Annotated in this window: 111 protein-coding genes and 2 tRNA genes (2 of these 113 cut by a window edge); 60 read left to right on the plus strand and 53 right to left on the minus strand. The window is 64.8% G+C overall.

The window, feature by feature from the left end; all coding sequences use genetic code 11:
- The 5 genes from NGM07_RS09065 to NGM07_RS09085 form a co-directional block, all read left to right on the plus strand.
- A protein-coding gene (locus NGM07_RS09065) for a M20 family metallo-hydrolase (RefSeq protein ID WP_253519693.1) crosses the window boundary here: on the plus strand, positions 1-222 show its 3' portion. The gene continues 1,029 nt to the left of window position 1, outside the view; 222 of the gene's 1,251 nt are visible here — the last part of the coding sequence; the start codon falls outside the window, past its left edge; it ends in the stop codon at positions 220-222.
- Between the two features lie 304 nt (positions 223-526).
- Positions 527-1,342 (plus strand): IclR family transcriptional regulator, encoded by an 816-nt coding sequence (locus tag NGM07_RS09070; RefSeq protein WP_253519696.1) that lies wholly within the window; start codon positions 527-529, stop codon positions 1,340-1,342.
- Positions 1,343-1,611: 269 nt separating this feature from the next.
- Positions 1,612-1,920 (plus strand): hypothetical protein, encoded by a 309-nt coding sequence (locus NGM07_RS09075; protein WP_253519698.1) that lies wholly within the window; start codon positions 1,612-1,614, stop codon positions 1,918-1,920.
- Positions 1,921-2,039: 119 nt separating this feature from the next.
- Entirely contained in the window at positions 2,040-3,056 is a 1,017-nt protein-coding gene (locus tag NGM07_RS09080; protein WP_253519701.1) for an ABC transporter ATP-binding protein, read from the plus strand.
- Entirely contained in the window at positions 3,053-3,838 is a 786-nt protein-coding gene (locus tag NGM07_RS09085; protein WP_253519703.1) for an ABC transporter permease, read from the plus strand. Before NGM07_RS09080 ends, NGM07_RS09085 begins: the two co-directional genes overlap by 4 nt.
- Before the next feature lie 204 nt (positions 3,839-4,042).
- Here the strand turns inward: NGM07_RS09085 and NGM07_RS09090 are convergent, their stop codons facing one another.
- The 15 genes from NGM07_RS09090 to NGM07_RS09160 all read right to left on the minus strand — a co-directional run bounded on the left by NGM07_RS09090 (position 4,043) and on the right by NGM07_RS09160 (position 16,396).
- On the minus strand, positions 4,043-4,510 hold the full coding sequence (locus NGM07_RS09090) for a PTS fructose transporter subunit IIB (RefSeq protein WP_253519706.1): 468 nt from the start codon (positions 4,508-4,510) through the stop codon (positions 4,043-4,045).
- A complete protein-coding gene (locus NGM07_RS09095; RefSeq protein ID WP_253519708.1) occupies positions 4,507-6,144 on the minus strand; it encodes a putative PEP-binding protein in 1,638 nt (545 codons plus the stop codon). Before NGM07_RS09095 ends, NGM07_RS09090 begins: the two co-directional genes overlap by 4 nt.
- A complete protein-coding gene (locus tag NGM07_RS09100) occupies positions 6,141-6,467 on the minus strand; it encodes an HPr family phosphocarrier protein (protein WP_253519710.1) in 327 nt (108 codons plus the stop codon). Before NGM07_RS09100 ends, NGM07_RS09095 begins: the two co-directional genes overlap by 4 nt.
- A complete protein-coding gene (locus NGM07_RS09105; RefSeq protein WP_253519712.1) occupies positions 6,464-6,919 on the minus strand; it encodes a PTS sugar transporter subunit IIA in 456 nt (151 codons plus the stop codon). The genes NGM07_RS09100 and NGM07_RS09105 overlap by 4 nt, the downstream gene beginning before the upstream one ends.
- A gap of 5 nt (positions 6,920-6,924) precedes the next feature.
- Positions 6,925-8,025: a PTS fructose transporter subunit IIC gene (locus NGM07_RS09110; protein WP_253519714.1), complete on the minus strand. Its 1,101-nt coding sequence runs from the start codon at positions 8,023-8,025 to the stop codon at positions 6,925-6,927.
- 75 nt (positions 8,026-8,100) lie between these two features.
- Positions 8,101-9,009, minus strand: coding sequence for a 1-phosphofructokinase (gene pfkB, locus NGM07_RS09115; RefSeq protein ID WP_253519716.1), 909 nt, complete (start codon positions 9,007-9,009; stop codon positions 8,101-8,103).
- On the minus strand, positions 9,006-9,770 hold the full coding sequence (gene glpR / locus NGM07_RS09120; protein WP_253519717.1) for an HTH-type transcriptional regulator GlpR: 765 nt from the start codon (positions 9,768-9,770) through the stop codon (positions 9,006-9,008). Before glpR ends, pfkB begins: the two co-directional genes overlap by 4 nt.
- Positions 9,771-9,839: 69 nt before the next feature.
- Entirely contained in the window at positions 9,840-10,013 is a 174-nt protein-coding gene (locus NGM07_RS09125; protein WP_253519719.1) for a hypothetical protein, read from the minus strand.
- A 2-nt stretch (positions 10,014-10,015) separates the two neighbouring features.
- Positions 10,016-11,176, minus strand: coding sequence for an ABC transporter ATP-binding protein (locus NGM07_RS09130; RefSeq protein WP_253519722.1), 1,161 nt, complete (start codon positions 11,174-11,176; stop codon positions 10,016-10,018).
- A gap of 33 nt (positions 11,177-11,209) precedes the next feature.
- Positions 11,210-12,133, minus strand: coding sequence for a carbohydrate ABC transporter permease (locus NGM07_RS09135; protein ID WP_253519725.1), 924 nt, complete (start codon positions 12,131-12,133; stop codon positions 11,210-11,212).
- Positions 12,130-13,059: a carbohydrate ABC transporter permease gene (locus tag NGM07_RS09140; RefSeq protein ID WP_253519728.1), complete on the minus strand. Its 930-nt coding sequence runs from the start codon at positions 13,057-13,059 to the stop codon at positions 12,130-12,132. Before NGM07_RS09140 ends, NGM07_RS09135 begins: the two co-directional genes overlap by 4 nt.
- A gap of 39 nt (positions 13,060-13,098) precedes the next feature.
- Positions 13,099-14,448: an ABC transporter substrate-binding protein gene (locus NGM07_RS09145; RefSeq protein ID WP_253519731.1), complete on the minus strand. Its 1,350-nt coding sequence runs from the start codon at positions 14,446-14,448 to the stop codon at positions 13,099-13,101.
- Positions 14,449-14,659: 211 nt separating this feature from the next.
- Positions 14,660-14,806, minus strand: coding sequence for a hypothetical protein (locus NGM07_RS09150; protein WP_253519734.1), 147 nt, complete (start codon positions 14,804-14,806; stop codon positions 14,660-14,662).
- 78 nt (positions 14,807-14,884) lie between these two features.
- Complete coding sequence (locus tag NGM07_RS09155; protein ID WP_253519737.1) at positions 14,885-15,154, minus strand: hypothetical protein; 270 nt, start codon at positions 15,152-15,154, stop codon at positions 14,885-14,887.
- Between the two features lie 72 nt (positions 15,155-15,226).
- A complete protein-coding gene (locus tag NGM07_RS09160) occupies positions 15,227-16,396 on the minus strand; it encodes a hypothetical protein (RefSeq protein ID WP_253519739.1) in 1,170 nt (389 codons plus the stop codon).
- A 420-nt stretch (positions 16,397-16,816) separates the two neighbouring features.
- Here NGM07_RS09160 and NGM07_RS09165 point away from each other — a divergent pair, with 420 nt between their 5' ends.
- The 7 genes from NGM07_RS09165 to NGM07_RS09195 all read left to right on the plus strand — a co-directional run bounded on the left by NGM07_RS09165 (position 16,817) and on the right by NGM07_RS09195 (position 26,119).
- On the plus strand, positions 16,817-17,428 hold the full coding sequence (locus NGM07_RS09165) for an NUDIX hydrolase (RefSeq protein ID WP_253519742.1): 612 nt from the start codon (positions 16,817-16,819) through the stop codon (positions 17,426-17,428).
- Positions 17,429-17,526: 98 nt separating this feature from the next.
- On the plus strand, positions 17,527-18,942 hold the full coding sequence (locus NGM07_RS09170) for a GntP family permease (protein WP_253519745.1): 1,416 nt from the start codon (positions 17,527-17,529) through the stop codon (positions 18,940-18,942).
- Between the two features lie 128 nt (positions 18,943-19,070).
- A complete protein-coding gene (gene tgtA / locus NGM07_RS09175; RefSeq protein WP_253519747.1) occupies positions 19,071-20,549 on the plus strand; it encodes a tRNA guanosine(15) transglycosylase TgtA in 1,479 nt (492 codons plus the stop codon).
- A gap of 205 nt (positions 20,550-20,754) precedes the next feature.
- Complete coding sequence (locus NGM07_RS09180) at positions 20,755-21,420, plus strand: helix-turn-helix domain-containing protein (protein ID WP_253519750.1); 666 nt, start codon at positions 20,755-20,757, stop codon at positions 21,418-21,420.
- A gap of 139 nt (positions 21,421-21,559) precedes the next feature.
- Positions 21,560-23,311 carry an archaeosine synthase subunit alpha gene (gene arcS / locus NGM07_RS09185; protein WP_253519752.1) on the plus strand — a complete coding sequence of 584 codons (1,752 nt, stop codon included), beginning with the start codon at positions 21,560-21,562 and terminating at the stop codon, positions 23,309-23,311.
- A gap of 62 nt (positions 23,312-23,373) precedes the next feature.
- Positions 23,374-24,210, plus strand: a complete 837-nt coding sequence (locus NGM07_RS09190) for a GNAT family N-acetyltransferase (protein WP_253519754.1) — start codon at positions 23,374-23,376, stop codon at positions 24,208-24,210.
- Positions 24,211-24,337: 127 nt separating this feature from the next.
- Positions 24,338-26,119: an outer membrane protein assembly factor BamB family protein gene (locus tag NGM07_RS09195; RefSeq protein WP_253519756.1), complete on the plus strand. Its 1,782-nt coding sequence runs from the start codon at positions 24,338-24,340 to the stop codon at positions 26,117-26,119.
- 10 nt (positions 26,120-26,129) lie between these two features.
- Here the strand turns inward: NGM07_RS09195 and NGM07_RS09200 are convergent, their stop codons facing one another.
- Positions 26,130-26,549: a MoaD/ThiS family protein gene (locus NGM07_RS09200; protein WP_253519758.1), complete on the minus strand. Its 420-nt coding sequence runs from the start codon at positions 26,547-26,549 to the stop codon at positions 26,130-26,132.
- A 108-nt stretch (positions 26,550-26,657) separates the two neighbouring features.
- Between NGM07_RS09200 and NGM07_RS09205 the strand changes: the two genes are divergently transcribed.
- The 5 genes from NGM07_RS09205 (at position 26,658) to NGM07_RS09225 (ending at position 28,596) form a co-directional block, all read left to right on the plus strand.
- The gene (locus NGM07_RS09205) at positions 26,658-27,035 is read left to right on the plus strand and encodes a DUF7971 family protein (RefSeq protein ID WP_253519760.1); all 378 of its coding nucleotides are present in this window, start codon (positions 26,658-26,660) and stop codon (positions 27,033-27,035) included.
- A complete protein-coding gene (locus NGM07_RS09210; protein WP_253519762.1) occupies positions 27,032-27,604 on the plus strand; it encodes a hypothetical protein in 573 nt (190 codons plus the stop codon). Before NGM07_RS09205 ends, NGM07_RS09210 begins: the two co-directional genes overlap by 4 nt.
- 78 nt (positions 27,605-27,682) lie before the next feature.
- On the plus strand, positions 27,683-27,952 hold the full coding sequence (locus NGM07_RS09215; protein WP_253519764.1) for a ubiquitin-like small modifier protein 1: 270 nt from the start codon (positions 27,683-27,685) through the stop codon (positions 27,950-27,952).
- Positions 27,953-28,222, plus strand: coding sequence for a MoaD-like domain-containing protein (locus tag NGM07_RS09220; protein ID WP_253519766.1), 270 nt, complete (start codon positions 27,953-27,955; stop codon positions 28,220-28,222). It begins immediately after the preceding gene.
- A complete protein-coding gene (locus NGM07_RS09225; RefSeq protein ID WP_253519768.1) occupies positions 28,219-28,596 on the plus strand; it encodes a DUF8048 family protein in 378 nt (125 codons plus the stop codon). Before NGM07_RS09220 ends, NGM07_RS09225 begins: the two co-directional genes overlap by 4 nt.
- Here NGM07_RS09225 and NGM07_RS09230 read toward each other — a convergent pair.
- From NGM07_RS09230 to NGM07_RS09245, 4 genes are all read right to left on the minus strand, one after another.
- Positions 28,593-29,855 (minus strand): trans-sulfuration enzyme family protein, encoded by a 1,263-nt coding sequence (locus NGM07_RS09230; RefSeq protein WP_253519769.1) that lies wholly within the window; start codon positions 29,853-29,855, stop codon positions 28,593-28,595. The two genes, NGM07_RS09225 and NGM07_RS09230, sit on opposite strands and share 4 nt — an antisense overlap.
- A gap of 189 nt (positions 29,856-30,044) precedes the next feature.
- Positions 30,045-30,530 (minus strand): GNAT family N-acetyltransferase, encoded by a 486-nt coding sequence (locus NGM07_RS09235; RefSeq protein WP_253519771.1) that lies wholly within the window; start codon positions 30,528-30,530, stop codon positions 30,045-30,047.
- Between the two features lie 98 nt (positions 30,531-30,628).
- Entirely contained in the window at positions 30,629-32,095 is a 1,467-nt protein-coding gene (locus tag NGM07_RS09240; RefSeq protein WP_253519774.1) for a PAS domain S-box protein, read from the minus strand.
- Between the two features lie 145 nt (positions 32,096-32,240).
- Positions 32,241-33,071, minus strand: a complete 831-nt coding sequence (locus NGM07_RS09245; protein WP_497007269.1) for a DUF8054 domain-containing protein — start codon at positions 33,069-33,071, stop codon at positions 32,241-32,243.
- 266 nt (positions 33,072-33,337) lie between these two features.
- On the opposite strand from NGM07_RS09245, the gene NGM07_RS09250 reads away from it, so the two are divergent.
- From NGM07_RS09250 to NGM07_RS09260, 3 genes are read left to right on the plus strand one after another with little or no spacing between them, the layout of a single operon-like run.
- On the plus strand, positions 33,338-34,240 hold the full coding sequence (locus NGM07_RS09250; protein WP_253519779.1) for a hypothetical protein: 903 nt from the start codon (positions 33,338-33,340) through the stop codon (positions 34,238-34,240).
- 2 nt (positions 34,241-34,242) lie between these two features.
- A complete protein-coding gene (locus tag NGM07_RS09255; protein WP_253519782.1) occupies positions 34,243-35,991 on the plus strand; it encodes a pyrroloquinoline quinone-dependent dehydrogenase in 1,749 nt (582 codons plus the stop codon).
- A 30-nt stretch (positions 35,992-36,021) separates the two neighbouring features.
- A complete protein-coding gene (locus NGM07_RS09260; protein ID WP_253519785.1) occupies positions 36,022-37,155 on the plus strand; it encodes a cupredoxin domain-containing protein in 1,134 nt (377 codons plus the stop codon).
- Between the two features lie 100 nt (positions 37,156-37,255).
- Here the strand turns inward: NGM07_RS09260 and NGM07_RS09265 are convergent, their stop codons facing one another.
- A complete protein-coding gene (locus NGM07_RS09265; RefSeq protein WP_253519786.1) occupies positions 37,256-39,181 on the minus strand; it encodes an aldehyde ferredoxin oxidoreductase family protein in 1,926 nt (641 codons plus the stop codon).
- A 193-nt stretch (positions 39,182-39,374) separates the two neighbouring features.
- Entirely contained in the window at positions 39,375-41,843 is a 2,469-nt protein-coding gene (locus tag NGM07_RS09270) for an outer membrane protein assembly factor BamB family protein (RefSeq protein WP_253519789.1), read from the minus strand.
- A gap of 152 nt (positions 41,844-41,995) precedes the next feature.
- Here NGM07_RS09270 and NGM07_RS09275 point away from each other — a divergent pair, with 152 nt between their 5' ends.
- From NGM07_RS09275 to NGM07_RS09285, 3 genes are all read left to right on the plus strand, one after another.
- Positions 41,996-42,409 carry a VanZ family protein gene (locus tag NGM07_RS09275; RefSeq protein WP_253519791.1) on the plus strand — a complete coding sequence of 138 codons (414 nt, stop codon included), beginning with the start codon at positions 41,996-41,998 and terminating at the stop codon, positions 42,407-42,409.
- 452 nt (positions 42,410-42,861) lie between these two features.
- Positions 42,862-43,947 (plus strand): archaeosine biosynthesis radical SAM protein RaSEA, encoded by a 1,086-nt coding sequence (locus NGM07_RS09280; protein WP_253519794.1) that lies wholly within the window; start codon positions 42,862-42,864, stop codon positions 43,945-43,947.
- Between the two features lie 501 nt (positions 43,948-44,448).
- Positions 44,449-45,165 (plus strand): hypothetical protein, encoded by a 717-nt coding sequence (locus tag NGM07_RS09285; RefSeq protein WP_253519797.1) that lies wholly within the window; start codon positions 44,449-44,451, stop codon positions 45,163-45,165.
- 145 nt (positions 45,166-45,310) lie between these two features.
- Here the strand turns inward: NGM07_RS09285 and NGM07_RS09290 are convergent, their stop codons facing one another.
- Both NGM07_RS09290 and NGM07_RS09295 read right to left on the minus strand, forming a co-directional pair.
- A complete protein-coding gene (locus NGM07_RS09290) occupies positions 45,311-45,841 on the minus strand; it encodes a hypothetical protein (RefSeq protein ID WP_253519799.1) in 531 nt (176 codons plus the stop codon).
- The gene (locus tag NGM07_RS09295) at positions 45,838-46,515 is read right to left on the minus strand and encodes a hypothetical protein (RefSeq protein ID WP_253519802.1); all 678 of its coding nucleotides are present in this window, start codon (positions 46,513-46,515) and stop codon (positions 45,838-45,840) included. Before NGM07_RS09295 ends, NGM07_RS09290 begins: the two co-directional genes overlap by 4 nt.
- A gap of 286 nt (positions 46,516-46,801) precedes the next feature.
- Between NGM07_RS09295 and NGM07_RS25320 the strand changes: the two genes are divergently transcribed.
- Positions 46,802-46,927: a hypothetical protein gene (locus tag NGM07_RS25320; RefSeq protein ID WP_256525188.1), complete on the plus strand. Its 126-nt coding sequence runs from the start codon at positions 46,802-46,804 to the stop codon at positions 46,925-46,927.
- Complete coding sequence (locus NGM07_RS09300; protein ID WP_253519804.1) at positions 46,924-47,097, plus strand: hypothetical protein; 174 nt, start codon at positions 46,924-46,926, stop codon at positions 47,095-47,097. The genes NGM07_RS25320 and NGM07_RS09300 overlap by 4 nt, the downstream gene beginning before the upstream one ends.
- A 312-nt stretch (positions 47,098-47,409) precedes the next feature.
- Here the strand turns inward: NGM07_RS09300 and purQ are convergent, their stop codons facing one another.
- Together purQ and purS are read right to left on the minus strand one after the other, a co-directional pair.
- Positions 47,410-48,087, minus strand: a complete 678-nt coding sequence (purQ, locus tag NGM07_RS09305) for a phosphoribosylformylglycinamidine synthase I (RefSeq protein WP_253519806.1) — start codon at positions 48,085-48,087, stop codon at positions 47,410-47,412.
- Entirely contained in the window at positions 48,084-48,338 is a 255-nt protein-coding gene (gene purS / locus NGM07_RS09310; RefSeq protein ID WP_253519809.1) for a phosphoribosylformylglycinamidine synthase subunit PurS, read from the minus strand. The genes purQ and purS overlap by 4 nt, the downstream gene beginning before the upstream one ends.
- 155 nt (positions 48,339-48,493) lie before the next feature.
- Here purS and NGM07_RS09315 point away from each other — a divergent pair, with 155 nt between their 5' ends.
- The 3 genes from NGM07_RS09315 (at position 48,494) to NGM07_RS09325 (ending at position 51,128) form a co-directional block, all read left to right on the plus strand.
- Positions 48,494-49,495, plus strand: coding sequence for a formyltetrahydrofolate deformylase (locus tag NGM07_RS09315; protein WP_253519812.1), 1,002 nt, complete (start codon positions 48,494-48,496; stop codon positions 49,493-49,495).
- Between the two features lie 240 nt (positions 49,496-49,735).
- Positions 49,736-50,113 (plus strand): hypothetical protein, encoded by a 378-nt coding sequence (locus NGM07_RS09320; RefSeq protein WP_253519814.1) that lies wholly within the window; start codon positions 49,736-49,738, stop codon positions 50,111-50,113.
- A 1-nt stretch (position 50,114) separates the two neighbouring features.
- The gene (locus tag NGM07_RS09325) at positions 50,115-51,128 is read left to right on the plus strand and encodes an arylsulfotransferase family protein (RefSeq protein ID WP_253519816.1); all 1,014 of its coding nucleotides are present in this window, start codon (positions 50,115-50,117) and stop codon (positions 51,126-51,128) included.
- A gap of 358 nt (positions 51,129-51,486) precedes the next feature.
- Here NGM07_RS09325 and NGM07_RS09330 read toward each other — a convergent pair whose 3' ends face one another.
- Complete coding sequence (locus NGM07_RS09330; RefSeq protein ID WP_253519818.1) at positions 51,487-52,560, minus strand: phosphoribosylaminoimidazolesuccinocarboxamide synthase; 1,074 nt, start codon at positions 52,558-52,560, stop codon at positions 51,487-51,489.
- 496 nt (positions 52,561-53,056) lie between these two features.
- Here NGM07_RS09330 and cofH point away from each other — a divergent pair, with 496 nt between their 5' ends.
- Positions 53,057-54,451, plus strand: coding sequence for a 7,8-didemethyl-8-hydroxy-5-deazariboflavin synthase subunit CofH (cofH, locus tag NGM07_RS09335; RefSeq protein ID WP_253519820.1), 1,395 nt, complete (start codon positions 53,057-53,059; stop codon positions 54,449-54,451).
- A 7-nt stretch (positions 54,452-54,458) separates the two neighbouring features.
- Complete coding sequence (locus NGM07_RS09340) at positions 54,459-55,022, plus strand: metal-dependent hydrolase (protein WP_253519822.1); 564 nt, start codon at positions 54,459-54,461, stop codon at positions 55,020-55,022.
- 29 nt (positions 55,023-55,051) lie between these two features.
- Here NGM07_RS09340 and NGM07_RS09345 read toward each other — a convergent pair whose 3' ends face one another.
- The 7 genes from NGM07_RS09345 to NGM07_RS09375 form a co-directional block, all read right to left on the minus strand.
- The gene (locus NGM07_RS09345) at positions 55,052-55,246 is read right to left on the minus strand and encodes a hypothetical protein (RefSeq protein ID WP_253519824.1); all 195 of its coding nucleotides are present in this window, start codon (positions 55,244-55,246) and stop codon (positions 55,052-55,054) included.
- 144 nt (positions 55,247-55,390) lie between these two features.
- Positions 55,391-56,509: a 7,8-didemethyl-8-hydroxy-5-deazariboflavin synthase subunit CofG gene (cofG, locus tag NGM07_RS09350; RefSeq protein WP_253519826.1), complete on the minus strand. Its 1,119-nt coding sequence runs from the start codon at positions 56,507-56,509 to the stop codon at positions 55,391-55,393.
- 36 nt (positions 56,510-56,545) lie between these two features.
- A complete protein-coding gene (gene cofC, locus NGM07_RS09355; protein ID WP_253519828.1) occupies positions 56,546-57,181 on the minus strand; it encodes a 2-phospho-L-lactate guanylyltransferase in 636 nt (211 codons plus the stop codon).
- A 344-nt stretch (positions 57,182-57,525) separates the two neighbouring features.
- The gene (locus NGM07_RS09360; RefSeq protein WP_253519830.1) at positions 57,526-58,317 is read right to left on the minus strand and encodes a hypothetical protein; all 792 of its coding nucleotides are present in this window, start codon (positions 58,315-58,317) and stop codon (positions 57,526-57,528) included.
- A complete protein-coding gene (locus NGM07_RS09365; RefSeq protein WP_253519832.1) occupies positions 58,295-59,476 on the minus strand; it encodes a tubulin/FtsZ family protein in 1,182 nt (393 codons plus the stop codon). The genes NGM07_RS09360 and NGM07_RS09365 overlap by 23 nt, the downstream gene beginning before the upstream one ends.
- A gap of 260 nt (positions 59,477-59,736) precedes the next feature.
- Positions 59,737-60,654: a complex I NDUFA9 subunit family protein gene (locus tag NGM07_RS09370; RefSeq protein ID WP_253519835.1), complete on the minus strand. Its 918-nt coding sequence runs from the start codon at positions 60,652-60,654 to the stop codon at positions 59,737-59,739.
- A gap of 195 nt (positions 60,655-60,849) precedes the next feature.
- A complete protein-coding gene (locus NGM07_RS09375) occupies positions 60,850-61,248 on the minus strand; it encodes a hypothetical protein (RefSeq protein ID WP_253519837.1) in 399 nt (132 codons plus the stop codon).
- Between the two features lie 163 nt (positions 61,249-61,411).
- On the opposite strand from NGM07_RS09375, the gene tmk reads away from it, so the two are divergent.
- A complete protein-coding gene (tmk, locus tag NGM07_RS09380) occupies positions 61,412-62,029 on the plus strand; it encodes a dTMP kinase (protein ID WP_253519840.1) in 618 nt (205 codons plus the stop codon).
- Between the two features lie 55 nt (positions 62,030-62,084).
- Positions 62,085-62,690 carry a hypothetical protein gene (locus NGM07_RS09385; RefSeq protein WP_253519841.1) on the plus strand — a complete coding sequence of 202 codons (606 nt, stop codon included), beginning with the start codon at positions 62,085-62,087 and terminating at the stop codon, positions 62,688-62,690.
- Between the two features lie 46 nt (positions 62,691-62,736).
- Here the strand turns inward: NGM07_RS09385 and NGM07_RS09390 are convergent, their stop codons facing one another.
- On the minus strand, positions 62,737-63,060 hold the full coding sequence (locus NGM07_RS09390; RefSeq protein WP_253519844.1) for a DUF7991 family protein: 324 nt from the start codon (positions 63,058-63,060) through the stop codon (positions 62,737-62,739).
- Between the two features lie 97 nt (positions 63,061-63,157).
- Between NGM07_RS09390 and NGM07_RS09395 the strand changes: the two genes are divergently transcribed.
- The 4 genes from NGM07_RS09395 (at position 63,158) to NGM07_RS09410 (ending at position 65,018) form a co-directional block, all read left to right on the plus strand.
- Entirely contained in the window at positions 63,158-63,700 is a 543-nt protein-coding gene (locus NGM07_RS09395) for an XTP/dITP diphosphatase (protein WP_253519847.1), read from the plus strand.
- A gap of 90 nt (positions 63,701-63,790) precedes the next feature.
- Positions 63,791-64,348 carry a hypothetical protein gene (locus NGM07_RS09400; RefSeq protein WP_253519849.1) on the plus strand — a complete coding sequence of 186 codons (558 nt, stop codon included), beginning with the start codon at positions 63,791-63,793 and terminating at the stop codon, positions 64,346-64,348.
- 13 nt (positions 64,349-64,361) lie between these two features.
- Complete coding sequence (locus NGM07_RS09405; RefSeq protein ID WP_253519851.1) at positions 64,362-64,610, plus strand: hypothetical protein; 249 nt, start codon at positions 64,362-64,364, stop codon at positions 64,608-64,610.
- A gap of 96 nt (positions 64,611-64,706) precedes the next feature.
- Positions 64,707-65,018, plus strand: coding sequence for a hypothetical protein (locus tag NGM07_RS09410; RefSeq protein WP_253519854.1), 312 nt, complete (start codon positions 64,707-64,709; stop codon positions 65,016-65,018).
- 3 nt (positions 65,019-65,021) lie between these two features.
- Here the strand turns inward: NGM07_RS09410 and NGM07_RS09415 are convergent, their stop codons facing one another.
- From NGM07_RS09415 to NGM07_RS09440, 6 genes are all read right to left on the minus strand, one after another.
- Positions 65,022-65,501: a DUF7384 family protein gene (locus tag NGM07_RS09415; RefSeq protein ID WP_253519857.1), complete on the minus strand. Its 480-nt coding sequence runs from the start codon at positions 65,499-65,501 to the stop codon at positions 65,022-65,024.
- Positions 65,494-65,649, minus strand: coding sequence for a hypothetical protein (locus NGM07_RS09420; RefSeq protein WP_253519859.1), 156 nt, complete (start codon positions 65,647-65,649; stop codon positions 65,494-65,496). Before NGM07_RS09420 ends, NGM07_RS09415 begins: the two co-directional genes overlap by 8 nt.
- A gap of 49 nt (positions 65,650-65,698) precedes the next feature.
- Entirely contained in the window at positions 65,699-67,513 is a 1,815-nt protein-coding gene (locus NGM07_RS09425) for an LEA type 2 family protein (protein ID WP_253519862.1), read from the minus strand.
- Between the two features lie 127 nt (positions 67,514-67,640).
- Positions 67,641-68,708: an ABC transporter ATP-binding protein gene (locus NGM07_RS09430; protein ID WP_253519865.1), complete on the minus strand. Its 1,068-nt coding sequence runs from the start codon at positions 68,706-68,708 to the stop codon at positions 67,641-67,643.
- Positions 68,705-69,724: an ABC transporter permease gene (locus NGM07_RS09435; RefSeq protein ID WP_253519867.1), complete on the minus strand. Its 1,020-nt coding sequence runs from the start codon at positions 69,722-69,724 to the stop codon at positions 68,705-68,707. Before NGM07_RS09435 ends, NGM07_RS09430 begins: the two co-directional genes overlap by 4 nt.
- 4 nt (positions 69,725-69,728) lie before the next feature.
- Positions 69,729-70,814: an extracellular solute-binding protein gene (locus NGM07_RS09440; protein ID WP_253519870.1), complete on the minus strand. Its 1,086-nt coding sequence runs from the start codon at positions 70,812-70,814 to the stop codon at positions 69,729-69,731.
- A 65-nt stretch (positions 70,815-70,879) separates the two neighbouring features.
- Here NGM07_RS09440 and NGM07_RS09445 point away from each other — a divergent pair, with 65 nt between their 5' ends.
- Positions 70,880-71,599, plus strand: a complete 720-nt coding sequence (locus NGM07_RS09445; protein WP_253519873.1) for a TOBE domain-containing protein — start codon at positions 70,880-70,882, stop codon at positions 71,597-71,599.
- A 40-nt stretch (positions 71,600-71,639) separates the two neighbouring features.
- Positions 71,640-72,041, plus strand: a complete 402-nt coding sequence (locus NGM07_RS09450; protein WP_253519876.1) for a DUF7994 family protein — start codon at positions 71,640-71,642, stop codon at positions 72,039-72,041.
- A gap of 289 nt (positions 72,042-72,330) precedes the next feature.
- On the opposite strand, the gene NGM07_RS09455 is transcribed toward NGM07_RS09450, so the two are convergent.
- From NGM07_RS09455 to NGM07_RS09465, 3 genes are all read right to left on the minus strand, one after another.
- Positions 72,331-73,197: a dihydrodipicolinate synthase family protein gene (locus NGM07_RS09455; protein WP_253519878.1), complete on the minus strand. Its 867-nt coding sequence runs from the start codon at positions 73,195-73,197 to the stop codon at positions 72,331-72,333.
- A 701-nt stretch (positions 73,198-73,898) separates the two neighbouring features.
- Positions 73,899-74,573 (minus strand): potassium channel family protein, encoded by a 675-nt coding sequence (locus NGM07_RS09460; protein ID WP_253519881.1) that lies wholly within the window; start codon positions 74,571-74,573, stop codon positions 73,899-73,901.
- A 123-nt stretch (positions 74,574-74,696) separates the two neighbouring features.
- On the minus strand, positions 74,697-75,086 hold the full coding sequence (locus NGM07_RS09465; protein WP_253519883.1) for a response regulator: 390 nt from the start codon (positions 75,084-75,086) through the stop codon (positions 74,697-74,699).
- A 313-nt stretch (positions 75,087-75,399) separates the two neighbouring features.
- Here NGM07_RS09465 and NGM07_RS09470 point away from each other — a divergent pair, with 313 nt between their 5' ends.
- The 8 genes from NGM07_RS09470 (at position 75,400) to NGM07_RS09505 (ending at position 87,255) form a co-directional block, all read left to right on the plus strand.
- A complete protein-coding gene (locus NGM07_RS09470; RefSeq protein ID WP_253519886.1) occupies positions 75,400-77,322 on the plus strand; it encodes a PAS domain-containing protein in 1,923 nt (640 codons plus the stop codon).
- 493 nt (positions 77,323-77,815) lie between these two features.
- Positions 77,816-79,504 (plus strand): ABC transporter substrate-binding protein, encoded by a 1,689-nt coding sequence (locus tag NGM07_RS09475; RefSeq protein WP_253519889.1) that lies wholly within the window; start codon positions 77,816-77,818, stop codon positions 79,502-79,504.
- Positions 79,505-79,623: 119 nt separating this feature from the next.
- Positions 79,624-80,580: an ABC transporter permease gene (locus NGM07_RS09480; protein ID WP_253519892.1), complete on the plus strand. Its 957-nt coding sequence runs from the start codon at positions 79,624-79,626 to the stop codon at positions 80,578-80,580.
- The gene (locus NGM07_RS09485; protein WP_253519895.1) at positions 80,577-81,578 is read left to right on the plus strand and encodes an ABC transporter permease; all 1,002 of its coding nucleotides are present in this window, start codon (positions 80,577-80,579) and stop codon (positions 81,576-81,578) included. The genes NGM07_RS09480 and NGM07_RS09485 overlap by 4 nt, the downstream gene beginning before the upstream one ends.
- The gene (locus tag NGM07_RS09490) at positions 81,575-82,615 is read left to right on the plus strand and encodes an ABC transporter ATP-binding protein (protein ID WP_253519898.1); all 1,041 of its coding nucleotides are present in this window, start codon (positions 81,575-81,577) and stop codon (positions 82,613-82,615) included. Before NGM07_RS09485 ends, NGM07_RS09490 begins: the two co-directional genes overlap by 4 nt.
- Positions 82,612-83,991 carry an ABC transporter ATP-binding protein gene (locus tag NGM07_RS09495; protein WP_253519900.1) on the plus strand — a complete coding sequence of 460 codons (1,380 nt, stop codon included), beginning with the start codon at positions 82,612-82,614 and terminating at the stop codon, positions 83,989-83,991. Before NGM07_RS09490 ends, NGM07_RS09495 begins: the two co-directional genes overlap by 4 nt.
- A gap of 11 nt (positions 83,992-84,002) precedes the next feature.
- The gene (locus NGM07_RS09500) at positions 84,003-86,042 is read left to right on the plus strand and encodes a CocE/NonD family hydrolase (protein WP_253519903.1); all 2,040 of its coding nucleotides are present in this window, start codon (positions 84,003-84,005) and stop codon (positions 86,040-86,042) included.
- Positions 86,043-86,199: 157 nt separating this feature from the next.
- Positions 86,200-87,255 (plus strand): succinylglutamate desuccinylase/aspartoacylase family protein, encoded by a 1,056-nt coding sequence (locus tag NGM07_RS09505; protein ID WP_253519906.1) that lies wholly within the window; start codon positions 86,200-86,202, stop codon positions 87,253-87,255.
- 50 nt (positions 87,256-87,305) lie between these two features.
- Here the strand turns inward: NGM07_RS09505 and NGM07_RS09510 are convergent.
- Together NGM07_RS09510 and NGM07_RS09515 are read right to left on the minus strand one after the other, a co-directional pair.
- Positions 87,306-87,377: transfer RNA gene (locus tag NGM07_RS09510), tRNA-Thr, on the minus strand.
- A 95-nt stretch (positions 87,378-87,472) separates the two neighbouring features.
- Positions 87,473-88,126 carry a DUF7114 family protein gene (locus NGM07_RS09515; protein ID WP_253519909.1) on the minus strand — a complete coding sequence of 218 codons (654 nt, stop codon included), beginning with the start codon at positions 88,124-88,126 and terminating at the stop codon, positions 87,473-87,475.
- Positions 88,127-88,186: 60 nt separating this feature from the next.
- On the opposite strand from NGM07_RS09515, the gene NGM07_RS09520 reads away from it, so the two are divergent.
- Positions 88,187-88,930 carry an enoyl-CoA hydratase/isomerase family protein gene (locus NGM07_RS09520; RefSeq protein WP_253519913.1) on the plus strand — a complete coding sequence of 248 codons (744 nt, stop codon included), beginning with the start codon at positions 88,187-88,189 and terminating at the stop codon, positions 88,928-88,930.
- A 288-nt stretch (positions 88,931-89,218) separates the two neighbouring features.
- On the opposite strand, the gene NGM07_RS09525 is transcribed toward NGM07_RS09520, so the two are convergent.
- The gene (locus NGM07_RS09525) at positions 89,219-90,016 is read right to left on the minus strand and encodes an NAD+ synthase (RefSeq protein ID WP_253519916.1); all 798 of its coding nucleotides are present in this window, start codon (positions 90,014-90,016) and stop codon (positions 89,219-89,221) included.
- A 137-nt stretch (positions 90,017-90,153) separates the two neighbouring features.
- On the opposite strand from NGM07_RS09525, the gene NGM07_RS09530 reads away from it, so the two are divergent.
- Positions 90,154-90,224: transfer RNA gene (locus NGM07_RS09530), tRNA-Gly, on the plus strand.
- A gap of 188 nt (positions 90,225-90,412) precedes the next feature.
- Positions 90,413-91,534 carry a tyrosine-type recombinase/integrase gene (locus NGM07_RS09535; protein WP_253519919.1) on the plus strand — a complete coding sequence of 374 codons (1,122 nt, stop codon included), beginning with the start codon at positions 90,413-90,415 and terminating at the stop codon, positions 91,532-91,534.
- Between the two features lie 110 nt (positions 91,535-91,644).
- On the opposite strand, the gene NGM07_RS09540 is transcribed toward NGM07_RS09535, so the two are convergent.
- The 5 genes from NGM07_RS09540 to NGM07_RS09555 form a co-directional block, all read right to left on the minus strand.
- Complete coding sequence (locus NGM07_RS09540; RefSeq protein ID WP_253519921.1) at positions 91,645-93,687, minus strand: type IV secretory system conjugative DNA transfer family protein; 2,043 nt, start codon at positions 93,685-93,687, stop codon at positions 91,645-91,647.
- A 35-nt stretch (positions 93,688-93,722) separates the two neighbouring features.
- Complete coding sequence (locus tag NGM07_RS09545) at positions 93,723-94,694, minus strand: DUF8128 domain-containing protein (RefSeq protein WP_253519923.1); 972 nt, start codon at positions 94,692-94,694, stop codon at positions 93,723-93,725.
- Positions 94,691-96,544, minus strand: coding sequence for a TraC-like domain-containing protein (locus NGM07_RS09550; RefSeq protein WP_253519926.1), 1,854 nt, complete (start codon positions 96,542-96,544; stop codon positions 94,691-94,693). Before NGM07_RS09550 ends, NGM07_RS09545 begins: the two co-directional genes overlap by 4 nt.
- A 266-nt stretch (positions 96,545-96,810) precedes the next feature.
- Positions 96,811-97,647: a TrbL/VirB6 family protein gene (locus NGM07_RS25605; RefSeq protein WP_497007270.1), complete on the minus strand. Its 837-nt coding sequence runs from the start codon at positions 97,645-97,647 to the stop codon at positions 96,811-96,813.
- Positions 97,648-97,788: 141 nt separating this feature from the next.
- Positions 97,789-98,112, minus strand: a complete 324-nt coding sequence (locus NGM07_RS09555) for a hypothetical protein (RefSeq protein ID WP_253519928.1) — start codon at positions 98,110-98,112, stop codon at positions 97,789-97,791.
- A gap of 194 nt (positions 98,113-98,306) precedes the next feature.
- Here NGM07_RS09555 and NGM07_RS09560 point away from each other — a divergent pair, with 194 nt between their 5' ends.
- The 4 genes from NGM07_RS09560 to NGM07_RS09575 all read left to right on the plus strand — a co-directional run bounded on the left by NGM07_RS09560 (position 98,307) and on the right by NGM07_RS09575 (position 100,739).
- Entirely contained in the window at positions 98,307-99,275 is a 969-nt protein-coding gene (locus tag NGM07_RS09560; RefSeq protein WP_253519931.1) for a hypothetical protein, read from the plus strand.
- Between the two features lie 105 nt (positions 99,276-99,380).
- On the plus strand, positions 99,381-99,692 hold the full coding sequence (locus tag NGM07_RS09565; RefSeq protein WP_253519933.1) for a hypothetical protein: 312 nt from the start codon (positions 99,381-99,383) through the stop codon (positions 99,690-99,692).
- 26 nt (positions 99,693-99,718) lie between these two features.
- Positions 99,719-100,003, plus strand: a complete 285-nt coding sequence (locus NGM07_RS09570; protein WP_253519935.1) for a hypothetical protein — start codon at positions 99,719-99,721, stop codon at positions 100,001-100,003.
- 271 nt (positions 100,004-100,274) lie between these two features.
- Positions 100,275-100,739, plus strand: coding sequence for a DUF8104 domain-containing protein (locus tag NGM07_RS09575; protein WP_253519938.1), 465 nt, complete (start codon positions 100,275-100,277; stop codon positions 100,737-100,739).
- Here the strand turns inward: NGM07_RS09575 and NGM07_RS09580 are convergent.
- Positions 100,722-101,792, minus strand: a complete 1,071-nt coding sequence (locus tag NGM07_RS09580) for a Cdc6/Cdc18 family protein (RefSeq protein WP_253519941.1) — start codon at positions 101,790-101,792, stop codon at positions 100,722-100,724. The two genes, NGM07_RS09575 and NGM07_RS09580, sit on opposite strands and share 18 nt — an antisense overlap.
- A gap of 230 nt (positions 101,793-102,022) precedes the next feature.
- On the opposite strand from NGM07_RS09580, the gene NGM07_RS09585 reads away from it, so the two are divergent.
- From NGM07_RS09585 to NGM07_RS09615, 7 genes are all read left to right on the plus strand, one after another.
- Entirely contained in the window at positions 102,023-102,829 is an 807-nt protein-coding gene (locus tag NGM07_RS09585) for a Cdc6/Cdc18 family protein (RefSeq protein WP_253519944.1), read from the plus strand.
- A gap of 102 nt (positions 102,830-102,931) precedes the next feature.
- The gene (locus NGM07_RS09590) at positions 102,932-103,921 is read left to right on the plus strand and encodes a DUF932 domain-containing protein (protein ID WP_253519947.1); all 990 of its coding nucleotides are present in this window, start codon (positions 102,932-102,934) and stop codon (positions 103,919-103,921) included.
- A 308-nt stretch (positions 103,922-104,229) separates the two neighbouring features.
- A complete protein-coding gene (locus NGM07_RS09595) occupies positions 104,230-104,766 on the plus strand; it encodes a TATA-box-binding protein (RefSeq protein ID WP_256525222.1) in 537 nt (178 codons plus the stop codon).
- 66 nt (positions 104,767-104,832) lie between these two features.
- A complete protein-coding gene (locus tag NGM07_RS09600) occupies positions 104,833-106,413 on the plus strand; it encodes a type I restriction-modification system subunit M (RefSeq protein WP_253519951.1) in 1,581 nt (526 codons plus the stop codon).
- Positions 106,410-107,687 (plus strand): restriction endonuclease subunit S, encoded by a 1,278-nt coding sequence (locus NGM07_RS09605; protein WP_253519953.1) that lies wholly within the window; start codon positions 106,410-106,412, stop codon positions 107,685-107,687. Before NGM07_RS09600 ends, NGM07_RS09605 begins: the two co-directional genes overlap by 4 nt.
- 12 nt (positions 107,688-107,699) lie before the next feature.
- Positions 107,700-110,684 carry a type I restriction endonuclease subunit R gene (locus NGM07_RS09610; RefSeq protein ID WP_253519955.1) on the plus strand — a complete coding sequence of 995 codons (2,985 nt, stop codon included), beginning with the start codon at positions 107,700-107,702 and terminating at the stop codon, positions 110,682-110,684.
- Positions 110,685-111,096: 412 nt separating this feature from the next.
- Positions 111,097-112,524, plus strand: partial view of a putative type IV secretion/conjugal transfer ATPase gene (locus NGM07_RS09615; RefSeq protein WP_253519957.1) — the 5' portion only. It continues 210 nt past the right edge of the window; only the first 1,428 of its 1,638 coding nucleotides appear in the window; the start codon lies at positions 111,097-111,099; its stop codon lies beyond the right edge, outside the window.

Raw genomic sequence — 112,524 nt, forward strand, 5'->3', positions numbered from 1 at the left:
CTTCACGAGGCGGGCGCGAGTGCCGGCATCGGGACGCTTGACCTCCACTCCGGGGCGGCCCACGACACGATGCACGTGGCGAACGTCACCGACGCGGCGCTCCTATTCGCCCCCTCCGAGGACGGCATCTCGCACAACCCGCGCGAGTGGACCGACTGGGAGGATTGCGCGGCCGCCACGCGGGTGCTCGCCGGCGCGATAGCGCGGTTGGCCGCGGAATAGGGCGGGAATTTCTCTCCGTAGGTTGGGCGCGTCGAGTCGCCGCGGCCGCGGCGACCCGACGCGCTCCGAGAACGGGTTTCACGAAATGCGAACGCGGTCGATTCTTCGAGAACGAAGTCACCGAAACCACCTCGCAGGCCTCAGTGCGTCCCGGTTCTCCGATTTTGTCGGTCGAGGCTTCGATTCGACGTCCAACGGGTGGACCGCTTTCGGGCAAGTATCGCCGTCGTTCGGGGGCGACGGCCGAACTTCTCGGGTTCACGATACGCGAACACCTATGAACCTTCGGTGGATACGGACGGGTATGTCCGAGGAGCACTCGGGGGAGTCGCCGCGCATCTTGAAGACCGTCTCGCGCGCGCTCCAGGTCGTCCGCGCGCTCGAAGAACTCGACGGGGCCACCGTCACCGAGGTGGCCGACCACCTCGACGTCTCGAAGAGCGCGGCGTACAACTACCTCATGACGCTCGAAGACCAGCGACTCGTGGTCAAGGAGGGCAACGACTACTCGCTGTCGCTCCAGTTCCTGATGCTCGGGGAGTACGTCCGCAACCAGAACGTCCTCTACGACACCGGTAAGGGCGAAATCGAGCGCCTCGCCGAGGAGACGGGCGAGTACGCCCACCTCGCGACCATCCAGCACGGCCTCAGCGTCAACCTCTACAAGGTGAAAGGCGAGAAGGCGGTTGGCAGCGACTACCAGACCAGCAAACTCCAGAAGCCCGACTACCTCCACTTCTCGGCGACCGGCAAGTCGATGCTGGCGTACCTCCCGCGCGAGCGCGTCGAGGAGATACTCGACCGCTACGGACTCGCCCGGAAGACCGAGAACACCATCACCGACCGCGAGGAACTGTTCGACGAACTCGAACGGATTCGCGAGCGCGGCTACGCGTACAACGACGAAGAGGAGATAGAGGGGCTACAGGCCATCGGCGCGCCCATCCGCGACCGCGAGGGGTCGGTGCTCGGGGCGCTCAGCGTCTCCGGCCCGCTCCGCCGGATGAACGACCCCGACTACCACGACACCATCGTCGAGACGGTGACCAACGCCGCCAACGTCATCGAGGTCAACATCAACATGGCCGAAACCGACGACGACCTGCCGGACTTCGCCTGACGGTCGGTTCCCTCGATTCTCCCCCTTTAGAGCGACGACGACTTCGGACCGACGGACGACGAGCGACGACAGTCGAGGAGAGAGTGAGAGACTGGGCGGGGAGCAGTATTACTCTCCAGGCGCAATATCGAGCAACACCGGTCGAGCGAACGGGGAGACGGTGACAAGCGACGACGAGACGCCCGCGGCGACCCGCGACTCTCGGTCGCCGCCGACGGCCGTGTCAGGAACGCGAACGTTCAAGCGCCCCGGCGGAGAACGTAGCACAGATGCCCACCGCCGCGTCGGAACCGCCGGTTTCGCGGATACGCCGAGCCCACGTGTTCGCGTACCTCTTCTTCCTGCAGGGCGGCGTCTTCGTCCTCGACAACGTCGCGTCGATGCTCGCCGACGGAGTGGTCGCGGCGACTGCCGCCGGCGCGTGTCTCGGACTGTTCGGCGTTCTCGCGGGCTTCCTCTCGCTGTTCAGACCCGAGGAGTACGGCGGCGGTACCGACCCAGCGTCTCGCGCGGTCCTCGCTCTCGCGACCGTCGCGACGGTCGCTTTCGCGTTCCTCGTCGTCAGCGCGCCGCAGTAGCGGCCGGAATCGGAGCGACAGCGAAGGAGGCGCGAGAGGCCCCGACCCGGCAGTGGTTGCCGGTTTTGTGCGAACGACGCACCAACGCCCTTAACGCCCCGACGCTCCTACGCCCGCCAATGACTGCCGCCATCGAAGTCGAGGACTTGCGCAAGCGCTACGAGAACGTGCAGGCGCTCGACGGCGTCGACCTCACGGTGCCGGAGGGGAGCTTCTTCGGTCTGCTCGGCCCCAACGGCGCGGGCAAGACCACGTTCATCAACATCCTGGTCGGCCTCGTCCGGCGGTCCGGCGGCCGCGCGGCGGTGTTCGGCCACGACGTCGAAGACGACTACCGGCAGGCCCGGGACGCCATCGGCCTCGCGCCCCAGGAGTTCAACGTCGACCGGTTCTTCCCCATCCGGGAGGTCCTCCAGCACAAGGCGGGCTATCACGGAATTCCCGCGGACGAGGCCGGCGAGCGCGCCGACGAAGTGCTCAGGCGCGTCGGCATATACGACAAGAGAGACACCCGTTTCGACTGGCTGTCGGGCGGGATGAAACGGCGATTCGTGCTCGCGCGCGCGCTCATCACCGACCCCGACCTGCTTATCCTGGACGAGCCGACGGCGGGCGTCGACGTCCAACTCCGGCACGAGCTCTGGGAGCTCATCACCGAACTCAACGAGTCGGGAACCACCATCCTGCTCACGACCCACTACATCGAGGAGGCCGAGCGCCTCTGCGACGAGGTGGCCATCCTCGACTCGGGCAGCGTCGTCACCGTCGCCACGCCCGAGGAACTGATGGACCGCGGCCCGGACAAGATTCGCGTCACGCTTCGCGACCCGCCCGCGAGCGCGCCGTCGCTCTCGCGCGGCGCGCTCGCGTCCGGCGCGGAGGACGCCCGGGTCGAGAGCGTCGAGATGGAAGGCGACCACCTGGTGGTCACCGCGACCAAGGGCGGACTGGTCGCGCCGAACCTCGTGCGCGAACTCGACCGCGAGGGCTACGAAATCGTCGACCTCGACATCTCGCGGACCTCGCTCGAAGAGGTGTTCGTCGAGATGACGCGGGCCGACGAGGGCGGCGAGGAGCGCGAGGGCGAAGCCGAGGACGGGACCGAAGCGGTCGCCACCGACGGAGGTGCGAGATGAACGTCGCCGCGGGCTGGACCGGCTTCAAGACCCTGACCAAGCGCGAGATTCTGCGGTTCATCCGGCGGCCGCGCAACACCTTCGTCCCGCCGTTCGTCACGAACGTGCTGTACTTCTCGGTGTTCGGGGTCATCCTCGGCGACCGGGTCGGCGCCGTCAGCCTCGGAGGCGACCCCATCCCGTACATCCTGTTCATCCTGCCCGGCCTCGTGGTGCTCGGCGCCATCTCGAACGCCTTCGAGAACGCCTCGTTCTCCATCTTCCACGGCCGCTGGAACGAGTACATCGAGGAGACGCTGACCTCGCCGATGCCCTACTCCCGGATGGTCGCCGCCTACATCGTCGCGGGCGCGACCCGGGGACTGTTGGTCGGCAGTCTCATCGCGGTCATCGGCGCGTTCTTCACCGCGGTCACTGTCGCCCGGCCGTTCTACCTCGCGGCGTTCGCACTCGTCATCACGTTGCTGTTCTCGAGTTTCGGCGTGGTCGGCGGCCTCTGGGCCGACGACTGGGACAACCTGACGATGATGAACCAGTTCATCGTGCGCCCGATGGTGTTCTTCGGCGGCGTCTTCTACGCGGTCCGGGAACTCCCCTCGCCGTACCAGGAGCTCTCGCTGTTGAACCCGATGGTCTACATGGTCAACGGGGTCCGCTACGGCTTCCTCGGCGTCTCGGAGGTCGACCCGACGATCTCGCTCGCGGTGCTGTCGGCGCTGACCGCCGCCATCGTGGCGCTCGACGTCTACCTGTTCCAGCGCGGCTACGGCCTGACCGACTAGTCGCGCGCTCGGACGGCGCACCGATTTGCGCGGCTGATTCTCGACGCCAGCGTGGGACGGCGAGCCGATTCTACGAGAACTACGGCTTCGAGTTAGAACGGTGCGTCGACGTCGAGGCGTTCGGCGAGCGGTTCGACCTCGCACTGCACCGAGAACGGAAGGACGACCGACGACGCTCCGGCGTGCCGCGATGTCGGGAGCGAGTCACTTCAGCAGACCGCGGAGGCGACCGAACACGCCCACCTCCGCGGGGCCGTCCGCCTCGCCATCGTCCGTCTCATCGTCGTTTGCTCCTTCGGTATCCGGCGCGTCGTCGGTCACCGTCTCGTCCGACTCGTCGTGAGGGCGAACGGTTTCGCCCTCGCCCGCTTCGGCCAGCGCGATGGCGCGCTCGACCAGCGCCTCGGGGTCGGAGACGGCCTCGCGGACCGGCACGGCGACCGTCGGGAGGTCCGCGAACCGGCGCTCGTCGACGCGGACGTCGGCGGCGACGATGGCGGCGTCGGCCCGTTCGAGGTCGGCGGCCGCGAGTTCGTTCTCCGTACCCATCGCGCCCTGGACCTCGACCTCGATGTCGTGGCCAGCCGCGGTCGCGGCGCGTTCGAGCGACTCCGCGCCCATCTGACTGTGGGCGATGCCGGTCGGACACGCGGTCACTGCGACGAGGTTCATCGTCCCTCCGTGAGCAGCGCGGTCACTTCATCGTTCGTACTCGCCGCGGCGGCGGCCGCCGCGCGCGCGGCGGCCGCCTCGCGGTCGAGGCCGTCGAGTCGCCGCTTCACCGCCGGGACGGCGTCCGGGGCGACGCTCATCTCGGTCACGCCGAACCCCGCCAGCAGCGCCGCCAGTTCGGGGTCGGCCGCCATCTCCCCGCAGCACCGAACGGGCACCCCCGCTTCGGTCGCCGCCGTCACCGCCCGCTCGATGGCCCGGAGGACGGCCGGTTCTGTCGGGGAGACGTCGGCGTCGCGTTCGACCCCGAGCACGTACCGGGCGAGGTCGTTGGTGCCGAGCGAGAGCGACGAGACGCGGGCCGCAAGGTCGGCCGCGAGTTCGACCGCGGCGGGCGTCTCGACCATCGCGGCGAGGCGCGGCCGAGCGTGCGGGACGCCGGCGTCGGTGAGGTCGGCGACGACCGCGTTCAGGCGGTCGCGAACCGCGGTCACCTGTGACGTCCGGGTCACGTGCGGGAGCACCACCGAGAGTTCGCCGTCCGCCCGCCCGGCGGCGCGGCAGGCGGCCCGGAGTTGCGTCGCCAGCAACTCGGGCGTGTCGAGCGACCGCGCGACGCCGCGGGGACCGTCGCCCTCGAGCAGTGGCTTGTCGCCGCCGAAGTCGAACGTGCGGACGGCGACGCGGTCGTCGGGGAACGCCGCGAGCGCCCGGGCGTACGCCGCGGCCTGCTCGTCCTCGTCGGGAATCCGGCCGAGTCGGAACGCGAGCACCTCGCTCCGGAACAGTCCGACGCCGTCGGCGCCGCGTTCGTCCGCCGTCTCGGCCTCCCGGCCCGACCCGACGTTCGCCGTCACCGCCAGCGTCGCCCCGTCGCGCGTTTTCGGCGGTTCGGGGACCGCCTCGGGGGGGTCGGGGGCGAGACGGTCCGGGTCGGGGTCGACCGTCACTCGACCCTCGGTGGCGTTCACCGCGACCCTGGTGGCCGTCTCGACGGCTTCCAGGCCGTCGCCCACCCCGACCACGGTCGGGACGCCCCGCGACCGGGCGACGATGGCGGCGTGGCCGATGGGACTGCCCGCGACGCTGGCCGCGCCCGCGACCCGCTCGGGGTCGAGTCGAACCGCCTCCCGGGGCGTCAGTCGCTCGGCGATCACCACCGCGCCGTCGGGGGCGTCCTCGACCGACCGGTTCCGCCCGCCGACGAGTTCGGCGAGGAGGCGCTCGCGAACGTCTCGCAGGTCGTCCGCGCGGGCCGCGGTGCGTCCCCCGCGCTCCTCGAACTCGTCTATCCACGCGCCGAACGCGCGGCGGACCGCGCGTTCGGCCGGTGCGCCCGCGTCGAGGGCCTCCTCGACGCGTTCTTCGAACGCGGGGTCCGACAGCAACACCTCGTGGGTGGCCAGCACCTCCGCGCCGGCGTCGCCGACCGTGGCCGACGCGAACTCGCGCTCGGTGCGGAGCGATTCGACCGCGCGCGAGCGTGCGCGGTCGAATCGCTCGCGTTCCACCTCCGGGGACCGGTCGGCGTCGGGCGAGGGAGTCGCCGCCTCGGTCGGGGCGGCCCGTCCGAGCCAGAACGCCGGCCCGACAGCGACGCCCGACCCGACCCCGTCGCCGCGGAGACCGGTCACGGTTCGTCCCCCTTCGACAGCGCGGCGGCGACCGCCTCGACGGCCGCCGCGGCGTCGGGTCCGGTCGCGCTCACCGCCACCTCGTCGCCGCGGGCGGCGCCGAGCGCGGTGAGTTCGAGGAGGCTGGCGGCCCGGGCCGACTCCTCGCCGAACGCGACGGTCACGTCGGCGTCGAACTCGGCGGTGGTCGTGACGACGTCCCGGGCCGGACGGGCGTGGAGACCGGCGTCCCGTTCGACGACGACCCTGCGGTCGACCGTCTCGCGGCCGTCGGTCGCGTCGGGGGCGTCCGTCGCCGGCCGGTCGTCGCGGCGGTCGGTCACGACATCGCCTCCCGGACGGCGTCCACGACCGTCCGCTCGGAGCGTGCGTCGGCGAGTCGCGCGCGGAAGTTGGGGTCCACGAGCGACCGCGAGAGGCGACTCAGCGTCGAGAGGTGGTCGGCGTCGCCGTCCGCGGGGACGAGCAGACAGAACAGGAGCGTCGCGGGGTCGCCGTCGGGCGCGCCGAAGTCGACGCCGCGGTCCGACCGCGCGAACGACACCGTCGGCCGCGCGACGGCGGCCGTCCGCGCGTGCGGAATCGCCACCCCGTTCCCCATCCCGGTCGGGGCCGACGACTCCCGGTCGAGCAGCGCGGCCCTCGCCGCGTCGCGGTCGGTAACGCGGCCGGCGTCGACCGCGAGGTCGAGGAGGAAGTCGATGCAGGCCCGCCGCTCCGCGGGCGGTTCGGCCAGCGTGACGAGGTCGGGGGTGAGGAGATGTTCCGAGCCCATTGCAGTCACTCTCCCGGGGCCGTTCCATCGGTATCAACCCTCGGTCTTCGGAGCGTCGCGACCGTCGCGGTGACGGCCGCGCCGAGCGCGACGCATCCGAGGAATCCGACGGGTTCGTTCGACAGCGGCACCACGAGGACGCCGCCGTGGGGCGCGGGCATGGTGACGCCCAGGCCCATCGAAGCGGCGCCGCCGACCACGCTCCCGAGGACGCACGCCAGCGTCGTCCGACTCGTTCCCCCGGTCGTGTACGCCAGCGCGCCCTCGGTCACGAACGAGAGGCCGCCGACCACCGCGGTCTTGGCCTGGTCGCGGTCGGCGTCCGGGTACCGGCCGGGCGAGAGCGCGTGGGAGGCCGCGAGGCCGAGCGGCGGCGTCATCCCGGCTACCATCACCGCGGCCATGGGTCTGAACAGCAGTTCCGGCAGAAGTCCGACCGCGAACACGTAGGCGACCTTGTTGAGGGGCCCACCCATGTCGGCGGCCATCATCGCGCCGAGGAGGCCGCCGAACGCGACCATGACCGGCAGCGACGCCTCTCGGAGGAGAAACTCCACGTAGTTCGTCGTCAGCGCGAGCGGAACCCCGAGGACCAAGACGACCGGCGCGAGGACGGCGGTGACCGTCACTGGCAACACGAGCACCGGCAACAGCGGTTCGACGGTGGCCGGAACGTCGATGCGCTTCGCGAAGTTCACCGCGACGCCCGCGAGCAACCCCACGATGAGCGCACCGAGGTAGCCCGCCTGGGCGTCGCCGGTGTTCACTCCGAACAGGACCGCTGTCGTCTGGACGAGGCGGGCGTCCTGGACGAGTGCGGCGAGCACGAACCCCGGCGCGAGGCCAGGCCGGTCGGCCACGCCGTACGCGACGAATCCGCCCAGCACCGGGACCATGGCGCTGAGCGCGATAGAACCGACGGTGACGAGGTACCACGGCAGCGTGCCGAGGTTCCCGCCGATGGTCGTGGAGGCGCCGAGCGTGTACCCCGCCGCCTGGAAGACGCCGGCCACGGTGACGAACGGAATCATGTAGGTGACGCCCGTCATGAGATCGGCGCGCACGCGGCCGAGCGCCCCGCGTTCGTCGGCCAGTCCATCCTCCATGGTATACTCCCACATGTACGAACGAACGTTAAAAATGTTTTCTGAACGTTTTCGTTTCTGACCGAAATTACCCGTTCAGTGGGACTGGACCGGCAGTCGCCGAGCGTCCTCGCAGACGTCCGAGAGCGACGGCACCGTCGTCCCCGGCGCCTCGACCGCGCGGGCGGCGACCGCCACGCCGTACCTGAGCGTCGCCCGCGGCGAGTGACCCTCCGCGAACCCCGTCAGCACGCCGGCCAGCAGCGCGTCGCCCGCTCCGGCGGTGTCGACCACGTCCGCGTCGGGCGCGGGAACGTACAGAACGTCGTCCCCCGCGGCCAGCACCGCGCCGTCGGAGCCGAGCGACGCGACTACTCGGTCGAAGCCTTCCGACCCGAGTCGGCGGGCGGCCGCACAGCACTCCTCGACGGTGTCGGTCGGCATCCCCGTCGCGGTCGCCAGTTCGGCCCGGTTCGGCTTGCAGAGCGCGTAGGGCACCCTGAGCCGGTCGAGGAGCGTCCCCTGGAGGTCGACGACCGTGTCCCAGTCGCCCGCCGACGCGATGCGGTCGACCGTCGCGGCCCCGAGGCCGGGGGGCAGACTCCCGGCGATGACGACCGTGTCCGGGTCGTACGCGCGTATCTTCTCGACGATGACCCGGACGCTTCGACGCTTGACCCGGTGGCCCGACTGGTTTATCTTGTACTCTCCGTCCGGCGAGAGGATGGTCGTGTTGAGCCGGGTGCAACCGGACATCTCCACGAAGTCGTGGCATATCTTCGTCCGGGAGAGTTGGCGCTCGACGAAGTCGCCGAACAGGCCGCCGACGAGTCCGGTGGTGACCGTCTCGACGGCGAGGGCGTCGAGGTACTTCGAGACGTTGATGCCCTTGCCGCCCGCGTCGTACTGGTCGATGCCGGCGCGGTTCACCGCGTCGGCTTCGAGCGGGCCGTCGAGTTTGATGGTGTGGTCGACCGCGGGGTTCAGCGTGACCGTCAGAATCATTCGCCGACCTCGTCGACGTCCACACCCGCCGTCTCGAACGCCTCGCGGAGGTCGCCCTCGACGACCGCGTCGGTGATGAGGAGGTCGACCGTCTCGAGGTCGGCGAACTGCACGAAGCTCTTCCGACCGAACTTGGTGGCGTCGGCCACGAGGACCACGCGCTGGGCCTTCTCGCACATCAACTGCTTCATCCGCGCTTCGTCCTCGTTCGGCGTCGTGAGTCCCGCGTCCGGGGCGACGGCGTTGGTCCCGAGGAACACCTGGTCGAAGTTCGTCCGCTCCATGAACGCCTCGCCGGTCGGGCCGACGAGCGCCCGCGTCTGCTGGCGGAGCGTCCCGCCGGTCACCTTCACGTCCTGGCCGTTGTCGGCCAGTTCGAGCGCGAGTTGCGGGGAGTTGGTCGCCGCAATGAACCGAACGTCGCCGGGTGCGCGCTTGGCCACCTCCATCGTCGTCGTCCCGGAATCGAAGAAGACCACCTGGTCGTCCTGGAACTCCTGGCTGGCGCGCTCGGCGATGGCGCGCTTGGCGTCGAGGTTCTGCACGCCGCGCTGGCTGTAGGACTGCTCGCTCGCCACGGTTCGGACGGGGAGCGCACCGCCGTGGGAACGCTCGATGAGCCCCTCGTCTTCGAGGTCGCGGAGGTCGCGGCGAATAGTCGCCTTCGAGACGTCGAGCAGTTCTGCGAGTTCGGCGACCGAACAGCCCTCCCGTTCGGTCACCGTCTCGACGATCTCGCGTTTGCGTTCGGCTGGGAGCATGCGTGAGTCTGTTCGCTACCGTCGTGGATGGGACCGGGGACCTTTTTGTTTTCGCTCGCGGCGGTCCGTTCAATCGAGGAGAACGAACGCGAACGTCAGGACGGCTCCGATGCCCGCCAGCATCGAACCGCCGTACGTCGATGTAGCGTAGTTGAAGACCGACAGCGCCGTCAGCCCCGCGCCGAGCGCGAACAGGACAGCGTCCGACCCCTCCACGCTCACGCGCGCGTCCGGCACCGTCACGCTCACACCTCGCTACCGTCGACGACCGTCTCGCCGTCCGACTCGGCCGCCGCGGGAGCGTCCGTCTCCGACTCCGCTTCCTCGACGAACGTGAGACACTCGCCGGTCGAGGCGTCGAAGTAGTGGACCGAGTCGCGGTCGAACTCGACGCTCGCGTGGTCGTTCGTCTCCACCGGCACGCCGGGGTCGACGGAAGCCTTGATGGTCTGGTCTTCGAGGCCGAGTTCGAGGACCGTCTTCTCGCCCTGCGGTTCGACGACGTTCACGGTCACCGGCACTCCGTCGGGCCGGAGCGTGACGTGTTCGGGTCTGACCCCGATCACCACCCGCTCGCCGTCGCGGCCCGCGAGGTGTTCGCGGTACTCGGCGGGCACCTCGTGTTCGATGGGGCCGACGTCGAGGACGAGTCCGTCCTCGCGCCGTTCGAGGTCACCTTCGAGGAAGTTCATCGAGGGGCTGCCGAGGAAGTCGGCGACGAACATGTTCCGGGGGTTGTCGTAGACGAACGTGGGCGGGCCGACCTGCTGTATCTCCCCGGCGTCCATCACCGCGATCTGGTCGGCCAGCGTCATCGCCTCGATCTGGTCGTGGGTGACGTACACCGTCGTGGTGTCGAGTTCGTCGTGGAGTTTGTTGAGTTCGGCGCGCATCTGAACGCGGAGCTTCGCGTCGAGATTGCTCAGCGGTTCGTCCATCAGGAACACGTCGGGGTCCCGGACGATAGCGCGGCCGAGCGCGACCCGCTGTTGCTGGCCGCCCGACAGTTCCGAGGGTCGCCGGTCGAGCAACTCCCCGATTTGGAGGAGTTCGGCCGCGTCGGCCACCCGCTCCTCGATGACATCCTCGTCGGTGCCTTGCTGTTCGAGGCCGAAGCGCATGTTCTCCTCGACGGTCTTGTGGGGGTACAGCGCGTAGTTCTGGAACACCATCGCGATGTCGCGCTCGTACGCCCGCCGGTCGTTGACCACCTCGTCGCCGATGGCGATGGTGCCATCGGACGCGCGTTCGAGTCCCGCCACCAGCCGCAGGGTGGTGGTCTTGCCACAGCCCGACGGTCCGACCAGCACCGTGAAGCTCTCGTCGGGCACGTCGAGCGAGATGCCGTCGACCGCGACCACGTCGTCGAACTTCTTGACCAAGTCGGTGAGAGTGACTTCAGCCATCGATACCTCCGTCGGTAGTCGTGAGTTCCGAATTCATTCTTTGACAGCTCCTTGGGTGAGTCCGCTGACGATGTAGCGCTGGAAGAACAGGCCGAAGAGGATGCCCGGCAGCGCCGCGATTATTCCGCCGGCCGCCAGGTGGGCCCAGTCGACGAAGTCGTCGGCCACGAACAGCGACACCGCGATGGGCAGCGTCTGGGCCTGTTCGGACGACGTGAGCACGAGCGCGAACACGAACTCGTTCCACGAGAAGATGAACGCCAGGATGGCGGTCGCCGCGATTCCCGGTTTCGCCACCGGCAGGACGACCTTGAAGAAGCCCTCCCAGCGCGAACAGCCGTCGACCTGAGCCTGCTCGTCGAGGCTCTCGGGCACGCCGTCGAAGTAGTTCTTCATTATCCACACCGCGAACGGGAGGTTGAAGAACGTGTACGTCAGGATCAGTGCGATCTTCGTGTCGTAGAGGCTCCCGGTGAATCCGCCGATGAGCGGCGGGTTGCTCATGATCGAGAAGAACGGCACGATGAGCGCGATCGGCGGAATCATCCGCGCGCCGACGATCGAGAGCAACAGCGCCTTGTTCCCCAGGAAGTTGTACCGCGAGAACGTGTAGCCCGACAGCGTCCCCAGCGTCACGCAGACAACCGTCGTGGTCGTCGCGACGATGACGCTGTTGAGCGTGTACGCCTCGAACGGCCGGTTGGCGAAGATGTCGACGTAGTTCTGCCCGGTCGCCTGCTGGGGCAGGAAGTTGACGGGGAGGGAAAGCACCTCCGAGGTCGGCTGGATGCTCGTGATGAAGATGTAGTAGATGGGGAACCACACCACGAACACGTACACCGACAACAGTCCGTAGGCGACGAGTCGCTCCCGTCGCACCGCGGACCACTCGTCCGTCTCGGCGTCGACGCCGAACGGTGCGACGAGTCGGTCGAGGGTTGAACGTTTCGTGCTCATGTCTCGTAGGGAGTTTCGCCGAATACCTTGTACAACACCGCGACGATGCCGAACGTCACCGCGAGCATCACGACGCCGAGCGCGGCGCCCTCACCGGGTTTCGCGAAGACCTGCGCGGTTCGATACAGCCAGGAGGCCCACACCTCCGTGCTCTTGCCCGGGCCGCCCTGAGTCATGACCCAGACGAGGTCGAGCGCGCGGATGTCGAAGATGATGCGGATGGTCAGCGCGACCAGAATCGACGGTTTCAGGAACGGGTACGTGACGTTCCGGAACCGCGACCATCGGCTCGCGCCGTCGACCTCGGCGGCGTCGTAGAGTTGCTCGGGCACGTTCTGGAGGCCCGCGAGCAGGATGATGATGATGAATGGCGTGAACACCCACACGTCGGCGATGATGAGCGCCATCATCGCGAGCGTCCCGTCCGAGAGGAACGCGATCTTACTCCCGATTAGTCCGGACTGGACGAGCACACCGTTGATGGCGCCGTACTGAGTCTGGAACATCCAGCGCCACATCAGCCCGCTCATCACGTACGGCAGAATCCACGGCACGATTACCGCGGTCCTGAACCAGCCCCGGCCCGCGAGGTCCTTGTCGAGTAGGATGGCGATGCCGAGGCCGAGCAGGAACGAGATGGTAACGCTGAACCCGACGTAGACGACGGTGTGCCAGGTGTACGATATGAATTCGGGGTTGAAGGTGCCGAGCCACCCGCCGGACTGCAACAGCAGTCGCTCGAAGTTCCGGAGGCCGACGAACTCCCTGGCGCCCGTGATGGGGTTGGTCCAGAATAGGCTGGACCAGAACAGCTTCGCCGTCGGATAGACGATGATGCCGGCTATCCACAGCAGCGTCGGCCCGACCGTAAGCGGGACGAACAGTCTGTCTAACAACCGTCGCGTCGAACGTTCTGTCTGTGTCATCAGTGAAGTGAGAGACGTTAGTGCGGCGATACCGGCCGACTACAGGATGCCGATGTCCTGATAGAGGCGCTTGATGTTGTCCCGGGCCTTCGTGAGCGCCGCCTGGGGGTCCTTGTTGCCCAGGAGCGCCGGCGTAATCTGCTCGGAGAGGTAGTCGTCGACCTGCGGTTGGGCGAGGTAGGTTTCGCTCTTGGCGTGTTCGAGGTTGAACTTCATGTCGTCGAGCAGCCACGAGGGGTACTTCGACCGGAGTTCAGAGTCCTCGTAGACTGCCGGGACGACGGCCGGGTTACCCTCCACGAGCATGTTCGTCTTCGAGGACTGCTGGGTCGTCATGAACTTCGCGAACTTCTTGGCGGCGTTCTTGCGCTTCGAGAACGCCGACACCGAGATGCCGTTGGTGTCCTGGAACGTGGCGCGCGACCCGCCGGGACCTTTCGGCGGCTTGGCGCTGCCAAGTCGCTTCTTCCCCCAACCGTCGGCGTCGAGCGCCCGGGAGCCGAGCGGCGTCCACGACTCGACGGTGGCGTACTGGCCGGCGATGAACGCGTCGCCGACGCCGCCCTCGCCGAGGCTCGAGATGCCGTCCGGCAAGACGCCCGCCTTCCGGAGGTCGGTGAAGAAGTTGAGTACCTTCGTCCCGTTCTCGACGAACGTCGGCTTGTAGCTGTCGTCGAACAGTTGGCCGCCGGCCTGGTAGAGGTACTGCTTGAACGAGAAGACGTCCTTGTTGCCCCACGTGAACGCGAACCCGGACTTGTCGCCGCCCGACAGCTGTTTACCCATCTTCAGCACGTCGTCCCACGTGTCCGGCGGCGAGTCGAACCCCTTCTGCGAGAGGTACTTCTTGTCGTAGAGGTACGTGCCCCACTTGCCGAACTCGGGGGCCATGTACGTCTGGCCGTCGAACGTGACGAGGTTGGCGAGGTTGTCGGGGAACTTCTTCATGTGGGCGTCGCCGAGTCCCAGGGGTTCGAGCCACCCCGAGCGCACGAAGTCGGCGAGCCACCAGGTCGGCCCGTTGAATGCGTCGACCTTGCTCCCCTTGTTCCGCCAGATCGTGGTGAGGCTCGTCTTGAGGTTGTTCCAAGGGACCTCGTTGACCTCGACCTTGATGCCAGTTTCGTCCTGGAACCGCTGGATGTTCTTCTTCGTGCCGGGGTCGTACTGGAGACTCCCCGCGTTGTAGAACACGATTTTGTCGGCCATCTCGCCGCTGGACTTCGTGTTCCCGACCGTGGTGCCGCCGCCACCGGAACCGGACTCGGTGGTGGACTCGGTCGTCGAGGAATCGTTGTTCGTCCCGCTGCAGCCAGCCAGGGCGGCGACGCCGGCCGTTCCGGCGCCCGTGATGAATCGCCGCCGCGTGTGTGAACGCTTGTCTGCCATGGACGTTCCAAACACCGAGCAGTAGCTATTTAAAATTTGTGCATAAACGTTCAACTTCAGTCGTAAACATGCAATCGAAACGCCGTATTTGACCGATAATGCTCGCCGTCCGCCGGCACGAAGACAGGCGCGTTCACGTCGCGAGCGAAACAGGCAGTCGGGCCTCGCGGCAGGGCCGTGGACGCCCTGCCGGGCCACCGCCGAACCAGCGTCACGGCCGCCGCGACCGGTCACGGCCGCCGCTCACGTCGCCGTCCATGGGTCGCGCGAGCAGGCGCTCGGGTGCGAGTTTCGTCGCGGCGAAGTACGCCCGCTGCCGGCGGTTCCTCCCGAGCAGGCCGACGGGAGGTCGTCCCACAGGTGCTCGGGGTCGCCGTCCTCGTTCCGGCGGACGTAGGGAGCGACCGCGCTGTGGAGAACGCCGCGACGTTTCAGTTCACGCCGACTCTCCGCCAGCGTCGCGCGGCGGGTCGAACGCCAGCCCGTAGGATCGGGCGTTCGGCCGCCGCGCGGTCGACGCGCCGAACCGGACGCGTTCGAGGTCGACGTTACCGAGCGAGACGCCGACGCTGGCGAACGCCGGGTGCGACGAGAGCGGCCACGGCGACGGGAGCCCCAGCACCGCCGTCGGCGTCGAGAACAGCGGTTCCGAACGCTCGACGCGGAATAGGACACGGTCGACGCCCGAGGCGACCGATTCGTTCAAGCGCCCGGATTCGGCCCGCGGAGAAAAAGCGCTCCGGTCGACCGCAGTGGGTTCCAATTCGCAGCAGTTCGGTTACGCTCGCCGCGACCCGTTGACGTACGCCTTGCCGCCGTCACTCACGCTCAGCGAGGTAATCTCGCCCGAGAATCGGAAGGCGTCGCCGCCCCCGGCGGTGGCGCCGCGGACGGTCGACCCAGAGATGGTGTCCTCGGAATCGACGGTCACGTACTGGTCGTCGATGGGCGCGCCGCCCGCGCTCCCGTCCTTCTCGACCTCGCCGGAGACGGTGAATTCGTACTCGATGGTGTTGCTCCCGCCGCCGCCGAAGATGACCACGTGGTTCGAGAGCGGTTCGGACGCCTCGGTCGTCGTGGGTTGGTCGTCGGCCTCGGTCGTCGGTTCGGGCTCCTCCGTCTCGGTTTCCGTGGGTTGGTCGGTCTCCGTCGTCGGCTCCTCGGTTTCGGTCGCCGTCTCGGTGTCGGGAGCGTCCGACTGCTCGTCGGCGGGGTCGGCGGTTCGGGGTTGCTCGGCGCTCTCGGGGCTCTTCCGGAGGTTCGGCGACGCCCCGTCGCCGAGGTTCCACGGCCCGGCGAAGGGGTTCTCGGCGGTGTGGACCGCCGAGAGGCTCCCTTCCTTGTCGTAGAGTTCGACGGAATCGAGCGCGAAGGGCTTGTCCTCGTTCCAGGTCGGCGAGAGAGTCGCCTGGCCGCTGACGGACCCGAGCGAGCCGTAGTCGGTGCCCACGCCGTCTGCGTACATCGTGGTCGTGTGCGCCCGGACTTCGGCCCAGTCGCCCGAAACCCGGACGGTGCGGCCGTCGACGAAGGACATCGGGGTGCCGGCCGAGGCGTGCTGGCCGAACGCGTCGGGGGCGACCCGCCGGCCGTCGTCGTAGATTCGCACGGCGCCCGCCTCTCCGGCGCGGAGCGAGACGCCGAAGTTGATGACCTCGCCGGTGTAGCGGAAGGCGTCGGCGCCACCCGCGACGGTCCCCCGGACGATGGCGCCGTCCTGCAGTTTATCGTCGGGGTCGATGGTCACGTAGCGGTCGGCGACGGGGGAGTCGCCGCCGTCGCCGGTTTTCTCGATGGCGTCGCTGACGACGACGAAGTACTCGACGGTCCGGTTCGGACCGCCGCCCGAGACGAGGAGGTGCTTGCGGGGTTGCGCGGCCGCGAGTCCACTACCGCCCAGTACTCCGGCGACGCCGGTCAGGAACGCGCGTCGGTCGGTGTGCTTCATTGCCTCCTCTCGTCGGACGGGAATGGAGAACATAAATGAGGGAAACCGTTCGTAACTTGAGTAGACCTCCTCTGAAACTCAGTGGGACGAGTAAACCCCACCTTAACCGACAGTAATTCCGTGAGGGAACGGACATCGTGCGGCAGAGCCCGGACGACCGGTACGCCGGACGTTCGGGGCCCTCTCCGGAGGTGTGCTCCAAACAAATATGTTCGTTATCGGGGGCGTAAGTCCGACGGCGGCGGGTCGAATCGGCGAAGCGCTCGGGAAGTCGGGACGCGACCACTTGAGTCCTCGCGTCTCGCCGCACGGTCGTGATGAACGGTGTTACCGAACGACCCGCCGGTTCCGCCGGACGAACGACCCGCCGGTTCCGCCGGAACGAAGCACCTTTTCGCGTCGCGCCGCGTGGTGGCGAGTATGCCCGACCGAGACGACGCCGATGGCGCCGAGGACGCCCAGCACGCCACGAGCGACGCTTCGACCGCCGACGACCCCCTGTCGTGGGAGACGCTCTCCTCGGAAGTCGCCTACACCTGCCCGGGGTTCGACGTCAAACACGAGGACGTGCGCCTGCCCGACGGCACCGAAACCGACTTCGACTACCTCAGCGAACCCCCGAGCGTCTGCGTCCTCCCGTTCACCCCCGACGGCGACGTGGTCGTCATCGAGGAGTGGCGGCAGGCCGTCAAGCGCGTCAACCGGAGCCTCCCGGTCGGCGGGATGGAACCCGAGGACGACGACCCGACCGCGGCGGCCCGCCGCGAACTTGCCGAGGAAACCGGCCACGAGGCCGGCGAGGTCGAGTTCATGACCAGCGTCGAACCTGCCAACGGCATCGCCGACAGCCTGATGCACTTCTTCGTCGCCCGGGACTGCGAACCGACCGCCGAGCAGGACCTGGACCACAACGAATCGATTCGCGTCGACACGACCACGCCGGAGGCCCTCCGGGAACACGTCGCGGCGAACGAGGTCCGAGACGGCCGGACGACCCTCGCCGTGCTCTATCACGAATTTTTGTACGAATGACCTGTTTACCACACCATCTTTAATTTTGTTTGCGTTTTTACCCGTTTTGATGCAGAATAATAAAGTGGTTCTCCGCATAACGTCAGCGAACGATCTAGATGGCGTATCCACATAGCCCGCTGGTCGCATTCGTGGTCGGCGTGTTGGCCGTGATCGTACTGCTCGTCAAACTCGATCTACCCGCCTTCCTCGGCCTGGTCATCGCGGCGATCACGGTCGGCCTGGTCGCGCCCGACGTGGCGCTGGCGAAGATTCCCTCGAAGATCGCCTCCGCGTTCGGCGAGGAGATGGCCGGCATCGGGATCGCGATCCTGATGGCCGCGGTCATCGGCAAATCGATGATGGAGAGCGGGGCCGCCGAACGCGTCGTCCGGGCGTTCACCTCGATAACCGGGCGCGACAACGCCGAGTTCGCGCTGTGGGGGAGCAGTTCGTTCCTCTCGATTCCGGTGTTCTTCGACAACGTATTCTACCTGATGGCGCCGCTCGCCCGGTCGATGCGCGCGCGCATCGGCGACAACTACGCGCTCTACATCGTGGTCGTCGGCGCGGGCGCGGCGACGACCCACGTGTTCGTCCCGCCGACGCCCGGCCCGCTCGCCGTCGCGAGCGAGATCGGCGTCTCGCTCGGCGTCACGATGCTCGTCGGCCTCGCGGTGGCGATTCCCTCGGCGCTGGTCGGCGGCCTCCTCTACGGCAAGTGGATAAACCGCCGCATCGACATCCCGCTCCGCGACTCCATGGACACCTCCGGCGAGGAGCTCACGGAGCTCGCAGAGCGCTCGACCGCCGAGCTCCCCGGCGTCTTCGAGTCGCTGCTACCCATTCTGGTCGCCGTGGTGCTGGTCGGCGCCAACACCGTGATGACCACGCTCGGCGACAACTACGCCGACCTGCCGGGGACGTTCACCGCGACCGTCTCGCGGGCGACCGTCGGCGACCTGCGTGCGGTCACCGACTTCGTCGGCGCTCCCACCTTCGCGCTGACGCTGGCGGCGATGACGGCGGCCGTGACCTACCTCCGGTGGAGCGACCTCGACCGCACGGAGTGGTCCGAGGAACTCACCGACGCGCTTCGCAACGGCGGTAACATCGCGGCCATCACCGCGGCCGGCGGTGCGTTCGGCGCGATGCTCGCCGCGGCCGGCGTCGGCGACTACATCGCGAACGGACTCGACGACATCGGCCTGGGACTGCTGGTCACCGCCTGGACCATCGCCGCCGCGATTCGGGTCGCCCAGGGGTCGGCGACGGTGGCGATGCTCACCACCGCGGGCATCGTCGCGCCGCTGACGAGCCAACTCGCCGTCCACCCCGCCTACCTGGTGATGGCCATCGGCGCGGGCGGCAACGTCTTCTCGTGGTACAACGACAGCGGCTTCTGGCTGGTCAAGGAGATCGCCGGCCTGACCCAGGCGGAGACCCTGAAGACGTGGACCGCGTTGACGACCATCGTCTCGGTGACGGGGCTGATAACCGTCCTCGTCCTCTCGTCGCTGTTCCCGCTGGCCTGAGCGCCCCACGGCGCTCGCCGTTCCCGACCGTTCGTCGCACCCGACCGTTCGTCGTTCCCGACCGCTCGCCTGCAGGCGAGCGGTCGGGAACGGAACCCTTACCCCGATTCTCCGGTTACCTCGGGCCAATGACCAGAGAGCACTTCGAGATACGCGACCAGGACGCGCTGGGTCGCATCGGCGAACTGACGGTCCCGCGGGCGGGCGTGACCGTCGAGACGCCCGCGCTCCTGCCGGTGGTCAACCCCCACGTCAGGACCGTCGAACCCGCCCGGATGCGTTCGGAGTTCGGCGCCGAGATTCTCATCACCAATTCCTACATCTTCTACGGGAGCGACGACTACCGCGACGCCGCCCTGGAGCGCGGACTCCACGACGTTCTGGACTTCGACGGCGCCATCATGACCGACTCCGGTTCCTTCCAACTCGCGGAGTACGGCGAGATAGACGTGACCACGCCCGAGATTCTCGAGTTCCAGCACGACATCGGTAGCGACATCGGGACCCCGGTCGACATCCCGACCCCGCCGGACGTCCCCCGCGAGCGCGCCGAGGAGGAACTCGCCACGACCCAGGAGCGCCTCGAAGTCGCCGAGGGCGTCGACGTCGGCGAGATGCTCGTCAACGCGCCGGTCCAGGGGTCGACCTACCCCGACCTCCGAGAGACGGCGGGCCGCCACGCCGACGGGACCGACCTCGACGTGTTCCCGGTCGGCGCGGTGGTTCCGCTGATGAACGACTACCGCTACGGCGAGATGGTCGACGTGGTCGCGGGCGCGAAGCGGGGCCTGGGCGTCGACGCGCCGGTCCACCTCTTCGGTGCGGGCCACCCGATGATGTTCGCCCTGGCGGTGGCGATGGGCTGTGACCTCTTCGACTCGGCGGCCTACGCGCTGTACGCCCGCGACGACCGCTACCTCACCGTCAGGGGCACCGAACAGCTAGACGACCTCGACTACTTCCCCTGCTCGTGTGCGGTCTGCGCCGACCACACGCCCACGGAGTTGCGGGAGTTGGCCGACCGCGAACGCGAGGAACTGCTGGCCGAGCACAACCTCCACGTCACCTTCGAGGAGATGCGCACGGTCAAGCAGGCGCTCCGCTCCGGAAACCTGCTCGAACTGGTCGAGAACCGCGCCCGCGCCCACCCGGCGATGCTCGACGGCTACCGCGCGCTGGTCGGCCACGCCGACCAACTCGAACGCGAGGACGCGGCGTCGAAGGGCGCGTTCTTCTACCTCTCGGGCGAGAGCGCCCGGCGACCCGAGGTGGTGCGCCACCACCGCCGACTCGACCGCCTCGACCTCGACCCCGGCGACCGGGTGCTCCTGACCGAGGGCAGCCCGAGCGACCGCTACGACGAGTCGTGGAACGTCGTCGCCCCGTTCGGACCGTTCCCGAGGGCGCTCTCGGAGACCTACCCCCTGACCGCCGAGGTGCCCGAGCGCATGGACGCCGAGGGCTACCGGGCGGCGGCCCGCGGCGTGGCCCGCCTCGCCGAATCGAACCCCGAGACGGCGTTCACGCTGGCCCACCACGGCTGGCCCGCGAGCGCGCTGGAACTCGTGCCCGAGGACGTGGACGTTGTGGACCTGAGCGCCGAGTAGCGAGTTAATCCGACCGGAGCCATCGCGGTCGAAGAGCCTCGCGCCACGGACCGGTTCGGTCGGAAACGTCTGAGGCCATTCGTCTCCCCCGTTCGAACGTCCGGAAAGTAGAACCTTCGTTCCCGTGACACTCCGGGTCGATTAATCCTTGCATGTGCAAGGAACCGTCGCCAACTTCTATAACCCGCTTCGTGGTAGCCGACCCATGAGCACCATCGTCCAGTTGGGCGTTCCCGCCGAGGAGTTCGCGCTCCGGGAGACGCTCCCGAAGGTCGGCGACGTGGAGGTCCAGGCCGAGCGCGTCGTCGCCCACGACCGCGAGTCGGTGATGCCGTTCTGCTGGGCGACGGGCGAGGACCTGGACGCGTTCGAGGACGCGATGGCCGACGACCCGACGGTGGAGAACGAGCGCCGGCTTTCGGAGCTTCAGGACGGTCGTTTCTACCAGATGGAGTGGGTCGACGAGGTCGACGTGCTGATTCACTCGATAACCGAACACGGCGCCGCCATCCTCAAGGCTCACGGCGAGGGGAACCGCTGGCACCTCCGCATCCTCTTTCCGGACCGCGAGTCGTTCTCCCAGACCCACGACTACTGCCAGGACCGCGGGTTGGACGTGAACATCGAGCAGGTCCACGAACTCAGCACCTCCGGAGACGTCAGTCAGTACGGGCTGAGCGAACAGCAGTACGACGCGCTGACGACGGCGCTGGAGGAGGGCTACTACGAGGTCCCCCGCGACGCGTCAGCCCGCGACCTGGCCGAGGCCCTCGGCATCTCCCACCAGGCCATCTCCGAGCGCCTGCGCCGTGGGCACCAGAACCTCGTGTCGAACGCGCTGGTGATGGACAAGGAGTCCGAAGAGGAGTGAACCGAGGCGGCTCGGCGGCCCTCGCGGCCGCGAGGGCCGCCGGGCCGCGGGATCGCAACTGCGGGGACGTCCGCCGTGACTGCGGGAACGCCGGCCGGCGTTCGCAAGATAGTTGCCCCTCCCTGCCCGACCGAAGGGTATGACCGATTACTTCGAGGTTCACCGCCGCGACGGCCCGGCCCGCGTGGCCGAGTTGCGGCTATCGGAGTCGGTGACCACGCCCGCGATAGCCGACGGCGTGCTCGCCGACGCCGGAAGCCTCTGGACCGCAGACCGCGAGGTTCCCGAGGGGAGCGACGACGTCCTGACGGTGCTTCCCCACCGGGCGTTCCCGAGCGGCACCGACGAAGAGGTGATGGACTCGTTCGCGCCCGAGTACCCCGACGTCGACTACCCGAGCGCGGCCGTCGTCGCGCCCGAAACTGCGGGCGACTACGGCGCCGACGCCTACGTCCTCTCGGGCGCCCAGGGGTTCGTCGGCCACGGCGCGGGCTTCCGGGAGGCCATCGTCGAAACCCGCGAGGCGATTCCGGCCGACAGCGCGCTCTACCTCCCGGGCGTCGCCACGCCCGCGAACGTCGCCACGCTTGTCTCCGCTGGCGTGGACCTCGTCGACACCGACAAAGCCGTGGTCACCGGCACCGAGGGCAAGTACCTCACCACCGAAGGGAGCCACTACCTCGAAGACCTCTCGGAGTTGCCCTGCGCCTGCCCGGCCTGCCGAAAGCCCGTGTCGGAGTTCACCCGCGAGGACTGCGCCGAGCACAACGAGAACGCCCTCCGGGCCGAACTCGGCATCGTCCGCGAGCGCATCCGGGCGGGCCGCCTCCGTGATTACATCGAGGGGCAGGCCCGCCACGAGCAGTGGCTCACCGCCGCGTTCCGGGAGTTCGACCAGCAGTGGGCCTACGTCGAGGAGCGCACGCCCGTCATCCGGGACGCCGAACTCGCCGCGGCGACCGAGGACACCCTCCGGCGGGTCGAGATACAGCGGTTCGCCGACCGGGTGACCGGGCGCTACCGCAACCGGTTCGACAACCCCCTCGTCCTCGTGCCCTGCTCGGCGAAGAAGCCCTACAGCGAGTCCCAGAGCCACGGCCAGTTCCACGACGCCATCCAGTTCCGGGGCCACACCGTCTCGATGACCTCGCCCATCGGCGTCGTCCCCCAGGAACTCGAACTCACCTACCCCGCTCAGCACTACGACTCGGTGGTGACGGGACGGTGGTCCGAGGACGAGAAGCAGTTCGTCGCCGCGGTACTCCGACGCTACCTCGAACGCAACGACTACCCGCGAGTCATCGCCCACGTGCCCGAACACGGCTACCGCGACGTCTGCGAGCGCGTCGAGGCCGAACTCGGCATGGAGTTCGAGTACACGGTCGAGGACCACCCCACGACCACCGAATCGCTGGGCAACCTGATGCGGACCCTCGACGGCGAACTCAAGTACGGCAAGCGCGAGCGCCAGCACAACACCGTCAAGGCCATCGCCGACTACCAGTTCGGCGACGGCGCCGGCGACGCCCTGTTCGCCGACGTGCAGACCGAGAGCCGCTACCCGAAACTCCGGGTGCAGGACGCCGAGGGCACTCAGCTAGCCGCGATGGTTCCCCAGTACGGCGTGCTCTCGTTCACCCTCGAAGGTGGCCGCCACTGGGTCGAGTCCGACGCCCCGACCAAGCGGGTCGAGATCGACGATTTCGCACCCCACGGGAGCGTGCTCGCGCCCGGCGTGATCGACGCCGCCGACGACATCCGGGTCGGCGACGAGGTGGTCGTCGAGGGGCCGAGCGCGTTCGCGGTCGGTCGCGCGGAGATGACCGGCCCGGAGATGGCCGAGAGCACCCGCGGCATCGCGACCACGGTCCGCCACGTCGAGGAGAAGTGAGAGCATAACGCCGCCTTATCCGGGCAATAACCTTGGGCGGCGACGGCGTAGCGAACACCGACATGGGGACACCCCGACTGGAGTTCGAAAGCGACGTCGAAAGTCGCATCTACCGCTACGTCGAGCGCCGCGGTGCCGCCACCCGCGAGGAGGTCCGGGACGCGGTCCGCATCGAGGAAACCGACGGGGCCAAACCGCCCCGGTCGGGCACCGAATCCGCGGCCAGGCTCTCGGTCGCCGACTTCAACGAGTACATCGACGAACTGCTCGGCTCGGGACCGCTGACCGAGCGCGACGGGAAACTATACGTCTCGCCCGACGCCGAACCCGCGACCCACGAGACGGACGGGTTCGAGTACACCGTCCGGCCGGCCGACGAGTCCGACCGCGACGAGGTCGCCGAACTCATCCGCGAGATCGCCGCCGAGGGCGCCATCGTCGTCGACGAGCGGGTGGCCGACGCTATCGAACGCGACGACGCGCTGGTCCGACTCAACGAGCGCGAGTCCCGGATGGTGTTCGTCGCCGAAATCGCGGGCGAGGACGCGGACAGTGAAAGCGAGGGGAGCGACGAGGGCGACGACGCCGACCGCGAGATAATCGGCTGGGTCCACGTCCAGGGATTCGAACTCCCGGCCCGGGACCACACCGCCGAACTCACGGTCGGCGTCGCGCCGGAGTACCGCGAGCGCGGCGTCGGCGGGACGCTGCTCGAACGCGGCGTGGCGTGGGCCGACGAGGAGGAGTGTCTCAAGGTCTACCAGAGCCTCCCGGCGACCAACGAGGATGCGCTGGAACTGCTCGACGAGTACGGCTGGGAGCGCGAGGCGACCCGCGCCGACCACTACAACGTCGACGGCGACCTCGTCGACGAAGTCCAGATGGCGAAGCGACTTTAGCCGGTTCGGGCGTACACTCCCCGCCGCGACGTTCGATTCGGCTGGAACGTTTATCTACAGCGTAGGACGATTCTCGGGTCTTTATCCGCCGAATAAGGAAATATTGGTTCGTCCACCGACTAGTCGCATGTCCAACTACAACCGGCGGGCGTTCCTGAGCGCTGCTGCCGCGGCGGCAGCGCTCGACGGGACGGGAGTCGTGACGAGTACGGACTCGCAGTCGGGCGCGTCGGCCACGCGCGGGCAGTTCCAGTTCGACGCGGCCAACACCGGGTACGCGCCGGACCGCGTCGGTCCGAAGCGATATCTTGCCCAGCAGTGGAAATTCGAAGGGTCGTGGGCCGGCGTCCGCGGTGCCCCCGCCGTCGTCGACGGGACGATATACCTCGCCATGGTCCAGAGCGACATCCAGTCGGGGAAGGGAGCCGCCTACGCCGTCGACGCCGAGACGGGGCGACCGCGTTGGAAGACGGAACTGACCGGGATGGCGCGTTCGGCGGCGGCCGTCGCCGACGGCACCGTCTACGTCGGCGACGAGCGAAACGTCCACGCGCTCGACGCAGACACGGGGGACGTCCAGTGGTCGGTCGACCACGGCACGACCACGTCACCGACAGTCTCCGGCGACGCGGTGTACGTCAGCACCGAAGACGGGGTCTACGCGCTCGACGCGGGCGACGGGAGCGTCCGGTGGGGATACCGAACTGACGGCGGCTACGCCGACGAGAGCGTCGCGTCGACGCCAGCGGTGGCGGACGGCATCGTCTTCGTCGCCGACCGGGAGGGTCGGGTCGTCGCGCTCGACGCGGAGACGGGGTCCGAACGCTGGCGAAGGTCCGTCGGGTCGGTCTCGACACCGACGGTCGGAGACGGCACCGTCTACGTCGGAACCAACGTGCTGACCGCGCTGAACGCCGAGACGGGCAAGAGCCGGTGGCGAGTCGAAATCGGCGACGGGTCGCCGCGCGTCGACCTGCACGGTTCCATCGCGGTCGCCGACGGGACGGTCTACCACGCCGACGGTGACCTCCGCGCGCTCGACGCGAAGACGGGCGAGGCTCTGTGGACGTTCGACCACGAAGGGGTTTCGCTGCGGTCACCTCCGACCGTCGCCGACGGCACCGTCTACGTCGCCACGAGTCACGGCGGACTGCTCGCGTTCGATGTCGAAGACGGGTCGCTGTCGGGGCAGTTACTGCAGGTCGAAGCCGCAGACGGCGGATGGGCCGCCGTCACGGTAGCCGACGGACGGGCATACCTCGGAACGTACAGCATCACGTCTGGCGGGGCGCTCCACGCGGTCGGCGAAGACGAGTCCGAGTGGGAGGCCGGTCCGGCCCTCTCGCCGGAGACGTACCCGAAAGAGCCGAGGAAGGGCGAACCGGTGACGTTCTGGGCCAACGCGCAGGCCAACGAGGGCATCACGGTCGTCGACCGAATCGTCGAGTACCGCTGGGACTTCGGCGCCGGCGGCGAAGTCGACCGCACGACCGACTCCGGCGAGGTCGAACACGCCTTCGAGGAGGCGGGGACACACGAGGTCCGCGTCACCGTCGAGGACTCGTTCGGCTGGACGGCGAGCGAAACCGTGACCGTCGATGTCCGGGACGCCGAACACTCCCCGCCGACGGCGCGCATCGAGACGACGCCCGCCGACGCCGAGGAGCGGACGCTCCCGGCGGGCGCGACAGTGGAACTCGACGCATCGAGTTCCACTGTCGCCGAGGGAGAAATCACCAAATTCGAGTGGGACACCGGCGGGAGCAGCGCCGACTTCGAGCGAACCGGGCGGCGAATCGAGGTCGAGTTCGAGGACGCCTGCGGCACCCAGACCCGCGAGGTCGTCCTCCGGGTCACCGACGGGGACGGCGAAACCGACACCGCGACGATACGACTCCGGACGGAGTGAGTCGAGTCGGCTAACAGCAGTAGATGAATGGGTACACCAGCGACACCCGGTCGCCGGCTTCGAGTTCGGTATCTAAACCGTCGAGGTGCTCGTTGAACGTCCCGTTCACGAGTACCCGGGCGAACTGGCGGGTCTGCTTGCCCTCGGGGTTCTTCTCCCAGATGCCCGGGAGTTCGCCGGGCACCGCCGCCCACCCGCGGGTGGTGGCTTCGTCCTCGGTTTCGGCGATGAGGAGGTCCTTCACGTCGTGGGCCTCGAAGAACGAGTCGAGCAACGCCCGGAGCGTCGTCCCCTCGAACGTCCAGTCGAGTCGCGGGCGACCGACCGCCGACCGGACGTGGCCGGTACAGCGGACCGTCACGGTGGTTTCGGACGTTCCCGACCGGGCCGACCGCTCGTGAGCGTGCGCGCGTTCGTCAGTCGCTTCCATGTTCGCATGGAGGCGCTCGGGCGGCGAAAGAAGCACCCCGAACACGTTCGGCCGAGTCTCCGCGGCGACCTGCCTAGCTATTTGAACGATGCCGCACAACCGGGGAGCATGGACGAGATTTCGCTCACCGTTCCCGAGCCGATTCTCGACTCGCTTCCGAGCGACGGCGAGGACGCCGCCCGCGACATGCGACGGGCGGTCGAGGGCTGGGAGAACCGGCTGAACCGCGCGATAGCCGACGAGGAAACCGACGGACCGGGCGCGGCGGTCGACGCGCTCGAACGCTTCGAGCACCGCTGGGAGCAGTACGACGACTTCGTGGCCGAACTCCGGGCGTGGGGCCAGTCGCCCATCTACGCGATGGCGTGGCGCGACCTGATGTCGGCGCTCGCCCGACAGCTGTACGACCACGAGGAACTCGCGGAGAACATCGACCGCGAGCGCCACGCCCGCCTCGTGAGCGACGGCATCCGACCCGGCAAGTGACGACCGTGGGCGAGAGCGGCGAGGACGGAAATCCCGACGGGACCGCCGCGGCCGACGACTCCTCGGACGCGCTCGGGCGCGTCCGACGGGCCAAGGCGCGCCAGCGACGCGGCCGGCGACTCGACGGCGGTGCAGTGGCCGCCGGCACAGTCGTCGTCCTCGGGTTCCAGACACTGCCCGCGTTCCTGCTGATGGCCGGACTCCCCGAGAACGCGGTCGCGACGACCGCGGCGGCGACGGCGCTTTCGGTCCCGCTCGGGGCGTTCGGCGCCGGATGGCTCGGCGGTGCCGGCGGCCGAGGCCGCCGGCACCGCCGATGCGACAGCGCGTCCTCCCGAAACGACTGGGGCGACGCGGGCCGTCGCGGCGCGCGCCACGGCGTCGCGACGGTCGCGCTGTCGACGCTCCTCGGCGTTTCGGCGGGCCTGCTCCTCGCAACCGGGCGGGTCGCGGCCCTCCTCGCCGGCCCAGCGCTCACCACTTTCGCCCTTCCCGCGGGCCTGCTCGCCGCGGTCGTCGGTGCGGTCGCCGGTTACCTCGGCGGGCACCGTCGCGGCCGTGCGGGGTAGCCCGCGCGGACCGACCGGCGGTGCGCCGCCGGCCGGAACGCCTCAGTATTTATGGCCGCCGCGTTCGAAGTTTCGGGCGTGAACCTCGAACTGCGCTTCTTCGCCACCTTCCGGGAGGCGGTCGGCCAGAAGACCCTCGAACGCGAGTTCGGCGACGACGACACCGTGGGCGACGTGCTGAACTCGTTGGTCGAGGAGTACGACCTCGACCTCTTCGAGGACGGCGACATCCGGTCCCAGGTATCGGTGATGAAGAACGGCAAGGACGTCTACCACCTCGACGGCCAGGATACCGCGCTCGAAGACGGCGATACGCTGAGCGTGTTCCCGCCGGTCGCGGGAGGATAGATGCGCCGCGAGAAGTCCTACCGGGGCATCTCCGAGCGCCTGGCACGACGGTACCTCTCGAACCTCGGCGGGGAGATAGAGGGCGGCGACGAGGAGGGCGACGGCGACGTCGAGGGAGACGGCTGGCAGGCCAGCGTCTCCTCGGAGAAGGTCGGCATCGGTCCGTCGGTCGAACTCACCGAGGTGACCGTCGTCTTCGAGGGCGACGAAGAAGTCCTCGACGAACTGGTCGAGGACTTCTCCCGGAAGGCGATGCGAGCGGGCGGATGACCGAGGAGAATCCGGTCGAGGGGCAGGTGCTGGTGCTGACCGCGGCGAAAGCGAGCGTGAGCGGCGACCGGGTACCCGACCTGGTGGCCGCGGCCCGGCGCGAAATCGACCCCCGGGCGGACGAACTCCGGCGGCGCTTCGAGTGCGTCCACGAGGACGACGTTCGGACGATCTTGCTGGCCCCGGAGGGGTTCTGGGCCGAAGTCGGCGACGACCTCGGCTGGTCGCGCCGCGAGCGCGAGGCCGTGGCGCGCGCCCACGCCGAGCAACTGCTCCGGGTCGGTCGGCGCGAGGAACGACGCGAGGAGTTCGGAACCGCGCTGGACCTGCGCGAGGCGGTCGTCCTGCGCGCCGACGTCGAACGAGAGTCCTAGTCCATCGACGCCGACGCCTCGGGGGCGTCGCGGCCGTTCTCGACCGCCTCGAAGGCGCGTTCGAGGTCGGCCACGAGGTCGCCGGGGTGTTCGATTCCCACCGAAACCCGCAGGAGAGTGTCGGTGATGCCGAGTTCGGCGCGTTCGTCGGCGGGGAGCGGCGAGTGGGTCATGCTCGCGGGGTGTTCGATCAGGCTCTCGACGCCGCCGAGGCTGACCGCGAGGGTGAACTCCTCTAACGCGGCGACGAAGTGTTCGACGTCTCGCAGGTCGCCGTCGAGTTCGAACGAGAGCACACCGCCGTAGCCGTCCATCTGCTCGGTCGCGAGGTCGTGCTGGGGGTGCGACCGGAGTCCGGGGTAGTGGACCGCCGAGACGAGGTCGTGGACTTCGAGGTAGCCCGCCACCTCGGCGGCGTTGGTTTCGTGCTGGCGCATTCGCACGGGAAGGGTCTTCAGCCCTCGAAGGACCATGTAGGCGTCGAACGGCGCCATCACGTTGCCCATCCCGACCTGCTGGAGGAAGCCGATTTCGACGGCGTAGTCGTCGTCGGAGGTGACCGCGACGCCGCCCAGCGAGTCGCTGTGGCCGTTGATGTACTTCGTGGTGCTGTGGACGACCACGTCGGCGCCGAGTTCGAGCGGGCGCTGGAAGTACGGGCTCATGAAGGTGTTGTCCACCCCGAGCAGGGCGCCGTGCTCGTCGGCTATGTCGGCGATGGCGGCCACGTCGCACAGTCGCATGAGGGGGTTCGTCGGCGTCTCCATCCAGAGCAGCGCGGTTTCGTCCCGCATCGCGTCGGCGACGTTCGCGGGGTCGACGGCGTCGACGAAGTCGACCGCGACGTTCAGCTTATCGCGGAACAACTCCTTGAGCATGGTGTTGGTGCCGCCGTAGAGGTCCTCGAACGCGACCACGTGGTCGCCGGGTTCCACCGCGGCCATGATGGTCGAGACGACGGCGCTGGTGCCCGAGGCGAACGCCATGGCGTGCTCGCCGCCTTCGAGCGCCGTGACGCGCTTCTCGACCGCGTGGCGCGTCGGGTTCGACAGCCGCGTATAGAGGAACTCGTCGGCGTCGGGGTCGAGGTCTTCGAGCGCGGTGTCCATGTCGATGCCGTCGACCGCGTAGGTCGACGCGAGGTGGATGGGCGAGGTCACGTCGCCCACCCCGTTCGACAGGTCCGGTTCCTCGCCGTGGCTCACCGAGAGCGTTTCGAACCGTCTGTCGTCGGCCGCGGTCGGGTTGTCAGGGGACATGTACGACTACTGGTGGCAACACGGTGGGCCACATCATTCCTTCGACTGTGTAATGCACCGAAAGAATGGACGTTCGTGAGAGATTACCGGGGAGAATACCGGCAGAACTTGCCGCCCGCTTCGAGGAAATTTCAGGACACGGAGAGGACGGATGTAACGTCTCGGGCGTCGTGCGCGCGGTCGGCGGGGTCAGTGCGCGCGAGCGTAGACGTTCTCGGTCCGGGTCGTCCCGTCGAGGTTCGTCTCGGCCTCGCCGGTCTTCTCGAAGCCTCGCTCCTCGTAGAAGGCGTTGCCCATCTCGTTGTCGGCCAGCACCATCGCCTGGGTCATCTTCGCGCCCATCTCCCGGAGTCGCTCCTCGACCGCCTCCAGCAGGGCGGTCCCGATGCCTTCGTGCCAGCGGTCGGGGTGGACGTAGAGACGGAGGACGTCACCCTTGCCGTCGTCGGTCGCGCCGTGGGTGAAACCGACGATTTCGTCTTCGTCGACGGCGACGAGACACACCTGCTCGTCGTCGCCGATGATGCGGTTCATGGTGTCTTCGGCGTACCACTCCGAGACGGCGGTGTCGATGACGGACTCGGGCACCGCGTCGGCGTACGCCTTCGTCCACGCTTCCCGGGCGACGGACCGGATGGTCGCCACGTCGTCGGCGGTCGCTTCGCGAATTTCCATGCACGGTGCTAGCGAGCAACGGGGTTAGCCGTAGCGGTGGGTTTCGTCCGGCGTGATGAAGGAACGATAGCACGACCGCGGGTCGCCGAGGGCCGGAACTACTCGGTCGCGCGGGGCGCCGTGGCGACGTTGGTGAACTCGAAGCGCGCGCCGCCCGCCTCGCTCTCGTCCACTCGACAGTCCCACTCGTACACGTCGGCCAGTTCGCGGACGAACGCCAGTCCGAGTCCGGTTCCGCCGTTCCCGGCGGCGGTCGTGTAGCCCGCCTCGAAGACGGTTTCGCGGTTCTCGGCCGGGATACCGCACCCGTCGTCTTCGACGTAGAACCCCGTCGGGAGTTCGCCGACTGATATCGCCGCGTCGTCGCCGCCGTGCTCGACGGCGTTCTCGAAGAGGTTCGCGAACAGGTGCTGGACGTACGTCTCGTCGGCCTGTATCTCGGCGTCGATATCGACCGACAGCGACGCGTCTGGCGGGCCCACGTCGTCCCACGCCGCCAGCGCCACGTCGGCGAGCGACACCGGCGAACCCTCCGAGACGGCCTCCCGGCCCCGCGTGACGACCAACATCACGTCGATCATGTCCTCGATACGGTCGAACGCATCGGCGACGTACTCGACCGCCTCGGGTGCGGTGTCCCTCGGCAGTTGCTCGCTGTATATCTGGCCGATGGTGACGGGGTTGCGCAGTTCGTGGGCGAGCATGCTCGCGAAACTGTCCAGTTGGTCGTTCTGTCGTTCGAGGCGGCGCTCGCGTTCGACCCGTTCGGTGACGTCCCGAACGAGGCCGATCTCCTCGTACCCGCCGTCCCCGTCCGGAAGGGTAGCGAATGAGGCCTCGGCCCGCACCCGCTCGCCGTCGGCGGTCAGGAGGTCGGCCTCCAACTTGGCCGTCTCCTCGCCGGCCATCAGTTCCTCGACGGAGCCTTTCGCCATCTGGATGGTTTCCTCGTCGACGACCTGCGAGGCGTGCTCGCCGACGAGGTTCTCGCGGTCGTAGCCGGTCATCTCGGCGTACGCGTCGTTGACCAGCGTGAAGTAGCCGTCCTCGTCCTTGACGTAGATGCCGTCGTTGACCGTCTCGACGATGGTCTGGTAGCGTTCGAGTTTCCGATTCGAGCGTTCGAGTTGCCGCCGGGCGCGGTCGGCTTCCCGGCCGCGTTCCTCGGCGTTTCTCGCGCGGGTCTGCGCCGTCGCGTTCTGGTACCCCGTGCCGAGGCCGGCGAGACAGGCCAGCGACGTCAACAGGAGGACGTTCTGGACGACGTTGTCGAGGTCGGCGAGCAGGCCGACCAGGAGGAGGACGCCCAGCATCGCGCCGATGCCGGCGAGACACCACCCGGCGACCGTCGAGAAGTGTTCGGGCCGAATCTCCGTCCGCGGGAGCCAGTACGCCACGCCGAGCACGACGAGACTCGAACCCCCCACCAGGACGCCGACGACTTCGACGTGGCCGGGCGGCACCTCGCCGGGGACCGCGAACGGCCAGCCGACGGCTGCCACGAGGTAGATGCAGCCGAGCGCGAAGACGACGCGTCGCCCGCCCAGCCTCGAAATCGGCGACATGCTCTGTTCGATTCACCGCACGAAGCGAGAGACGAAGATTCTTTTGATTCTCGAGATACGTGCCTCGTCCGGCGCCGTCGCGGCGAAATCGTCCGCCGAAACCGAGGAGCGTCTCGTCCGCGGAGATTCACCCGGGCCTGACGAATCAGGGTGACGCGGGGTCGACGTCGCGTTCGCGACGTCGGCCGTTACCGTTCGACAGCAGTACCTCGGCCACCTGCGCGTCGCACTCCGTGCAGACCGCGGTAAGGACGTCCTTCGGCGGCTGACAGCAGGACTCGACCCGCCGTTCGGTCTTCGAGAGCGACCCGCCGCAGGCCGGACACTCCCGACGGAGCGCCCGCAGTCGGGCGAGCGCCTCGACGCGCTGGTCGACGCTCCAGGACCCCTCGGTCCACGCCGGACAGCGCTCCCGCAGTTCGCGGCCCGCGGCGACGTCGGCGAGCAGCGCCGCGTCCGACTCCCACTGGACGATGCGCTCGCCGTCGACGAGGTATCCGCGATTCCCGACGGCCGACGCGGCGTCGACGACGAAGAGTTCGGCGACCGCCTCGGCGTCGACAGTCTGTCCGTCGCGGAGCGCGCGAATCCGGTCGTTCCACGCCGAGCGGAACGGCGGGGCGAGTCGCCGGTCGTCCGACGCCGACCGCTCGACGACGCCGCAACTACCGAGGAAGCCGTCATCCTCGGGCGGCGATTCGAGGCCGTCTTCCGCCGGCACCTTGCCGAACAATCGAAGAACTCGATTCGGAAGATACCGGGCGGTCAGCGTTGGCGTCCCGGGCACGAGGTAGCCCCGGAGGTAGACGACGAGCGCCGCGGCGGCGAATGCGAGCGCGCCCGCCGCGGGCGTGCCGACGACGGCGAGGCCGGCGCTCAGCGCGGCCGCGACGGCCAGATTCACTGCGGTACACGGAAGGCACCGATTTTCGCCCGTGTACTCCGGTCGACGGAGCGTCTCCCCGATCCGTCGCATGCGTCGGAGGTTCGACGGCGTCCGACGGGAAATAACTACCCGTGGGTCGGGTCGCTCGACGGGGGTAGCGGGGAAATCAACCGCGTTCGAGCCGAGCGCGGCGTTTCGCGTCGTCCAAGCGTAGTGATTGGTTTTTCGTGAGACGGTTACGCACGATTCGATTACGTCGTCCCGGTACGTACCGTTACATAATGATAAAATGTTAACCTGTCGTGCTGTATGGGGAGAGTTAGCAAGCAACACTCTCGGCAGGGAGAAGGTACAACATGACATACCGAACGCCCGAAATCGACTCGGAGGAACGACGGCGGTTCCTCAAGGTGTTGGGGGCGACGAGCGCGGTCGCCGCGGGGACCGAACTCACGGTCGACGAACTCCGGAACGCGATGGAGGCGGGAACGGAAGCCGAGTTGGCCGCGATGGGGCAGGCAATCCGGAGCGACCTGACCGGACGGCTCGACCCCGGCCTCCTCGGAACGGAGTTGGCGAACGTCGCGGCGAGCGCCGAGCGACTGCCCGAACTCCGCGCCGCCGGCATCCCAGCGAGGGACAGTACGACGTACCGTGAACTGGCCGAACCCGTCCGCCGGGTGTACGAGCACCTCGGCGCGGTCGGGTTCTTCGAGAGCGCCGAGACGCACCTCCCGGCGTTCACCGAGGACCACATCGAATCGACCGCCCGAGAACTCGTACGGGCCGAACCGCTGACGGCGCTGCTCTCGGAGGCCGGCTTCGACGAGAAGGAGAAGACGCTGTTGGTGGCCAACGTCGCCAACAGGCGCGAGCGACTCGCGCTGTGGGTACCGACCAAGGACATCCCCGAAGAGGTCGAGTACGACCTCGAACACGTTGCGCCGCTCCACCAGCGCGCGCTCGGCGGCGCGATGCTGTGGATAGAGGACCTCGACGACCACCTCTGGCAGAAGGAGTACCTCATCACCGACCGACTGCTCGACGAGGGGTTCTGGGACCTGAAGGTGATGCTCGGCGGGGCGCAACTGCTGACGAAGGCCGCCCACGACGTCGCGGGCGCGGCCGAACTCACCGACAGTCAGTTGACGGCGGCGCTGACCGCCGGCACCGCGAGCGCGATACTCGGCCAGGAGGACCTGACCGACGACATGCACAGAATCACCGACGACGTGCGAGCACCCTCGGAGGTGCGATAACGATGTCGACAGACCTGAGCAACGACCCGGCCGTCCAGGCCGCCAAGGAGATAGAACTGAAGGAGGTGGACGACGGCTACACGCTGGTCAACACGCCCGAGAAGTCGGTTTCCCACCAGTACGCCAACGTCCAGGACATCCCGGAGAAGGACGTCACCCAGCAGATGCTGTCGAACTCGGGGCAGAACCCCGAGGCGTGGCTGATGTACGGCGGCGACTACACACAGAAGCGCCACAGCACCGCCGACGTCATCACCAAGGAGAACGTCTCGAACCTCAGCATCGAGTATCTGGTCCAGACGGGCGTCTCCTCCAGCATGGAGGGGACGCCGCTGGTCGTGCCGGGCGACCCGCCGGTGATGTACCAGACCAACGGGCCGAACCACGCGAAGGCGCTCAACGCCAGGACCGGCGACGTGCTGTGGTCGTACACCTACTCGAACCCGACCGACGTCCACGGCAATCAGCCGGCGGAAGAGCGACTGTTGCTCTGCTGTGACGCCAACAACCGCGGGTTCGCCATCCTCGGCGACAAGGTGTTCATGACCACGCTCGACTCGGGGATGGTGGCGCTCGACCGCTACACCGGCGAACAGCAGTGGTACACCTCGACGGCCAACTACGAGGTCGGCTACTCGGCGACGTGGGCGCCGGTCATCTACGACGGGCTGTTGCTGACCGGGAGCGCGGGCGGCGAGTACGGCGTCCGGGGCTTCCTCGCGGCGCTCGACCCCGAGAACGGCGACATCGTCTGGCGACGGTGGACCACGCCGAAGGACCGGTGGGTCGGCACCAGCTACGAGCAGGGCTGCGCAACGAGCTGGATGACCCCGACCATCGACGAGAAGCGCGACGTGATGTACGCGCCGGTCGGCAACCCCGGACCCGACTTCGACGGCGCGGTCCGGCCCGGCCCGAACGCCTTCACCTGCGGGACGGTGTCGGTGGACATCGCGTCCGGCGACGTCAACTGGAACTTCCAGGAGAGCCCCCACGACACGTGGGACTACGACTCCATCGCGCCGCGCATCCTGCTGCGCGACAAGGAGGTCCGCGGTCAGACCCGCGACGTGGTGGTCAACCCCGGCAAGACGGGGTGGAACTACACGACCGACGCCGAAACCGGCAAACTGCTGGTGCGGAGCCAACCGACGGTCCAGCACCTCAACATGTGGGAGATGGTGCCCCACGTCGACAGCGACGAGAGCATCTCGTACGTGCCCGGCCCGCAGGGCGGCAACGACTGGCAGCCGCCGTCCTACAGCCCGCAGACCGGGCTAGTCTACCTCAAACAGCAGAACACGCCGGTCGAGATGTGGTGGGACCACGCCGAGTACGAACCCGGCACCGCCTACTTCGGCGGCACCTTCGACGACTGGCCCCACGTCGACACCCCGGAGGGCTGGAACGGTCACACCAGCGCCATCATCGCGGTGAACCCGCTCACCGGCGAGCGGGTCTGGCGCGAGTGGATAGACGACCCCAACTACCTCTGGGGCGGGTCGATGACGACCGCGACCGGATTGATGTTCCTGGGCACCCAGAAGGGGAAGTTCATCGCCTACGACGGCGAAACTGGCGAGCACCTCTGGGAGTCGCCCCACCTCGGCGCGCCCATCAGTTCCTCGCCGATGAGCTGGTACGACCCCGGCACCCAGAAGCAGTACGTCGCCGTGCAAGTCGGCGGAAGCGGCTGGCTGCGACACGGCCCGCGCGGAAGCACGGTCGCCGTGTTCGCGCTCAAGAAGTGAACTCGAACCAAGACACAGGAGAACACGACTATGTCACACGACTTCACGCGGCGGGCGTTCCTCTCGGCGGCCTCGGGCGCGGGTGCGGTGGCGTTCGGCGTCGGCGCGACGGGCGCCGAACAGTCGCCGACCTACTCGCTCGCGCTGACCCGGGACGGCTGGGTCGGACGGTCGCCGTCGGAGATTCGGGGCCAGAACGCCCCGACGCTCAACCTCGACCCCGGACAGCGAGTCACGGTCGAGTGGACGAACAGGACGAACGAGATACACAACTTCGTCGTCACGAAGCGGTACCCCGGCGGGAACGCGCTGTTCCGGTCGGACTACGTCGCGTCGGGCGACAGCCAGACGGTCACCTTCCAGGCGCAGGAGGGGCTGGCGGCGTACTACTGCGAGAACCACCTCGAGGAGAAGGGCGACATCGTGGTCGGCCAGGGGCAGGCCACGGCCACCCAAACGGCGACGGTCGAGGACCGCAACCTCACGCAAGCCGCCTCCCAACCCGTCCAGACGTTCCGGTTCGCGGGGTCGACGACGGGATGGCAGGCGCTCGCACCTTCCTCGATAGCGGGTCAGACGAACCCGACCCTCAGGCTAGTGCCCGGACGGCTCTACGGGGTCGAGTGGATAAACGCCGACGGCGCGCCCCACAACTGGGAGATGGAGAACGACCAGGACGAGACGCTCGTCCGTTCGGACGTGATCGCCCGCAGCGGCGCGCGACAGACGGTCAGGTTCGTCGCGACCGAGGACATGTCGGTGTACTACTGTCAGTACCACCCGATCGGTATGCGCGGGCAGGTACAGACGGTGAGCGAGGAGGAGGTCACCCAGCGGACGACCGCGCAGGGCCGGAAGACGACGGCCGCCAACCGCACCGGCGCCCAGCCGACGACTGACTCGGAGTTCCAGCACGCCACCGTCGCTCGCGACATCGGTCAGGAGAACGCGACCCGGACGACGACCGCCGGAAACCGGACGACGACGCCCGGCAACGGGACTGCCGGCGGAAATAACCGGGGCGACCGCGCGAACGGCGGCGTCGACGCCGAGGACGTCGTCCAAACGGCGAGAGCGCCGGGTTTCGGTCCGCTCGCGGCGCTCGGGGGAATCGCCGGCGCGGCGGGCTACCTGCTGTCCGGGGCGGACGACGACGAGGAGTAGCCCCGCCGACTCGTACTCGTTTTTCCGCGCGAGCGAGAGCCGCGACCCACCTGTCGGTACCCACCGGAGCCGACCGAAAGAAAACGAACCGCGGAAGCGCTCAGTCGTCGCCGGAGGCCGCCGCGCCGCCGGAACTGACGCCCGTGCCCGGCCCGACGTCGATGCCGAGTTCGTCGAGCTTCTCGTCGGGCACCACGCCGTCCTCCCAGCCGCGGACCTCGTAGTACTCGTCTTTGAGCTGGTCGAGTTCGACGAGCGAGCCCTCCGAACCGCCCTGTCCGGGGATGGCCTTCTCGTGGCCCTCGACGAACCGGACCGGCAGGTCGTCGTCGCTCCCGTCGAAGCCGACGAGGTTGTTGTAGTAGCGTTCGAGGTTGTAGATGCGCTCGCCCGCCTCCAGCAGTTCGTCCTCCGAGAGGTCGAGGCCGGTCATGCCGTTGTACTGCATGACGTACTCCTCGATGCCCTCCGCGAAGGCGTTGAACTTGCAGATGTCGAAGGAGTCGCTGATGGCGTGGAGATCCTGGAAGGTCGCGCAGAGTTCGCCCTTCCCCTCGGCCTCGTGGGGGTCGACCTTCTCGGGGATGCCGAGCAGTTCGGCCGCCGGCGTGTAGCCCCGGAGGTGGCAGGCGCCGCGGTTCGAGGTGGCGTAGCCGATGGCCATCCCCTTCATCGCCCGCGGGTCGTAGGCCGCCATCGTCTGGCCCTTCACGTCGAGGCTCATGTCGGGGTCGCCGAGCTCCTCGGCGGCCCGCATCGCGCCCTCCGCCAGCAGGTCGGCCAGGTCGTCCTCGCGGTTGGCGACGCGCTCGATCATCTCGATCATGGTGTCGGCGTCGCCCCAGTCGAGGCCCTCGTCGAGGTGGCCGGCCTCGGTCGCCTCCATCGCCATCGCCATCGTGTTACCCATGTCGATGGTGTCGAGGCCCATGTCGTTGCACCGGTCGATCATCATCGCGATCTTGTCGCGGTCGTCGGTGGCGGAGTTCGGGCCGAGCGCCCACGCCGACTCGTACTCGTAGGACTCCATCCGGACGTTGTGGTCCTCGCCCTTGTGGTGGACGTCGACCTCGACCTCCTTCTTGCAGGCGACCGGGCAGGAGTGGCAGGTCGGCTCGTCGACCAGGATGTTCTCCCGGACGTTCTCGCCCGAGACGTTCTCGGCGTCGATGTCGGGGTCCTCGTCTGCCGAGTAGCTACTCGTGGACGTGTAGCGGGCGTTCTTGGTCGGCAGACCGTCCATCTCGTTGGTGACGTTCATCAGGACGTTCGTGCCGAACAGCGACAGGCCGCCCTCGTTGGGCGCGGTCACGTCGGACTCCTGGATGACCCGCATCGCCTGCTTGTGGCCCTGCTGGAACGTCTCGGGGTCGGCCGGCTTGGGCATCCTCGTCGAGGACTTGACGACGACCGCCTTGAGGTTCTTCGACCCCATCACCGCGCCGGTGCCGCCCCGGCCCGACGCACGGTCGTCCTCGTTCATGATGCAGGCGTACCGGACCTGGTTCTCGCCGCCCGGCCCGATGGCCATCACCGAGAGGTTCTTGCCGAACTGGCCGTCTATCTCGTCTTCGAGTTCGCTCATCGCGTCGTGGACGCCCCAGCCCCACATGTGGGAGGCGTCCCGGAGTTCGACCTCGCCGTCCTCGACGACGGCGTAGACGGGGTCCTCGGCCTTCCCCTCGAACAGCAGGCCGTCGAAGCCCGACCACTTCAGGCGCGCGCCCGACCAACCGCCGTGGTGGCTGTCGGTGACGGTGTTCGTGAGCGGCGACTTCGTGACGACCGCGATGCGGCCGCTCATCACGGTCTGGGTCCCCGTCAGCGGGCCGTTCATGAACGCCAGCAGGTTGTCCGGGCCGAGCGGGTCGACGTCGGTCCCGTTGTCGAAGACGTACTTTACCCCCAGTCCCCGCGCGCCGATGTACTTGCGAGCGTCCTCGTCGTCGATGCCCTCGTAGTCGACCGCCCCCTCCGTCAGGTCGACGCGGGCGACGTGGTTCTGGAATCCACCTAGTTCGGTCATGGTAACTTCGTACCCTTATGTTGGACCGGGAATGTGTTAGTCGTTGTCGTGCACGTGTAACGGGTTTCGGTTACGTCAGTATCTGCCGGGCGCCGAATCGCCGACGGCGGCGACTTCCGTCACCGACCCGCCGCGACCCGAGGGGACGTAAAATAGCGGCCGAACGCCGACCGAAATCCGGCGACCGGGCGTCTCAGTTTCCGCGCTCGAAGGCGTAGACTCGACCGTCCGCGTCGCCGACGTAGACGCCGGTGTCGTCGACCGCGGGCGTCCCGTAGAGACAGCCGAACGTCTCGTACCGAGCCGTCTCGGAGCCGTCGGCCGCGTCGAGCGCGTAGATTCGCCGGTCGTCGGAGGCGACGTAGACCGACCCGCCGGCGACCGCCGGGGCGCTGACGGACTGGCCGGTCCGCATGAAGTGCGGGAGGTCGTCGGCGAGGTCGAAGCGCCACCGCTTCGACCCGTCGGCCGCGTCGTACGCGAGCAGTTCGCCGTCCGAACCGGCCTCCGACCCGCCGATGGACTGGCCGGCGTCGTAGACGCCGACGGCGTACACCGCTCCGTCGGCCGCGACGAGCGAGTCGACGGCGTTCGAGTCGTCCGAGAGCGGGGCGCGCCAGCGCTCGGTCCCGTCGGCCGAGCGAGCGACGAGCGCGCCGTCGCCCGCCGACTCGCCGACGTAGAGGGTGCTGTCGGCGGCCGCCAGCGCCGAGGTCGACTCCCCGACGGTCGCCCGGCGTTCGCCGGTTTCGCCGTCGAGAATCCAGACGCAGTTCTCGGTCGGGACGTAGACCGCGCCGTCCATCGCGACCACCGAACCGGTGATCACGTCGTCGATACGCTCCTCGTCGGGCGAGGACCGGTAGACCCACCGGCGCTCGCCCGTCTTCGCGTCGAGCGCGGTGACCGCCGAGTCGGTCTCGGCCGCGTCCTCGTTCGCGAAGTAGACCGCGCCGCCGGCGACCGCCGGTCGGCCGACGCCGTCGGCCACGCGGGTCCGCCACCGCTTGTCGCCGGTTTCGGCGTCGAACGCGTACATCGTCCACGGCGACTCGGCGCGCTCGCCGACGCCGTAGTAGACTGTGCCGTCGGCGACGACCGGCCGGTAGCTCATCGGCCCCTCGTAGCCGGTCGGCGCGTGCTTCCACTTCACCTCGCCGGACTCCGCGTCGAACGCCCGGAGGACGCCCTCGAAGTCGACCACGTAGGCGACGCCGTCGGCGACAGTCGCGTCGGTCCGGGTACCTGCGGTCACGTCGGCCCGCCAGCGCGCGGCCGACTCGCCCGAGATGGCGTAGACGTAGCCCGCCCGGCCGGAGACGAACACCGCGCCGTCGAGGACCGCGACGCTGCTCGGCGAGGCGTAGGGCTGGGGCGCCCGCAGGGGGACCCGCCAGCGCTCGGTCCCGTCGGACGGGTCGAGTTCCACGACCGACTCGGGTTCGGACTGGTCTTCGCTCAGGGTCGTGCAGTAGACCGCGTCGCTCCCGGCAGATATCGACCGGCCGAGGCCGTCGACCTTCCACTCGATGGACCCGTCTTCGGCGTTCGCGGCCCAGATCAGTTCGGGGACGTAGACCCGACCGTGGGCGACGGTCGGCGGGCGCGCGAGGCGCTTGGGTTCGAGGTCGGTCCGCCAGCGGACCGACGACCCGGCGACGTCGACCGCGAGCAGTTGGGCCGTGAGCCCCGAGAAGTCGCCCGAGTCCGTGCGAGTTTCGTAATAGTGGCCGGTGAGGTAGACCGTCCCATCGTCGACCGCGGGCGCCGAGAGCCGGGGGTTGTGGGTGTCGTCGCCAAAGACGTCGACGCGGCTCTCGGTCGTGCCGTCGGCGGCGTTCAGGCGGAACAGCGTCCCGTGGTCGACCGCGTAGACCGAGCCGTCGCCGACCGCCAGCGAGAACGGCGTCGAGCGGTAGCGGGTTCCCACCGTCCCGCTCCCGGAGAGTTCGGTCTTCCAGGTCCGGTCGCCGGACGCGGCGTCGAGCGCGTAGGCGAACCGCCGGTCGTCGCCGCCCAAGATCATCGTCACGTAGGCCGCGTCGCCGTCGACCGTCACGGCCGACGACTGGTCGGTTTCGTCGGTGGGGGCCGACCCGCAGGAGTCGCCGCTCGCGGCGTCGTTGCGCTCGGGGGCCGTGAACGTCCACTTTCGAGCGCCGTCGCCCGCTCCGAGCGCGTAGACGTGCGGGCCGGTGGCGACGAAGACGGTGTCGCCCTCGACGGTCACCGGACCGACGTCGGAAACCGAGCCGAGTTCCGTCTGCCACTCGACGGACCCGGACGCGACGTCGAGCGCGCTGACGGTGCCGCCGTCGTCGAAGGTGTACGCGGTGCCGTCGGCGACGACCGGCGAGGCGAGGTCGGGTTCCCGGTCGTCGCAGACCTTCGTGCTCCAGTCGATCCACGGCGTCGACGCGACGCCGCGCGCGTCGGGATTCGCGCCGGTGTTGCGGGCGTCGCTGTGGTAGGTCGTCCACGCGCCGCCGACGGAGGGGGAGTCGGCGGGCGACCGGTCGACGGTCTGCGGGTCGCTCCGGGCCGCGCGCTCGGGGGCCGCGTCGGCCGACGTCCCGGTGCCGACGCCGGCGAGGGTCGCCGCGCCGAGCGAGAGACCGACAGTCTTCAGGAGGGTGCGCCGTTGGGCGTGTGGCTCGTTCATCCACGCGGCTTTTCGATGCACGACAAGTTTATTATCGGGAGGCAAAACTGTGTCAGAAAATCGGACGAACCGCTTATGGACCGGCTAGACGTTCCATCTCGGCGGAACGTCCATCGCAACACCTTTCCTCGTCATGGCGCAACCGGCTACCGATGGAGGTTCGTCTCGGCCGCAGGTTCCAGTGGGTCGGCGTCGCGCTCGTCGCGGGAGTCATCTTCTACGGGTCCGTCCTCGACTCGCCGGGTGCGAGCCTATCGCCGACCGGTCCGCTCGGACTGGTCGGCCTGGACAAGTGGCTCCACGCGCTGGGGTACGCCGCGCTCGGGGCCGCGCTGGCGGTCGCGCTCCGGGGCGACGCCGACCGCGCGATTCTCCTCGCGGTCGTCGTCTCGGTCGGCTACGGCGTCGGCATCGAGTTCGTGCAGGCCGCGATTCCCGCCCGCCACTTCTCGGTGGCAGACATGGCGGCAGACACCGTCGGGGCCGCGGTCGGCGCGGGGGCGACCGCAGGCCTGCTCCGCCTGCTGGAGCGCGTTCGGCGGCGCGCCGCCGCCGAACGCATGTAGCGCTCGACTAAACGTTCGACCGGTTTCGTGAATCTTCACCAGCCGCCGGAAGCGCTCGGTGACACGAACCACCGGGAGCGCCCGACCGACTGAACCGCCGGAAGCGCTCTACCGACCAGCCGGCAGAAGCGCCCGACTGACCAACTGCCGGGCGGGACTGAAAGGGGCCGCCCGCTCGCGGGCCGGAGGCCCGTGGTCGTCTCAGCGACCCCTATCCGGCGAGCGGCGGAGCCGCGAGGCGGATATGTCGGTGAGCGACCGCGAGCGGGCGGGGGCTTTCGAAGTATTCGCTGTCGCAGTTACGATTTTCTCATCACGAAACGGGCGGCCAGCGATTTCCGGGGCGGTCACATTTCCCGCGAGTCCGCCGGTCTAATACCAGCAATCGAGGACCCAGACCCCTTCTTCTCGTAGCGAAGCCGCTTTACGGACCCGACCGCTACGTCCCGCCAATGAGCAAGCCGAGTCCCGACGTGTACGAGCAGGGCCGGGGGATGGACGCGCACAACAAGGTGATGCGCGAGATACGGGCCCAGAAGGACAAGACGTACGACCCCCACGAGCCCACCCGGGTGTGGATCGACGAGGACCGGACGCCCGACGGTGTCTACCAGAGTCTCACCATCATCCTCAACACCGGCGGGTGTCGGTGGGCGCGGGCCGGCGGGTGCACGATGTGCGGCTACGTCGCCGAGTCGGTCGAGGGCGGGTCGGTGGCCCACGAGGCACTGATGGACCAGATTCAGGCCTGCCTCGACCACGAACAGGAGCAGATAGAGGCCGGCGAGGCCGACGGAAAGTGCGGCCTGGTGAAGATGTACACCTCCGGGTCGTTCCTCGACGAGCGCGAGGTCGGCGCCGAAACCCGCCGGGCCATCGCCGAGACGTTCGCCGACCGCGACCGCGTCGTGGTCGAGAGCCTGCCGGACTTCGTCGACCGCGAGAAAATCGAGGACTTCACCGACCAGGGCCTGGAAACCGACATCGCGGTCGGCCTCGAAACTGCGACCGACCGAGTGCGCCACGACTGCGTGAACAAGTACTTCGACTTTGAGGACTTCGTCTCGGCGAGCGAACACGCCGAGGCCGCTGGCGCGGGCATCAAGGCCTACCTGCTGATGAAGCCGCCGTTCCTCAGCGAGTCCGAGGCCGTCGAGGACATGAAGTCCTCCGTGCGCCGCTGCGCGGAGTACGCCCACACCGTCTCGATGAACCCCACGAACGTCCAGCGCTACACCATGGTCGACCAACTCTACTTCCGGGACGGCTACCGCCCGCCGTGGCTCTGGTCGGTCGCCGACGTCCTGGAGGACACCGCCGACGCCGACGCAATCGTGGTGTCGGACCCCGTGGGCCACGGGAGCGACCGCGGCCCCCACAACTGCGGCGAGTGCGACGACCGGGTCCAGAAGGCCATCAAGGACTTCGACCTCCGCCAGGACCCCTCGGTGTTCTCGGAAGTGTCCTGCGAGTGCGAGGCGACCTGGGAGGCCGTGATGGAGCGCGAGAAGAGCTACAGCCTGCCGCTGGCGCGGTAGCGATTCGAGACGGGCGAGCATAGCTCTAACCGGCCACCCGCGGTTCTCGGCGACGTTTTCCACCGCCTCTCAACGACGACCAGCCGACGGTGAGGCTCGGCGACACAGCTCGTAGGGCGGGACCGAAAGGGACCGGGCGCTACACGAACCCCGGCGACGTGTTCGTGAGCGAAGCGAACGAACGCTCGGAAGACGAGCGAAGCGATGTCTTCCGGTGTAAGCACCGCATGGAATACCCTTCGGGCACGACCGAGGGGCGCAACGAGTTGCGAGAGTCGAGCGTCCGGGGGCTTTCGAGGCGGTGCTGTTCACAGTTGTTGCGGTCTTCTACAGCGAGCAGATATGATTCCAGTGAAACAGCATGCTTATTTTTGACGGCTGTAGACACTATCTGTGAACCGCCGCCCCTTCCTCCAATCGCTCGCAGCGGGGAGTGCACTCCTGACGGCAGGATGTGCCTCGTCACTTCCCGGAACCGCCAACCAACCGGAAACTGCCGACGTGTTCGAGGAGTATCGGTTCGAGGGAACGGAGCTCGTCGTCGAGTTCCGAGACACTGCCGACGTTCGAAAGGTGGTCCTCTATAACTCGTCCACGGACGAAGAGTACGAGGTCATCGAGCACCCACCGAGTGTGGTCCGGTTTCGAGTCGTATTCCCGGACCGGATGGACACGTCCATCGCTGACTCTCTCCACGTCAAGGCCAAGACCTCGGACGGGTGGGCCGAGGAGTGGATTTCCGAAACCGTTCACGCTCACTTGGAGGGCATCGAAGTCCTCCAGGATGGCCGCGCTCGATTTGACGTGATGAACCAGGGTCGAGCGCCGCTTCTCATTCAGTTCGTCGGGATTTACGGCGATGTCCCGAACCCGACGGTCGACCCGCAAAACGACTCGTTCGACCGGTCGTCGCTCGACTACGGTCCGAGCATCATCGGCATCGGAGAAAACCGACCGCTCACTCCGTCTCGAACCGATCTCGTCGTTCCCTCGGGGGAAACGGCATCATTTGAGACAAGGTACGCCCCGTTCGCGTTCCTAAACGGTGCTGACGCAGCGGACTGCAGCGGCAAAGAGCGAACGGGCCAGCTTGCGGTCGTGCACGCGTCGGGAGGCAGTGCCTCGTACTCGTTCTCGTACCGCCTCAGCGGGGACCCGACTGCCGTCGAGGGACGCTCGGCAGAAATCTGCAATCTCACGGATTCTCCACGGAATTGATTTAGTCTCGCCGGCTGTGTCGAAATCGTCGTCACGCCCTTCGATTTGCTACGAAGGTAGTTTCCGGCCGCATCCCCGGAAACCAGTGAGGAGAGCAGCTCTTCGCTGTGTTAACTTTAAGGGGTGTCAAAAGAGCGAAAACGACCTAAAACCACTCGCCGCCACAGCCCATGCTCGTTTGAACCGTCTGGCTCCGCGTCTTCCCTTCCTCGACCAACACGTCGGTCGCCGACTCGTTGCAGTCGAACTGCGAGCGCGGGACCCCGACCGTCTTCGACCGGTTGCCGACGGCGATTCCGATTCCGTATTTCCGGGACTTCCTCAACTCCATCGCGAGCACCGACTCTGGTTCGAAATCGTAGCTTCGCTCGAACCACGGATTCTGACTCCCGCCCGGACCGATTCCCACCTTAATCTCCCGACGCTCGCCGGTCCGATTCCAGACCCACACTTGGTGGGTCTGCGTACCGCTTTTGCCGACCACCAGCGCGGCGAACGGCGTCGGGGTTTCCTCGGCAAAGGGTATCGGAAGACGTCGTTTCACGGTATCTCCGGACTCCTGGCGAACGGCCGGAGGACCGCCGACGAACGGTACCGACGACGCACAGCCAGCGAGTCCGGCGATGAGCGCGGTTCCGGCGAGTCCGAGGAAACGGCGTCTCGTGGGCGCGCTCATGCGGTCGTCGTCGAGCAGGCCATGCTGGTCGTGATGGTGCTCGTCTCGACGTTCTCGGGGCCGACGAGAACGTCCGTGGCCGAGTTGTTGCAGTCGAGTCGCGAGCGCTCGACGGTGACGGTTTCGGCGCGGTCGCCCGCCCGTATCGTCAGTTCGTACGCGCGGGGTTCGCGCAGTTCCACGAGACCCGGCTGACCCGGGTCGAGTTCGACGGTGCGGTCGAGCAGCGTCGTCCCGTCGGTGGTCAGCACGAGGGCGACCGACAGCGCCGCCTCGGTGTCGTTCCACACCGCCACGACGTGGGTCTTGTGCGCGAACGTGTCGGCCGGGCGCTCGCCGACCGCGAACGCGAGTTCGGGGTCGGTCGCCTCGGTCCGCCGGAGGTCGCGCGCCCGCGGAACGCCGCGGTCGACGTCGCTCGGAGCGACTTCCCGGACCGCCGGAGGTTCGCTGTCGGTCGTCGGCGCACCGGTCGTGGTCTTCTCGGTGCCGCCCGCGGTCGTGTCGGTGCTGGTGGTGAGCGCCGTCGTCCCGCCAGTCGTGTCCGTCGTCGTCTCGTCGCCCGTCGATTCGGGGGTCGAACCGAGACAGCCGGCGAGCGCGAGGGAACCCGCGCACGCCCCGGCGGCGGTTCGGAGCAGTCGTCGTCTGGGGAGCGTTCGTCCGGAGGGCATACCGTTCGCGTCAGTTCGCCAAGGTAAGTGTCTTCTGCTGCTATGCGGGCCGATTTCGCCCGACGGCACGGCGACGTTTCCGCGGTTACGGGGGTTTCCGTCGCGGCCTGACTCGCGGTAAAGCGGCGTTCCCGGACGTAGGTTCGTCCTACCGGCGAGATACGCGGCGGATAACAAAGTCCTCCTCCGGCCAACGCCTGTCCCGGGGGTGGCACACCGAGGGCGGCGCGGTCGGCGTCCGGGGGAATTCGCCGTCGCGCCGCCGACCCGGTGTGTCGGACGATAAATGTCCGAGGCAAGGGGCGACTACGAAACCGTCTTCTGTTCGAACGGCTGGATAGAGATACGCGACCGGAGCGACACCGACGACCAGTGGATAGCCACCGACGCGCCCGTCGAGGTCGAGCGATGACCGCGGCGGCGGCGCTGGCGGTATCCGCACTGTTCGCGGTGTCGGCGACGCCGGCGGCCACCGCGGGACCGCTATCGACGTGGTCGCTGCTGATGGTCGTCGCGTGGATGGCCGTCGTCGGCGTGGTCTGGTTGCTGTTGATAGCCTACGGGCGAGCGACGCCGGGCTAGAGCGATTGGAGGTCTGCGAATCTGTGGGGGTTTCCGGGCGAGTTTGGATAGGATAGTTCGGTCGGATTCGGTTTTTCTCTGCGGATTTTGGCGCACTCGAATCCACACCGTCACTCCGAGTGACTGCAACGGTACCTGTGACGACTACCGTGACCGCTACTTACACTCCACATACGAGTGTCCGTGGCGGCTCGCGGTGCTGTCGTTGTCTTCTCGTGGTACAGTTACCGAATCGTGAACTGCGAACGACACCCAGAAGATACCCAGAACACGGAATCCAGAAACCGACGCCAAAATCGCCACGCGAGGAGACTACGACTCGAATCCGCGGAGGATGCCCTGTCCGTCGGTCCCGCCAATGTCGGGGAGCGAGATACGCTCGGGGTGGGGCATCAGCACCGCCACGTTCTCGCGCTCGCCGGCGATGCCCGCGACGTTGCCCTTCGAACCGTTGGGGTTGGCCTCGGGGGAGACCTCGCCGTCCTCGTCGCAGTACCGGAAGAGCACCCGATTCTCGTCCTCAAGTTCCGCGAGCTCATCGTCGGTGATCTCGAAGCGGCCCTCGCCGTGGGCGATGGGGAGTTCGACGACTTCGCCCTCGTCGTAGTGGCGGGTCCAAGGCGTGTCGGCGTTCTCGACGCGGACGTGGATGCGCTCGCACTGGAAGCGCGCCGACTCGTTGGTGGTGAACGCTCCGGGGGTCAGCCGCGACTCGCAGCCGATTTGCGCGCCGTTGCAGACGCCCAGCAGGGGCAGGCCATCCTCGGCGGCCTCGCGAACTTCGGCCATGATGGGGCTGTTGGCGGCGATGGCGCCCGCCCGGAGGTAGTCGCCGTAGGAGAACCCGCCGGGGAGCATCACGCCCGTGGCGTCCTCGGGCAGGCCGTCCTCGTGCCAGACGAGTTCCGCGTCGACGCCGATTTCGGCGAGCGCGCGCTTCGCGTCGCGGTCGCAGTTGCTGCCGCCGAACTGGACGATGGCGACGGTCATTCTCGGGGTTCGACCTCGACGGCGTAGTCGTGGATGGTCGGGTTGGCGAGCAGTCGCTCGGTCATCTCCTCGGCGCGCTCGGCCGCCGACTCAGCCGAGTCGGCGTCGAGGTCGAGTTCGAACCGGTCGGCCGAGCGCAGGGCCGAAAGCTCGAAACCGAGGCGTTCGAGCGCCCGCTTGGTCGTCTCGGCCTCGGGGTCGAGGACGCCCCGTTTTAAGCGCACGGTGACCGTGGCGGTGTAGCCAGTCATCACCCGAAGGTGGTCGTCCATGCTCAAAAGCTCTTTTGGAATCGAGGTTCGTTGCACGTTCGTGTATATCGTTCGGTGAGTGTTGCGCCGAAGCGGTCCCTTTTTCTTCGTGGCGTCGTAGATAACGGAACCATGTCCTCCGTTCCGGTGGTACGATGAGTGCGAACGAGCTGACCGAAATCACCGTCATCGGCGACGACGACACCGGGCTCATCGCCCAAGTGACGTCGCTGCTGTTCGAGCGCGGAATCAACATCGAGGACCTCGACCAGGCGGTCCGAGAGGGGCTGTTCCGGATGACGATGCGGGTCGACACCGCCGAGATGGTCACGACCAAGGAGAAGCTTCGGGACGACCTCCACGAACTCGGGCGCGAACTGGGCGTCGACGTCCGAGTTCGGTTCCCCGCCGACCGCGAAACCCGCCAGATAGCGGTGCTCGTGACCAAGGAGTCTCACTGCCTCGAACGCCTCTGTGAAGCCCAGGAAGCCGGAGAGCTCGACGCCGAAATCGGCGTCGTCGTCGGCAACCACCCCGACCTCGAACCGGTCGCTGCGGAGTACGACATCCCGTTCCACGACGTGGGCGACGAGAACGGCAACCCCGACGAGGACGAACTGCTCGACCTGCTCGCGGAGTACGACACCGACCTCGTGGTGCTGGCCCGCTACATGCGCATCCTCAGCCCGAACGTCGTGTTCCGCTACGAGAGCCGCATCATCAACATCCACCCGAGCCTGCTGCCCGCCTTCCCCGGCGCGAAGGCTTACCGGCAGGCCAAGGAGGCGGGCGTCCGCATCGCGGGCGTGACCGCCCACTACGTCACGACCGACCTCGACCAGGGGCCGGTTATCACCCAGCGGGCGTTCAACGTCCCCGACAGCGCCGCCCGAAGCGCGGGCGAGCAGAACCAGCCGGGCGGGACGACCATCGAAGAGATCAAGGCCCGCGGCCAGCCCCTCGAAGCCGACGCGCTGTTGGAGGCCGTGAAACTCCACCTCAACGACGACGTCGCGGTCCACCGCGGCCGGACCGAGGTCCGCGACAGCGACCGGGACTACCAACTCGGGATGCCCGACGAACTTGCGGAGATCACCCCCGACGCGCCGACCGACGGCGCGCCGGCCGAGCCAGAACCCGACCCCGCCGACGACTGAACCGTCGACTGAATCGTCATACGGTCGAAACCGGCCGTGTCAACGTCTCTCGTTCCGTGACGACTAATCGTACCCCAATCGGGCGCTCGAACGGCCTATGGACCGTTCGAGCGCCCGATTGGGGTACGAGGCCGGGCCGACGGTTGCGGCCGTTGCAGCGAAACGTGGCAGTTCGGTAACGGTGTACTTCCTCGTCTAGCCGGTGGATAACAAAGAGAGATGAACGAGACGGTCCGACAAATGCGTTCTCGGGACGTCGTTAGAGTGCTGATAGCCGGACTCATAGTCGCCGCCGCGGTCCCCGTGGCGACGGGCTATCTCTCCGCCGAGGCCAGTTCGGGCGCGGGACGCCCGACGTTCGACGCAGAACCGCGGGAGGGAATCACGGTCGTCGCGACCGACTCCAACACCTGGATGGGCAAGTCGGGCGGCGGTCCCCGCGCCCGGGCCGAACTCGTGGCGTTCGCCCCGAACGGGTCGACGATGTACTACAACGACACCCACACCCGCTACTGGGACGTCGACCCGGTGAAGAACGAGTCGAAGACGGTGATGTACGTCGCCGCCGACCACCTCAACGAGTCGGAGTGCCACGCCACGACGGTGTGTACCCGTTAACGTGGTCGAGCGCGTCAACCTCTCGACCGGCGAGGTCACGCGACTCTACTCGCGGGTCACACCGCGCAAGCACTCGACGCGGTGGCACGACGCCGACCGCCTCGACAACGACAGCCTTGTCGTCGCCGACATCGCCCAGGACCGGGTGTACGTCGTCAACACCACGAGCGGCCTCATCGAGTGGGAGTGGGACGCCCAGAGCGAGTACCCGCTGAAAGGCGGCGGGCCGTACCCCCACGACTGGACCCACGTCAACGACGTGGAGGTGCTCGACAACGGCACCATCATGGCGAGTCTGCGCAATCAGGACCAGGTGGTGTTCCTCAACCGGAGCACGGGCCTGCTGGAGAACTACACTCTCGGGAAGGAGAACCAGCACGGCATCCTCTACGAACAGCACAACCCCGACTACATCAACGAGTCCCACGGCGGGCCGGCGGTGCTGGTCGCCGACAGCGAGAACAACCGCGTCGTCGAGTACCAGCGTCGGAACGGGTCGTGGAACCGGTCGTGGACCTGGAAGGACGCCCGGATGCAGTGGGCGCGCGACGCCGACCGCCTGCCCAACGGCCACACGCTCATCACCGACTCGAACGGGAACCGCGTCTTCGAGGTGAACGAGCGGGGCAAGATCGTCTGGAGCGTCGACGTGGCGTTCCCCTACGAGGCCGAACGACTGAGCACGGGTGACGAGAGCACGGGCGGCCCCTCCGCGAAGAAGGCCGGCATCCCCTCGCGCACCGGCGGCGGCAGTGCGGGCGACCCCTACGTGGGCCAATCGGGAGGGACCGACCGCGGAGTCCTCGATAGGGCCTGGCACCAGATAGAGGGTCTGCTCCCCGGCCGGACCGCCAACGCGGTGATGTACGTCACGCCTGTCTGGATGGGCGGCGGCGAGGTGCTGGCGCTGGCGATAATCGCGCTGCTGCTGTTGGCGTGGGTCGTCGCCGAACTCTACTGGTCGCCGTGGACCGCCTCGGTCCACAAGCCGATGTCCATCTCTAGGAAGCGCTGAAGGCCGTCGCGGATTTTCGCGATGAATTTCGGTAGCGGTGTTCGGAGACGCGAGTTCGGTGCCGTCTCGACCGTTCTCCGTTGCCTTCGAAGCTAACGGCTCACGCTCTGCATCTACAATCAGACTGCCGTTACCAAATGACTCAACCGCAACTGCGACCGCTACTTGCACGATACACCTGAGTACCGCTACCTCGACCGCCCCGCGCCACACGCCCCCAGCCGATTCGCTCGTTCGCGGACGCTCACTCGCTCATCCCTCGCGCGACGTGGACGCGACTCCAAACAGCGGAGTCGCGCCAGCGCGCGCCGGAGGTTGACGCACAGTCGTGAAACCGTAAAACGAGTGAAAAGCTCTCTCAGAGGTCCCGGACTTCCGCGACCGCATCCTCCAGCGAGGGCACGTCGAACAGGTCCCGGCCGGTGTAGGCGTTCGTGCCGGCGCAGTAGAGGTCGCGCACCGCCCGAATCACGTCGTCGTCGAGCGGTTCGGGGTCGACGTCGCACAGCGACTTCCAGTCGGCGATACCTCGCTCTTTGGCCTCGTCCTTGGCCGCGTCGACGGCCTCGACCCAGTCGGGTTGGGTGCGCTTGTGGTACTGGCGGACGCACTCCTTGCTGACCTGCTGGCCGTGGAAGGAGAAGCGGTTCTCGTCGAAGGTGCCGACCACGTCCGCGACCCGGATTTCCCCGTCGAAGTAGAGGCACTCGATCTTGCCGTCCTCGTGGGTGAGGTCGGCCTTCGAGGCGCGCTCGGTCAGGAGGCGGTTGACCGTCCGGGCGACCGATTCGAGGTCGTCGACGCTGGCCTTCCCGGCGATGCGGTCGGCCTCCTCGCGCGAGAGGTAGCGGTCGCCCTCCTCGTACTTGGTGGAGAACTCCACGATGGGTTCGGTGAGTTGGACGACGCCGTCGGGCCACTCCGCGAAGTCGAGGTTATGGTCGGCGGGGTCGGTGCGCCGCCGAAGGCTGGACCCGACCGGGACGCTGTTGCGGAAGACGACCTCCAGCGGGATGAGATAGTTGTCGCCCGCGGCGGCGTGGTAGGCGTCGTAGTCGTAGTCGCGGCCCTCGCGGGGGAGGTCGGGGACCTGGGTCAGGTCGATGGCCATCTCGGTCGGCGGTTCGGTCGCCTCGATGAGCGGGACGACCTCGCCGCCGGCGTCTCGCGGGTCGTCCCGCCCCGCTCGACCGTCCGAGGCGCTTTTCCCCTCGCGGACGACGCCCCGGTAGTGGGTCGGGACGCCCTCCGCTTCCAGCATCTCGAAGTTGAACGCGCCCATGGCGCAGAGGCTCGCGCCCTTGTCCGGAATCTCGTCGGGCATCTTGCCCCAGTCGAACACCGAGTAGTCGTCGGTGAAGACGAACGCCCCGCGCCCGAGTTCGTCGGCCGTGGGTTCTGCCTCGACGCGGAACTCCTTGACGCTCGTCACGCCGACCGCCTCCGGTCGTCGGTCATGTGCGGGGAGTGGCCGCCGCCGGACTAAGTAGTTTCCATTCCCGTGGGCATGTCCGGGAGCGAACTACCCCGATGTATGCATATTCATGCTCCTTTTCCGAGTTCGAAGGAGTGGGATGTTCACACACGAGGGGGTTCGGCCGACGGCCGAACCCCCGGACGCTCTCGGTGACGCTAACCACCGGAAACGCTCGGTCACACAGCCACTAGGGCGGGACTGAAAGGGGCCGGCCGCTCGCGTTCACTTCAGTCGCCTCAGCGACCCCTGTTCGGGGAGGGCCGCAGGCCCGACCCGAATATGTCGCTGAGCGACCGCGAGCGGCCGGGGGCTTTCGAAACCGTAGCAATCACGCTGGTCGCCGTTGTTCATCGCGAGCGGACAGATACTTTCGAACAGACCACGGTCACGACGACTCCACCCCCTGCCGGAACCCCGCGGTTTTTACGCCTCGCCGCCTTCGAGAGGGACGATGGCAGGCGAGGCCCGGACCAACGTTCCGCGCGACCGGTTCGACTTCGAGCACGTCCCGGAAACCGACCAGTCGTTCGAGAACGCGCTGGCGAACGTCCGCGACGGCGAACGGCTGACGGTCGCCGACGGCGTGGAACTGCTGACCACCGGCACCGACCGCGAGGGCATCGACCTCGCGCGCAAGGAGCGCGTGCTGGAGGTCGCCGACCGCCGCCGGGCCGAGGTCGTCGGCGACGACGTCACGTTCGTCGCCAACCTCAACAACAACGTCACGACCGCCTGCAACACCGGTTGTCTGTTCTGCAACTTCAAGAACACCGCCCAGAACTTCGAGGTCGAGAGCGACGTCGACCACGGCGGATTCACCAAGACGCCCGCCGAATCGCGGGAAATCGTCGCCGACGCCCGCGAGATGGGCATCTACGAGGTCACCTCCGTGAGCGGCCTCCACCCGGCGTTCGCGCTGGACGACGAACACCTCGAGATCCTCGAATCGAGCGACCGCGGCGACCTCAACTACAAGTCGCCGGCGGCCTACGACACCGACCCGGGCACCTACGTCGAGCAGATGGACGCCATGAGCGTCGGCGGCGTCCACCTCCACTCGATGACCCCCGAGGAGGCCTATCACGGCCGCCGGGGCACCGACTGGAGCTACGAGGAGGTGTACGGACGGCTGAAGGACGCGGGCCTCGACAGCGTGCCCGGCACCGCCGCCGAAATCCTCGTCGACGAGGTCCGCGGGGTTATCTGCCCCGGGAAGATCGGGACCGACGAGTGGGTCGAGGCGATGGAGGCCGCGGCGGCGGTCGGCCTCGACACCACCGCGACCATCATGTACGGCCACGTCGAGAACGAGATGCACAGGGTCATGCACCTGAAACGGATTCGGGACCTCCAGGACCGCACCGGGGCGATCACGGAGTTCGTCCCCCTCTCGTTCGTCCACCGAAACACCCCGCTGGTCGAGCGCGGGATGATAGACTCGGGGGCGACGACCCACGAGGACGAACTGATGATCGCGGTCTCGCGGCTCTTCCTCGACAACGTCGAGAACCTCCAGTCGTCGTGGGTGAAGTACGGCGACGAGCAGGGGTTGAAGATGCTGTCGTGCGGCGCCAACGACTTCATGGGTACCATCCTCAGCGAGGAGATCACCAAGCGCGCCGGCGGGGAGTTCGGCGAGTTCCGCTCCTTTGCGGAGTACGTCGAGATGATAACCGCGGTGGGCCGAACCCCCGTCGAGCGCTCGACCGACTACCGCCAGCGGAGGGCCATCGACCCCGCCGACCCGCCGTTCGGCCCGGAACTCGGCCCGGCGGCCGACGGGACGCCGCTGGTCGATTCGGACGCCGCGAACGCCGCCGAGGGGCCGTCGGTCGCCGACGACTGATTCCCGCATGATGAACACCACCCACGCGGCGATGGGGGTCGCGCTTGCGGCCCCGCTGACGGTCCTGGCACCCGAACTCGCGCCCGCCGCCGCGCTCGCCGCCATCGCGGGCGGCGTCTTTCCCGACCTCGACCTCTTCGGCGGGCAGCACCGCCGGACGCTCCACTTTCCGGTCTACTACGCGGTCGCCGCGCTCGTCGCGGGTGCGGCGGCCGCCGTCTGGCCGTCGGTCGAGACGGTCGCGGTCGCGTTCTTTCTGCTGTCGGCCGCGCTCCACGCCGCCACGGACGCGCTGGGCGGCGGCCTCGAACTCCGACCGTGGGAACCCAGCGACGACCGCGGAGTGTACCTCCACCCGGCGAAGCGGTGGATTCGGCCGCGCCGGTGGATTCGCTACGACGGCGCGCCCGAGGACCTGGTGCTCGCCGCCGTCCTGTCGCTTCCGGGACTCCTGCTGTTCGACGGCTTGGTTCGAAAGCTCACGGTCGCCGGCCTCGCGGTGTCGGTCGTCTACACCGCCGTCCGGAAGCGACTGCCGGAGCTAGAGGGTCGGCTCTCGGGCGAGCAGTAGACCGAACGAAGAGTGAGAGTCGTGCGGCGCTATCCTTCCAGCAGTTCGGTGTCGCGCTCCCTGACGTCGATTTCGAGGAACGGGCCGATAACGCTCGAAACGACGAGCCACGTCTCGCCGCCCTCCTCGTAGCGGTCGATCACGCGGAGACTGTCGGTGCTGGAGGAGTTGCGGTTAGAACGGGCGGGGCCGAAGCGGTCTTCGTTTCTGCGGTACCTGGTCATAGTTGGCGTGTGGCATGGACCCCTCTTAACTGTTCTCTGTTATCGGTACCCCCTGCTATCGATTCCTTATACGATATAGAGTCGTCGGTCGGACACGTCGGGGCCACGGGGCGATACCGGTCGAACGAAAACAGGTGGCGGCGACTATCGGTCGAGGACGGCCCGATACCGGGCGCCGGCCTCGTCGTCGGCCTCGATCGCTCCCCGGACCGACTCGGGAATCCAGTCCCGGTCGTCACCCTCGGCGTCGCCGCCTACCTCCTCGGGGAGATACCGCCGGTACACCGGCAGGCGCTCTCGGAGCGGGACACCGGCCTCGTCGGCGATGTCCTCCAGTTCCCGGAGGGCGGGCCACTCGTAGTCGGGGTTGATGTAGTCGTCCGTGATGGGCGACACCCCGCCCAGGTCGTCGACGCCGCAGTCGAGCAGTTCGCGGGTCGGCGAGAGGTTCGGCGGCACCTGGACCGACACCTCCTCGGGCAGGCAGTACCGTGCCATCGCCACGACCCGGCGCATCGTCTCGACCGAGGGCTTCTCGAAGCGCGAGCGCTCGTTGGGCACCACGTTCTGGACGATGACCTCCTGGACGTGGCCGTAGCGCTCGTGGAGTTCGCGGATGGCGAGCAGGCTCTCGGCCCGGTCGCGCCAGTCCTCGCCGATGCCCACCAGGATGCCGGTGGTGAACGGGACGCCGAGTTCGCCCGCGGTCCGGATGGTGGCCAGTCGCTGGCCGGGCGACTTCACCCGCGGGCCGGCGTGGGCGTCGACGTCGGCGGTCGTCTCCAGCATCACGCCCATCGAAGCGTTGACGTCGGCGACCAGTTCCATCTGCTCGCGGGTCTGGTCGCCGGGGTTGCTGTGGGGAAGGAGTCCTTCGTCCAGCGCGAGTTCGCAGACCTCCCGGAGGTAGGAGTGGATGGAGTCGTGGTCCCACTCCGCTAGCTGGTCGTGAATCCGGTCGTAGCGGTCGTCGGGGTCGTCGCCGAACGTGAAGAGCGCCTCCGTACAGCCGGCGTCGGCGCCGGTCCGGAGGACGTCCCGCACCTCCTCGCGCGAGAGTAGCGACGCCTCACCCGGCGCGTCGAAGTAGGTGCAGTAGGTGCAGGTGTACCGGCAGGCGGTCGTCAGCGGAACGAAGACGTTCTTCGCGAAGGTGAGTTCGTCGGCCGGGGAGACGTCCTCGGGTCCGACGGCGAGCAAGCGTTCGACGTCGGCGTCGTCGGGCGAAACCTCCACGTCGTACTCGGCAGCCCCCGGAATCATCGTCGTGACGTTTCGGCGCGGGCCGGAAAACGGTTGCTACTCCCGGACGGCGCGGACCCGACCGCCGTCGGTCGAGAGGACGAATCCGGCGTCGGCGAGCCACGCGCAGGCTCGACCGTCGGAGTGTACCAGCACCTCCGCCAGGTCGACTCGCTCGTCGACGTCGGTCGCTAGCCGGTGGGAGTCGACCGTGGCGACGGACGCATCTACCTCGCGTGCGCGCGCGAGGTGGTCGAGGTAGGACGCGCCGTGGTAGTCGGTCCGGAACTCCGGGTGGGCGACGACCATCGCGTTCGTCCCGCCGCCCCGGCCCGGCGCGAGCACGACGTCGGCCCCCTCGTCCGGGTCGGTCGCGCGGCTCGCGTCGAACAGCCGCGAGAGCGCCTCGGGGGTCGCCAGCGCGAGGTCGGCCATCACGACGGCGACGGGATCGTCCGTCTCGGCGAGCGCGGCGTCGACGGCGGGCGTGAGCGCCCGCTCGTCGACCGTGACCGGGGCGTCGGCGGCCACCGGCGCGGTTGCAAGGACTTCGGGTTCGCGGCCGGCCGCCCGGACGGTCGCTAGCACGTCGGCCAGCATCGCCGCCGCGAACTCGACGCGCTCCTCGGGCGAGAGCGCGTCGGCTAGGCGGGTCTTGGGCTCCTCGGCGGCGTAGGGAACGACGACTCGCATGGGACTCGTTTCGTCTCTGAGTTCCGTCGGCTTGGCTTAAGAGACTGTGGAATGGCGGCGGGTCTGGAATCGAGTTCCAACCTCACCGCGACCGTGAAACCGTGGCTGCGACCGCGACCGCACCGCAGACCGTGACTCACACGACTCGAATGAAGACCGCCACCGCAGGCCACTCATCTGCATCGGGAGTAGCTAGCGACTCGTCTTCGAATCACCGTCCTCATACTGCTCTCTATGCATCATCTCATTACCGACGCAATCACTCAGCAGCGTCGAGAGTCGCGAAAAAGGTAGTCGGAAAACGAAGCCCGCAGTCGGCGCGACGCCGGAACTCCGAGGTACGTCTACCGCAGTTTGTCGTAGCTGTCCTGCTGGGACCGGTACCAGAGGACGCCGCCGACCACGACGACCAGCGCGAGCAGTCCCGCGCCGCCGTACAGCAGCATCTGGGTCTGCTGGTTGGATTTCTGGGCGCTGTCGGCCGTCTTCTTCGCGTCGCCCGCCAACTTCTCCGCGTTCGCGAAGTTCTCGTGGTCGAACGCCGAAACCGCGCTGTCGAGGGTGTTCTTCGCCTCCGAGACGCTCGCGCCGGCGCTTTCGGCCTCGTCGATGGCGTCCTCGGCGTCGGCGATGGCCTGCCGGGCCGCCGCGCTCTCGTCGGTGTAGGGCCGGAACTGCCAACTGTCGATGGACTGGCTGTTGCCGCCCTTCCGGACCTGGTTGAACTCCGCGAGCAGCGTCTGCTGCTTGGCGGTGTCGTAGCTGAAGTCCTCGACCTCGGCGACGGTGCCTTCGAGGGTGACTCGGACCTCGGCCACGTCGTTCTCGACGTTCACCGACTTGTTGAACGACTGGCCGTCGTAGGACTTCTGATTGACCTTGTTGCCGGCCTGGTCGTACATCCGGACCGTCCAGGTGACCTCCGAGAGGTTGGTCCGACCGTTGAGCGTCCACTGTTCGTAGTCGGTGTAGAGTTCCGTCAACGTGAACGTCGACTTGACCTCCTCGCCGACCCGCTTCTTCTCGGGCGCATCGCTGGCCTCGGCCGAAACCGCCGCGGCGGGCGCGACCGCCGAAGCGACCAGCGCCACCGCCAACAGGAGGGTCAGGAGCTTAGAACAGTGGTTCGAGTTCATCGTCGTCGTCCTCCACGAGTTGTTCTAAGTTCTCCTCGCTCTCTTGTTGAATCTCGTCGATGTTCTCCTGAGCCTCGATGGCGACCTGCTGGAGCTCCTTGATGCGCGGGACGTTGTTCACGCCCGACAGCAGTACGACACTGGCGACGTACTGCGAGTCGGCGACTGGGTAGTCGCCGCCCCGGACCTCCATCGAACCGGTCTGCTCTTCGAGCCACTTCCGCCCGCGCTCTATACCTTTCCGGTTGAGGTGCTGGGGCGGGCCGCTCATAACCAGCAGCGCGCGCTCGGTGCCCTCGATTTCGCAGGGGAGGGTGAGCCGTCCGAGCGCCGCCTTCCGGACCAGGCTGGTGATGCGATTGGTCGTGTTGGCGGTGTCGTTCGACCCGTCGTCGTCGCCGCCGGTGAACCGCGAGAGTAGGCCGCCGCCGGCGTTGGCGTTCTCGACTTCCTCGGCCGCGTAGCCGATGGTCGAGACGCCGCCGCCGGCCAGCGTGTTGATGATCTCGCTGGAGTCGACGACGCTCTCTGCGACCTGGTCGCCGCCGCCGACCTCGCCGGCGCCGAAGAGGATGCCGAACCGTCGGACGATCTCCTCGTTGATTTCGGCGTAGCCGCCCGTGATGGACTCGCCGGACTGACGCCAGGCGTCGTTGTCGAACACCATCAGGTTGTCCACCTCGCGGACGAACGTCTGGAACGACCGCGCGGCGTTCAGCGTGTAGATGCCGCCCTCGTCGCCGCCGGGGAGGACACCCAGGCCGTACACCGGTTCGGTGTATATGCGCTTGAGGTGTTTCGCGATTACCGGCGCGCCGCCGGACCCGGTACCGCCGCCCATGCCGGCCACGATGAGGAACGCGTCGACCTCGTGGACCGGGATGTTGTCGATGGCACCCTGGATTTCGTCGATATCTTCTTCGGCGATTTCCGCGCCGAGTTCGTTGTCTGCCCCCACACCGTGACCTTTGACTCGGGACTGGCCGATGAGGACGCGATTGTCCTGAGGAACATTGTCGAGACCCATCAGGTCTGCCTTCGCGGAATTGACCGCGACTGCCGACCGGACGATGTCGCTCCCAGTTCGCTGGTCGTACTCCAGGAACTGGTCGACGATCTTCCCACCTGCCTGCCCGAAACCTATCATTGCGAGCTTCATTTTCCGGACCGTACTCCGTTGGGAGAAACACAGCCACGACGGGGTGATAATCCTTTTGGTCCGTTGGCCGACAACCAGAAACACGCGATTACCGAAAATCGCAAGACGGTAACGGGGTGTTTCACCCCTTCCCTCGGCGACAACAGTTCCCGGACATGTCCGTTTAAGTTTATAGACGAACAGACGTATCAGAGTTAACTGGAAAAGTTACGGAGAGGACGCGGAGGGGAGCGCGGCGACGACCCGCCGAAGGACGCCACTCAGACCGACGCCGACGCGGAGCGAGCGCCCGGCCGGGCGTCGACGCCGAGGTACTCCGCGAGCGTCGTGAGGTCGGCCACCGAGATGCCAAAGGCGTCGATGTCGTTGTCCGGGACGGTGTTGTCGAACCGGAGCGACCGGTACTGGTCGCTGCCAAACGGGACGAACGGGACCGGGTCCGCGAGTCGAAGTCCGAGTCGCGCGAGGGGCATGGGGAGCGGGAGAATCGTCACCGACTTCCCCTCGGCCCGGTAGGCGAGTCGGGTGACGTCGGCGAGCGTCAGCACCTCCGGACCGCCGACCTCGTACGTCTCGCCGTCGTGTTCCTCCTCGACGCAGGCGCCGAGCATCGGCGCGGCGTCCTCGACCCAGATGGGTTGGAAACGCGTGCGCCCGCCGCCGGGCAGGGCGGTGACGTAGGGCGTCGTCAGCTTCTTCGTGAACGAGACGAACTCGCCGCCGTCGCCGAAGATGACCGAGGGCCGGAAGAGGGTGTGGGCGAGTTCCGACTCCTCCACGACCGTCTCGGCCTCGCCCTTCGTGCGGATGTATTCTGTCGGACCGTCGGGATGGGCGCCGAGCGCGCTCATCTGGACGATCTTCCGGACGCCGTGACTTTCGGCGGCCTCGACGACGTTCCGCGTCCCGCCGAGGTGGACCTCGGCGTGGGTGACCCCGCCCGAGGGCTTGGACAGCGGCGACAACGCCACGAGGTTGACCACCGCGTCCTGGCCCTCGAACGCCGACTCGATGGAGTCGTAAGCGGTCACGTCCCCCCGCACGCGCTCGACGTTCGCGGGGAGGTCGGCCTCGTCGGGGTCGCGCGCGAGCACAGTCACGTCGTGCCCGCGGCCGACCAGTTCGTCCACGAGGTTCGTGCCGATGAAGCCGGTTCCGCCGGCGACCAAAATGTTCATACATCGATATTTGTCGGTCGGAACGTAAAGGTAACTGCCGTCGGTCGGGTTTCTGCGGCCCCGTTGAAACCCTCGAGTGGTGACCGGTCCCGGCGAGCGTGCCGAGTACAAAGCACGTATCGGTCACGTGCCCGCGTGTGTCCAACGTTCCGTGCGGAAGAATGGCACGACAGTAATCGCGGGAGAGACGGCGAGTTAGACGATGGAGACGCGGAGGTAGTACCACCGGTTCTCGTACTTCACGTACTCGATTCGGGTCTTGTCGTTGAACTCGAACACGTCCTGTTGGAGGTTACACGAGCAATTGTAGGCCTTCAGGAACGCGTCCCGTTGGGTTTCATTCAGAGCGGAGAAGTTTGCTCGCTTGCTCTCGTTCACCTTCTTCGCGGTCGAGTTACTGATTTCGGTGATAGAGAGTAGATTGTCGCCTTTCTCCGGCTCTGCGGTCGTCGTCGTGGTCGTCGCCGTGGTGGTCGTCGTCGTCGTGGTCGTCGTCGCGGAGGTCGTGTCCGTTCCGGACTGCGTTCCCGCACAACCGGCGGGGGCGATGCCGCTTACGACGAGCAGGGACACGAGGGCTATCCGTAGTCGCATACCGTGAGCAAAATCCGCCCCCGGTAAGTGCTTTCTGAGCACCGACGCACGTACCGGCGGAGTTCTGCGGTTACCGTCGACGCGAATCTTCCGACGAAGCCACGTCGCACCTTCGCGCCAACGTCCCGTGTCCCTTTATACGAAGCCGAAACCAACTCGCGGTATGCTCATCACGCTCGAGGGCCTCGACGGGAGCGGCAAGACGACGGCCCGGGAGGTGCTCGCCGAGGAGTACCCGGAGTTCGTCTTCACCCGCGAGCCGACGACCTCGTGGTACGGCGACGCGGTCCAGCGGTCGGTCGAGGACGACGACGCCGACCCGGTGGCCGAACTCTTCCTCTACACCGCCGACCACGCCGCCCACCTCGCCGACGTCGTGCGGCCCGCGCTCGCGGAGGGGAACGTGGTAATCTCGGACCGCTACTCTGACTCCCGGTACGCCTACCAGGCGGTTAGCATCGAGGAACACGTCAAGCGCCCGCTGGAGTACATCCGCGGCGTCCACCAGCCGTGGACCCGCCCACCGGACGCGACCATCTACCTCGACGTCGACCCCGAGACGGGCGCGGCCCGGAGCGGCGCGACGAACAAGTTCGAGCAAGCCGCCTTCCTGAGCCGAGTCCAGGAGAACTACGAGCGACTGATGAAGGCCGAACCCGAACGGTTCGTCCGAATCGACACCTCCCGCTCGCCCGAGGAGGTTCTCGACGCCGTGGTCTACACCGTCGGCCGCCTCGTCGAGGAGCACGACGCCCGGACGAACTCCGAGGGACGCGACTGACGCCGCCCGGTAACGCCCCGGTGACGCTTTGAAGCCCGCTACCGTAGAACGCGCCATGGCAGAGGAGGGCGGCGACCGGACCCGTCGGAGCCGAAATCGTCCCCCGCATCCCGCTCGCCGAATCGAGGACCGACGGCGCGAGCAGAAGGAGGCCCGCACCGACCGGCGAGTGCGGGCCGACGGGAGCGCCGACGAAACCGATTCCGACGCGGGCGCTTCTCCCGGCCGCGAGGCCGAAGGAAGCGCCCGCGCGGAGCCGACCACCCGCGCCGAGCGCGACGACGAGCGGAGCGGTTTCAGCTTCACGCTCCCGCCGATGACGTTGCCGCGGATGGAACTCCCCGAGCGCATCCGTCTGCTCTTTCCGCTTCCGGAGCCTCCGGAGCGGAGTTACCCGACGCTACGCGTTCGGGTTTCGCACGTCCTGCTGGTCGCGCTGCTAGTCGACCTCCTCGACGCCGCGACGGTGCTGTGGGTCGGGGGCGAACCCTTCTGGTGGGCGAGAGGGGCCGTCGGCCTCGCTGTCTCGCTGGCGGTCGCCGGTCCCGCGGGCCTGCTGTACGGGTGGGAGTCGCTCGCGACCCTCGGAGGATTCGGACTGCTGGCGCTCGCGCCGACGGCGACCCTGCTGGTGCTCGTTCGGGCGGTCTTCGCAGAATAGTGGGGAGCGGCGGGGGAGCCGCGACGGAGCGGCGACGACTCGGCGGTCAGCCCGCCTGGTCGGGGAGTTCGACTTCGTCGGGCGCGGGCATCCAGAACAGTTCGAGCGACAGCGCCAGCGTGAACGGGAGCACCCACACCACGATGAGCGCCGTCCCGGTGTCGCTGACCCCCTCGCCGCCGAAGCCGACGAAGCCCGACAGGACGAGCGTCGTCACGAAGTACACCAGCGGAACGAACACGGCGGTGTACACCGCCGCGCCCCACCGCGTCGACAGTCGCAGGCGGAAGAACCGGATGGCGACCGCCGCGACGACGGTGTTGACGACGACGATGAGCAGGAACCCGAAGACGGTCGCGGCCCAAGCCATGCCCGAGGGTTAGGAGCGCGCGGCCTTGTGGCTACCGGATGCGGCCGAGGGTCGGCGAACCAACGCCTATTTGCCCGGGCCGGGCCGACTCTCGGGCATGACGATTCGGTTCGTGACCTCCAACGAGGGCAAGGTCCGGGAGGCCCGCGAGTACCTCGGCGAGGAGGAAGTCGAGCAGGTGAACTACGATTACACCGAGATACAGAGCGACGACCTCGCCGACATCGCGGTCGCGGGCGCGCGGGAGGCCTTCGAGGAAACCGGCGGCGAGGACCCCGTCGTCGTCGACGACGCCGGCCTGTTCGTCGACGCGCTCGGCGGCTTTCCGGGGCCCTACTCATCGTACGTCGAGGACACCGTGGGCGTCGAGCGCGTCTGGAACCTCGCGAAGGCCGAGGAGAACCGCCGGGCGCGCTTCCGCTGTGTCATCGCGTACTACGACGGCGAGACGACCGAGACGTTCGACGGTGCGGTGCCGGGCCGCCTCGTCGCGCCGCGAGGTGACGGCGGCTTCGGCTACGACCCCATCTTCGAACACGAGGGCGAGACGATGGCCGAGATGTCCACCGAGCGCAAGAACGCCGTCTCCCACCGCGGCCGGGCGCTGGCGAAGTTCGCCGACTGGCTCGCAGAGCGGTAGTCGGCCGACGCGGCCCCCGAACTGAGTCGGCACTTCGCGCCGACGGCTCATTCGAAAAGAGCTATCACGACGGTGAGAGCAACTCCGAACGTGACGCAGATTCTTCGCCGACTGGCCGACCGGCCGGGCCTCGCGTTCGGCCTCGCTGGCGCGACGTTCACCGTGCTGTACCTGTTCGTCCGCCCGGTCGAGGAGTTCGCTTCGTTCTTCGTGGGCGAGCGCGAGGCGTTCCTGCTCGGCCCGCTACTGGTCGTCGCGAGCGCGCTCTCGGCGTTCGCCGTCGGGACCGCGCTCTGGCGTCGGTTCGCGGGCGAACGCGCGGCCGACTCGCGGTGGCGCCCCGCCGTCGTCGGCGCCCTCGTCGGGACGCTCTCGATGCCGCCGACGATGCTCGCGCTCACGGTCGGCCGCTACCTCGTCGTCGGACTCCCGGACGACCTGGTGGTCGGGTCCCCGCCTCCGGGGGCGACCCACTGGGTTTCGGCGACCGACCTCGTCCTCCAGGACGCGGTGATGACGCTCTACGTGAGCCTGTTCGGCTTCGTCCTCACGGGTGGGTCGACGGTAATCGTTGGCGCCGCGACCGGCGAAGTCCTGCGGCGACTCGCCGCCGCGTCGGACTCCGACACGATGATAACGGAACGGTGAGCAGTTCGCCGACATGAGCACCGACGACTCGCCCGCCCGCGGTCTCGGCGTCCTCCCCGCCTCGCTGGCGTTCGCGCTCGGAAGTCTCCTCGCGCTGTTCGGCGCGACGGAGTTCGCCACGCAGGTCCACCTCCACGTCGTCAGGGACACCGGGTTCGTCACGTTCGACAGCGTATTCCTGCCCGCGCTCGCGTTCCTCGCCGGGACCGCGGTGGCGTTCAGCGCGTTCTTCGCCGCGTCACTGCGGATTCGCCGCGACTGACCGGGTTCGCCGCGGCCGACCCTTCGACCGCCGTCCGGGGCGACTGTTCCAATTGGAAACACGTTTCTCGCGGGAGCGGAGATACCGGGACCAACGATGGTTGCGCTCACCCCACCCGTCGACGTGAAGTGCGAGAAAATCGAGGACGGGCTATACCGCGGCACCGTCGTCGACGAGACGGACGAACGCGACGCCGTGGAGCTGAGCCTGGAGGAGTACGAGCGGACGAAGTTCGTCGAACTCCTAGAGGCGACCCAGACCCCGGGTCCGGTGACGGAGTCGCCGTGGCGCTACGTCGGCTACGTCTACGTCGAGCGCGACCGGCTTCCGGTCGAGTACGCGAACCCCGGCCCGCAGTTCCGCGTCGTCGTCGAGGACCGTCTGGCCGTCGAGATAGAAGAAGCGTAGGTTCTACGCGCGCGGGTCGCGGTCCGGTCCCGGATACTCGTCGCCCTCGACCGCTCCGTAGAGGCTCTCGGCGTCGAACAGTCGGGCGAATCCCGCGGGCGTCTTGACGCTGACATTCAGGCGCGACCCGAGCGCCGCCCCGGCCTTCGCGCTCCGGAGCGACTCGTCGTAGCTCAGCACGTGGGCGGCCTCGCCGCGGTAGGCGCTCGCCAGCGCGGGGTGGTCGCCTGCAGGGTGGTCGACGGGGACGCGCACCGTCTCTATCTTCTCGCGCCACGCGCGCGCGAGGTCGTCGTCCGCGAGTTCACGGATTACGGCCTCGGCGTCGTCGAGCAGGCGGTCGCTCGCGACCAGTTCGAGCCACGAGTGGGACCGCACGGCGTCCAGCGCCTCCCTGGCGTCGCCGCCGACGAGGAGGTCGGCGGCCAGCACGTCGGCGTCGGCGACGATTCGGGCGGGGTCGGTTTCGGGCGTCTCAGGCATCTTCGCTCTCCCCGGATTCGTTCACCGCCGATTCGCCCGCCGGCGATTCGCTCGCGAGGCGCTCGCGGCGCGCCGCGAGCGCCTCGCGAACCGATTCGACGTCGGCGTCGGCGGCGTCCGCCCGCTCGAAGAGGTCGGCCCAGTCCATGCTCGCAGTCGGTGACGGGCGGGGAAAAGTCTGGTTTTCCGGCGAGTCGCTACTTCCCGCCGAAGACGTCGGTTTCGACGGTCTGCTCGTAACCCATCTCCTCCAGGGACACCCGGTGTCGCTGGCCGCGGTACTCCACAACCGCGTAGTAGGAGACGGTCAGCGTCGACCGCTCGCCGTTCCGGAGGTGGCCGACCCACCACTCGCCCATCTTCGAGTTGTCGAGGTACCCCGTCGCGTCGATGCGGCGCGTCTCGCCGCCGGGCACCGTCGCCCCGACCGAAGCGGTGTCGTCGGCCAGCACCACGTCGTTCAGCCGAACCTCGTAGCCGAGTTCGACGATTTCGAGCGGCCGGGACCGCCGGTTGGTCACGTCGCCGGCGATCAGCATCGGGGTCCGGGCCATCGTCGCCTCGCCCCAGCGGGACTCCATGTCGTGGAGCGTGGCGACCCGCCGGCCGCGAATCTCGACATCCTGCTCGGCCGACCCGAACCCGGCGAGCAGGTCGGTTTCGAAGGTACGGTCGTCGGTGGGGAGCGGGACCGGTAGCGAGGCGAACCCGAGGTCGGCGAGCACGCCGGCCTTGACCCGCATCTCGGTCTTCTCGCCGTTGTTGACGTGGCTGACCCACCACCGCTGGATGCGCTCGTCGGGGACCGAACTCTCCAAGACGAGTTCGGTTCGTCCGGGGCCGAGGACGGCCTCCTCGCCGTCTTCGACGAGCGTCACGTCGTTGAGTCTGACCCGATAGCTGGCGTTGACCGGCACCTCGCCGAGCGGCGAGTTCTCGCCGTTGGGGTTGTCGACCACGACGCGGGTCGAGAGCGTCGACCCCTCGTCGGCGGCCCGCCAGTCGGTCTCCATCGCCGAGACCGCCGGCGGTTCGAAGCCGACGCCCGAGTCGGTCTTGACCGCCCGTGTGGTCGCCTGCCCGCCGGCGAGGATGTCGGTTTCGAAGACGACGCTCTCGCTGAGGAACGGGAGCGGGACGCGCCTGGTACCGTCGTCGGTCTCCATCACCGCGAACGCCCGCACGTCGAGGCGGGTGGTCTCGCCGTTCCGGAGGTGGCTCACCCACCACTCGTCGAGTTTCGAGTTGTCGAGCGCCGAGTCGATTCGGATGGTGCCGGTGGCGTTCGCGTCGATTCGGACCTCGCCGTCGGTTCGGCCCTCCGCGACCGTCACGTCGTTCATCCGGACCTCGTAGCCGATCCGCGAGAAGGTGATGGGCGCGTCGTTGGGGTTGCGGACCGTGCCCGAGAACCGGAGTGGCGTCCGGTTCGCGGTCACCTCGCCCCACGAGGCGTCGGTTCCGGTGACCGTCAGTAGCGTCTCGTTGCCCACCTCGACCGACTGGCCCGAGTCGCTCTCGAACGCCGCGAGCAGGTCGGTCGAGAAGGTCCGCTTCTGGGCGGGCAGCCCCTGCTTCAGGGGGCCGACGCCGACGTTCGGTTCGACCGCAACCGTGGTTTCCTCGCCGTTGTTGATGTGACTCGCCCACCAGACCGGAATCTTCCGGTTGTCGATGCCGGTCGAGAGGGTAAGTTCGTTCCGGCCGGGCGCGAGCCGCAGGCCGCCGCTTGACCCGCTGGCGACCGTCACGTCGTTCATCCGCACGTCGTAGGAGACGCCCGCCAGGCCGGGGAGGCCGACCCGGTTGGGGTTGTTCACGACGACCGTCGTGCGGATCTCGCTCTCCTCCTTCGAGATTTCGCCCCACTCGTTCTCGATGGACTCGACCGACGGCGGTTCGGTCGTCAGCGTTCCGGTCGTGAGCGCCGCGCCGAGGCCGACCGTCGTGAGCACCATCCCCGCCGCGAGGACGGCTGCGACCTTGCCGAGCGTGCCGGCGAGCAGACTCATCTCGTCACCACCCGAAGTTGCTGTACGCGTGCCATGGCGGGCGCTTTCGAGGGACCTACCAAGTAGCTTACGCGCGGGTGAACGAACTGATAATCGGGGCGGTCGACCGAGAACGGAGCCGCGTCGGTTACTCCGCCAGCAGCGTCGTCCGCTCACGCGGGAGTACGACGCCGACGCTGTCGCCGGCGGGCCCGGTCGGCGCGTAGGCGTCGAGGCGCTGGCCCGCGACGTCGAGCACCACGCGACACCGGCCGTCCTCCCTGAGGACGCGCTCGACGGGCGCGACGAACTCGAAGTCGCCGTCGCCGGGTCCGTCGGCGCTGGCGGCGACGGACCCGGCGTCTCCCCCGCCGGATTCGTCGGTGTCGGCCTCGCCGGTCGGCGAGGCCGACGGCGCGTCCCTCGGTCGGAGTTCGACGTGTTCCGGTCGAATCGCGAGATGTTCGCCATCGCCGACTACGAGTCGGCCGCCGGGCACCCTGAGGGCGCCGCCGTCGAGGGCGAGGCAGTTCGCGCCGGTGAACCGGGCGACGAACGGCGAGTCGGGGCGCTCGAACAACTCGTCGGGCGTGCCGGTCTGGACGATTCGGCCGTCCCGGATGACCGCGATGCGGTCTGCGAGCACCCGGGCCGTCGTCCGGTTGTGGGTGACGTAAACCGCCGTCTCGTCGGCCATGACGTCGGCCAGCAGTTCCCGAAGTTCCGCCCGGGTCGGCACGTCGAGCGCCGAGAGCGGTTCGTCGAGCAGGAAGGCGTCGGGACCGACCGCGAGCGCCCGCGCCAGCGCGACCCGCTGGCGCTCGCCGCCCGAGAGCGTCGGCGGGTAGCGCTCGGCGAGGTCGGCGACGCCGAACTCCGCGAGCAGGGCGTCGGGGTCGCGGATGTCGTGGTAGCGACCGCCGAACGCGACGTTCTCCCGGACCGAGAGGTGCGGGAACAGCGCGTAGTCCTGGAAGACGAAGCCGAGGCCGCGGTCCTCGGGCGGCAGGTCGGTGAGGTCGCGGCCGCCGAGCGAAACCGACCCCTCGTGGTCGTGGAACCCCGCGACGGTTTCGAGCAGGAGGCTCTTGCCCGACCCGCTGGGGCCGAGAATCACGAGCGTCTCGCCGGCGGGGATTTCGAGGTCGGCGAGCACCTCGAAGCGGTCGGCACCCTCGGCGGTGAAGCCGGCCCGGACGTCAATTTCGAGGCTCATGGCCACCCTCCGTCGTCGTAGGCCAGCGTACGGACGACCACGAAGATGGCCGCCGAGAGCGCGAGCAGCAGGGTGGCGACCGCGCCGCTCTCTTCGAGGCCCGACGAGAGGTAGGTGTTGTAGATGAAGACGGGGGCGTGCTGGCCCGTGACGCTCTCGCCCTTCGGCAGGAAGAAGAAGTCGACGCTGTAGGCGACGATGGCGACCGCGCCGAACTCCGAAACCGCCCGCGCCCACGCCAGGACGCCGCCGGTCAGCATCCCGCGCCAGGCCAGCGGCGCGGTCACCCGCCGGAACGTCTCGAACTCGCTGGCGCCGAGGGTCCGGGCGGCCCACTCGACCCGGGTGTCGACCGACTCGAACGCCTCGCGGGCGGCGTTGACCGCGAACGGCGCCGAGACGAACGTCATCGCCAGCACCATCCCGAGCATCGTCCCGAGTATCTTCAGTTGCGGGAAGGCCCCGCCCTTGCCGAAGCCGAACAGAATCGCGAGTCCGGCGACGCTGTGGGGCACCACCAGCGGGAGGTCGACCAGGCTCTCGACGAGCGCCCGGCCCGGGAAGCCCCGGGCCAGCACCCACGCCAGCGGGACGCTGAACGCGACGCTGGCCAGCGCCGCCAGCAGGGGCGCGTACACCGAGAGGTACAGCGCCTGCCTGACCGCCGGGTCGGCGGCCATTTCGGCTACCAGCGCGGGGTCCTGGCGGGCGACCAGGAGCGCCAGCGGTAGACCGAGCGCGACCAGCAAAACGGTGCCGAGCGTGGCCGCCAGCGCGCCGAACGCGCCGCGCTCGCGGACGACCGCGAGCGCGAGCGCCGACAGCACCGCGAACCCGGCGTAGAGCGTCGGCCGACCGGCGGCGACCGCGGCCGCGAACGCGGCGACCTGAACGGTCACCACCGCCAGGACGGTCGCCCCGGCGGGGACGCGAGCGGTCACCGCTCGCGTCCCCGCACGCCGTCCGGACTCCGCCGCAGTTCCGCGTTCGCCGCCGGTTTCGGTGTCGGCGCTCACGGTATCAGAGTTTCAGCGGACCCACTGAAGTCTTTGCTTCCGCGTGCCGGGCGACCCGCCGGGGAACGTCCCCGCTCTCGGTGACCACGGCGGGTTGCTTCGGGATGAGGCCCTTCTCCTTCAGAATCTTCCGGCCGGGTTCGGTTATCATGTACTCGACCCAGCGGGCGCCGAGGCCGGGCGCCTCGGCCACGCTCGGCACCGTGATGCCGTAGGCGATAGGTGCGCCGGTGTAGGTGGTGTCGCCCGCCTCGACTTTCGCCTTCGCGTAGTGCTCGGCGTACTTCTGGGAGAACTTCGAGAGGTCGACCTGGGGCTGGAGGTCGACGTACGGCAGGCCCGACTGCGAGGAGATGGACCGGTAGTAGATGGCGTAGTCCAGTTTTCCGGACTCGAGTTGGCCTTCGAGTTTGGTTTCGGTGCCGGTCGGCACCGTCATGTTGTCCCGAATCTTCTGGAAGGTCTGTTCGTCGTAGAGGCGCTCGCCCTCGAACTGCTCCTTGCCGAGTTGTATCGACATCACGGCGCGATAGCCGCCGGGGTCGATGGCCGGGTCGCTGTGGCCGACGGTGACGCCGTCCCGGCTCAGCACCTCCCACCAGTTGTCCGTCCCGATGTCGCCCGCGCCCGGCGAATCCTCGCGGTACTGGACGGTCATCGCGTTGGTGGCGAAGATGCCGTACCAGTCGCCGAACTTCGGGAGTACCGAGTCTCGGATGAGCCGGAAGTCGGAGACTCCGAGCACGTCGGCTTTCCGACGCTGCCGGGTGATCTTCTTGGTGGACGCGACCGACCCCTTGGCCTCGCGGTCGACCTCGACGCCGTACTTCTTTTCGAACTTCGGCTCGGCCGCGCTGAACGGCGGCGCGAGGCTCCCGGCGTGGAAGATGGTCGCCGAGTCGGCGAGGTCGGCGCTCGCCGAGGTGGTTTCGGCGGTCGTTCCGCCGCCGGACCCGGTCGTTCCCGACCCGCCCGAGTCGGTTGTCGTCCCCTGGTTCGACCCCTCGCCGCCCGTACAGCCCGCCAGCCCGGCGATTCCGACGGCCCCCGCCGTCGTCAGGAACCGCCGTCGCGTGCGTTGTTCCGTCATGGACATAACCCCGTTCAGTCGCACGTGACATAACGGTTATCCTCCGCCGCGTTCCAGAGGCGGGCATGGACGCGGGATTCGACGCCCACCTCCGGGCCGGCGGGGTCCGGTTCGACGCCGACGACGCCACCCTCCTGCGAGCGGTGGACGAACACGGCTCGCTCAATCGCGCCGCCGACGCGCTCGGTCGGTCGTACTCCCGGTCGCACGGCCGACTCACCGACCTCGAGGACACCTTCGGACCGCTCGTGGTCCGGCGCCGCGGCGGGTCCGGCGGCGGCGGGAGCGAACTCACCGACGAGGCCCGGGAACTGCTCGCGCGCTTCGACCGACTTCGGGCGGAGTTCACCGGCACTGCGGAGGTCGAGGAGACGGTTCTGCCCGGCCGAGTCGTCACGCGCGAGGGCGAACTCGGCGTCGTCGAAACCGACGCCGGGCGACTCCGCGCGCTGGTCGTCGCGGCCGGCGGGGACGGCGGGAACGACGAGACTGCCGCCGACGTGGACGTGGAGGTCGCCGTGCGCGCGGACGCGGTGACGCTCAACGACCCGGCCGACGCACCCGCCGGGGAGGCGACCAGCGCCCGGAACCGCTTCGCCGGGGAAGTCGTCGCGGTCGACCGCGGCGAGGCGGTCGCCCGGGTCGTCGTCGACGTGGGTGCAGACGTTCCGCTCGTGGCGTTGGTCACGACGGCGAGCGTCGAGAAACTGGACTTGAAAGCGGGGTCCGACGTGGTCGCGTCGTTCAAGGCGACCGCGACGCGGGCGAGCCCGCGAGAGACGTGAGATACCCAACACTTTTGCGGTGGTGCTCCGAAGCGCAGGCGTGAACAGACGGTGGCACTTCCGAGGCGGCGTCGTTCTCCTGCTCGCGACGGCGGCGCTGGTGGTGGTGCTCGGCGACGGGCCGGTCGTCGAGAAGTTCGGACACGCCGGACTTCCGCAGGTCGCCCAACTGAGCGCGATGGTCGCCGCGGGCGGCCTCTACGTCCTCGGCGGGTCCGAGAACTCGGTATCCGAGCGCGCAGGCTGGTATCGGCTCGTCGGGCTGGGCGACGTGCTCCTCGGACTGAGTCTGCCGCTCGGGGCCGTCGGTGGCGGATTCGGCGGTTCGAACGCGTCCGCCGCCGTGCTCGTGGCGATGACCGGCGGCGGCTTCTCGATAGCCTTCGTCGGCGTCGACAGGATGCGCGGCGGTCGGCACGGCGAAATCGAGGGTGCGGCGTAGACCGCAGGCGGAATACGGGAGCAGTAACGGAGGGTCGCCCGGTTTCGCCCGGTGCCACCGACCCGGGGATGCGCGAGGGGTCGAAGACCCCGAGCGGGGAGGTACGGGGCGCGGTGGCGGTGCTGTGCGGTTAGCGGTGCGGTACTCATTCGATTCGTGCGAGTAGCGGTCTGCAGTGCGGTGGCGGTCACCGACACGGTCGGAGTCGAAGTTACAAGTACAGCGGCGGTCGAACGGAGGGAGAAACTGCCCGTCAGCGCCTCTAAGCCGTAAAACCGAAAACGAGGTTTCAGGGCGAGGCCGACTCGACCAGTCGCGCGAGTTCGTCCTTCGCGTCCTCGGCGACGTCGCGGTGGGGTTTGCGGGGGTAGCCCGCCGGCGCGCCGCGTTCGCGCATCGCGGCCTTCAGGCCTGGGACACCGTACTTCGCGGTGATGGCGTGGTTGAGTTCGACCAGTAGGGTGTTCAACTGGCGGGCCTGCTCGTCGTCGGCCGTCTCGTGGAGCCGGTGTATCTCGCTCGCGCGCCTGGGCGCGACGTTCGCCAGCGCGAGCACGCCGCCGTCGGCGCCCGAGGCCAGGGCGTGGGCGTAGACGCTCCCGCTGCCGACGAGCAGGTCGAAGTTCTCGTTCTCCGTGCGCGTGCGTTCGCGCTGGAGGGTCGTCAGGTCGCCCGACGAGTCCTTCATCCCCGCGACGTTCCCGTGGTCGGCGAGGCGACCGACGGCCTCGGGCGAGAGTTTCACGCCGGTGTAGGCGGGCGCGCTGTAGAGGTGGACAGGAATCGGGCTCTCGTCCGCGACCTCGCGGTAGTACGCCTCCAGGGTCGCCTCGTCGTGGCCGAAGTAGAACGGCGTGATGACGAGCGCGGCGTCGGCGCCGGCCTCGGCCGCGAGTTCGGTCTGGCGGAGCGTCTCGCGGAGTCCGGGGTGACCAGTACCGGCGAGAACCGGAACGTCGGCCTCCTCGACGGCGATTTCGGTGACGCGGGCGCGCTCCTCGACGCTCATCAGTTCGGCCTCGCTGTTCGACCCGCAGGGGACCAGGAAGTCCACGCCGCGCTCCTGGACCCACGCGAGAAGTTCCCGCAGGCGCGATTCGTCCACGTCGCCGTCCTCGTCGAAGGGCGTGATCAGCGGCACGCCGGTTCCGTGCATACGCGAGACTCGTCGCGCCAGTCCTTGAAACTGTTCGACCCGGAAACACCGACCGGGGACGACCGGCGGCCCCGCCGCCGTCGGCCGACCGTCTGACGCAGTTTTAAGTTCATGCCGTCCAGACCCCCGACTGGGCGCGCACGCGGTCTCTCTCCCCCCATCCTCCCACACGCGCGCCCGGCACACCACCACACACACGCACACCTCCCACCCTCTCCCCCTTTCCGACGCTCGAGAGCGGCGACGCCGGCGGTAACTACCACTTACCGCCGATTCAGGCGGAGTCTGAAGGATTTCCGAGTATTTCGGGAGCCGGACAGACGCCGCCTACAGGCCCACAGATAGCCCATAACAAAGTCCGAATCCGCCAAAGAAAGGAACGCGCCCGACGGCTCGGGCGCATCGCGTGCAGCAGTCTCCCGGTCGGGCATTCCGACGGAGCCGGAGGCCCTGGCGGCGAGCTGGCCTCTCGCCACCGTGTCACCAACCCTCCCACGAAAGTTCTCGTCTCGGATGCCCGCCCCAACCCCGCGCTACCCGAATCCTGCCCTCCCGTTTTTCGCGCGAGTCGGTAGTCCCCCCAAATCGGCGCCGAGGCGGTGCCTCGGCGCCGACGTACTTCACTCCTTTACGTACTTCGTTCGCCGGCTTCGACGAGGCGAGGCCGCGGTTTCCGGCCGGCGGTCGCCGACCGAGACGCCTCAGTCGCCGGCTTCGGCGGTTCCGCCCTGGAGCCCCGTGCGGACCCGCTCGAGCGCCTCCCGCCTGGCGATGATGGCCAGGCGGTCGTTCGCCTCGACGGTCGTGCCGGGCAGCGGAATGGTCATGCGCTCGCGGTCGCGGCCGTGAGCGTACACGCGAGCCTCTTCGGGGAGTTCGAGGTCCGAAACCCGTTCGCCGACTATCGGGGCGTCCTCGGCGACCTTGAGCGTCGTCAGTTGCAGGCCCGCCGTGAGGTCGGCGATGACGTTGAAGTCGCCGCCGAGCAGCGCGGTCTTGGCTCCGGCCGCACCGAGTCGCTCGGGGTAGACCACGTCGTCGACGTCGTCCGCGAACTTGTGGTAGATGTCCTCGCGGTAGTCCTCGTCGATGCGCAGGACAGTGCGACAGCCGTAGTGTTTGCCGATCATGCACGCCGCGAAGTTGACGTTCAGGTCGCCGGTCAGTCCGCCGACCGCGTCGACGGTTTGGAGGTCGGCCTGTTCGAGCACCTCCTCGCTCGCCCCGTCACCCTCGATGACCAGGAACCCCTCGTCCCGAGCGCGGTCGGCCTTCTCCGGGTCGTTCTCGACGATGACGGCCTCGTGTCCCTCCTCCTGCAGGATGCGGGCGGTCCGGAACCCGACGCGTCCCGCACCGACGATAACTAGTCGCATGCCAACACCTACCGCGGGAAGGAGCAAAAGGATTCGGTGCGGTGCGTCCCCCATCAGCGGCGCATCCCCCAGGAGCGACGCGCCGAAGGAACGCGTTGCTCGAACGCCGGCGCTCGCGGGGGCTCACACGGTCTGAGTGCGGTTGCCGCCGTCGGTCGACCGGCCGTCCTCGTCGAGCAGGTCGGTGACGGTGTCCCGAAGCACGTCCGACCCCCAGACGGGCTTGGTCAGATACGCCTCGCAGTCCAAATCGGAGTTCGGGTCGGCCGCGGAGACGACCGCGACCCGGCAGTCGTAGTCGCCGGTGCGAATCTCCCGGAGGACGTCGTCGCCCGGGATGTCGGGCAGCCGGCGGTCCAGCAGAACCGCATCTATGGAGTCGTCGAGCAGGTTCAGGGCTTCCTCACCGCCGTAGGCGGTCAGCACCTCGTACTCGTCTTCGAGTATCTTGGCGAATCCGTCGGCCAGCGGTCGGTTGTCGTCGACCACCAGTACAGTAGGTTCATCAGACATCTTGCGAATCCTTCGTCCCCAACGGGGCTTACCTCGATAGATACCACTCGGGGTACGTGAGTGGGGCAGGTCGTTCCGACCGTTGCAGTGCGTTCCGCGCCCGGAACGTACCGTTCAACCGGGGGCGAGAACCGTTCGTTCCCCGAAGTTCGGGGGGAGTGCCGGTTTAAACGCCATGGAAAGTAAAGGCGGTAGCTGTTAACGGCCCGTATCCTATCCACGGATGAATGACCGCCGACTCTGGCCTGGACCGAAGCCGACGGCGGAACCGACGACCCGCCGAAATCGGCTGTTTCGGACGTCGAGGAGCACGATGAACGGTTCGGGCGACCCCGAGTTGCCGGTCGACGACCCGCCGGGGGAGAGCGACCCCGGGCCGCGCGCGGACCGACCGGACGACGACTTCTTTCGACGGCTGGTTCGGCAATCGACCGACGCAGTCGTCACGGTGGACGAGGAAGGCCGTATCGTGTACGCCAACCCCGCCGTCGAGTCGGTGTTCGGCCACGCTCCCTCGGACCTGGTGGGCCGACCGCTGACCCGACTGATGCCCGAACGGTTCCGCCGCCCGCACGCCGAAGCGTTCGCGCGGTACCTCGAAACCGGCGAGTCCACCCTCGACTGGCGGGATATCGAACTCCACGGCCTCAGGGCCGACGGGACTGAAGTTCCGCTCTCGGTGTCGTTCCACGTCCAGAACTCCGATTCCGGCATCGACGCCGACGTCGACGCCGACGGCGAGCGGCTGTTCACCGGCGTGATACGCGAGCTAGCCGAGCGGAAGGATGTCGAACGGCAGTTGCGCCGGGAGGAGGAGCGCCGCGACGAGATCTTCGAGGCGAGTCCGGTCGCGCTCGCCATCCGAACCGCCGACGGCGAGGTGCTCCAGCGCAACGACCGCGCCGACGAACTCCTCGACGCGCTCGGCGTCGAGGAGGGCGAGACGGCCGGAGTCGACGTGTACGACGCCGACGGCGACCCCCTGACGCCCGACCGCTACCCGTTCGCGCGCGTCCTCGAAACCGGGTCGGCGGTGTCGGACGCGGAGATTCGAATCGACGCGCCGGACGCCGAGTCGCGGTGGTTCCTCGTGAACGCGACGCCGGTCGAAGCCCCCGACGACGGGGTCGAACAGGTCATCACGGCCGCCAAGGACATCACCGACGTCAAGCGGTACCAGCGGGAACTCGAACGCGAACGCGACGAACTCGAAACCGAACTGGACGACGTCTTCGACCGGGTGACCGACGCGTTCTTCGGACTCGACACCGACTGGGAGTTCAGCTACGTCAACGCCCGGGCCGAGGAACTGCTGGGCAACGACGCCGGGGAACTGCTCGGCAGGAACATCTGGGAGGTCTACCCCGACGCGGTCGGGACGGAGTTCGAAACCCGATACCGTCAGGCCGTCGAAACCCAGACGTCGGTCGCGTTCGAGGAGTACTTCGCGCCGCTCGAAACCTGGTTCGAGGTGCGGGCGTACCCCTCCGAGACGGGACTGTCGGTGTACTTCCGGGACATCGGCGAACGGAAACGCCGCGAGGCGGAGTTGGAGCGCCAGAACGAGCGCCTCGAATCGTTCGCCAGCATGCTCGCCCACGAACTCCGGAATCCGCTGAACATCGCCCACGTCTACCTCGAAAACGCGAAGAACGGCGATCCCGACGCGTTCGAACAGGTGGGCGACGCGCTCCGGCGCATCAACGAGATAATCGACGTCCTCCTGGTGCTGGCCCGCGGCGTCGAACCCGTCGGCGCCGACGGACGCGTGGCGCTGGCCGACGTGGCCGCCGACGCGTGGGCGAACCTCGACGTAGGGGCGGCGGTCCTCGAAGTCGAAACCGACCGCGTGATTCGGGCCCAGCGGAACCACGTCCAGCACCTGCTCGAGAACCTGTTCCGGAACGCTGTGGAACACGGCGTCGCGGGCCTCGGTCGGAACGACGAGAACGGCGCGGAGCGCGGCGACCCGACGGTGACGATACGCATCGGCGACCTCCCGGACGCGGCCGGCTTCTACGTCGAGGACGACGGAAGAGGCATTCCGGAGGACGTTCGCGGGACGGTGTTCGAGGCGGGCTACTCGACCGACGAGGCCGGCATCGGTCTCGGCCTCACCTTCGTGGGACAACTCGTCGACGCCTACGGCTGGGACTGCGAGATAACCGAGAGCGAGGCGGGCGGCGCGCGCTTCGAGTTCAGGGGCGTCGACGTGGTTTCGGAAGACGCGCAGTGAGCGGAGGCGGCGAAGGTCGAACTCGGCCGAGCCGACGTCGGGACTCCGGGCCGTGACCGACCGACGGCCGTCGGTCGGTCGCGCGCCGGACCTCGAATTGGTTCTCGAAGGGATTTCGGAACGTCGCCCGGCGTACGCCCCGCCGGCTCGAACCGGGCCGTCAGCGACGTTCCGGGCCGGTCATCTCTGTGTGCATCACGACGACGCCGGCCTTGCGCCATCGTGACGCACGGCGAGAAGCCGGAGACGCTCCGAGGACCGACGACCGGGGGTCCTCGCTCGGACCGATTCCGTCCGACCGGGGATACATTTAGACCGCGACCGGCGGAGCAGTATCGTCTCCGCCATCTCCAGAAACCGTTGACCGGCGAATTCTGTAAACGATTTCTGAATGCCCCCACTACATTAACCATTACCTTTATTGGCTCCAAGCGAGACAGTCTGTAGCGTGTCATCAGTTCGCGTATGGCAAACAGAGGGCTAGATCAGAGCTATGACAGACAAACCGATATCCGACGAAGAACTGAGCGGGCCGGTCGTCGACCGGCGCACGACCATGAAGCTGTTCGGCGCGGGGGCGACGGCCGCGCTGGCCGGATGCGCCGGACAGGGCCAGCAAACCGAGTCGAAGTCGTCGAGCCAGTCGGGCGGAACCGCCGAGGAGAAGGGCGGCGTCCAGAGTCAGAAGAGCGGCGGGCAACTGACCGCCGGGTGGAACATCAGCGAGATTCCGAACCTCGACCCGGTGCTCAACAGCACCGAGGGCTACGAACACGCGTCGATGAACGTGTTCAACGGGCTGTTGCGGACCACGCCCAAGTTCAAGATAAAGGGTGAAGCGGCCAAGGACTGGACCGTCAATAAGGGGACCCAGTACGTGTTCACGCTCCGGAAGGGGATGCAGTTCCAGAAGGGGTACGGTGAGGTCACCGCCCAGGACGTGAAGTACTCCATCAAACGCGGGCGGAACGCCAAGGGGAGCCAGGTCCAGTCGAAGCTCTCGGCGCTCAAACCCATCGAGAAGGGCGGGGTCGTCGTCCGGGACAAATACACGGTCGAACTCAACCTGAAACACCGGTTCGCGCCGTTCCTGAAGTTCCTGACCGCGTCGGGCGGCGCGGCCCAGATAATGCCGAAGAAGGCCGTCGAAAAACTCGGGAAGAAGTACCAGGTCGAGCCCGTCGGCTCCGGCCCCTTCGAAGTCGCCAAGCACAGCGTCGGGTCGTCGCTGGTCCTCGAGAGCTTCGACAAGTACTGGGAAACCGACGATCAGGGCACGTCGCTGCCCTACCTCGACCGGGTCACGATCAAACCGATTCCCTCGCCGTCGACGCTCGTCAACGCGCTTCGGTCGGGCGACATCAAGTACACGAACAAGGTCCCGTTCCAGAACGTGGACACCGTCAAATCGGCGCGCGGCGTCAACGTCATGCAAGGTCCGGCGGGCGGCTGGGAGGGTCTGTACTTCAACCTCGCGAAGAAACCCTGGAAGGACAACCCGAAGCTCCGCCGGGGCGTCGCGAAGGTCATCGACCGCAAGCAGTACATCAACGCCGCGTTCCTCGGCAACCACGAGAAGGCCGTCGGCCCCATCGGGCCGGTTCACGGCCGGGCGTTCCGGTCCCAGCAGAAGAAACCCGACTACCAGAAGGCAAACGAGAAGGAGGGCAAACGGCTCATCAAGGAGAGCGGCGCGATGGGGTCGGAGCTGAAGATCATGGTCTGGAAGGCCGGCGTGCGCCGGGGTCGGGCGCTCTCTCAGCAACTCGGCCAGTACTTCGACGTCAAGGTCAACGCCTACGACATGTCGACGTACCTCGAACGCCTCAAGGCCAAGCCCGGCAGTCAGTACTACGACGTCACCCCCTGGGGGAGCGACATCGACGTCGCGACCGACACCTCGCTGTACAACTTCTTCAAATCTCCCGACAAGGGCGGCGTGTTCAACAGGATGGGCTACTCGAACCAGAAAGTCGACAAGTTGCTCGAGAAGGCCCGGCGCACCACCGACCCGAAGAAGCGCGCCAACGTCTACCAGAAGGCCGAGGACCAGATCATGAAGGACGCGCCCGCCGCGTTCACCCACCACTACATCCCGTGGCAGGCGGCCGCGAAGTCGGTCAAGGGGTACACGCCCCATCCGACCCGCCGCGACTTCACGAAGGTGTATCTCTCGAACTGAACGACCGAATTTCCAGCCGAATCAACACATGGACTACGCGCTCTCTCGCCGTCGCGTCGCCGTTGGGGTAGCCCGAGCGCCGGCACAACGGCGAGCGACTCCACTTTCACGCACGTAACATGCGCAGATACATCGCCAAACGGACGCTCTACGCGCTGTTCATCGTCTGGGCGGTCGCGACCATCGTGTTCTTCGCGACGCGCGCGCTGCCCGGCGGTCCCGCACAGACGATACTCGGACAGAACGCCTCCCCCGAGGCGGTGGCCGAACTCAGACAGAAACTCGGCCTGAACCGACCGCTGCTGGTCCAGTACGCCGACTGGATGGTCGCGCTCGTCACCTTCGACTTCGGACAGAGCCTGACCAGCGGCAAACAGATCGAAACCATCGTCTCGAACGCCGCGCTCCGGACGTTCTCTATCGGACTCGTCGGCATCGTCATCGGCCTTGCGGTCGCGATTCCGACTGGACTCATCAGCGCGCTGTACAAGGACCAACCGCTCGACTACGGCGCGACGGTGACGGCCTTCCTCGGCCTGTCGATGCCGGCGTTCTTCATCGGCATCCTGCTGGCCGTGGCGTTCGGGGTGTGGTTGTCGGTGTTGCCGGTATACGGCTACGTCCCCATCGGAAAGGGCGTCGTCCCGTGGTTCACGCACCTCATCCTGCCGGGTATCGCAGTCGGACTGCCGTACGCCGCGATAATCATGCGGATGACGCGGTCGTCGCTGCTCGAAGTGCTCGGCCAACCGTACATGAAGACCGCGAAGGCCAAGGGCGTCTCCTCGAAGGTCCGACTCTGGAAGCACGCCTTCCAGAACGCGATGATACCGGTGGTGACGGTCGCCGGCATCCAGATCGCGGTCATCATCGTCGGCACCGTGACCGTCGAAATCGTGTTCGCGATTCAGGGAATCGGACGCCTCCTGGTGGACTCGATACTCACCCGCAACTACCCCCTGACGCAGGTCGTCATCGTGCTCACGTCGGTGATCCTGGTGTTCGCGAACCTCCTGGTCGACGTCACCTACACGTTCATCGACCCGCGCATCCGGTACGGAGGTGAGGGACAGTGAGCGACGACCGGCCGGTCGGGCGAGTCGACTTCGACGTCGAGGAGGCGGCGAATCCCGACCGCATCCCGCCCGAGTACCGGACCGAGGGAGCCGAGATTCCCGAGTACGAGTCGACGTTCCAGCGACTCGCCAAGGGACTGCTGGGGGACAAGAAGGCGCTGTTCGGCATCGTCGTCGTCGCCGCGTTCGTCCTCATGGCGGTGTTCGCGCCGTACCTGGCGCCCCACGACCCCGAGAAGATATTTATGCCGATGAAGGAGCCGATGACACACTCGGTCGGGAACTTCGACTCCGACGCCGGGACCGAGCGGGTGCTCCACGTGCTCGGGACCGACTCGTACGGCCACGACATCCTCTCGCGCATCATCTTGGGGTCGCGGCTCTCGCTCGCGGTCGCGGCGGCGACGATGCTCGTCGCGTTCGTCTTCGGCACCGCCATCGGCCTCATCGCCGCCTACTACGGGAAGTGGGTCGACAACCTGCTGATGCGGCTGGTCGACTTCCAGTGGGCGTTCCCCGAACTGATACTGGCGGTCGGCATCATCGCGTTCACCGGCGGTCGGGGCTTCGTCAACGTGGTGCTGGCCATCGGCATCGCGTACATCGACGACTTCGCCCGGCTGATACGCGGGGAGGTGCTCTCCATCCGCGAACAGGAGTACGTCCTCGCGGCGCGGTCGGTCGGGATGCACGACGTCAGGATCATGACCCGCGAGGTCCTGCCGAACGCCATCGCGCCGCTCATCGTCCAGGCGACCATCATGATTCCGCTGGCGATAATCGCGTCGGCGTCGCTGTCGTTCATCGGCCTGGGCGTCCGGCCCACGACGCCCACCTGGGGCATCCTGCTCAACTCCGGGCGCGACTTCATCACCCGTGCGCCCTGGATCAGCATCGCGCCGGGAATCGCCATCGCGATAACCGTCCTCGGGTTCAACCTGCTCGGCGACGGACTGCGCGACATCTTCGACATCTCCGAGGAGGTTTCGGACCGATGACGCTGCTCGAAATCGAGGGACTCCGGACGGAGTTCCCGACCGACCGCGGGGTCGTCGAGGCGGTCGACGGCGTCGACATGACCATCGAGAACGGCGAGATCGTCGGCCTCGTCGGCGAGAGCGGCAGCGGGAAGTCGGTGCTCGCAGACAGCGTCCAGCGCATCGTCGACGAACCCGGGCGCATCGCCGACGGCGACGTTCGCCTCGAGGGCGAGTCGATACTGGAGATGGACGAGGCCGAGATGGCCGAGGTCCGGGGCGACCGCATCTCGCGCATCTTCCAGGACCCGATGAACAGCCTGAACCCCACGATTCGGGTGGGCGAACAGATCGCCGAGACGATTCGGCTCCACCAGGACGTCGAGGGCGGAGCGTCTCTCCCGACCGAGATTCGCCGAAAGCTCCTCGGCGCGACCGAGAACAGTCGGGCCTGGCGGCGCGCGGTCGAACTGCTGGAGACGGTCGGCATCCCCGAACCCGACAGTCGGGCGACCGACTACCCCCACCAGTTCTCGGGCGGGATGCGCCAGCGCGCGATGATCGCCATGGCGCTGTCGTGCGAACCCGACCTGCTGGTGGCCGACGAACCCACGACCGCGCTCGACGTCACCATCCAGGCCCAGATACTCCGGGAACTCGAACAGCTACAGGACGAGTTCGACACCGCCATCCTGCTCATCACCCACGACCTCTCGGTCGTGGCCGAAACCTGCGACAGAGTGAACGTCATGTACGCCGGCGAAATCGTCGAGCGCGCCGATACCGAGGAACTGTTCGCCGACCCTCAGCACCCCTACACCCAGGGGCTGATAGCGAGCACGCCCCGAATCGACGACCCGCGCGACGAGTTGACCCCGATTCCCGGGAGCGTCCCGTCGCTGATCGACATCCCCTATGCGTGCCACTTCGCGCCCCGGTGTCCGGAGGCGAAACCCGAGTGCTTCGAGCGGGACCCCGAGTTCAGACCGGTGGGCGACGACGGCGACGGCCACGTCGCCGCCTGTCTCCGCCGGGGACCGGAGGGGGAACGACTATGAGCCGCGAACGGTCGGTCGGCGCGGGCGGCGACGCCGGTGCCGGTGCCGACGCCGACGCCACCACGGCGCAATCGGGCGAGACGACCCCGCTGCTCGAAGTTCGGGACCTGAAGAAGTACTTCTCGGTGGAGGACGGGTTCCTCGACAATCTGTTCGGGTCGGCGGGGAAGGTCCACGCCGTCGACGGGACCAGCCTCACCGTCGAGGAGGGCGAGACGCTCGCGCTCGTCGGCGAGTCGGGATGCGGGAAGACGACGCTGGGCCAGACCATCACGAAGCTCCAGGAGCCGACGGCGGGCACGATACGGTTCAAGGGCGAGGACATCACCGACCTCTCGTCGGGCGAGATGCGGTCGTACCGCGAGGACATCCAGATGATCTTCCAGGACCCCTCGGCGTCGCTGAACCCGCGACAGACCATCGGGGACATCCTCCGCACGCCGATGAAGGTCCACGGAATCGGGTCGAGCAAGCGCGAGCGGACCGAGCGCGCCCGCGAGTTGCTCGAGCGCGTCGGCCTCAAGGGCGAACACCTCGAACGCTATCCGAACCAGTTCTCGGGCGGCCAGCAGCAGCGCATCGGACTCGCCCGGGCGCTGACCGTGGAACCGGACCTGGTGGTCGCCGACGAACCGGTGAGCGCGCTCGACGTGTCGGTCCAGGCCCAGGTGCTCAACCGCCTCGACCGCCTCCAGGAGGAGTTCGGGCTCTCCATCGTCTTCATCGCCCACGACCTGAGCGTGGTCCGCCACATCGCCGACCGCGTCGCGGTGATGTACCTCGGCCAGATAGTCGAGCAGGCGCCGGTCGACGAACTGTTCGAAGCGCCCGAGCACCCCTACACGAAGTCGCTGTTGTCGTCGGTGCCGCGCATCGACCCGGGACAGCGGACCGACCGAATCGTCCTCCGGGGCACCGTCCCGTCGCCCATCGACCCGCCCGACGGCTGTCGGTTCCACACCCGGTGTCCGGCGATCATCCCGCCCGAGGACTGGCCGGGGAGCCAGGCGGCGTTCCGGCGGGCGTTCACGTTCCGGTCGCGCCTCGAAGCCGACGAGATGAATCCCGACGCGATCCGCGACCGCCTCGAAAGCGACGGCGAGACGACCGACGCCGAGGCGGTCGCCGACCGCCTGCTCGAGGTGAACCTGCCCGGCGAGGTCGAGGACCTCCCGGGCGACGTCGCGCGGTCGCTCGCGGACGTCGCGCTCCTGGTCGCGGAGGGTCGGCGGGACGAGGCCGTCGACAGCGTCCGCGACCTCCTGCCGTCGCCCTGTGCGGGGGAGGCGCCGCGGATGGTGGGCGACGACCACCGGGCGAAGTGCCACCGCGTCGACCCAGAACATCCGGCCGGGGAACTACTCGACGATGTCTGAGGGGCGCGAGGATGGCTGAGCAAAGCGACGTCAGGCGGCACGAAGACGTCCGGATTCCCGTCGGCGGCGAGACGGTCGCCGCGACCCGGTACGAACCGGTCGACGGTTCGGGGGCCTCGCCGGCGGTGCTGATGTACGTTCCCTACCACCACCAGGACGGCATCACCTACGGGGCCTACGACCCACTCAACCGCTACCTCGCCGCCGCGGGCTACGAGGTCGTGGTGGCCGACATGGTCGGCACCGGCGCGTCGACCGGATTTATCGAGGAACCGTTCACGCGCCGGGAGGGGACCGAACCCGCCGAAATCGTCGAGTGGCTCGCCGACCGGGAGTGGACCACCGGCCGAATCGGGATGTTCGGCAAGTCCTACGGCGGCATCACCGCGCTCGACGCCGCCGCACAGCGCCCGGACGCCCTGGAGGCCATCGTCCCGATTCACACGCCCTTCCAGGGGTTCAGGAACGCCTACACCTACGGCGGCCTGTTCGAGTTCCTGACCATCGGGATGGACTGGCTCACCCTGATGCAGGCGCTCGACGCCAAGCCGCCGTCCAATCCCGACGCCGGGGACGACGCGTTCGACGCCTGGCGGGAGCGCCTCGACCGCCTCGACGACCGCGACCCCTGGCTCTTCCAGTTCCTCGACCACGAGCCCCACGAGGCGTACTGGGACGACAAGAACATCCCCGTCGAGCGCATCGACGTCCCGGTGCTGGCCGTCGACGGCTGGCGCGACCCCTACACCGAGGACACGCTCCGGTACGTCGACCGAATCGACGCGCCCACCAGACTACTGCTCGGACCGTGGCGCCACCGGATGCCCCACCGCGGCCGCGAGTCGGCCGTCGACTTCCGGCGGCAGGTCCGGTCGTGGTTCGACCACTTCCTGACCGACGCCGAAACCGGCGCCCTCGACGTCCCGAAAGTACGGGCCTGGACCGAACTCGACGGCGGCGGGACCGCCGACGGGCGCTGGCGAGGGTTCGACCGCTGGCCGACGCTCGGCGAACCCGAGGACGACGCGCCGACGGGCGTGTCGTCCTCGGGTCAGTCGTCGGCAGGTGCATCGTCGACAGGTCCGTCGTCGGCCGAAGACGCCGTCTCGCTCGCGCTCGCGCCGGGAGGGCTCTCGGCCCCGGACGCCTACGACGGCGAGTCGGTCGCCGCGACCTGTCGGTGCGACCCGACCGTCGGACTGGCCAGCACCGACCCCTACGGCGTCGCCATCGCGCCGCTCGCCACGAACGACGACGACGCCCGCGCCTTGACGTTCGACTCGGAACCGCTCGACCGACCGGTCGAACTGACGGGGACCGGCGCGGCGTCGCTCCGCGTCGAACCGACCACCGAAGACCCGACCGTCGCGGTCCGGGTCGTCGACGTCGAACCTGGCGGTCGAGGAACCGTCGTGACGAAGGGAGCGATACGGGGCGTCTACCGCGACGGGTTCGCCGACCCGGAGCCGGCGACCCCCGGCGAAGAGCACCGGTTCGACGTTCCGCTCGAACCGAAGTCGCACGTCTTCGAGGCGGGCCACCGGATTCGGGTCGCCGTCGAGTCGGCGCGTTTCCCCGACCTCCTCCAGTCGGCCGACGCCGGCCCGTTCACGCTCCTGTCGAGCCCCGACGAGCCATCGACCGTCACGTTCCCCGGCGGTCGCCTGGAACGGGTCGCCTTCGACGATACGGTCCCGATGGCGCCGCCGGACGACGCCCTCTCGCCCGACCCCGAGCGCGTCTCGGGGACGACCGCCTGGGAGACGACCCGGGAACACGTCTCCGGCGAGGCCAGGGTTGCGAAGACCCACCGGCAGACGGTCGACCTCCCGCACGGAACGCTGCGCCGGGAGTCGGTCTGCGAGGCGTCGGTGACGGCCGACGACCCCTCGTCGGCGTCGGCCGAGAACGAACTCCGCCTGACGGTCGAGAACGACCGCGGGACGTTCGAAGTGGCGGCCTCGAACTACGTCTCCCGGTCGCTGTGCAGGGTCGACACCTCAGTCCGTCACGACGGCGAACTCGTCTACGAGGGGTCGTGGGTCAGATGAGCGAGCACGCCGACGCAGACGCGGAAGACGAACGTCACGATTCGCGGAGAGTTCAGGATTCAAAGACAGCTTACGATTCGCGGTAGTTCACGACGAAACCCATGCAAACCACATCAGCGAGTCCGAACGACGCGTACCGAACGAGGAGCGACCGCCGATGAAGGTCGGAACGGCGGAGACGAGTCCGGGCGAGTCCGACGCCGGCTACCTGTCGGTCACCGACCTTCCGACGGGCGGGGCCGATCGACTCCCGGTCGTCGTCGTCGACGGCGAGGAGTCCGGTCCGACGGTCTGGGTGACGGGCGCGGTACACGGCGACGAGACGACGGGGATGGCGGCGGCCCAGGACTTCGCGGCCCACGTTCGCGGCGACCTGCGCCGGGGCACGGTCGTCTGCGTCCCGGTTGCGAACCCGGCCGGCCTCCGGACGAACGCTCGCACCTCCTACTACCACGACGACGACCCGAACCGCCACTTCGAGAGCGTCGACCCGGAGTCGGCGCGCCCGCCGCGCGTCCAGCAGGTCGTCGACGAACGGCTCTACGAGCGCATCGCCGACACCGCCGACGCGCTCGTGGACCTCCACACGTCCTGGGTCGCGACCTACCCCTACACGATTCAGCCCCGGGTTCCGTACGGCGAGAACCGCGACGAGTCGGCGGCGAGCGACCTCAGCGACCGCATCACCGCGCTCGTCGAGGCGTTCGGGCTCCCCGTCGTCCGACAGTTCGGTCGCGAGGAGATTCGCCGCCGGTCGCTACAGGGCACCCTGACCGGCGCGGCGGTCGGTCGGGACGGCATCCCGGCGTTCACGCCCGAACTCGGCGGCCGGTACGTTGTCGAGGAGGACGCCCGTCGGGCCGCGGTCGCCGGCCTCCACAACGTGTGTCACTCGCTCGGGATGGTGGCGGAACCGATGCAGACCGAGGCGTCGTTCTCGCTCCCGGCCGACGGGCCGCTCAAGCGACTCGTCCACCCGCACGCCGACGCCGCCGGAATCGTTCGCTACCGGGTGTCCGAGGGCGACCGAATCTCGGCCGGCCAGGCGGTCGCGGACATCGTCTCTCCGCATGGGACGATCGAGGCCACCGTCGAGAGCCGCCACGACGGGTTCGTGCTCAGTCGGATGGAGGGCGCCGCCGTGTACGAGAACGACCCGCTCCTGGACCTCGCTGTCCCCGACGACGAGCCGCTTGTCGTCCCCGAGGACTGAGTGGAGAAGCTGGTTCGGTAGGTACTGGTCGGGCGTAGTTCCGCGAGAAAAGCCTAGGCCGGGATTTGAACCCGGGCTCTCGTCCTTACCAAGGACGCGCTTTACCGCTAAGCTACCCAGGCGCGCATCTTTTGCTATGCCCGGTATCCTCTTTAGGGCTTTCGATTCCCGGCCGCCGGTGTGCGATTCTGGGGCACGGCGCGGCGGAAATTTCCCGTCAGGGGTCGGTCGCCGACGGCCGCGGTCCGCGGCCGAGCGAGGTCCGCGGCGAGAAATCGGTCATCGCCTCGGTGACGGCCTCCGAAACCTCCTCGGGCGGGTCGGGGTCGTCGTCGGCCGCGAGGTCGGCGGCGTAGGACAGCAGGACCTCCGGCGGTTCGCGGTCGACCGCGGTCGCGCCCGCCACGATCGCGAGTTCGAACACGTCGGCTTCGAGCGCGCGAGCGGGCGCGTCGCGGCCCGCCTGCGCGTCGGTCCGGTCCCGGCCGAACGATTTGACGGTTTCGACGGCCTTGTCGGCCGCTTCGGTCCGAGCCAGCAGGTAGAAGCCGCGGGCGACCATCGCGTCGGCCGCCAGGATGCCGAGATTCGCGTCGTCGTAGGGGGGTTCGCGGTCCCACGGCGCGTCGACGGCGAGCGACCGGGTGAGTCGCAGTCCCTCGTAGATAAGCTGTACTCCCGCGGCGCGGTTCGCCACGCCGTCGCTCCGTGTCCCCTCGCCGTCGGCGACGCGCGCGGACGACAGCGTCAAGACGCCGGGTAACATCGACGATTCGTCCAACAACGCGTGTATTCGGTCGCGCAGCGGTTTCGGCGTGACGTCCCGCACCGCCTCTCGTCCCGCTTCGCGTGCCCGGACGGCCGCTTCCATCGAGCGAACCTTACGACGGAACTGCCAAAGACCTTTGGAAACCGCCTCCGAGGTGCCAGCATGATACGAGTCGACGACTGCGGCGCCGACGGCGGCGGAGCGGGCGACGGTAGCGACGGCGGTGAGGACTTGCGCATCGTCACGCTCGCACGACCCGACCGACGCAACGCGCTCACGGTCGAGGGACTCGACGCGCTCGAACGTGCGATTACCGAAACCGACGCGTCGGTCGTCTACCTGCGCGGGGAGGGGCCGGCCTTCTGCGCCGGCGCGGATTTAGACGTGGTCTCGGGCCTCGACCGCGAGGCGGCCGAGGCGTTCGCCGAGCAGGGCCAGCGCGTCGCGAACAGCATCGAGAGCGCCGACAGCGTCGTGGTCGCGGGCGTCGACGGCGCGGCACGCGGCGGCGGGGTCGAACTCGCGCTGGCCTGCGACCTTCGGGTCGCCACGCCCGAGGCGACCTTCGCGGAACCGGGCGTGAAACTCGGCCTGTTCGGCGCGTGGGGCGGGACCGTCCGCCTGCCGCGGGTGCTCGGCGAGGGCGAGGCGCTGGACTTAGCGCTCTCCGGACGCACCGTCGACGCCGAGGAGGCGCTCCGGATGGGACTCGTCTCGCGCGTGACCGACGACCCGCGGGCGGTGGCCGACGAACTCGCCGAGAACGACCCGGAGACGCTCCGGGTCGTGAAGAGCAGGATGCGCGACCGAAGTGGTGCGAGCGAGCAGGAAGCGAGGGAGGCCGAGGCGTTCGGGAGACTGGTGGAACGCCACGCGAACGCGATTGCGGAGGAGCGCGGGGAGTAGTTCGAGGAGGGAATCAGGGACCTTTCTCGTATCTTCACAGCCGGCATGGCGCGCGCTGGCGCGGCTCCGCGGTTTGGAGCCGCGCCATCTCCGTGCGAGGGATGAGCGAACGAGCAAAGCGAGTGAGCGAATCGGCTGGGGAGGCGTGTGGCCGTCGCGGTGCGGTGGCGGTGCGGTTCTCAGTTGAATCGTGCAAGCAGGCCGCTCTGAAGAGCTGGAATGCCAAAGTTCCAATCTTCACCTTCCAATTCGAAGGGCATCAAGTAGGCCGACGATAGAAGTCTCAGGCTATTCTAGCGGTTCCGGCGAGGGCGGCACGTGGCGCTTGTGCTCGCTCCGGGCGACCATCTCACGGACGCGCCGGAGCTGTTCCTCGGAAACCTCCGGAAGTTCCCGAAGCGTTGCCGACTCCGAGAGCGGCCCCTCGACGTGGAGTGCGAGCACCGCGTCGAGCGCGTCGTAGGCGATGCCCATCTCGTCCTCGTCGGTCTGGCCGGCCCACAGCCCCGCGGTCGCGGGCTTGTCGACCAGTTCGTCCGGGACGCCGACGTGTTTGGCGAGTTGGCGGACCTGCTGTTTGTAGAGGTTGCCGAGGGGGTGGCAGTCGACCGCGCCGTCGCCGTACTTGGTGAAGTAGCCCACCAGCGCCTCGCTCTTGTTGCCGGTGCCCAGCACCATCGAGCCCTCGTGGTTGGCGACGAGGTAGTTCATGACGCCCCGCGAACGCGCGCGGAGGTTGCCGACCGCCATCCGGTCGCCCTCCGCCGCTGGGTAGGCGTCGAGGAAGCGGTCCACGATGGGGTTGATCTCGAAGACGTCGAAGGACATCTCCAGCTCCTGGGCGACCCACTCAGCGTCGCTCATGTTGTCCTCGCGGCTCACCGCGCCGGGCATCACGAGGCCGTGGAGGTTCTCCGCGCCCAGGGCTTCGACGGCGAGGTGGGCGGTGAGCGTGCTGTCGATGCCGCCCGAGAGGCCCAGGACCGCCCGGTCGGTGCCGGCCGACTCGGCGGTGTCCCGGATGAACCGGACGATGTGTTCCCGGTGAGCGTCGAGTTCGGATTCGGACAGTCGGAGGTCTATCATGGGTCGTCATTCGAGCGGCCGCGACTAAAAGAGGGGTGGCAGGCCGCGATTTCTGGACGAACGGTCGCCCTCTCGCGTTCGAAGGGATGGGCTGAAGCGCTACGTTCAAGTGTGGCCGAATAGAAACGCAGGATAGAGCGCCGGTGGTCTAGTGGTAGGACATGAGCTTCCCAAGCTCATAGCCCGGGTTCGACTCCCGGTCGGCGCAGTTCTCAAGGCTTCTCCTGCTGGTTTTCCGGGTTCTCAGGAAAACCCACATGACCCGAATCGAAGCTTACAATCCGGGTGGTCAGAATCGGCCCCGACGCCGTCCCGTGGTTTTAAAACGTTTCAGGCTTACTAGAGCTAGAGACAGCCCGACCACGTTTTTCGTGACCCGGGAGGTGAAAGCTCATGGTGCATAGTCGTGACCAAATCGAAGACATCGTTGTCATCCCTGAATCTACGGAACACTACTTAAACCAGAGACAGCTGGAGGACTATCGTGATCATCGTGTCCAGCTCATCAAGTGGCTGTGCCATCTGGGTAAAGATCCGGAGAAAGCCGAGGGGTACGCCTATGATACAGCCCGGCAACGCGCATACAAGACCGACCGGTTCCTTCGCTGGCTCTGGGACCATGAAGACGGGTACACATTACACGCAACAACCGACCACGCAGACACCTACACCAAAGAACTGGTGTACGAAGATCACTCGGAGACCTACAAAGCAGGCATCCAGAAGGCCATCAAAACCCTGTTCAAATACCTGAACCACGAGAAGGGTCGGGGGATCGACTGGGAACCAGAAATCAAGTTCACCAACGGCGGCTCACAGACACACCAAGTCAGAGACTTCCTCACCGAGGATGAACGACGGAAGATCAAACAAGCCGTCCTCAAACACGGCTCGATACCCCACTACAACAGCGTCGAACCACGAGAACGCGACCAATGGAAGGCCTACCTCGCACAACGCTTCGAGAAACCCAAAGACAAGGTAACCAAAGACGACTGGAAGAAAGCGAACGGCTGGAAGTACACCTCAATAGTCTACGCCTCGATGGACGCCGGGTTCCGACCGAAGGAAGTCGGCCGCGCAAAGACGAGTTGGCTCGACCTCGAAAACAACCTCTTCCGAATCCCGAAAGAGGAGTCAACCAAGAACCACGAGAACTGGCACGTCGCAATGAGCGACCGAACCGCCAACATACTACGGAAATGGCTGTCCGAACGCGAAAACTACAGCAAATACCGCGATACGGACGCACTCTGGTTAACCCGGTACAGCAACCCCTACGGCTCAGAAGCACTCAACCGACTACTCCAGAAACTCTGCGAAAAAGCAGGAATCCCAACGAAAAACAGGGACATCTCCTGGTACAGCATTCGGCACAGCGTCGGAACACAGATGAGCCGGGACCAAGGACCCGCCGCAGTCCAACAACAACTCCGGCAACGCTCCAAGGAGATGGCGGTCCGATACGACCAAGCACCAGTCGAAGACCGACAAGAAACCGTAAACAAATGGGATTAGAAACCGAGGTCGCCCACCGACTCTACCGGGTCATAAGTCGTAGACAGCATATAGTCGCTGGCGATTCAAAGCTGATTCAGACCTGCGTTCGTACCCAATCGGCGACGGTTCTAACCGGATTCAAAATTCTCGCCGTCCGGCGTGAGTGAAACGGGTTTCACGTCGAAGACGCGTTTCTGCCCGCCCGTGACGCGCTCCACCGTCACCGGGTCGCTCACCTGAATCAGTCCGAAGCGTTCGAGCTTGTCAAAGCTGTAGTTAACTTTGTGGGTCGGGAGGCCAGTTGCCGACGTAATCTTGTGTGTATCGTCCTTATCTTCCCTGATACAGGTTAGAATAGTTCGGTCGATGTTTCGTAGCGCATCATCCGTCATCTCGGGCCCATCAGAATCCACTAATTCGGAATCGGCCTCATCGTAGAGGGAGGCCCCATCTTCGGAAATTTCCAAGATCCGGTACTCAGCATCCGCCACTCGATCAATCTCGGTAAAGGACTCTCCGCCGTCGCCGGTATAGTAGCTGAACCGTCCCTGCTCGTCTTCGAACTGGGTACCGTGTCGGTTGACGGGATCAGCGACAATCTGCTGTAGCTTCCTCGCATTTCCTTCTTCGACAACGAAGATGCATTCTCGGCCGTGGTCGACCGCTCGCTGCAGATTCCGGAGGACTTTCGCCGGTTTGGAGAGGGTGGCACGTTCTGCTTCCAGATGCGCAATCTCACTAGCAGAAAGGTGGACATGACCATCCGGTTTGTCATCACCCGTACCTTGGTTCAGAAGATTGACCTTAAAACCGCGTTCTTCTAGCTGTTCTTTGGCCGTAGTGAGGAGTTCCTTGTGTTTTTTGCCCCCGGCGTTCGCTCCATCCCCTAGATCTACTTCTAATATGGGTTGACCCGTTGAAGTTTCATTCTGTTTGAGGAGCTTTTCTTTCCGTTCCTCGACGGTGCTCGGGTCGACGCTCCACGGCGGGTACGTATCGACCACCTTTGCGGGTGGCAGTGTTTTCTCTGCCGGAAGTTGAACAGCTGGCCGGTACTTCCCTAGATTGCTGAGATCGTCCTTCGAGAGCCCATTCATGATCGTCGTAAACGTGTTCAAGTCCTCGGACGCGCCAGGTGTGAAGACAACCTTTGTCAACGTGTTGTTCAACAGTGCTCGCTGCATCGCAGTGTCGAGATCATCAAGGTACTGTGTTGCCGCGGTGATTGAGACGTTGAACTCCCGGCACTGTGAGAGCATTCGCCGGATATGGTCTGCTTCACTAACGAACTCCTGGATTTCGTCGATCAGGATGTGGTAGGGTGGACGGTCCTCAGCGGGTAGTGAGCTTCTTGCTGCGGTGGCGCTCCAGAGCTGTGTCAGGACGACGCTGCCGATGATGCTGGCGGCCCAGTTACCGATCTGGCCGTCTTGGGCATCGACCAAGATGATCTGTTGGTCGGCGAGTGCGTCCCGGAACGAGATATCGCTGTCTCGTTGCGTGATGATGTTTCTAACCGTCTCGTTCTCAACGAGATCGGAGAGCCGCCGCTTTAATGGTTCTCGTTGTCTCCGACTTAGCTGCTTCAAATCTTCGAGTTGTTCGCGTGTGACCGTGTCGGACGTCCTATCGATGAGATCTGAGAGTTCCCTAGTGTCGATAACACACTGGTAGAGATCCATCAAGGTGTTGTGCTCGCCGTGATGGATGTTCAAGGCGACGTGCGCCGAGAGAAGGCTTCGCAGGTTCCGGGGCCACCGCTCACCCCATTCGTCGGTCAACCGCCGGAACATGCCCATGACACTGCTGACGATAATCTTCTGCTGGTGGTTCCGCTCAGCCTGGGTCATCTCATCCGTGACCTCAGGCTTCAACAGGTTGATTCCGGGAACACGGTCTTCATTCGGGTTGATGTAGACGATGTCGTCAAGCCGATCCTCCGGGAGTTTGCCAAGCAGCTTGTCAATCACTCTGCCCTTAGGGTTGAGAAATGTAAACCCGGTTTTATACACATCCTGTAACGCAATCCACAGCAGGAGGTTTGTCTTACCTTGGCCGGTCGGACCTGTCACCGCGGTGTGCAGCATCCGATCGGTGTCGTCAACGCCGACGTGTTCTTCAACGCTGTATCGCGACATCTTACTACCCACGTAAGTCGTGTTCTGCTTCACGGCACGCCGGACCACTTCCGGTCTTGGTTCAGCGGTCATAGCTGCGCATACTGGATGTTCTCTTGATCGTTGATATCCGGTATCGAGACCAGCCCCGCTAACTCCTCAATCGAGGCCTGGAATCGAAGACTGTACCCGCCGAATGTCCGACTGCCAAGCGCTCGATAGAACTCAAGGAACCGCTTTTGTCGCAATCCCCGGATAGTGACCGTGTCGATATATTGGTTGCTCTCCAAGCTTTCATAGACGTTAAACGAGCCAGCAATCTCCTTGACCCGACTCGCAGTAAACTCTCCAGCACCGATCACAGCGAACCGTATCGACACCCAGAACCGTCGCTGATCCATCTTCCGTTCGACAAGGTCAGCCTGCTTCCGCTCCCGCGGTGTCGCCGACCGGCTTCCCCACAGTTTCTCTTGCTCCTTCCGGAGGAAATCCATAGTCTTGTGACTTCGGCGTTTCCGCAGCCACTCCCGGACTGGTTCTCCCGCAACGGGCTTAAACAAGATTTGGACAACAAATCGAGTGTCTCGCATCGAGTCACTGTGAAGCGTCGAGATCAGTCCGTTAATCGGTGGCGTGGCTTCGAACTCCGTCCGGAGCGGGAACCTGTCCTTTCGTCCTGTCGTTAGTATCCCGCCGCCGATTGAGTCGCCCGGTACCACAGGCAACCTAGTGACACCCTCAGTAAATCCGATACCCGGAACCTCGTTCGAGAGGTGCGCCCGCACCTTTCTACCAAGTCGTTTAGTCGGGACACAGAACTGCAACCATAACCGGTCACGTCTAGGACGCTGAATCTCGTATACGACAATCGGAGATGTGTTTTTCACTAGAAGACGTGTCTGTATCTCAAGCATTCCACGGACAAACCCTTCGACCGTTGTAGGAATATCACCGGTCGCTGGTGGTTGTACCTCAACCGTGTAGAATTGTTTCGATGGAGCTGCTAAGTCCGCTGCTTGATCCTCATCCACTTCTGTATACGCTGCAGTAAGCAGTGTCATTCTACCGCCTCCAATTGTTCGTGCTGTTTCGGCTCGCTGTCGAAAATCCGGTGTTCCAGTGCGGTCGACCCAATTTGGAGCTTGGTGTGGACGGCGTTTGAGACGTGCAGATATGCCTCACTGTAGCTGGCCTCTTCCCCGCTTCGCAACCCCTGGATATCCAATTCCTCTTGTCGAGACAAGATAGGGGAGTCCGGTGCATCCTCGTGACGGAAGAAGAGTTTGCCGGGAACATGATTGAGGATATTACTTCCCTCGGCGGAATCGGCGAAATGAGACCAACTCTGGGTCACTAAATGGACAGCGACATTGATGTCTCGGGCTTCAAGCACGAACTGATTCAGGACGTGACGTCCCGCATCGTCCTTGAGAAGAAGCCGGGCTTCATCGATTAACACGATGGTTCGCTGCTGGTTTTGCGAGGTCGCAGAGTAGATTTGACGGACAAGATCGACCAACGCCGCCACGTTCTCAAACTCTCCCCGTTCCTCGACTTCGAAGCCCACGACCTGCTTATCGAACGAGTACTCTTTCCCGTGGACAACGAACCGGTGGTCACCGCCGAGTGCTTCGACCGTCTGACGGTACTCCTTCTTCGGATCAACCACGATAATCTGGATATCGGGATAGACCAGTATTGACCGCAGTAGCTCCAGATGAGCCAAATAACTCTTCCCTGACCCGAGGGTGCCCATTACGGCCATCGAGTGGGAATCCCAGCCAAACCGGTTAACCAGTATAGGAGTCCTATCTGCCGCGTCAACCCCATACAGCACGCCGGTCGTACCGCTGAACGGCTGGGTGCCAAATGGCAGTCCCGTTGCTGCCGATACTGAAGGCATCAACAGCGTCTCGTTAAGCCGATCATCGTAGAATGGGGAGTCTGTATAGTAGGCGTGGTCGTTCCGGAATCCAGGCTCCTGAAACCTAAGTTGAAGTGCGCCAAGTTGGGTTGTCACCCGGTCGAAGGTTGCGTCCGTCTCCTCGGAGGTTGGGCCGTGTGCTGTGACGTAGGCACCGTACTTGAGCGGGTTACAGTCCTGTCGCGCCAGCAGATCAAGGAACCATTCAGCGTCGTCGAGCGCTCGTTCAAGCTCGTTGACTCCTTTATGACCTTGAGCAAGAAAGGCGGCGATCTCGGCATCCAACGTCTCGGAGTGACGCCGGAGCTTCCGAACCGCTTTATCCACGTTCACCGGTTGAACCACCTGTAGAACATCAACGAGGCCGTCAACCCGAAGGAGGTAACGCGGCCAGCCGAACTCGATCTCCGAGGGGTACTCGTCGATGTACACTAACTTCCGGTACTCATCGAAGTCGTGGTTTGCGGTCGCACAGTAGTGTTCTGACGGCTCCGGAGCAGGGTTGATTACCTGGCTTGCGAACTGGTGGAGAGCATCTCCTGTGATCTGCGAGACCTCAAACTCGCTTCCAGCGAACGCCGATTTTACCTCCTGAAGTCGGCGGTACAGCTCTTTTCCTGTATTTTCGTACTTCCCACCAACTACTCGAATAACGACGAAGTGGTCCGTTCGGACGAAGCCGTCCACAGCAATCCGTTGACAATACTCTGTGTACTCAGATCGGAGCTCGGAATGGCCGGGGTTGCTCTTGACCATGTCGACGTAGTCGTCTAGGTCTGCCGGTGTCTGCCGCGAATAGATGTAGAGGGGATACGAGATGGTGTCCAGAACCGTTTGGAAGACCTGATGGAGCACTTCGTGGTCCCGATCGGTTTTCAGGTCAAGATTCACCGGCGACACCTCCAGAACGGCCATGACAGCACGATGGTCAACGATGAGGTATGGCCGCCGGACCTCAATTTCCGGGGTGTCGATAGACCGGGTCATTATTTTTCACCCCCGAAAACGATCCATCGGATCCGATGGTACAGGTAGACCTCAAACGGTTGCCCATAAGGATACACCGCTGCCCATACCAACCCAAGAATCACGCCGACGAAACCGGCTCCAAGCATCGTCAAGCTTGATTGGCCTGTCGATAGCCAAGATAGCAGTGTAACCGGGAGTCCGAATCGGAGCAGATCTTTCCACGTGAACCAACCGAAGTACCTAGGCGACCGGTCAAACCCGCTGGGCATTCGTTTCCGCATCGGTCACCACCTCCCTCCTCGATCACGGTCGCGCCGCCGCCGGTCACGCCGTTGTCGACGCAACTCCCCGTCACTGGGACCACCGGAACCACCCGAACCACCGGGCGGCCACCTCCGTCTCCATGTCCCCCGAATGCTGCCTGCGAGATCTCGACCGCCGATAAGTCCCTGTGAAACCGCAAGCAACTGATACGGAATATACAACATGAGAGCAAATGAGGCGACTCCCAGAATCCAGTTCGATACCGGTTGGAGCCCCAGTGTTCCGGATCCTTCCAACAGTGCGAGGCTAAAACGGAGGACAAGAGCGTCAGCAGGGCCAGTAGCAAGCAAGGCAAACCAGACCGAAATGAATGACCGGGCGTACGCCCGCGTGGCTGGCAGAGCCCAAGCTATTGCCACTAACGGTGAAACCGCCGCTATAAAAAGCAGATATACATTTCTAAATACAAATAGTATTGCTAATGTAGCTAACGCAAACGCGTTTATCACCCATACGAGTACAAGGCCAGTGGTTAACCCTGCCAACTGTTCGACCACGATAGGATCCCGTGGTCGGAATGCCTCTACAAGTGCGTCAGCAATCCCCACTGGAATTTCCAAGACGGGCAAGGCGATCGCCGCAAAACCCATACCGATGACGAGCCGTGGCAAGATTTCACGGGCATTCCCGAACGAGACACCTAAATCGGTGGTGATCTCGGATATCCCAGCGATTACAACAATCAACACTGCGCCAGGTAGAGCCACCATCAATGTCAGTTGGTGAATCGTCGTGACTGGAGGATTGGGATGGATCGTCGCTGTATGCAACATGACGTCAACTAAGACATCGATCATCGCTTCAGCTAGCGCCCGAAACGGAGAGAACAACAGGTTGAGAACGCCCCTATCGGAACTAGTCCCGGTTTGGGTTAAGAAAGCATCCGGGAGGAACACGAGGAAACCGAGACTGGCGACGGATAGTTTCCGAGACACCGGTTAGACACCTCCTGTACAGACATTGACTGGAATAAGCAGGAAAGCGATAATGAACGGCCCAGTCCAGACTAATCCAATACCCGTCAACACTCGTTGCACCCGCTGAATTGCTATCCGCTTCGCATCCTCCGACCCCCAGATCATCATCACGCCCGCATACACGAGGGCGGCCGCAGCAAGCAGCCCGCCGACGCTGAATATCAGCACCACTACTTGGTGGATTAGCAGGTAAATCGGTTCTAACGTTGATTGCCCGTCACAACCGACAATTCCGTGGATCGCAGCGGCTGGTTGGACGAAATTTACTATCAATACTGCTGCCATGGATAGCGTCGTCACTACCCGTACTATCTGTCGTTTCATTTTTAGCCGTAACTCCCCCGTAATCTTGGTTTCAGCCCTTCTAAGGCGGACAGGGCATTTTGGTCTTCTTCGACCAACTCCGCAGAACAACTAAATGGCCGCCGCCGAAAATAGTTTTTCAACAACCTTTCCTTGAAGAACAGGGTGAACGAATCATGGAGAAAAACAGGGTAGACCTCTATACTTGCGATTCAAAGATTAAATCGGAGAAAAATGATCCAGAGGGACTAGGAGTGAGTCTTCCCTTTAATGCGGAGGAGGTACTTAAATGCCAAGAAGGAGACGACATGTTTGTTGTTCTTAATGAAGAGGAGGCAGTCGGAGAACAGATTTCTCACATACAGGTAACTAAGCTACCAGAAGGTGTCTCATCTGATCATCCCCAATCCTATGAGTTGAGAGTGATGGACGGCGATCACTTCATTAGATTTCCCAAGGAGTGGCCGAAGCCAGACAATGATAAACTTGGATTTGATGTTGAAAGTGGATCAGAACTGGTAGTCGAGGTCTCCAAGGAGTCTACCGCGATCAGGGTTTACAGAAAAGAGGATTACGTATTCAGAAATCAGAAACTAGTCAAGAATAATCGCTCACCCTTCTTCAGATTCATTCCCGCATTACTTGGCTTAGAAGGGAACGAAATACCTGATCTTTCTGGTCGATACGATGGTGATCTGTTCCAGTTTGTCTTATTTGACGCTCATCACCCTGTTTTCAGAAGACAGTCCGAAAAACAGTTCCAGGAGAACGATATTCCGTCATCAGACCTGTTTTTCCAGGTCAAGGAGAATGGTCAACTTCCCCGGCAGAACGCAGATTTAGAGGTGTGGTGGGATCCTAGCGGTGGAGACGAAACTGGATTCGATCCGTCGATTAAGCTCTACGATGCGGAAAACTGTACAGAAACATCGGTGATTCTCCCAAAACAAGGATACTTCCTTGTGAAATCTACTACTCAACACGGCACCCTTGAGACGTGGCTTGCACGTTCATCATCGGAACGGTTTCAGCAGAGCAAAGGCTGGGAACGAAGAGTTGGCGAAAGCTGGTACGGCTTCTTCCCTGAGAACTCGGACGGCGAAAACGGCTTCAGACTCTACGTACCTGCTAAAACTATGGATTGAAGTGGAAGCAATACGTTCTCCGTTATTCTGTCTCCATCTGAAGCTTGGTGTTCGCTAACCTGTTTGAGTGCTGTTCTCTATTAGTTGAGATACCGGTGAATTGCGATGGTAGTAGATTATGATGAGGAGCCGCTGGCGGTCTGGGAAGCACTTCTGTTGCCAAACTGTCGGTGGGAAGCCTACGAGAAAACAGAGGAAAACCTGTACTATGGCCGTGTAAGAAGCCCGAATACCTTTGGTCGATGGGAATACGTCCATTTCAGCACTGAACAACTCAAAACCGTCGGCGGATACAGGGTAGATACGTCGCCCGGTGACGACAAACTGTTTCCGGACGGCGGCTACGAACTAACCTACGTAATTGAAACCGAATTTGAAGCTTTCCAACAGTCGGGTGATGGCATATTCGGGAGATAGCGGACCTACTGAACTACTCAAACAGAGTGGAAGTAGACGGCGACTATGAACCACTTCTCGACCAACGAAGAGACTCAGTGTACTGCTGGTTCAACCCGGAGAGTGGAGACACACTCTACCGGACGGACGGTGCTGAAACAGACCTGTTTTTCCGGTCGGTCGGTGAAGCAGAACGATTCCTGAAGCAAGAAGCTGTCCAAGACACGGAAAATGACTACACCAAGATGTGTCTGTACGAGATCCAGGTTCAGCGGGTCGAATACGCGATGACTGCCTTGATGGATCAGTCCGGGATCGACGACTTCCAGTAAGGAATGAACCGGAGAGTCTCAAGTGTAGCCAGGTCTTCACGTATTCACTTAGCTCTCCCGTTCGAGGAGTTCCAAAAGGGTGGTAGCCACAGGTGTCGATGAATGAACTGGCGGAAGCCGAAGCACTTCTCGCAGAAGTATCGTCATGGTCAGAGGACGAAGTGCAGTCGCTTCCAGGGTTCTACCGGGAGGCCGCTGAACAGTACCGTGAACTACTGAACCAAGGCGACGCAGAACCCAGATAAGCCTCCAAACATCCATTAATCTGGATGTGGGGGAACAGGGTATGCGGTATCCTGAGTATGAGGACCTTCTAGCTGAATCACGTCCTGAGACCAGTCGTGGCTCTATCGACCCGGATTTCGTGTTTGGTGAACCGGATTTGGAAGCACTTTTGATGGAATCAGAGAGACAAGAACAGAACCGGATAGAAACTGAGCTCGACCAGGTTGAGACCTTGCTTCAGCACCGAACTGAGATCCACGAACAAACCATAGATCAGCTTGAAATCGGTCTTCAAGACGAACAAACCCGGCTAAATCGGTTGCAACGCCCGTCTATTCCGATGGATCGTATCCTCAGCCAGAAACGCCGGGTAAGAGAGCTTGAGCAACAACTGCATGAACAGCGCCAGCTCCACTGGAGTGACCGTGAACAACTAGAACGAGAGCGACGTCGCCTTCACCGAGAGCTTGCCGAGCTTGAGGATACTGATCTCTCAGTCTTCTTCCGATGATGTGTCTTTAGATGGTGGGTCGCCGCTCCAGTCAACAAGCCGGATTTCCCGTGTTTTGCCTTTGTTACCGCCGTAGTGGTAGGTGGCCTCGATCAGTCCGAGGAATTCAAGATGGACTAGGAAGTCGCTGATACGTCGCTCACTTAACGGTGTGACATCGGCATCGATACATCGTCTCCGATAGGCTTCATATACGGTTCCTGAGACCACCGGGTCCCAGTCTTGGCTGAGTAGATCGATGGTTTCGTAGAGCCGTCTATGGTGGGGTGTGAAGTCGTCCAGTAGCTCAGTAACGTACTTTGCATAGCCCGCGGATTGAACCTCGTCTATGAGATCGCGTGTAACTGTATCATCGGTTGCTTCTGCGGCGGCTCGTAGCCAGCATAACCCAATTGCGATGTTCGAGGTGGTTGATGCAATCCGGGAGAGCGCGGTTCGTTCCACTGACTCGGGTTGGAGTGCGCGGCGTGCACGGTCGCCGAGTATCTGCTGGACCTGACTGACGGTGTATGGGTTAAGGCTGAGAATCTGGGGCCGAAATGAGCTGTAGGTCCGATCATCTAACTCCGGCTGTAGACTCCGGTGGTTGGCTGAAACCGTTATGACTGCGGTGTTCTCCAACCGGGTCAAGAAGTAGAGCAGATCATCGCCATCATTCAAGAGAAGGAAGTCAACTTCGTCAAGAACGATCACAGTCTCCAAGGTCAGCGTCTGTTCAATCCGGCGCTGGAGATCAGCGACATGGTGGCCGGTCCCGACGGATTCACCGGTCAACTGTTGGAGCAGTCGCTCTAAGGCTTTGTACTGGGTGTCGTGTGGTCGTCCGGAGACGTAGCAGGTGGTCACGGTTGATGGAAACGTCGTGAGAAATTGTTTGACCAAGTGGGTTTTCCCGGCTCCACGGGGTCCGTAGAGATGGAGGTGCTGGAGTCGTGTTTCGGTGTCAGCCGCGAATGCCTCTGACAGTGTTTCCTGTTCCGGTTCTCTATCAATGAGTTGGGCGGGAAGGTACGTACGGGACAACGGACCAGCGGTATCGATAATATCGGTCATAGGCTTATATTTGGAGGGCGGGACTCACACGGATTTTCGGACACTGGCCTTCAGTTGGGGAAAAGCATGACCCGGAGGATTACTACATCTTAGAGTGGTGATTATCCCGAGAATACTATTAGCGGTGTATCCATTCGAAAACCAGTACACTCCTCCACATACGAAACAGTATCCCGGATTCAGTTTTTGAATACTCACTGACAGACAACGGTGGTGAGCGTGAACTACGAATGTTCGACAACACCTCTACTAGCAGCGGCATCATCTATTCAGAACGCTACCTAAACGGTGAAGCCAGCCTCCAGCCCACAGGTCGTGATAAGGAAATCCATGCAATCCGTGATGGGGTCCGCCCACTGATTAAACGCAATACCCCTGAAACCCTGCTTGTCTACGGGACGCCTGGAACCGGTAAAACCGTATGTGTCAACCATGTGTTCGGCGCACTTGACCGTGAAACGAGCGTGAAAACTATCCAGATCAACTGTTGGCAGTACTCTACTCGTCCTGCGTTACTCACCGAACTGCTGATTCAGCTCGGATATCCAGCACCGCGGAAAGGCAAACCGGTCGACGAACTGCTCTCCAAACTCCGTGAATGGCTTCAGAAAAACCGGAGTGTCGCCGTATCGCTTGATGAGTTTGATCAGTTGCAGGACAAGACCGAGGTTGCGTACGACCTCTACATGCTGAGCCAGCAAACCGAGAATAAACTTGGACTAATCATGATATCCAATCTTCCACCAGATGAACTCTTGCTCGACTCACGGAGCTGGAGCCGGCTCAACTGCCGAACAATCGAGTTTGAACCCTACACTGCTGGCCAACTCGAAGAAATCCTTCAGGACGTCGTGGAACAGGCGTTCAAATCCGGGACAGTCAACAGCGAAGTGATTGAAGCTATCGCAGAACAGGTCGCGGACAATACAGGGGATTGCCGACAAGCCTTCGAACAACTGCTTCAGGCCGGACGACGAGCGACGCAAAATGGTGCACGCAAAATCACAGAACAGGATCTTGCCAAAGTAGACGATTAAAACCCTATCTCCTGTTCTTTTTGAATTCATACGAAACAGGGTATCCCCCCGGCTACTACTCTCTTCACCCCTACTTCCTCTGGTAGAAAGGCGATGCACAGAATGCGAGAACAGACCTATACTTTCGACGACTTAGACCAACTATACGAAACCGCAGACCAACTACCACAGGTTGAACGCCACGACGTCTACGCCCGAAACGAGGAGCTCGATGAATGGAAAAAGGTGCCGTGGAGAGACAGCCTCTGGACCGATACTGGCGAACTCTCCGGTGAAGTATCTGCGTTTGAAGACTTCTACAACGTGATTCAGTACGGTGAGATACTGGATACGGTCGGCCGCCGGTTAGAGCATCACCATGTTGAGCCGGAGGGACGTGTCTCGCTTTCACCGAACAGCCATAAGATGACGGCGAAGATCGGGCTAGGCGACGTTGTTGAGCCGCGGGAAGGTGATGAGGTTGCGTTACAGCTTCACGCGCGGAGCGGTCACTCAGGCTACCATGGTTTGAAGTACAGTATCGGCGCTGAACGCCTGATTTGTAGCAACGGGATGACCGGGTTCATCTCAGAACAAAGCTATGAGCAGACCCACAGTGAGCGGTTCAAACCGCAGTTAGCCTACCATGCCGTTGACTCAATGATTGAAGGTGCGGACACCGTGGAGAACCGGTTGAAAGAAGCCCAAGAAGAACGGTTGTTGAACCAAGATGAGGCGTTACTGGTGCTTCACGACTTAGGCATAGACCGATACTTTGAGAATCCGACCGCAGACCTAGTAAACGCACTGTATGAGGAGGTCGAAGACTTAGAGAAACCGTCACTCTACGAAACCTTTAACGCCGCAACCTACGCCTTGACACACCTCTCTACTGATGTACCGGAATACGTGTTGGACGACGGCTTAGAACAGGCATCACAGCTTCTAGACCAAGGAAACAATGTCCCTGATGCAAAAGAACTCGGAAGAGGCGTGGTGGAAAACCGAGTCCAACACTTGGTTGACGCAGATAATCCGGACGAAGAAGAGTACTGGGAGGGCGAAACCGAGAGTCTTCGAGAATTGATGAAAAAACACGAGATACAAGCCTGAATAAAGGAAAAATGGAATCTTCAATCAGCCGGGTTAAACATGAGGATGATTCTGAGCTCGTCAACAAAGCATTCCAATGCAATACCCAAATATGACTCTCGAGGAAGAACCCGCTCCCTTCTTTGCCAAGGAACAAGAAGACAGGGTACGAAACTTACTACCAGAACCAGCCAAACATCCAAGACTGCCAGCCATTAAACACCCGTTCCGGCTTCAAACAAACAGTCAACGAGATACAGAACGATGCCCACGAACTCTGGAACAAGCTACAAGAGTAATACCCTCTGAAAGTAGACAAGGAAATATCGATGCATGTTGTGAGTACGATGGGGAGCGGTGATCTCGGTCGAGAGCTTGATCTAGACTCTGTGATACAGGCCCTGGGAGAAAGCTACAGTATCGATGTGAACCGACAAAGCGATTCGATGGTGACACTCCGACTAATGCCAGAAGGACCCGCTCTCACTCTCTACCGTACCGGAACATATCAGATTCGTGGAACTGACAGCAGAGACAGCTTGTTTCAAGCCAATCAAGGACTACTCGATGCGTTAAAATCCATTGGCGTCAACTTTAGCGATCCTTCTTTTGAGCAGAAGAACGCAGTCTACTTAGAAGACCTGGAAACATCTGTCCAGTTGGAGGCTCTCTCCATACATCTCGGCCTAGAGAACATGGAGTACGAGCCAGAACAGTTCCCGGGTGTAATCTACCGACCACCAGATCTGGAAGTGGTAAACCTCATCTTCGCAACAGGGAAAACCATTATCAGCGGAACCATACACGATGAAATCGCTGAGAAGTCGGCAGAGCATCTCCGAAAACAGATTGCAGAACTCCATTGACGAAACGTAGTGTTCTTTTCACCGGGTAGCGTAACCCTTAACAGAGTTTCCTTAGCATTACTGGGTATGGCTATTGCGGGAGATTCTAACGGCGAGCTTGAAAAGAAACTCTGGGAAACCGCTGAAAAACTACGAGGACCTGTTGACCCCTCCGAATACAAGGACTTCGCTCTCGGACTGCTGTTCCTCAAGAGCATGTCCGACTCCTTCGAAGATCGACGAAAAGAGCTCGGAGAGAAAACCCGTGACCCCGACTCCCGATACTACACTGAAGATGAGAAGGAACGCGAATACATACTAACTGACAAAGACGAGTACAAGCGAGAAAACGTCTTCTACCTTCCTGAAGAAACTCGCTGGCAGTACTTCGTCAACAATGCAACCGACCCCCAGATCGGGAAAAAGATTGACGACGCAATGCGTGCAATCGAAGACGAAAACCCTCGCCTCAAAGGAATTCTCCCCAAGGGTTACTCCCGATCTTCACTCTCCAGCAACTCCTCCGACGCCTTAGAGGGATTGATCAACCTCTTCGCAGATATCGATATGGAGGGGGAGAACGGCGAACAAGATGAGGACATCTTCGGCCGTATCTACGAATACTTCATCAAGCAATTCGCAATGGAAGGCGGCCAGAAAGGCGGTGAGTTCTACACGCCGAAAAGCGTAGTTGAACTCATGGTCGAAATCTTAGAGCCCTACGAAGGCCGGATCTTCGACCCCTTCAGTGGCTCAGGTGGAATGTTCGTCCAGAGCCAGAAATTCATAGAAAGTCACGGCGGAGACACCGACAAAATCTCCATCTACGGCCAAGAAGTGAAGGAAAACACTCTCCAAATCTCCAAGATGAACCTCTATCTCAGGGGTATAGACGGAAACATCAAACAGGGAGATAGCATCCTCAACGACCAACATAAAGGTTTAGAAGCAGACTACATCATCACGAACCCGCCGTTCAATATGAGTGAGTGGGGTAAGGACTCGATAGCAGATGATGACCCCCGGTTCAAATACGGGATGCCCCCATCCAACAACGCCAACTACGCATTCATCCAACACATGATACACCATCTCAACGACACAGGGATGGCAGCAACAGTCATGGCAAACGGCGCAATGTCTTCTCAGAATTCAGAGGGAGACATTAGAAAAGAGATTATAGAAGACGATCTTCTCGATGCAGTGATTGCACTTCCGAATGAACTCTTCTACACTACCAGTATCCCTGCCTGCATCTTCATTCTCAGTAAAGGGAAAAAAGAGGATAAATATCGGGATAGAAGTGGTGAAACGCTTTTTGTTGACGCAAGAGATCTTTATGAGAGTGTTGACCGCACCCAAAACCGGCTTGATAGTGAGCACATTCAAAAAATCGCGAACACGGTCAGAGCTTACAGAGGCGAAGACCAAGTTGAGGAGTACGAAGATGAGAAAGGATTTTGTAAAGTCTCCAAAATTGATAATATATCAGATAACCGTTATACCGTCACACCAAGTAGATATGTTGGTGTAAAAACTAGTGAGGATGACGAACAGCCTTTCGAAAAGAAAATGGAAAGACTTTCAGCTGAACTTCGGGAAAACTTCCAAAAGTCGAATGAGCTTCAAGAGAAAATTGAAAAAAGTCTTCAGGAGGTAGGATTTTGACCTCAGAACAACGCACCCTCTCCGATCTTGAAGAGGATAAAGATAGCCGCAGCAAGCCCTATATTCTGCGGCGACAAGGGGTTGAAAAACCAAATAACTGGAAAACCGTCCTCTTAGGCGACCTCTTGGAATTAGAGTATGGTTCATCTCTACCGAAAAAAGAAAGGGAAGACGGCCCCTATCCGGTCTTCGGTTCCAATGGCCGCTCAGGGTGGCACTCGGATTACCACATCGAAGCACCGGGCATCATTGTCGGGAGGAAGGGCGTGAATTTAGGAATCGAATGGAGTGATGAAGATTTCAACGTTATTGACACTGCCTACTATATAAACCGCGATTCTCTTCAGACAGCATCTATTAATCTTAGATTCTTGTACTACAATCTGCTTGACTTTGACCTAGACCGTCTTAAAAGCGGGTCGGCAGTTCCTGGCCTAAATAGAAATGACTTCTACGAGGAGACAATCGCAGTACCGCCTCTAAACGAACAAAGAAAGATCGCAGCTATACTTGAGAATATAGATCGTAGAATCGAAACCAATAATGAGATTACTGAACTTCTAGAAGAGATGTCTCAAACCCTATTCAAAAGGCGATTCGTAAGTTTCGACGAATATGAGGGTGAGATGGAATACGACGAAGACCTCGAGAACAAGATACCGTCTAAGTGGGAGAAGAAATCTTTGGAGGATATTGCGGACTTTTTGAACGGCAAAGCTTGGCAACAGTTTGAATCAGAAGAGGATGAGAACAACCTTCCGGTGATAAAGATTAAGGAACTGAGAAATGGTGTAACCGAAGATAGTGACCGAGTTAATGAATCTATATGTCCTAACGAATATATTATCGAAGACGGTAGGGTTATTTTCTCCTGGTCGGCTAGTCTCGTTTTAGACCTGTGGACGGAGGACAAGGCATTCCTTAATCAGCACTTGTTTAAAGTAACATCTGAAGACTATCCTCGTTGGTTCTTTTACGAGTGGATTAACTATCATATCCAGAGATTTCGAGAGATAGCCGAGGCTAAAAAGACTACAATGGGACACATTAAAAGAAGCGACCTTAAAGAAGCAAAAGTCATAGTACCGCCAAGAAACGAATTAGAGAGTACTTCCAAAGAGATAGAGCCAATCTTTAAGACCATCATTAATAGACGGGTTGAAAACAGAAACCTAGAGAACCTACGAGAAACTCTACTTCCGAAGCTGATGTCTGGTGAGGTCAGGGTAAATGACATAAATATCGAGGATTTAGAAGTTAATAACGAGGTTTAACATCGCGTGTCTATGAATGAGATGACGTTGGCGGAGAAGCCAGCATTACAGGTTTTTCAGGATATTGGCTACGAATATAAACCAGGTTCTGAGCTTGGACCTCACAGCGATGACCCGGAACGTGAGTCGCTTTCGGATGTAGTACTCCGTGACCGTCTTGAACAAAAACTCAGCGAGTTCAATCCATCTCTGCCTGATGAGGCTATTGAGGACGCGATCTCCCAGCTGCTCGGTTTTAACTCCCCGAAGCTTCTAAAGAACAACAAGGACTTTCACGAGAAGCTGGTGAACGGTATTCAGGTTGAGTACGAGGTTGACGGTGAAACTCGGGGAGACTTCGTCAACGTATTCAACTTTGAGGAACCGAAGAGAAATGACTTTCTGGTTGCTAACCAAGTTACTATCCAGATTGGTGAAGGACCTCAGAGGAAACCGGATGTCCTCGTCTTTGTGAACGGCTTGCCTATCGGCGTTCTGGAAATGAAGGATCCAACGAACCCGAATGCATCGATGGGTAACGCGTATAAACAGGTCACCGATAGGTACGTAAATGATATTCCAGACCTGTTCCACTACAACGAGCTTATCGGCATTATGGATATGAACAATGCCAAGCTCGGCTGCCTCAGCGCGGGCTGGGAGTGGTTTTCGCCTTGGCGGTACATAGATGAAGAAAAGGATGCTACGAACGAGCTACCTCCGTCAGAGGTCTTGATTCGAGGAGCATTCGACAAGGAAAGACTTCTCGATCTGATTCAGAACTTCGTTGTGTACGCTGATGAGGATGGCAAGCTTGGAAAGAAGCTGGCTGCCTACCATCAGTTCTATGCGGTGAACAATGCTGTAGAAAGCAGCAAAAAGGTTGTTCCGAACCCTGATGAAGATCGTATTGGGCTGGTCTGGCATACACAAGGCTCCGGAAAGTCGCTGTCGATGGTTTTCTATGCGAAGAAGATTCGGCAGCAGAGCGAGATGGAGAACCCGACCTTAGTATTCCTAACTGACCGGAACGACCTCGATGACCAGCTTCACAAGGAGTTCAAGAAGCACGGTTTGAAAGCTGAGTGGGCGGACAGCGACAACCGGGTGGAACTCAGGGATAGACTGGATAGAGAGGCAGGAGGCATTATCTTCGCGACGATTCAGAAGTTCCAGACTACGGATGACGAGGTCCAGTATCCTGAGGTGAACGACAGGGAGAATATTATCGTGGTTGCGGATGAGGCCCACCGCACACAGTACAAAAGTTTAGCAACCAATGTACGTGATGGGCTTCCTAATGCGTCACACCTCGGGTTTACTGCTACACCGATAGAGAAGGAAGACCGGTCAACTACCAATACGTTCGGCGGTTACATTAGCCAATATACTATCAAGGAGTCGGAGAAGGACGGGTCCACGGTCCCGATTTACTATGAAAGCCGGTTGACCAAGCTCCAGATTAACGATCCCGAGATCGAGGACCGGTTTAACGAACTGATGGAGTCTAAGTCGGATGACCTGAAGCAGGAGATGAAGAGGAAGTGGACACAGCTCCGCCGGGTTATCGAAAACAGCGAGGAACGGACGGAGATGATTGCGGAGGACCTGGTTGAACACTTCAACAACCGGGAAATAGAAGGAAAAGGAATGGTGGTTGCGATCAGCCGCCAAGCCGCAGTCAACCTATGCCGGAAGATCAGAGAGATTCCAGAGGCACCGGAAACACGTGTTGTGATCTCTGGTGCTGAAGACTTTATCGACGATCCGATACCGAACGAGAAGCTAAAGCGTCGGTTTAAGGACGAGGACGACCCGTTCAAGATAGCGGTGGTCTGTGACAAGTGGTTGACCGGGTTCGATGCTCCGCATCTCCACACTCTATACATAGATAAGCCGATGAAGAACCATAACCTGCTTCAGGCAATCGGCAGGGTCAATCGTGTGTACAAAGACAAGCCCGGCGGCCTGATCGTTGACTACATCGGTATCAGCAACCGGTTGAAGAAAGCCCTTGACAAATATACCTCTGAGGTCCGGAACGATGCGATGCTGGACATCGAAGAAGCTATCAAAGTGATGAAGCAGAAGCATCAGGAGGTCGCCGACTACTTCGCTGAAGTCGATTATGATGACTGGCCGCACCTTGGAGAGCTAGAGCGGAAGCAGATGCTCTACAAGGCACAAAATGAAGTTCTGATTACAGAGGAACGAGAGGAGCAGTTCAGAGAGTCGATGAAGGAGCTGAAGAAGGCTCACGCACTAGTCACACCGAATTCTGCAGCAAGCGATATCCGAGCAGATGTCGCGTTCTTTGAGGCTGTGCTCGGAGCAATAAACAGTATCGAGAACTCCGGTAATCCGGATGAGATGGGGGATCTTGATTCCGCGATGAAGGAGTTAGTCGCGGAAGGTGTCGGTATTGAAGACCTAGTAGAGGTAACCGGCTTCGACAAGTGGGAGGAGGAGAAACCGGTTCTCAGCGATGATTTCCTCGAGGATGTAGAAGAGGTGGAGTTCGAGAATCTTCAGGTCAAGATGCTTCGTCAACTACTGGAGAACGAGATCAGCACACGGAAGAAAGGCAACCTAGCGAAGTACGAGTCCTTCGAGGAAGAACTCCAAGATACCATAGAAGACTACAACGAAGGGTTTCTCTCTACCCAACAGGTAATCGACGAGCTGAGGAACTATGCTGAGCAGATTCAGGAAAGCGATGATCGACAGGATGAACTCGGATTAGGTGATAAAGAGTTTGCCTTCTTCTATGCAATCTCCTCGAACACTGACTCGGAAATCGATGAGGAGACTTTGAAAACTATCGCCCGAGAACTCAAGCAGAACCTGAAGGACAGCGTCGAACTTGACTGGACGAACCGGGAGAAGATCCGTGCCGAGATTAAGACAGAAGTAAAGGCTGTACTTCGAAACAATGGTCTTAGCCTGTACAAGCACGAGAACTTAGTGGACCCAATTGTTGCACAGGCGGAAGCGTTCTACGGCGGGGCAGCAGCATAAAGGTCTCAACTGAAGTCCGGTCTCTCCAAGTGCTATTGAGTTCAAAACCCGCTATATTGGTTTTGTGAACCGCAGGAAACTTTTCGATTTTGCCAAGCAGCATGGTGTTCTTGAAGAGAACGAGGTACGAAAGCTGGTTTTAGCTGCTGAGTTTTCCCAGAACGAGTATCTTCAAGAGGCCGCCTCGAAAGCTATACTGAGTAGGTCAGTCCAACAATTTCAGCACCCTTTCAATTCTCAGTCTAGTGCTGGAGATATTGAATTGGGTCGAACTTCTGCCGATCAGATTTTCCAATTTTCACAAACTGACTTGACCAAGCATCTATTGGCGGTCGGACAATCAGGTGCAGGAAAAACAAGTTTATTCTACAACCTTCTGTCGCAACTGGACGTACCGTTCTGGAGTTTCGACTTGAAGCAGGACTACCGCCACCTTGCCTCAATAGAAGAAGAGAGCCTGTTGGTGTTGCCGTGGACCGAGCTCAAGCTTAACCCGTTGGTTCCGCCACCCGGGGTTAAGCCCCGGCGGTGGGCGCAGGTATTCAGCGAGATCTTCGGTCATGCGACCTCGTTGCTCTCTGGATCGAAGAACCACTTGCTGAAATCGATTATCGAGCTCTACCGGTTGTACGGACTTTTCGAGGAGAACTCTCCTCCGTATCCGAGTTTGCATGAGCTGGAGCAGTTCTTGGTCTCTGATTCTATCAACTACATGCGGAAGACCTCGAACTACCGGGACACGATTTTAAACCGTGTGGAGGCGATGAATCTTGGAGCCGGCACCATCTTCGACTGTAGCCAAGGCTTTGATCTCGAAGACTTGCTTTCCCGAAATGTGGTTTTCGAGTTTGACGGTTTAAGCCGTGATACACAGAACTTCTTGATGGAAACTTTGTTGGCCTGGGTCTATGAGTACCGGTTGGCTCAGACACACCGTTCAAGCGGTCTCAACCATGTGTTTGCGCTTGATGAAGGGAAGCAGGTTTTCAGTGTCTACAAGGAGCGGCAGGACGCCGCAGGTATCCCGGCTGTCGACGAGCTGACGGCCAAGATGAGAGAGTTCGGAGAAGGACTAATCGTGGCAGACCAAGAAGCGTCAAAGCTGACCGACTCGATCAAGGCCAACACGTACACGAAGGTCCTGCTCTCAACCGGCGACCAGAAGCAGTTTAGAGCAGTTGCAGATTCGATGAACCTCACTGAACGCCAAGCAGATGTAGCTCAAGACCTCGACGTTGGTGAAGCAGTAATCCAGACAGGAAACAGTAACCCAGCCCAGATTATTCTTGAAAGGTTCGAACTCGACAAGGAGGTCACTGATACCGAACTCCAAAGGAACCAAGCCAAGCTCTGGACCGAGCTATCATCGACACCTCGACAGCGACCAACAGACTTCCAAGAACTAACTGGCTCTCAAGCCCGTACGGATGAGATCATCGACGATCCCAACCAATCCGTATCTCTCTCAGCTGAAGCCGAGCAACTACTCGAAGACGCTGTCGAGTACCCGTTCGTACCGTTGACCCAGAGGTACGACCAGCTTGCCAGCCGTCGAATAGGCCACAACGCGAAAACCGAGCTGATTGACAAAGGTGTTGTCAAGGAAGAGTTGGTTCAAACCGGGTCAGGCTCCCGGAAACTTCTCGAGCTTACCGAACGCGGAAACACGTATGTCGAAGACCAACTCGAATGCGACCCTTCTCACAAAGGACGTGGCGGAATCGTCCACAGGTACTGGCAATACCAGGTAAAGAAAGCGTTTGGGGACGCGGACTGGACAGCAAAACGTGAACTGTTTGGTGCCGACGTCTACGCATCCAACGGTAAGACCGAGGTCGCA

The sequence above is a fragment of the Halorussus vallis genome (assembly GCF_024138165.1).
GTDB classification, from domain to species: domain Archaea; phylum Halobacteriota; class Halobacteria; order Halobacteriales; family Haladaptataceae; genus Halorussus; species Halorussus vallis.

Excerpts from the sequence above, each read along its gene's own strand:
- NGM07_RS09070 (WP_253519696.1), top strand. The coding sequence starts at position 527 with ATGTCCGAGGAGCACTCGGGGGAGTCGCCGCGCATCTTGAAGACCGTC.
- NGM07_RS09075 (WP_253519698.1), top strand. The coding sequence starts at position 1,612 with ATGCCCACCGCCGCGTCGGAACCGCCGGTTTCGCGGATACGCCGAGCC.
- NGM07_RS09080 (WP_253519701.1), top strand. The coding sequence starts at position 2,040 with ATGACTGCCGCCATCGAAGTCGAGGACTTGCGCAAGCGCTACGAGAAC.
- NGM07_RS09085 (WP_253519703.1), top strand. The coding sequence starts at position 3,053 with ATGAACGTCGCCGCGGGCTGGACCGGCTTCAAGACCCTGACCAAGCGC.
- NGM07_RS09090 (WP_253519706.1), bottom strand. The coding sequence starts at position 4,510 with ATGAACCTCGTCGCAGTGACCGCGTGTCCGACCGGCATCGCCCACAGT.
- NGM07_RS09105 (WP_253519712.1), bottom strand. The coding sequence starts at position 6,919 with ATGGGCTCGGAACATCTCCTCACCCCCGACCTCGTCACGCTGGCCGAA.
- NGM07_RS09110 (WP_253519714.1), bottom strand. The coding sequence starts at position 8,025 with ATGGAGGATGGACTGGCCGACGAACGCGGGGCGCTCGGCCGCGTGCGC.
- pfkB (WP_253519716.1), bottom strand. The coding sequence starts at position 9,009 with ATGATTCTGACGGTCACGCTGAACCCCGCGGTCGACCACACCATCAAA.
- glpR (WP_253519717.1), bottom strand. The coding sequence starts at position 9,770 with ATGCTCCCAGCCGAACGCAAACGCGAGATCGTCGAGACGGTGACCGAA.
- NGM07_RS09130 (WP_253519722.1), bottom strand. The coding sequence starts at position 11,176 with ATGGCTGAAGTCACTCTCACCGACTTGGTCAAGAAGTTCGACGACGTG.
- NGM07_RS09135 (WP_253519725.1), bottom strand. The coding sequence starts at position 12,133 with ATGAGCACGAAACGTTCAACCCTCGACCGACTCGTCGCACCGTTCGGC.
- NGM07_RS09140 (WP_253519728.1), bottom strand. The coding sequence starts at position 13,059 with ATGACACAGACAGAACGTTCGACGCGACGGTTGTTAGACAGACTGTTC.
- NGM07_RS09145 (WP_253519731.1), bottom strand. The coding sequence starts at position 14,448 with ATGGCAGACAAGCGTTCACACACGCGGCGGCGATTCATCACGGGCGCC.
- NGM07_RS09160 (WP_253519739.1), bottom strand. The coding sequence starts at position 16,396 with ATGAAGCACACCGACCGACGCGCGTTCCTGACCGGCGTCGCCGGAGTA.
- NGM07_RS09165 (WP_253519742.1), top strand. The coding sequence starts at position 16,817 with ATGCCCGACCGAGACGACGCCGATGGCGCCGAGGACGCCCAGCACGCC.
- NGM07_RS09170 (WP_253519745.1), top strand. The coding sequence starts at position 17,527 with ATGGCGTATCCACATAGCCCGCTGGTCGCATTCGTGGTCGGCGTGTTG.
- tgtA (WP_253519747.1), top strand. The coding sequence starts at position 19,071 with ATGACCAGAGAGCACTTCGAGATACGCGACCAGGACGCGCTGGGTCGC.
- NGM07_RS09180 (WP_253519750.1), top strand. The coding sequence starts at position 20,755 with ATGAGCACCATCGTCCAGTTGGGCGTTCCCGCCGAGGAGTTCGCGCTC.
- arcS (WP_253519752.1), top strand. The coding sequence starts at position 21,560 with ATGACCGATTACTTCGAGGTTCACCGCCGCGACGGCCCGGCCCGCGTG.
- NGM07_RS09190 (WP_253519754.1), top strand. The coding sequence starts at position 23,374 with ATGGGGACACCCCGACTGGAGTTCGAAAGCGACGTCGAAAGTCGCATC.
- NGM07_RS09195 (WP_253519756.1), top strand. The coding sequence starts at position 24,338 with ATGTCCAACTACAACCGGCGGGCGTTCCTGAGCGCTGCTGCCGCGGCG.
- NGM07_RS09200 (WP_253519758.1), bottom strand. The coding sequence starts at position 26,549 with ATGGAAGCGACTGACGAACGCGCGCACGCTCACGAGCGGTCGGCCCGG.
- NGM07_RS09205 (WP_253519760.1), top strand. The coding sequence starts at position 26,658 with ATGGACGAGATTTCGCTCACCGTTCCCGAGCCGATTCTCGACTCGCTT.
- NGM07_RS09220 (WP_253519766.1), top strand. The coding sequence starts at position 27,953 with ATGCGCCGCGAGAAGTCCTACCGGGGCATCTCCGAGCGCCTGGCACGA.
- NGM07_RS09225 (WP_253519768.1), top strand. The coding sequence starts at position 28,219 with ATGACCGAGGAGAATCCGGTCGAGGGGCAGGTGCTGGTGCTGACCGCG.
- NGM07_RS09230 (WP_253519769.1), bottom strand. The coding sequence starts at position 29,855 with ATGTCCCCTGACAACCCGACCGCGGCCGACGACAGACGGTTCGAAACG.
- NGM07_RS09235 (WP_253519771.1), bottom strand. The coding sequence starts at position 30,530 with ATGGAAATTCGCGAAGCGACCGCCGACGACGTGGCGACCATCCGGTCC.
- NGM07_RS09240 (WP_253519774.1), bottom strand. The coding sequence starts at position 32,095 with ATGTCGCCGATTTCGAGGCTGGGCGGGCGACGCGTCGTCTTCGCGCTC.
- NGM07_RS09245 (WP_497007269.1), bottom strand. The coding sequence starts at position 33,071 with ATGCGACGGATCGGGGAGACGCTCCGTCGACCGGAGTACACGGGCGAA.
- NGM07_RS09250 (WP_253519779.1), top strand. The coding sequence starts at position 33,338 with ATGACATACCGAACGCCCGAAATCGACTCGGAGGAACGACGGCGGTTC.
- NGM07_RS09255 (WP_253519782.1), top strand. The coding sequence starts at position 34,243 with ATGTCGACAGACCTGAGCAACGACCCGGCCGTCCAGGCCGCCAAGGAG.
- NGM07_RS09260 (WP_253519785.1), top strand. The coding sequence starts at position 36,022 with ATGTCACACGACTTCACGCGGCGGGCGTTCCTCTCGGCGGCCTCGGGC.
- NGM07_RS09265 (WP_253519786.1), bottom strand. The coding sequence starts at position 39,181 with ATGACCGAACTAGGTGGATTCCAGAACCACGTCGCCCGCGTCGACCTG.
- NGM07_RS09270 (WP_253519789.1), bottom strand. The coding sequence starts at position 41,843 with ATGAACGAGCCACACGCCCAACGGCGCACCCTCCTGAAGACTGTCGGT.
- NGM07_RS09275 (WP_253519791.1), top strand. The coding sequence starts at position 41,996 with ATGGAGGTTCGTCTCGGCCGCAGGTTCCAGTGGGTCGGCGTCGCGCTC.
- NGM07_RS09280 (WP_253519794.1), top strand. The coding sequence starts at position 42,862 with ATGAGCAAGCCGAGTCCCGACGTGTACGAGCAGGGCCGGGGGATGGAC.
- NGM07_RS09290 (WP_253519799.1), bottom strand. The coding sequence starts at position 45,841 with ATGAGCGCGCCCACGAGACGCCGTTTCCTCGGACTCGCCGGAACCGCG.
- NGM07_RS09295 (WP_253519802.1), bottom strand. The coding sequence starts at position 46,515 with ATGCCCTCCGGACGAACGCTCCCCAGACGACGACTGCTCCGAACCGCC.
- NGM07_RS25320 (WP_256525188.1), top strand. The coding sequence starts at position 46,802 with ATGTCCGAGGCAAGGGGCGACTACGAAACCGTCTTCTGTTCGAACGGC.
- NGM07_RS09300 (WP_253519804.1), top strand. The coding sequence starts at position 46,924 with ATGACCGCGGCGGCGGCGCTGGCGGTATCCGCACTGTTCGCGGTGTCG.
- purQ (WP_253519806.1), bottom strand. The coding sequence starts at position 48,087 with ATGACCGTCGCCATCGTCCAGTTCGGCGGCAGCAACTGCGACCGCGAC.
- purS (WP_253519809.1), bottom strand. The coding sequence starts at position 48,338 with ATGACTGGCTACACCGCCACGGTCACCGTGCGCTTAAAACGGGGCGTC.
- NGM07_RS09315 (WP_253519812.1), top strand. The coding sequence starts at position 48,494 with ATGAGTGCGAACGAGCTGACCGAAATCACCGTCATCGGCGACGACGAC.
- NGM07_RS09320 (WP_253519814.1), top strand. The coding sequence starts at position 49,736 with ATGCGTTCTCGGGACGTCGTTAGAGTGCTGATAGCCGGACTCATAGTC.
- cofH (WP_253519820.1), top strand. The coding sequence starts at position 53,057 with ATGGCAGGCGAGGCCCGGACCAACGTTCCGCGCGACCGGTTCGACTTC.
- NGM07_RS09340 (WP_253519822.1), top strand. The coding sequence starts at position 54,459 with ATGATGAACACCACCCACGCGGCGATGGGGGTCGCGCTTGCGGCCCCG.
- NGM07_RS09345 (WP_253519824.1), bottom strand. The coding sequence starts at position 55,246 with ATGACCAGGTACCGCAGAAACGAAGACCGCTTCGGCCCCGCCCGTTCT.
- cofG (WP_253519826.1), bottom strand. The coding sequence starts at position 56,509 with ATGATTCCGGGGGCTGCCGAGTACGACGTGGAGGTTTCGCCCGACGAC.
- cofC (WP_253519828.1), bottom strand. The coding sequence starts at position 57,181 with ATGCGAGTCGTCGTTCCCTACGCCGCCGAGGAGCCCAAGACCCGCCTA.
- NGM07_RS09360 (WP_253519830.1), bottom strand. The coding sequence starts at position 58,317 with ATGAACTCGAACCACTGTTCTAAGCTCCTGACCCTCCTGTTGGCGGTG.
- NGM07_RS09365 (WP_253519832.1), bottom strand. The coding sequence starts at position 59,476 with ATGAAGCTCGCAATGATAGGTTTCGGGCAGGCAGGTGGGAAGATCGTC.
- NGM07_RS09370 (WP_253519835.1), bottom strand. The coding sequence starts at position 60,654 with ATGAACATTTTGGTCGCCGGCGGAACCGGCTTCATCGGCACGAACCTC.
- NGM07_RS09375 (WP_253519837.1), bottom strand. The coding sequence starts at position 61,248 with ATGCGACTACGGATAGCCCTCGTGTCCCTGCTCGTCGTAAGCGGCATC.
- tmk (WP_253519840.1), top strand. The coding sequence starts at position 61,412 with ATGCTCATCACGCTCGAGGGCCTCGACGGGAGCGGCAAGACGACGGCC.
- NGM07_RS09385 (WP_253519841.1), top strand. The coding sequence starts at position 62,085 with ATGGCAGAGGAGGGCGGCGACCGGACCCGTCGGAGCCGAAATCGTCCC.
- NGM07_RS09390 (WP_253519844.1), bottom strand. The coding sequence starts at position 63,060 with ATGGCTTGGGCCGCGACCGTCTTCGGGTTCCTGCTCATCGTCGTCGTC.
- NGM07_RS09395 (WP_253519847.1), top strand. The coding sequence starts at position 63,158 with ATGACGATTCGGTTCGTGACCTCCAACGAGGGCAAGGTCCGGGAGGCC.
- NGM07_RS09405 (WP_253519851.1), top strand. The coding sequence starts at position 64,362 with ATGAGCACCGACGACTCGCCCGCCCGCGGTCTCGGCGTCCTCCCCGCC.
- NGM07_RS09410 (WP_253519854.1), top strand. The coding sequence starts at position 64,707 with ATGGTTGCGCTCACCCCACCCGTCGACGTGAAGTGCGAGAAAATCGAG.
- NGM07_RS09415 (WP_253519857.1), bottom strand. The coding sequence starts at position 65,501 with ATGCCTGAGACGCCCGAAACCGACCCCGCCCGAATCGTCGCCGACGCC.
- NGM07_RS09420 (WP_253519859.1), bottom strand. The coding sequence starts at position 65,649 with ATGGACTGGGCCGACCTCTTCGAGCGGGCGGACGCCGCCGACGCCGAC.
- NGM07_RS09425 (WP_253519862.1), bottom strand. The coding sequence starts at position 67,513 with ATGAGTCTGCTCGCCGGCACGCTCGGCAAGGTCGCAGCCGTCCTCGCG.
- NGM07_RS09430 (WP_253519865.1), bottom strand. The coding sequence starts at position 68,708 with ATGAGCCTCGAAATTGACGTCCGGGCCGGCTTCACCGCCGAGGGTGCC.
- NGM07_RS09440 (WP_253519870.1), bottom strand. The coding sequence starts at position 70,814 with ATGACGGAACAACGCACGCGACGGCGGTTCCTGACGACGGCGGGGGCC.
- NGM07_RS09445 (WP_253519873.1), top strand. The coding sequence starts at position 70,880 with ATGGACGCGGGATTCGACGCCCACCTCCGGGCCGGCGGGGTCCGGTTC.
- NGM07_RS09455 (WP_253519878.1), bottom strand. The coding sequence starts at position 73,197 with ATGCACGGAACCGGCGTGCCGCTGATCACGCCCTTCGACGAGGACGGC.
- NGM07_RS09460 (WP_253519881.1), bottom strand. The coding sequence starts at position 74,573 with ATGCGACTAGTTATCGTCGGTGCGGGACGCGTCGGGTTCCGGACCGCC.
- NGM07_RS09465 (WP_253519883.1), bottom strand. The coding sequence starts at position 75,086 with ATGTCTGATGAACCTACTGTACTGGTGGTCGACGACAACCGACCGCTG.
- NGM07_RS09470 (WP_253519886.1), top strand. The coding sequence starts at position 75,400 with ATGAACGGTTCGGGCGACCCCGAGTTGCCGGTCGACGACCCGCCGGGG.
- NGM07_RS09475 (WP_253519889.1), top strand. The coding sequence starts at position 77,816 with ATGACAGACAAACCGATATCCGACGAAGAACTGAGCGGGCCGGTCGTC.
- NGM07_RS09480 (WP_253519892.1), top strand. The coding sequence starts at position 79,624 with ATGCGCAGATACATCGCCAAACGGACGCTCTACGCGCTGTTCATCGTC.
- NGM07_RS09490 (WP_253519898.1), top strand. The coding sequence starts at position 81,575 with ATGACGCTGCTCGAAATCGAGGGACTCCGGACGGAGTTCCCGACCGAC.
- NGM07_RS09495 (WP_253519900.1), top strand. The coding sequence starts at position 82,612 with ATGAGCCGCGAACGGTCGGTCGGCGCGGGCGGCGACGCCGGTGCCGGT.
- NGM07_RS09500 (WP_253519903.1), top strand. The coding sequence starts at position 84,003 with ATGGCTGAGCAAAGCGACGTCAGGCGGCACGAAGACGTCCGGATTCCC.
- NGM07_RS09505 (WP_253519906.1), top strand. The coding sequence starts at position 86,200 with ATGAAGGTCGGAACGGCGGAGACGAGTCCGGGCGAGTCCGACGCCGGC.
- NGM07_RS09515 (WP_253519909.1), bottom strand. The coding sequence starts at position 88,126 with ATGGAAGCGGCCGTCCGGGCACGCGAAGCGGGACGAGAGGCGGTGCGG.
- NGM07_RS09520 (WP_253519913.1), top strand. The coding sequence starts at position 88,187 with ATGATACGAGTCGACGACTGCGGCGCCGACGGCGGCGGAGCGGGCGAC.
- NGM07_RS09525 (WP_253519916.1), bottom strand. The coding sequence starts at position 90,016 with ATGATAGACCTCCGACTGTCCGAATCCGAACTCGACGCTCACCGGGAA.
- NGM07_RS09545 (WP_253519923.1), bottom strand. The coding sequence starts at position 94,694 with ATGACACTGCTTACTGCAGCGTATACAGAAGTGGATGAGGATCAAGCA.
- NGM07_RS09550 (WP_253519926.1), bottom strand. The coding sequence starts at position 96,544 with ATGACCCGGTCTATCGACACCCCGGAAATTGAGGTCCGGCGGCCATAC.
- NGM07_RS25605 (WP_497007270.1), bottom strand. The coding sequence starts at position 97,647 with ATGATCGATGTCTTAGTTGACGTCATGTTGCATACAGCGACGATCCAT.
- NGM07_RS09555 (WP_253519928.1), bottom strand. The coding sequence starts at position 98,112 with ATGGCAGCAGTATTGATAGTAAATTTCGTCCAACCAGCCGCTGCGATC.
- NGM07_RS09560 (WP_253519931.1), top strand. The coding sequence starts at position 98,307 with ATGGAGAAAAACAGGGTAGACCTCTATACTTGCGATTCAAAGATTAAA.
- NGM07_RS09565 (WP_253519933.1), top strand. The coding sequence starts at position 99,381 with ATGGTAGTAGATTATGATGAGGAGCCGCTGGCGGTCTGGGAAGCACTT.
- NGM07_RS09580 (WP_253519941.1), bottom strand. The coding sequence starts at position 101,792 with ATGACCGATATTATCGATACCGCTGGTCCGTTGTCCCGTACGTACCTT.
- NGM07_RS09585 (WP_253519944.1), top strand. The coding sequence starts at position 102,023 with ATGTTCGACAACACCTCTACTAGCAGCGGCATCATCTATTCAGAACGC.
- NGM07_RS09590 (WP_253519947.1), top strand. The coding sequence starts at position 102,932 with ATGCGAGAACAGACCTATACTTTCGACGACTTAGACCAACTATACGAA.
- NGM07_RS09595 (WP_256525222.1), top strand. The coding sequence starts at position 104,230 with ATGCATGTTGTGAGTACGATGGGGAGCGGTGATCTCGGTCGAGAGCTT.
- NGM07_RS09600 (WP_253519951.1), top strand. The coding sequence starts at position 104,833 with ATGGCTATTGCGGGAGATTCTAACGGCGAGCTTGAAAAGAAACTCTGG.
- NGM07_RS09610 (WP_253519955.1), top strand. The coding sequence starts at position 107,700 with ATGAATGAGATGACGTTGGCGGAGAAGCCAGCATTACAGGTTTTTCAG.